The organism is Clostridium sp. UBA5712 (assembly GCF_002419845.1).
Classification (GTDB): Bacteria; Bacillota; Clostridia; order Clostridiales; family Clostridiaceae; genus Clostridium_J; species Clostridium_J sulfidigenes.
Genome location: NZ_DIGW01000016.1, coordinates 1 through 115,343 on the forward strand (window position 1 = coordinate 1; position 115,343 = coordinate 115,343).

At 29.3% G+C, this 115,343-nt stretch carries 102 protein-coding genes, 5 tRNA genes and 3 other annotated features (1 of these 110 running past the window's edge); of the genes, 80 read left to right on the top strand and 27 right to left on the bottom strand.

The window, feature by feature from the left end:
* Positions 1 to 41: 41 nt before the first annotated feature.
* Entirely contained in the window at positions 42 to 536 is a 495-nt protein-coding gene (locus B3B03_RS14900) for a metallophosphoesterase family protein (protein ID WP_346848513.1), read from the bottom strand.
* 358 nt (positions 537 to 894) lie between these two features.
* Between B3B03_RS14900 and B3B03_RS14905 the strand changes: the two genes are divergently transcribed.
* Together B3B03_RS14905 and B3B03_RS14910 are read left to right on the top strand one after the other, a co-directional pair.
* Entirely contained in the window at positions 895 to 2,394 is a 1,500-nt protein-coding gene (locus B3B03_RS14905) for a YjjI family glycine radical enzyme (protein WP_346877738.1), read from the top strand.
* A 148-nt stretch (positions 2,395 to 2,542) separates the two neighbouring features.
* Positions 2,543 to 3,394 carry a YjjW family glycine radical enzyme activase gene (locus tag B3B03_RS14910; protein WP_346877739.1) on the top strand — a complete coding sequence of 284 codons (852 nt, stop codon included), beginning with the start codon at positions 2,543 to 2,545 and terminating at the stop codon, positions 3,392 to 3,394.
* Positions 3,395 to 3,505: 111 nt separating this feature from the next.
* Here the strand turns inward: B3B03_RS14910 and B3B03_RS14915 are convergent, their stop codons facing one another.
* Positions 3,506 to 5,125: a Na/Pi cotransporter family protein gene (locus B3B03_RS14915; RefSeq protein WP_346848516.1), complete on the bottom strand. Its 1,620-nt coding sequence runs from the start codon at positions 5,123 to 5,125 to the stop codon at positions 3,506 to 3,508.
* A 290-nt stretch (positions 5,126 to 5,415) separates the two neighbouring features.
* Between B3B03_RS14915 and B3B03_RS14920 the strand changes: the two genes are divergently transcribed.
* The 7 genes from B3B03_RS14920 to B3B03_RS14950 all read left to right on the top strand — a co-directional run bounded on the left by B3B03_RS14920 (position 5,416) and on the right by B3B03_RS14950 (position 12,208).
* The gene (locus tag B3B03_RS14920; RefSeq protein WP_346848517.1) at positions 5,416 to 5,862 is read left to right on the top strand and encodes a hypothetical protein; all 447 of its coding nucleotides are present in this window, start codon (positions 5,416 to 5,418) and stop codon (positions 5,860 to 5,862) included.
* A gap of 404 nt (positions 5,863 to 6,266) precedes the next feature.
* On the top strand, positions 6,267 to 6,983 hold the full coding sequence (locus B3B03_RS14925) for a hypothetical protein (protein WP_346877740.1): 717 nt from the start codon (positions 6,267 to 6,269) through the stop codon (positions 6,981 to 6,983).
* Positions 6,984 to 7,615: 632 nt separating this feature from the next.
* Positions 7,616 to 8,143, top strand: a complete 528-nt coding sequence (locus B3B03_RS14930) for a QueT transporter family protein (RefSeq protein ID WP_346877741.1) — start codon at positions 7,616 to 7,618, stop codon at positions 8,141 to 8,143.
* Positions 8,144 to 8,345: 202 nt separating this feature from the next.
* A complete protein-coding gene (locus tag B3B03_RS14935) occupies positions 8,346 to 9,134 on the top strand; it encodes a GDSL-type esterase/lipase family protein (RefSeq protein WP_346877742.1) in 789 nt (262 codons plus the stop codon).
* Between the two features lie 9 nt (positions 9,135 to 9,143).
* Positions 9,144 to 9,617 (top strand): DUF4358 domain-containing protein, encoded by a 474-nt coding sequence (locus B3B03_RS14940; RefSeq protein WP_346877743.1) that lies wholly within the window; start codon positions 9,144 to 9,146, stop codon positions 9,615 to 9,617.
* Positions 9,618 to 9,645: 28 nt separating this feature from the next.
* A complete protein-coding gene (locus B3B03_RS14945; RefSeq protein WP_346877744.1) occupies positions 9,646 to 11,052 on the top strand; it encodes an MBOAT family O-acyltransferase in 1,407 nt (468 codons plus the stop codon).
* Between the two features lie 19 nt (positions 11,053 to 11,071).
* On the top strand, positions 11,072 to 12,208 hold the full coding sequence (locus B3B03_RS14950; RefSeq protein ID WP_346877745.1) for a DHHW family protein: 1,137 nt from the start codon (positions 11,072 to 11,074) through the stop codon (positions 12,206 to 12,208).
* A gap of 91 nt (positions 12,209 to 12,299) precedes the next feature.
* On the opposite strand, the gene B3B03_RS14955 is transcribed toward B3B03_RS14950, so the two are convergent.
* Positions 12,300 to 12,782, bottom strand: coding sequence for a DUF1648 domain-containing protein (locus B3B03_RS14955; protein WP_346848524.1), 483 nt, complete (start codon positions 12,780 to 12,782; stop codon positions 12,300 to 12,302).
* Between the two features lie 193 nt (positions 12,783 to 12,975).
* Positions 12,976 to 13,220 (top strand) — a binding site (T-box leader).
* Positions 13,221 to 13,311: 91 nt separating this feature from the next.
* Between B3B03_RS14955 and asnS the strand changes: the two genes are divergently transcribed.
* The 4 genes from asnS to nhaC all read left to right on the top strand — a co-directional run bounded on the left by asnS (position 13,312) and on the right by nhaC (position 19,392).
* Positions 13,312 to 14,703, top strand: coding sequence for an asparagine--tRNA ligase (gene asnS / locus B3B03_RS14960; protein ID WP_346848525.1), 1,392 nt, complete (start codon positions 13,312 to 13,314; stop codon positions 14,701 to 14,703).
* A 793-nt stretch (positions 14,704 to 15,496) separates the two neighbouring features.
* The gene (locus B3B03_RS14965; protein WP_346848526.1) at positions 15,497 to 16,036 is read left to right on the top strand and encodes an RNA polymerase sigma factor; all 540 of its coding nucleotides are present in this window, start codon (positions 15,497 to 15,499) and stop codon (positions 16,034 to 16,036) included.
* Entirely contained in the window at positions 16,029 to 17,444 is a 1,416-nt protein-coding gene (locus B3B03_RS14970; RefSeq protein ID WP_346877746.1) for a hypothetical protein, read from the top strand. The genes B3B03_RS14965 and B3B03_RS14970 overlap by 8 nt, the downstream gene beginning before the upstream one ends.
* 487 nt (positions 17,445 to 17,931) lie before the next feature.
* Positions 17,932 to 19,392 (top strand): Na+/H+ antiporter NhaC, encoded by a 1,461-nt coding sequence (gene nhaC, locus B3B03_RS14975; RefSeq protein WP_346848528.1) that lies wholly within the window; start codon positions 17,932 to 17,934, stop codon positions 19,390 to 19,392.
* Positions 19,393 to 19,462: 70 nt separating this feature from the next.
* Here nhaC and B3B03_RS14980 read toward each other — a convergent pair whose 3' ends face one another.
* The gene (locus B3B03_RS14980; protein WP_346877747.1) at positions 19,463 to 21,610 is read right to left on the bottom strand and encodes a PAS domain-containing sensor histidine kinase; all 2,148 of its coding nucleotides are present in this window, start codon (positions 21,608 to 21,610) and stop codon (positions 19,463 to 19,465) included.
* 202 nt (positions 21,611 to 21,812) lie between these two features.
* The gene (locus tag B3B03_RS14985; protein WP_346848530.1) at positions 21,813 to 22,160 is read right to left on the bottom strand and encodes a helix-turn-helix domain-containing protein; all 348 of its coding nucleotides are present in this window, start codon (positions 22,158 to 22,160) and stop codon (positions 21,813 to 21,815) included.
* Between the two features lie 165 nt (positions 22,161 to 22,325).
* On the opposite strand from B3B03_RS14985, the gene B3B03_RS14990 reads away from it, so the two are divergent.
* The 9 genes from B3B03_RS14990 (at position 22,326) to B3B03_RS15030 (ending at position 28,194) form a co-directional block, all read left to right on the top strand.
* Positions 22,326 to 22,517: a helix-turn-helix transcriptional regulator gene (locus B3B03_RS14990; RefSeq protein ID WP_346848531.1), complete on the top strand. Its 192-nt coding sequence runs from the start codon at positions 22,326 to 22,328 to the stop codon at positions 22,515 to 22,517.
* Between the two features lie 418 nt (positions 22,518 to 22,935).
* On the top strand, positions 22,936 to 23,598 hold the full coding sequence (locus B3B03_RS14995; protein ID WP_346848532.1) for a GGDEF domain-containing protein: 663 nt from the start codon (positions 22,936 to 22,938) through the stop codon (positions 23,596 to 23,598).
* A 201-nt stretch (positions 23,599 to 23,799) separates the two neighbouring features.
* Positions 23,800 to 24,075, top strand: a complete 276-nt coding sequence (locus B3B03_RS15000) for an ArsR/SmtB family transcription factor (RefSeq protein WP_035133162.1) — start codon at positions 23,800 to 23,802, stop codon at positions 24,073 to 24,075.
* A 49-nt stretch (positions 24,076 to 24,124) separates the two neighbouring features.
* Complete coding sequence (locus tag B3B03_RS15005) at positions 24,125 to 25,060, top strand: CobW family GTP-binding protein (protein ID WP_346848533.1); 936 nt, start codon at positions 24,125 to 24,127, stop codon at positions 25,058 to 25,060.
* Between the two features lie 26 nt (positions 25,061 to 25,086).
* Positions 25,087 to 25,326, top strand: coding sequence for a thioredoxin family protein (locus B3B03_RS15010; protein WP_346848534.1), 240 nt, complete (start codon positions 25,087 to 25,089; stop codon positions 25,324 to 25,326).
* A gap of 188 nt (positions 25,327 to 25,514) precedes the next feature.
* Entirely contained in the window at positions 25,515 to 25,832 is a 318-nt protein-coding gene (locus B3B03_RS15015) for an ArsR/SmtB family transcription factor (RefSeq protein ID WP_346848535.1), read from the top strand.
* A gap of 79 nt (positions 25,833 to 25,911) precedes the next feature.
* Entirely contained in the window at positions 25,912 to 26,322 is a 411-nt protein-coding gene (locus B3B03_RS15020; RefSeq protein WP_346848536.1) for an arsenate reductase ArsC, read from the top strand.
* A 12-nt stretch (positions 26,323 to 26,334) separates the two neighbouring features.
* Complete coding sequence (gene arsB / locus B3B03_RS15025) at positions 26,335 to 27,399, top strand: ACR3 family arsenite efflux transporter (RefSeq protein WP_346867429.1); 1,065 nt, start codon at positions 26,335 to 26,337, stop codon at positions 27,397 to 27,399.
* Between the two features lie 108 nt (positions 27,400 to 27,507).
* Entirely contained in the window at positions 27,508 to 28,194 is a 687-nt protein-coding gene (locus B3B03_RS15030; RefSeq protein ID WP_346877748.1) for a M15 family metallopeptidase, read from the top strand.
* Between the two features lie 104 nt (positions 28,195 to 28,298).
* Here the strand turns inward: B3B03_RS15030 and splB are convergent, their stop codons facing one another.
* Positions 28,299 to 29,321, bottom strand: a complete 1,023-nt coding sequence (splB, locus tag B3B03_RS15035) for a spore photoproduct lyase (RefSeq protein ID WP_346848539.1) — start codon at positions 29,319 to 29,321, stop codon at positions 28,299 to 28,301.
* Positions 29,322 to 29,542: 221 nt separating this feature from the next.
* Here splB and B3B03_RS15040 point away from each other — a divergent pair, with 221 nt between their 5' ends.
* The 4 genes from B3B03_RS15040 (at position 29,543) to B3B03_RS15055 (ending at position 34,333) form a co-directional block, all read left to right on the top strand.
* Positions 29,543 to 31,279 (top strand): DUF4153 domain-containing protein, encoded by a 1,737-nt coding sequence (locus B3B03_RS15040; protein ID WP_346877749.1) that lies wholly within the window; start codon positions 29,543 to 29,545, stop codon positions 31,277 to 31,279.
* Positions 31,280 to 31,360: 81 nt separating this feature from the next.
* Positions 31,361 to 31,672 (top strand): DUF1540 domain-containing protein, encoded by a 312-nt coding sequence (locus B3B03_RS15045; RefSeq protein WP_150846074.1) that lies wholly within the window; start codon positions 31,361 to 31,363, stop codon positions 31,670 to 31,672.
* Between the two features lie 246 nt (positions 31,673 to 31,918).
* Positions 31,919 to 32,776, top strand: coding sequence for a YitT family protein (locus B3B03_RS15050; RefSeq protein ID WP_346877750.1), 858 nt, complete (start codon positions 31,919 to 31,921; stop codon positions 32,774 to 32,776).
* A gap of 213 nt (positions 32,777 to 32,989) precedes the next feature.
* Entirely contained in the window at positions 32,990 to 34,333 is a 1,344-nt protein-coding gene (locus B3B03_RS15055) for an erythromycin esterase family protein (protein ID WP_346848542.1), read from the top strand.
* Between the two features lie 59 nt (positions 34,334 to 34,392).
* On the opposite strand, the gene B3B03_RS15060 is transcribed toward B3B03_RS15055, so the two are convergent.
* Positions 34,393 to 34,563: a DUF362 domain-containing protein gene (locus B3B03_RS15060; protein WP_035133140.1), complete on the bottom strand. Its 171-nt coding sequence runs from the start codon at positions 34,561 to 34,563 to the stop codon at positions 34,393 to 34,395.
* Between the two features lie 264 nt (positions 34,564 to 34,827).
* Between B3B03_RS15060 and ymfI the strand changes: the two genes are divergently transcribed.
* From ymfI to B3B03_RS15085, 5 genes are all read left to right on the top strand, one after another.
* Positions 34,828 to 35,565 (top strand): elongation factor P 5-aminopentanone reductase, encoded by a 738-nt coding sequence (gene ymfI / locus B3B03_RS15065; RefSeq protein WP_346877810.1) that lies wholly within the window; start codon positions 34,828 to 34,830, stop codon positions 35,563 to 35,565.
* Positions 35,566 to 35,650: 85 nt separating this feature from the next.
* On the top strand, positions 35,651 to 35,989 hold the full coding sequence (locus B3B03_RS15070) for a hypothetical protein (RefSeq protein ID WP_346848544.1): 339 nt from the start codon (positions 35,651 to 35,653) through the stop codon (positions 35,987 to 35,989).
* An 87-nt stretch (positions 35,990 to 36,076) separates the two neighbouring features.
* Positions 36,077 to 36,763: a response regulator transcription factor gene (locus B3B03_RS15075; protein WP_035133134.1), complete on the top strand. Its 687-nt coding sequence runs from the start codon at positions 36,077 to 36,079 to the stop codon at positions 36,761 to 36,763.
* The gene (locus B3B03_RS15080; protein WP_346848545.1) at positions 36,764 to 38,161 is read left to right on the top strand and encodes a HAMP domain-containing sensor histidine kinase; all 1,398 of its coding nucleotides are present in this window, start codon (positions 36,764 to 36,766) and stop codon (positions 38,159 to 38,161) included.
* Positions 38,158 to 39,549, top strand: coding sequence for a hypothetical protein (locus B3B03_RS15085; protein WP_346877751.1), 1,392 nt, complete (start codon positions 38,158 to 38,160; stop codon positions 39,547 to 39,549). The genes B3B03_RS15080 and B3B03_RS15085 overlap by 4 nt, the downstream gene beginning before the upstream one ends.
* Positions 39,550 to 39,616: 67 nt before the next feature.
* Here the strand turns inward: B3B03_RS15085 and B3B03_RS15090 are convergent, their stop codons facing one another.
* Positions 39,617 to 42,616 carry a vitamin B12-dependent ribonucleotide reductase gene (locus B3B03_RS15090; protein WP_346848547.1) on the bottom strand — a complete coding sequence of 1,000 codons (3,000 nt, stop codon included), beginning with the start codon at positions 42,614 to 42,616 and terminating at the stop codon, positions 39,617 to 39,619.
* 483 nt (positions 42,617 to 43,099) lie between these two features.
* On the opposite strand from B3B03_RS15090, the gene B3B03_RS15095 reads away from it, so the two are divergent.
* The 6 genes from B3B03_RS15095 (at position 43,100) to B3B03_RS15120 (ending at position 46,387) form a co-directional block, all read left to right on the top strand.
* A complete protein-coding gene (locus B3B03_RS15095; RefSeq protein ID WP_346848698.1) occupies positions 43,100 to 43,612 on the top strand; it encodes a gamma carbonic anhydrase family protein in 513 nt (170 codons plus the stop codon).
* Positions 43,613 to 43,706: 94 nt separating this feature from the next.
* Positions 43,707 to 44,204, top strand: a complete 498-nt coding sequence (locus B3B03_RS15100; protein ID WP_346848548.1) for a GAF domain-containing protein — start codon at positions 43,707 to 43,709, stop codon at positions 44,202 to 44,204.
* A 38-nt stretch (positions 44,205 to 44,242) separates the two neighbouring features.
* Positions 44,243 to 45,079, top strand: coding sequence for a CvfB family protein (locus B3B03_RS15105; RefSeq protein ID WP_346877752.1), 837 nt, complete (start codon positions 44,243 to 44,245; stop codon positions 45,077 to 45,079).
* A gap of 146 nt (positions 45,080 to 45,225) precedes the next feature.
* Complete coding sequence (locus tag B3B03_RS15110) at positions 45,226 to 45,672, top strand: DUF2975 domain-containing protein (RefSeq protein ID WP_346848699.1); 447 nt, start codon at positions 45,226 to 45,228, stop codon at positions 45,670 to 45,672.
* Between the two features lie 38 nt (positions 45,673 to 45,710).
* A complete protein-coding gene (locus B3B03_RS15115) occupies positions 45,711 to 45,890 on the top strand; it encodes a helix-turn-helix domain-containing protein (RefSeq protein ID WP_035133168.1) in 180 nt (59 codons plus the stop codon).
* Positions 45,890 to 46,387, top strand: coding sequence for a hypothetical protein (locus B3B03_RS15120; protein ID WP_346848550.1), 498 nt, complete (start codon positions 45,890 to 45,892; stop codon positions 46,385 to 46,387). Before B3B03_RS15115 ends, B3B03_RS15120 begins: the two co-directional genes overlap by 1 nt.
* Positions 46,388 to 46,440: 53 nt before the next feature.
* Here the strand turns inward: B3B03_RS15120 and B3B03_RS15125 are convergent, their stop codons facing one another.
* From B3B03_RS15125 to B3B03_RS15150, 6 genes are all read right to left on the bottom strand, one after another.
* Positions 46,441 to 47,490 carry a hypothetical protein gene (locus B3B03_RS15125; RefSeq protein ID WP_346848551.1) on the bottom strand — a complete coding sequence of 350 codons (1,050 nt, stop codon included), beginning with the start codon at positions 47,488 to 47,490 and terminating at the stop codon, positions 46,441 to 46,443.
* A gap of 361 nt (positions 47,491 to 47,851) precedes the next feature.
* A complete protein-coding gene (locus B3B03_RS15130) occupies positions 47,852 to 49,138 on the bottom strand; it encodes a helix-turn-helix domain-containing protein (protein WP_346877753.1) in 1,287 nt (428 codons plus the stop codon).
* Between the two features lie 208 nt (positions 49,139 to 49,346).
* Entirely contained in the window at positions 49,347 to 49,481 is a 135-nt protein-coding gene (locus B3B03_RS15135) for a hypothetical protein (protein ID WP_346848553.1), read from the bottom strand.
* 399 nt (positions 49,482 to 49,880) lie between these two features.
* Complete coding sequence (locus B3B03_RS15140) at positions 49,881 to 52,532, bottom strand: cation-translocating P-type ATPase (protein ID WP_346877754.1); 2,652 nt, start codon at positions 52,530 to 52,532, stop codon at positions 49,881 to 49,883.
* Between the two features lie 324 nt (positions 52,533 to 52,856).
* The gene (locus tag B3B03_RS15145) at positions 52,857 to 53,405 is read right to left on the bottom strand and encodes a chromate transporter (RefSeq protein ID WP_346848555.1); all 549 of its coding nucleotides are present in this window, start codon (positions 53,403 to 53,405) and stop codon (positions 52,857 to 52,859) included.
* On the bottom strand, positions 53,406 to 53,972 hold the full coding sequence (locus tag B3B03_RS15150) for a chromate transporter (RefSeq protein WP_346848556.1): 567 nt from the start codon (positions 53,970 to 53,972) through the stop codon (positions 53,406 to 53,408).
* A 100-nt stretch (positions 53,973 to 54,072) separates the two neighbouring features.
* Between B3B03_RS15150 and B3B03_RS15155 the strand changes: the two genes are divergently transcribed.
* Positions 54,073 to 54,495 (top strand): DUF327 family protein, encoded by a 423-nt coding sequence (locus tag B3B03_RS15155; RefSeq protein WP_150846056.1) that lies wholly within the window; start codon positions 54,073 to 54,075, stop codon positions 54,493 to 54,495.
* Positions 54,496 to 54,623: 128 nt separating this feature from the next.
* On the opposite strand, the gene B3B03_RS15160 is transcribed toward B3B03_RS15155, so the two are convergent.
* The gene (locus B3B03_RS15160; RefSeq protein WP_346877755.1) at positions 54,624 to 56,528 is read right to left on the bottom strand and encodes an NAD(+) synthase; all 1,905 of its coding nucleotides are present in this window, start codon (positions 56,526 to 56,528) and stop codon (positions 54,624 to 54,626) included.
* Between the two features lie 33 nt (positions 56,529 to 56,561).
* Positions 56,562 to 57,275: a flavin reductase family protein gene (locus B3B03_RS15165; RefSeq protein WP_346877756.1), complete on the bottom strand. Its 714-nt coding sequence runs from the start codon at positions 57,273 to 57,275 to the stop codon at positions 56,562 to 56,564.
* A gap of 391 nt (positions 57,276 to 57,666) precedes the next feature.
* Between B3B03_RS15165 and B3B03_RS15170 the strand changes: the two genes are divergently transcribed.
* The 5 genes from B3B03_RS15170 (at position 57,667) to B3B03_RS15190 (ending at position 61,734) form a co-directional block, all read left to right on the top strand.
* Positions 57,667 to 58,236: a TetR/AcrR family transcriptional regulator gene (locus B3B03_RS15170; RefSeq protein WP_346877757.1), complete on the top strand. Its 570-nt coding sequence runs from the start codon at positions 57,667 to 57,669 to the stop codon at positions 58,234 to 58,236.
* Positions 58,237 to 58,324: 88 nt separating this feature from the next.
* Positions 58,325 to 59,008 carry a hypothetical protein gene (locus B3B03_RS15175; RefSeq protein WP_346877758.1) on the top strand — a complete coding sequence of 228 codons (684 nt, stop codon included), beginning with the start codon at positions 58,325 to 58,327 and terminating at the stop codon, positions 59,006 to 59,008.
* 289 nt (positions 59,009 to 59,297) lie between these two features.
* Positions 59,298 to 60,686: an aldehyde dehydrogenase gene (locus B3B03_RS15180; RefSeq protein ID WP_346877759.1), complete on the top strand. Its 1,389-nt coding sequence runs from the start codon at positions 59,298 to 59,300 to the stop codon at positions 60,684 to 60,686.
* A gap of 25 nt (positions 60,687 to 60,711) precedes the next feature.
* On the top strand, positions 60,712 to 61,530 hold the full coding sequence (locus tag B3B03_RS15185) for a M55 family metallopeptidase (RefSeq protein WP_346877760.1): 819 nt from the start codon (positions 60,712 to 60,714) through the stop codon (positions 61,528 to 61,530).
* A gap of 66 nt (positions 61,531 to 61,596) precedes the next feature.
* Entirely contained in the window at positions 61,597 to 61,734 is a 138-nt protein-coding gene (locus B3B03_RS15190) for a clostri-philic family protein (protein WP_167403140.1), read from the top strand.
* Positions 61,735 to 61,785: 51 nt separating this feature from the next.
* Here B3B03_RS15190 and B3B03_RS15195 read toward each other — a convergent pair whose 3' ends face one another.
* Entirely contained in the window at positions 61,786 to 62,643 is an 858-nt protein-coding gene (locus tag B3B03_RS15195; protein ID WP_346848563.1) for an AraC family transcriptional regulator, read from the bottom strand.
* Between the two features lie 177 nt (positions 62,644 to 62,820).
* Between B3B03_RS15195 and B3B03_RS15200 the strand changes: the two genes are divergently transcribed.
* From B3B03_RS15200 to dhaS, 6 genes are all read left to right on the top strand, one after another.
* The gene (locus B3B03_RS15200; RefSeq protein ID WP_346848564.1) at positions 62,821 to 64,047 is read left to right on the top strand and encodes a dicarboxylate/amino acid:cation symporter; all 1,227 of its coding nucleotides are present in this window, start codon (positions 62,821 to 62,823) and stop codon (positions 64,045 to 64,047) included.
* Between the two features lie 285 nt (positions 64,048 to 64,332).
* Positions 64,333 to 69,330, top strand: coding sequence for a CehA/McbA family metallohydrolase (locus tag B3B03_RS15205; protein WP_346877761.1), 4,998 nt, complete (start codon positions 64,333 to 64,335; stop codon positions 69,328 to 69,330).
* A gap of 83 nt (positions 69,331 to 69,413) precedes the next feature.
* Positions 69,414 to 70,568 (top strand): YibE/F family protein, encoded by a 1,155-nt coding sequence (locus tag B3B03_RS15210; protein ID WP_346877762.1) that lies wholly within the window; start codon positions 69,414 to 69,416, stop codon positions 70,566 to 70,568.
* A 379-nt stretch (positions 70,569 to 70,947) separates the two neighbouring features.
* Complete coding sequence (locus tag B3B03_RS15215) at positions 70,948 to 72,138, top strand: pentapeptide repeat-containing protein (protein WP_346848567.1); 1,191 nt, start codon at positions 70,948 to 70,950, stop codon at positions 72,136 to 72,138.
* A 186-nt stretch (positions 72,139 to 72,324) separates the two neighbouring features.
* Positions 72,325 to 73,086 (top strand): 4Fe-4S dicluster domain-containing protein, encoded by a 762-nt coding sequence (locus B3B03_RS15220; protein ID WP_346848568.1) that lies wholly within the window; start codon positions 72,325 to 72,327, stop codon positions 73,084 to 73,086.
* Positions 73,087 to 73,278: 192 nt separating this feature from the next.
* Entirely contained in the window at positions 73,279 to 73,845 is a 567-nt protein-coding gene (gene dhaS, locus B3B03_RS15225) for a dihydroxyacetone kinase transcriptional activator DhaS (RefSeq protein WP_035133092.1), read from the top strand.
* A 92-nt stretch (positions 73,846 to 73,937) separates the two neighbouring features.
* Here the strand turns inward: dhaS and B3B03_RS15230 are convergent, their stop codons facing one another.
* The gene (locus B3B03_RS15230; protein WP_346877763.1) at positions 73,938 to 75,380 is read right to left on the bottom strand and encodes a WG repeat-containing protein; all 1,443 of its coding nucleotides are present in this window, start codon (positions 75,378 to 75,380) and stop codon (positions 73,938 to 73,940) included.
* Positions 75,381 to 75,513: 133 nt separating this feature from the next.
* On the bottom strand, positions 75,514 to 77,082 hold the full coding sequence (locus B3B03_RS15235; protein WP_035133090.1) for a DEAD/DEAH box helicase: 1,569 nt from the start codon (positions 77,080 to 77,082) through the stop codon (positions 75,514 to 75,516).
* A gap of 248 nt (positions 77,083 to 77,330) precedes the next feature.
* Here B3B03_RS15235 and B3B03_RS15240 point away from each other — a divergent pair, with 248 nt between their 5' ends.
* From B3B03_RS15240 to B3B03_RS15250, 3 genes are read left to right on the top strand one after another with little or no spacing between them, the layout of a single operon-like run.
* On the top strand, positions 77,331 to 78,578 hold the full coding sequence (locus tag B3B03_RS15240; protein ID WP_346848570.1) for a pitrilysin family protein: 1,248 nt from the start codon (positions 77,331 to 77,333) through the stop codon (positions 78,576 to 78,578).
* Positions 78,579 to 78,615: 37 nt separating this feature from the next.
* Positions 78,616 to 79,479 carry a recombination regulator RecX gene (recX, locus tag B3B03_RS15245; protein ID WP_346848571.1) on the top strand — a complete coding sequence of 288 codons (864 nt, stop codon included), beginning with the start codon at positions 78,616 to 78,618 and terminating at the stop codon, positions 79,477 to 79,479.
* Positions 79,480 to 79,520: 41 nt separating this feature from the next.
* Positions 79,521 to 80,708 carry a transglutaminase-like domain-containing protein gene (locus B3B03_RS15250; protein WP_346848572.1) on the top strand — a complete coding sequence of 396 codons (1,188 nt, stop codon included), beginning with the start codon at positions 79,521 to 79,523 and terminating at the stop codon, positions 80,706 to 80,708.
* A gap of 115 nt (positions 80,709 to 80,823) precedes the next feature.
* Here B3B03_RS15250 and B3B03_RS15255 read toward each other — a convergent pair whose 3' ends face one another.
* The gene (locus B3B03_RS15255; RefSeq protein WP_035133086.1) at positions 80,824 to 81,183 is read right to left on the bottom strand and encodes a tetratricopeptide repeat protein; all 360 of its coding nucleotides are present in this window, start codon (positions 81,181 to 81,183) and stop codon (positions 80,824 to 80,826) included.
* Positions 81,184 to 81,347: 164 nt separating this feature from the next.
* Positions 81,348 to 81,565 (top strand) — a binding site (T-box leader).
* 199 nt (positions 81,566 to 81,764) lie between these two features.
* Here B3B03_RS15255 and B3B03_RS15260 point away from each other — a divergent pair.
* The 3 genes from B3B03_RS15260 to B3B03_RS15270 all read left to right on the top strand — a co-directional run bounded on the left by B3B03_RS15260 (position 81,765) and on the right by B3B03_RS15270 (position 86,892).
* Entirely contained in the window at positions 81,765 to 84,407 is a 2,643-nt protein-coding gene (locus B3B03_RS15260; RefSeq protein ID WP_346848573.1) for a valine--tRNA ligase, read from the top strand.
* Positions 84,408 to 84,615: 208 nt separating this feature from the next.
* Positions 84,616 to 85,920 (top strand): folylpolyglutamate synthase/dihydrofolate synthase family protein, encoded by a 1,305-nt coding sequence (locus tag B3B03_RS15265; protein WP_346848574.1) that lies wholly within the window; start codon positions 84,616 to 84,618, stop codon positions 85,918 to 85,920.
* An 87-nt stretch (positions 85,921 to 86,007) separates the two neighbouring features.
* On the top strand, positions 86,008 to 86,892 hold the full coding sequence (locus tag B3B03_RS15270; protein WP_346848575.1) for a YncE family protein: 885 nt from the start codon (positions 86,008 to 86,010) through the stop codon (positions 86,890 to 86,892).
* Between the two features lie 49 nt (positions 86,893 to 86,941).
* On the opposite strand, the gene B3B03_RS15275 is transcribed toward B3B03_RS15270, so the two are convergent.
* A complete protein-coding gene (locus B3B03_RS15275) occupies positions 86,942 to 87,466 on the bottom strand; it encodes a DUF4364 family protein (RefSeq protein ID WP_035133078.1) in 525 nt (174 codons plus the stop codon).
* Positions 87,467 to 87,630: 164 nt separating this feature from the next.
* On the opposite strand from B3B03_RS15275, the gene pdaB reads away from it, so the two are divergent.
* Positions 87,631 to 88,395, top strand: a complete 765-nt coding sequence (gene pdaB / locus B3B03_RS15280; RefSeq protein ID WP_346848576.1) for a polysaccharide deacetylase family sporulation protein PdaB — start codon at positions 87,631 to 87,633, stop codon at positions 88,393 to 88,395.
* Between the two features lie 223 nt (positions 88,396 to 88,618).
* Complete coding sequence (locus B3B03_RS15285; protein ID WP_150846033.1) at positions 88,619 to 89,353, top strand: single-stranded DNA-binding protein; 735 nt, start codon at positions 88,619 to 88,621, stop codon at positions 89,351 to 89,353.
* Positions 89,354 to 89,427: 74 nt separating this feature from the next.
* On the opposite strand, the gene dapD is transcribed toward B3B03_RS15285, so the two are convergent.
* Positions 89,428 to 90,138, bottom strand: coding sequence for a 2,3,4,5-tetrahydropyridine-2,6-dicarboxylate N-acetyltransferase (gene dapD / locus B3B03_RS15290; protein WP_150846032.1), 711 nt, complete (start codon positions 90,136 to 90,138; stop codon positions 89,428 to 89,430).
* Between the two features lie 223 nt (positions 90,139 to 90,361).
* Here dapD and B3B03_RS15295 point away from each other — a divergent pair, with 223 nt between their 5' ends.
* Complete coding sequence (locus tag B3B03_RS15295) at positions 90,362 to 90,901, top strand: cob(I)yrinic acid a,c-diamide adenosyltransferase (RefSeq protein WP_035133066.1); 540 nt, start codon at positions 90,362 to 90,364, stop codon at positions 90,899 to 90,901.
* Positions 90,902 to 90,920: 19 nt separating this feature from the next.
* Entirely contained in the window at positions 90,921 to 92,069 is a 1,149-nt protein-coding gene (locus B3B03_RS15300) for a pyridoxal phosphate-dependent aminotransferase (protein ID WP_346848577.1), read from the top strand.
* 92 nt (positions 92,070 to 92,161) lie between these two features.
* On the opposite strand, the gene dapB is transcribed toward B3B03_RS15300, so the two are convergent.
* Genes dapB through B3B03_RS15315 form a run of 3 tightly spaced genes read right to left on the bottom strand, consistent with a single transcriptional unit; the run spans position 92,162 to position 94,829 of the window.
* The gene (gene dapB / locus B3B03_RS15305; protein WP_346848578.1) at positions 92,162 to 92,911 is read right to left on the bottom strand and encodes a 4-hydroxy-tetrahydrodipicolinate reductase; all 750 of its coding nucleotides are present in this window, start codon (positions 92,909 to 92,911) and stop codon (positions 92,162 to 92,164) included.
* 12 nt (positions 92,912 to 92,923) lie between these two features.
* A complete protein-coding gene (dapA, locus tag B3B03_RS15310) occupies positions 92,924 to 93,802 on the bottom strand; it encodes a 4-hydroxy-tetrahydrodipicolinate synthase (protein ID WP_346848579.1) in 879 nt (292 codons plus the stop codon).
* A 25-nt stretch (positions 93,803 to 93,827) separates the two neighbouring features.
* A complete protein-coding gene (locus tag B3B03_RS15315; RefSeq protein WP_346848580.1) occupies positions 93,828 to 94,829 on the bottom strand; it encodes an aspartate-semialdehyde dehydrogenase in 1,002 nt (333 codons plus the stop codon).
* A gap of 1,060 nt (positions 94,830 to 95,889) precedes the next feature.
* Here B3B03_RS15315 and B3B03_RS15320 point away from each other — a divergent pair.
* The 6 genes from B3B03_RS15320 to B3B03_RS15345 all read left to right on the top strand — a co-directional run bounded on the left by B3B03_RS15320 (position 95,890) and on the right by B3B03_RS15345 (position 104,348).
* Complete coding sequence (locus B3B03_RS15320) at positions 95,890 to 96,822, top strand: ABC transporter permease (protein WP_346848581.1); 933 nt, start codon at positions 95,890 to 95,892, stop codon at positions 96,820 to 96,822.
* Positions 96,823 to 96,833: 11 nt separating this feature from the next.
* Complete coding sequence (locus tag B3B03_RS15325) at positions 96,834 to 97,754, top strand: ABC transporter permease (protein ID WP_346848582.1); 921 nt, start codon at positions 96,834 to 96,836, stop codon at positions 97,752 to 97,754.
* A gap of 14 nt (positions 97,755 to 97,768) precedes the next feature.
* Positions 97,769 to 98,791, top strand: a complete 1,023-nt coding sequence (locus tag B3B03_RS15330) for an ABC transporter ATP-binding protein (RefSeq protein ID WP_346848583.1) — start codon at positions 97,769 to 97,771, stop codon at positions 98,789 to 98,791.
* A 1-nt stretch (position 98,792) separates the two neighbouring features.
* Positions 98,793 to 99,761 (top strand): oligopeptide/dipeptide ABC transporter ATP-binding protein, encoded by a 969-nt coding sequence (locus B3B03_RS15335; RefSeq protein ID WP_150846023.1) that lies wholly within the window; start codon positions 98,793 to 98,795, stop codon positions 99,759 to 99,761.
* A 671-nt stretch (positions 99,762 to 100,432) separates the two neighbouring features.
* Positions 100,433 to 102,118 carry a peptide ABC transporter substrate-binding protein gene (locus B3B03_RS15340; protein ID WP_346848584.1) on the top strand — a complete coding sequence of 562 codons (1,686 nt, stop codon included), beginning with the start codon at positions 100,433 to 100,435 and terminating at the stop codon, positions 102,116 to 102,118.
* 532 nt (positions 102,119 to 102,650) lie between these two features.
* Positions 102,651 to 104,348: a peptide ABC transporter substrate-binding protein gene (locus B3B03_RS15345; RefSeq protein ID WP_346848585.1), complete on the top strand. Its 1,698-nt coding sequence runs from the start codon at positions 102,651 to 102,653 to the stop codon at positions 104,346 to 104,348.
* A gap of 144 nt (positions 104,349 to 104,492) precedes the next feature.
* Here the strand turns inward: B3B03_RS15345 and B3B03_RS15350 are convergent, their stop codons facing one another.
* Entirely contained in the window at positions 104,493 to 106,178 is a 1,686-nt protein-coding gene (locus B3B03_RS15350) for a peptide ABC transporter substrate-binding protein (RefSeq protein WP_346877764.1), read from the bottom strand.
* 564 nt (positions 106,179 to 106,742) lie between these two features.
* On the opposite strand from B3B03_RS15350, the gene B3B03_RS15355 reads away from it, so the two are divergent.
* From B3B03_RS15355 to B3B03_RS15390, 8 genes are all read left to right on the top strand, one after another.
* Complete coding sequence (locus B3B03_RS15355) at positions 106,743 to 106,985, top strand: small, acid-soluble spore protein, alpha/beta type (RefSeq protein ID WP_346848587.1); 243 nt, start codon at positions 106,743 to 106,745, stop codon at positions 106,983 to 106,985.
* A 219-nt stretch (positions 106,986 to 107,204) separates the two neighbouring features.
* Positions 107,205 to 107,951, top strand: coding sequence for a class I SAM-dependent methyltransferase (locus tag B3B03_RS15360; RefSeq protein ID WP_346848588.1), 747 nt, complete (start codon positions 107,205 to 107,207; stop codon positions 107,949 to 107,951).
* Between the two features lie 4 nt (positions 107,952 to 107,955).
* On the top strand, positions 107,956 to 108,837 hold the full coding sequence (gene hslO, locus B3B03_RS15365; protein WP_346848589.1) for an Hsp33 family molecular chaperone HslO: 882 nt from the start codon (positions 107,956 to 107,958) through the stop codon (positions 108,835 to 108,837).
* A gap of 141 nt (positions 108,838 to 108,978) precedes the next feature.
* A tRNA-Val gene (locus tag B3B03_RS15370) sits at positions 108,979 to 109,054 on the top strand.
* A 3-nt stretch (positions 109,055 to 109,057) separates the two neighbouring features.
* A tRNA-Asp gene (locus tag B3B03_RS15375) sits at positions 109,058 to 109,134 on the top strand.
* A gap of 22 nt (positions 109,135 to 109,156) precedes the next feature.
* A tRNA-Phe gene (locus B3B03_RS15380) sits at positions 109,157 to 109,232 on the top strand.
* A 7-nt stretch (positions 109,233 to 109,239) separates the two neighbouring features.
* Positions 109,240 to 109,314 (top strand) — tRNA-Gly (locus tag B3B03_RS15385).
* Positions 109,315 to 109,318: 4 nt separating this feature from the next.
* A tRNA-Cys gene (locus B3B03_RS15390) sits at positions 109,319 to 109,392 on the top strand.
* Positions 109,393 to 109,517: 125 nt separating this feature from the next.
* On the opposite strand, the gene B3B03_RS15395 is transcribed toward B3B03_RS15390, so the two are convergent.
* Positions 109,518 to 110,225 (bottom strand): DUF6873 family GME fold protein, encoded by a 708-nt coding sequence (locus B3B03_RS15395; RefSeq protein ID WP_346848590.1) that lies wholly within the window; start codon positions 110,223 to 110,225, stop codon positions 109,518 to 109,520.
* 188 nt (positions 110,226 to 110,413) lie between these two features.
* On the opposite strand from B3B03_RS15395, the gene ytxC reads away from it, so the two are divergent.
* The 7 genes from ytxC to B3B03_RS15430 form a co-directional block, all read left to right on the top strand.
* A complete protein-coding gene (gene ytxC / locus B3B03_RS15400) occupies positions 110,414 to 111,340 on the top strand; it encodes a putative sporulation protein YtxC (protein WP_346848591.1) in 927 nt (308 codons plus the stop codon).
* Positions 111,341 to 111,376: 36 nt separating this feature from the next.
* Positions 111,377 to 111,488: a sequence feature (ribosomal protein L20 leader region), on the top strand.
* Positions 111,489 to 111,521: 33 nt separating this feature from the next.
* A complete protein-coding gene (gene infC / locus B3B03_RS15405; RefSeq protein ID WP_035135821.1) occupies positions 111,522 to 112,049 on the top strand; it encodes a translation initiation factor IF-3 in 528 nt (175 codons plus the stop codon).
* Positions 112,050 to 112,068: 19 nt separating this feature from the next.
* Positions 112,069 to 112,266, top strand: a complete 198-nt coding sequence (gene rpmI, locus B3B03_RS15410; protein ID WP_035135823.1) for a 50S ribosomal protein L35 — start codon at positions 112,069 to 112,071, stop codon at positions 112,264 to 112,266.
* Between the two features lie 27 nt (positions 112,267 to 112,293).
* Positions 112,294 to 112,647: a 50S ribosomal protein L20 gene (rplT, locus tag B3B03_RS15415; protein ID WP_035135825.1), complete on the top strand. Its 354-nt coding sequence runs from the start codon at positions 112,294 to 112,296 to the stop codon at positions 112,645 to 112,647.
* A gap of 258 nt (positions 112,648 to 112,905) precedes the next feature.
* Entirely contained in the window at positions 112,906 to 114,273 is a 1,368-nt protein-coding gene (locus tag B3B03_RS15420) for a TrkH family potassium uptake protein (RefSeq protein ID WP_346848592.1), read from the top strand.
* A 14-nt stretch (positions 114,274 to 114,287) separates the two neighbouring features.
* Positions 114,288 to 114,947 carry a TrkA family potassium uptake protein gene (locus B3B03_RS15425; protein ID WP_346848593.1) on the top strand — a complete coding sequence of 220 codons (660 nt, stop codon included), beginning with the start codon at positions 114,288 to 114,290 and terminating at the stop codon, positions 114,945 to 114,947.
* Positions 114,948 to 114,959: 12 nt separating this feature from the next.
* On the top strand, positions 114,960 to 115,343 hold the start of the coding sequence (locus tag B3B03_RS15430; protein ID WP_346877765.1) for an RNA methyltransferase. 408 nt of this gene lie beyond the right edge of the window; 384 of the gene's 792 nt are visible here — the first part of the coding sequence; its start codon is at positions 114,960 to 114,962; its stop codon lies beyond the right edge, outside the window.

Sequence of the window (115,343 nt, forward strand, 5' to 3'; positions counted from 1 at the left end):
ATTATTTTCCTCCTACTCGATTGGAATAATGAATTTTTTAGCTATTTAAAAAAGTTTACTGAAGCTGATATGGGACAATTTTTATTAAGCTCTAAAATTATATAAGAAAACCAAGGTTCTTTTCTTTTGCTAGTAGAAGATCCAGGATTTAAATACATTGTTTTTCCTTTAGTAAAAATACAAGGTTTATGGCTATGACCATATATTATTATATCAAGCTTATCCTTCTTAAAAGTATCAACCACATTATCTATAGTTTGCTTTTTAGTACCATCCCCGTGACAAATACCAATTTTATAACCTTCTAAAGTTAATATGTGTTTTTCAGGAACTAAACTTCTTAAATTAGATTTGTCATTATTTCCATAAACACCTATAAATTTTGATTTTTCCTTAATCATAGATATTACTTCAGGGGAGGTATAATCTCCTGCATGAATTATTAAATCTACATCTTTTAACTTATCATCTAGTATATGTTTTAGTCTTGAATAATGTTTATTCATGTGAGTATCAGAAATAATTCCGATTTTCAATTTAAGCTTCACCTCCACTTAAAAAATATATATACATTATTAGTATAAGCATAAAATTTTATTTGTGTAGTTTATATTTAAACAGTTAATTGAAACTTTTCTTAAAAAAGTAACACAAGTTAAAAATACTGATAAAATTAAAATGTTACTTAAAAAGTTAATGTAATCAATAATTATTATTCATTAAATAGTAGAAAAAACTCTTATATTCGGGTATACTATAATTAAGATAAATTTATTATAAACATTGCATTATTGTAATAAAGTATGGCTTAATTATATTTAATTTATGTATATAGTTAAGCAGGAACAACATAATAATATTTACTTAATTTCAAAATGTCATAGGAGTGATAAAATGAAAGATAGTATAATGAATATTATTAAAGACAAGACTTTAACTTATGAAATGAAAGTTTTAAATTTAGCTAGGGAGTCAGAAAATAGTTTAGATGTATTAAATAAATCTGACAAAACAAAAATGTACGAAAATGCAGGTGTTATATGTGACCTTAATGAAGGTAACGCACCCTATAGACCTAGATACATTGTACCTGACTATGAAAAGTTTATGAAAAATGGAAGTAAGTTTTTAAGCCTAACTCCTGCAGAGGATATATGGGATGCAGTAAATAATTTACTTATTCTATATAAACATGTACCATCAGTTACATCTTTCCCAGTATATGTAGGTAATATTGATACCCTTTTAGATCCATATATAGAAGATGAGGAAGAAGCATATAAAGCAATTAAATTTTTCTTAAAGCATATAGACAGAACAATAACTGATTCATTCTGTCATGCTAATATTGGACCTAAGGATACTAAAGCAGGAAGAATAATTTTAGAAGTAGAGAGAGAACTTCAAAATGCTACTCCTAATATAACCTTAAAATACTCAAAGGAAACTAGTGAAGAATTTGCAGTTGAAGCAATAAAAACAGCTCTTACCTGTGCTAAGCCAAGCTTTGCTAACCATGAAATGTTTAGCTCAGAATTAGGAGAAAAGTATGGAATAGTAAGTTGCTATAATGGACTTAATCTTGGCGGTGGAAGTTATACATTAGTTAGAATGTTACTTTCAAAACTAGCTAAGATGTCGTATAATGAAGAACACTTTTTAAACACTGTATTACCAGATGCTGTAGAATCAATGCTTGATTATATAGATAATAGAGTTAAATTCATAGTAGAAGAAAGTAATTTCTTTGAGTCAAGTTTCCTTGTAAGAGAAGGTTTATTATCAAGAGATAGATTTACTGCTATGTTTGGATTAGTTGGTCTTGCAGAATGTGTAAATACGCTTCTAGGAGCAACAGATGAAAAGGATAGATTTGGATATGGTGAAAGAGCTAACAAGCTAGGTGAAACTATTATAAATAAAATGTATACTATGGTTAATGCCCATGAAAATAAATATTGTGAAGTTACAGATAATCATTATCTACTTCATTCTCAAGTTGGAATTGATTCTGATACTGAAACAAGTCCAGGATGTAGAATTCCAATAGGAGAAGAGCCATCATTACCAGAACACTTGATTCAAAGTGCAGTATTCCACAAATACTTCCCATCTGGAATTGGTGATATATTTAAATTTGATGAAATGGCTAAGAAGAATCCAAAGTCAATTTTAGATATAATCAAAGGTGCCTTTGCACTAAATATGAGATATTTCTCCCTATACTGTGATGATTGTGACGTTATAAGAATTACAGGATATCTTGTTAAGCGTTCTGATATTGAAGCTTTAGATAGGGGAGAGCAAGTACTTCAAGATACAGTAGCCCTTGGATATGGAGCAGTTAAAAACTCCAAGATACTTGAAAGAAAATTAAGAAGTTCTGATAAATAGAATTCTTATCATTAGAGTTGGTAGTCATAGGATAAAAAGGATTTTTATAATAAAGGCCGCTTCGATACAATTGTAGCAAAAGCTTATAGTATTGGAGCGGTTCTATATTATCAGGAAAAGAAAATATATGAGAACTGGGGGAAGAAGTATGAATGATAAGCAAGAAACTATAGGCTATGTTAATAAAATAATACCTTTTAGTAATGTAGATGGAGAAGGCAATAGAATGGCCATATTTCTTCAAGGATGTAATTATAACTGTCTTTATTGTCATAATCCAGAAACTATAAATAGATGTATCAATTGTGGCGAATGTGTGCCTGCCTGTGAATATGGAGCCCTATCAATGGTAGATGGTAAGGTAGAGTATGATATTGATAAATGCGTTAATTGTGATGCTTGTGTTGATACTTGTAGGAAAAACAGTAGCCCTAAGATAACAAAAATAACTGCCTCAGAACTAATGAAAAAAATTGAAAAGGTAAAGCTATTTATTTCAGGAATAACGGTTTCAGGAGGCGAATGTACTCTTCAAAGAGATTTTCTAAAGGAGCTATTTACAAAAGTAAAGAGTCTTGGTTTAACAACTTTTATAGACACTAATGGTTCCACTCCTATATATAAGGATAAAGAACTTTTAGAAGTAACAGATAAAACTATGATAGATTTAAAAGCTTTTTCTCCAGAAGAAAATAGGATGCTTACAGGCCTCACTAATGAAACGGTAATAAAAAACATAAGAGAGCTAGGAAAACTTGATAAAATATATGAAATTAGAACAGTAGTAGTACCAGAAGTTCTTAATAATAATTATACTGTAGACATGGGAAGTAAGCTGTTAGCTGAAATTAATCCTAATATTCAATATAAGCTAATTAAATATAGACCTATGGGAGTAAGAAAGGAATTACTTGAGACTACAGTACCTACTAATGATTATATGAAGGAATTAGAATCATTAGCTAGAGCTAATGGATGCATAAACACCATAATAGTTTAAAGAATGGAAATTTAAAAAGTAATCTATATAAAAGGGGAAAGCTACAATTCAACAATTTTGAATTGTAGCTTTTAAAGTATTTAATAATTTACTTTAGGGACATATTTATATTTAAGAAAGTATTTCAGCAATGTTAACAGCGTGGTCACCCACTCTTTCAAGGTTACTAATAAGATCTAAGAATATAGTACCTACAATTGCATCACATGAACCATTATTTAATCTTTTGATATGTGATATCTTTAAATCTTTTTCTAAAGTATCTATTTTTTCTTCTAAGGTCCTTACATCCAAAGCCTTTTTATCACTATAGTCAGAGAAACATTCTATGCTATGCTCCAAAGCTTCTATGCAAATATTCACCATTACTTTAAGTTCTTCAATGGCATCTTTAGAAAACTTAACATTCTTAGAAAGTTTATCTTTAGCCAGGTCAGCAATGTTTTCAGCATGATCTCCGATACGTTCTATATCATTAACTACATGGAAATATGAAGCTATAGTAGTTCTTTGCTCATCTCCAATATCAGAATTGGATAGTTTAACTAGATATCTAGTTATATCTGTTTCTAATAGATTTATTAAAGCTTCATTCTTATATACTTTGTTAATTGAATCTTCATTATTATCAGTAAAGCCCATTAAGGCTGTTTCTATATTTTCCTTAGCTAAAGTACCCATTCTAATAATCTCATTAGTAACTTGACCAAAGGCTATAGTTGGAGTTTCTAAGAGTCTGTCATCTATATACTTAACTCCATCAACTTCTTTTTCATCTTCTCCTGGAAGTATGAAATTAACTAAAGTTACTAAGTATTTTGTAAATGGTAATATTAATATAGTGTTAACTACATTAAACATTGTATGGGCATTAGCAATTTGTTTTGCCACAACTCCTCCAGTTACACCAGGGGTAAGAGTTGTTACTGTAGTTAATAGTAATTTAGAAACTGGAGGAATTAGGAATATTATACTACCTATTACATTAAAGAATAAGTGAATTAATGCCGCCTTTTTAGCAGTCTTGCTAGTTCCTAAACAGGATATTAGAGCAGTAACACAAGTACCAATATTAGTTCCATATAACATTGGTATAGCTACATCAATTGGAAGACTTCCAACAGAAGCTAAAGCAACTAAAATTCCAGTAACTGCAGAGGAACTTTGAATTATAGCAGTCATTCCTATTCCTAATAAAAGGCTTAAGAATACATGTCCTTTTAGACTTAAAATAAGTTTTGTGAATACTGGTGACTCTCTAAGAGGAGACATAGCGTCAGACATTAAAATAAGACCTAAAAATAAAATACCAAATCCTAGAATTATATGACCTAATTCTTTAGGATTTTTCTTTTTGGTAAATAGCACCAAAAAGGCCCCTATTGCAATAAATACAGGAATTATAGCATCAAAATCAAAGGTAATTAATTGAGCTGTTATAGTTGTTCCAATATTAGCACCCATGATTACATAGGCCGCTTGAGATAAATTCATAATACCTGCATTAACAAATCCAACTACCATAACAGTTACAGCACTACTGCTTTGAATTATAGCAGTAACTATAGCACCTGTTGCTACACCCTTAAGTGGATTAGAGGTAATTTTATCAAAGATCCCCTTTAACTTTTCGCCAGCAAGGTTTTCAAGACCATCTCCCATGATTTTCATACCAAATAGGAATACTCCAAGACCTCCTAAAAGGTTAATAATTAAAAACAATGATTCCATAGTGTTAAACCTCCAATAAATAATATGTATTCAAATAATATTCATTCTAAAGACACAATTAAAGATACAATAATTTTAACTTAATAGTAACACAAAAACCTTTTATTTAACAAAGAGTAGAAAGTTTTAACAATAGATAAAGAAAAATTAACATGAATTTAACAAAGGACAAAGGTCTAAAAGACTTCATTAACTTATTTTGTGTATTTTAGTGAAAAATAATGTATATAATATAGAAGGAATGTTTAAAGAAGCATAGAATTATATAATATAAGAAAGGAAGTGGGCTTATGGAATTTAAAGAAATAATAAAAAGAGTTAAGAAGACTGAATATTTAGGATATTTTGATGTCATCGAACATAGAGAGTGCATTAAAAATCTAGTTATTTTTGAAAGTGAAGCTGATAACCTTGAAAAAGATATTCCTGAACCATGGTTTGTTAGGAAAAAGGAGTTTGATCGTGCAAAGGATGATTCACCAACCTTAATTAAAATAAATATATATAATAGAGTGGCAGACGCCATAAATGACATGGTTATGTATGATAATATAAATGAAAGTGATATAGAGCTGCTAAAGGAGTATCCAGACATTACAAAGCGAATTATGGAAAGAAAGTATGAAGATTTAGATAAAAGTATTAGTAAAATTAAAGAAGATAAAAAGGGTAAGTTAATTCCAATAATGAATAAAGCAAAAGCTTGCCTCGAAGAAATTGGAAGAAGACTTAATTAATCATATAAAAATTCTAAAGGATATTTTAGAAGAAAGAAAGCTGAGAATTTAATTCTTGGCTTTTTTTATGTTCGCAATTATAATTTATAAAAAAAATTTAGGGATAAAATTCCAGTATGCTCAATATACTGGAATTTTATTTCTATAATATGTGAATATAAGTTATAAATGTACAAGCTATAATAAGTATAAAAAATGAGCAAAGGAGGATTAATGTAAAAATGAACAATATTCTTATTGAGTGTGAATAACATATTTTATCGTGGGAGGTTCTAATATAAAACCTTGGATACAAAATTGGAATTGGAATAAAGTGATATGTATGATTAGTTTCCAGGAATTTTAGACAGGGGACCTAGTGTGGAAGATTGTAGAGCTATAAATAGATTATTTTAATAAAGTGAATGGAGAAAACTAAAATAAAAAAAATAATAAAATATTTTAGTATAACAATAGTATTAGTAATTACGGTGTTTTGTTTTAATGCTTATAGTAAGATTAAGGATTCAGAATGGAATTTAGGTGCAAATAGTCTAGTAGTTTCAAATAATACAACAGGGGTAATTAATGACGATATTAAATATGACATTATAGACTCACATATAAGTTTAACTAAGAAATACAATAGTATAAATGAATTAAAAAAAGATTCAACTATAATCGTAGAAGGGATTGTTAAAAATACAACTTCACCCATGATAGAAGATATACCTTATACAGTTTCAAAGGTAGAAATAGTAGAAATTTTTAAAAATGATGGCACATTAGAAAAAGGGAAAAATATATGCGTTATAGAAACAGGAGGAATTTTCTCACCAGAAGTCTTATTAAATGAACATAAGAAGAAGTTTTCAAATGAAGCCATTTCATTAAAAGATATGAAACCAACCAAGATCATAACAGATGGGATTGCACCTATGGATATAAAAGAGCATGTAATAATATTTGCTTTACAAACACCACCATTAGATGGTAAGCCATGTTATGCACCAGTAGGTGAATATCAGGGAAAATACAAGCTAGAAGACTCTAAATGGAAGCAACAAATACCAAAAGAATTTGAAGGTGAATATAAAGATAAGATAAAATCTAAAGATGAGATTGTTGATATGTTAAGATAAATTAGAGGTGTATGTATAAGTTTGGTTTAAATGTACATTTAGCACACAAACCATGCCACTGAAGGATGTAAAAATCAATAGTAATATAATATTTTAATAAATTTCATTGGAAAAACTATTCTAACAAAGTTTCCAACGAAAAATATAGAAAATATCAATATTACATGAGAATAAATAATAAAATAAATCTTCTGAAAATCTCTGAAACACTTGAAATTCAACACTTTACATTATATAATAAGATTGAACAAAATAAGAGTGACAGTTCGTAAGCCTCCTGTCTTTAAATAAAACTACGGCATTGAAATCTTTTAATTAGCTCATCATAAAAAGGTAGAGCTTTATTTATGTACAAGGATTACAAGGCTGTCATTTGGATGACGGCCTTTATTTTTTCTATAAGATATATAAATATATATTATAGGAGTATATATTTTAATCACCAATAAATATGGGGTGGTATTTTTTAGATAAAGAAAATGCTGAGTTAAAGATAGGTGCAGAGCTAGTGAGGTGACATAGCTAGACTCATTATTTTATTAGTAGGTTTGTATGGAGTTAAATAGGGCAATATATGAATCTAGTAAGGCTAAGAGCTTACACTATTAAAAAATGAGGAGGGTATTATATTTATGAATACTAGCAACAATACTAAAAAATTATTAAAGATGGCTCTAATTATAGCTACTTATGTAGCGGTTACTGCTGTTATTGCACCCTTTGCCTTTGGAAATATTCAATTTAGATTATCAGAGGTAATGGTACTTTTGGCATTTATAGACCCACTATATATTCCAGCCTTAACTATAGGATGTGCCATTTCAAATTTTCTACTAAGTCCTATGGCAATAGTAGATATGATATTTGGAAGCTTAGCTAGTTTAATAGCTGTAGTTTTAATTTGGCAAACTAAGAAGGCTTTAACTAAAAAAGAAGGCTATAATAAAACACTTGTACTATTTATAGCATCTTTATGGGCAACTATATCAAATGCTTTAATTATAGGAGCTGAGCTTTACTACATGATAAATTTACCATTTTGGCTTTCTGTATTACAAGTTGCCATAGGAGAATTTGTAGTAGTTTCAATTATAGGAGTTTTAGTATTTAAATTTATTATTAAAAATGAGAATTTAAGTGATATATTAAAGATTAACTAGGATAACCTATAATCGGATAATTATTAAAATTTTGAGAACCATATATTATTATAATGATGAAAAAACCTAAGTATGTCTATGCTTAGGTTTCTTTATGTGAAGTAAAGTTTTTTTGAAACGTAAGGATTTTGTAACCAAATATTAAATTTGTTGTATTAGAATGATTAAGGAAGATAAATATTAGACAGAAGAGGAAGATAACATGAAGAAAAGAAGTTTTCAAATTATTACAATTATAGGAATAATATTAGTAGTAATGATAGCAGCAATAGGTATGCATACCTTTATAGAGAATAAAAAGGTCCAGATGAATGAAAAACAAAGAGTACTATTAGGGAGAAAGCACTTGAAAGATTTAGAACAGGCTGATTTAAGTGTAATCCAGGATAAGATAGAGAAACATCATACCCCTGAAGTTGTGGTAGAGGATAAAGATGTTGATTTTTATAAGTTCTATGAGAATACAGTGTTTATGGGAGATTCTATCACAGAAGGTCTTATGGAGATGGAACTAGTAAATCAATATAATGTAATAAGTAATAAGGGAGATACTGTAGTTAAAGGTAAAGAAAACATAGATAAAGTTGTATCTTTACAGCCCAAGAATGTAGTACTTTTATATGGAATGAATGATGTAATAGAATTTGATGGAGGTGGACCTGGGGGTCCAGATAAGTTTAAGGCTCATTACATAGAATTTATAAATGATATTAAGACAAAATTACCTAATACTAATATATATATACAAGCACCTCTACCAGTTATGGATAGGGCTATAGAAACTAATGGAAGGCTTACTAATACTAATTTAGATGAGTTTAGAAAATTAGCTTATGAAGTAAGTGAAGAAACAGCAGTTAATTATTTAAATATTGATGTATTGGTAAGGGATAAAGGTGAGCTCTATGAGCAAGATGGAATACACTTAAAATATGATTTTTATTTAAAATGGTTATCTTATTTACACCAAGGAATTACATCAAATAATTAGGAGATAAATATGAAAAAGTATAAAAATTATTATTATATATTGATAGCAACAGTATTAATTACATTTATAGCCCTGTACCAAGTTCTTAAAGTTAAAGATGCAGATATGGATAGCTTAAGAAAGAATCTTTCACAGGTTATAGATGATGAACAGATGGATATAGGTGATAGTTCAAAGCTAAGAAAGTTATATTACATAAGTAAAAATGAAGTAGAAGATTTTATTTTATACGCACCTAAGAGTAATATGGATGCTAATGAGGTTCTCGTATTAAAAGGGAAAAGTGAAGAAGTTATACAGCAGTTAAAGGTCAAAGTTGAGGGAAGAATAAAAAAACAGTCCGATAGTTTTAATAGCTATAGGCCTGAGGAATATGACATAATAAGTAATCGTGTATTAGATATAAAAGGAAAGTACTTAATATTGATCATTTCAAAAGATTCGGCAACCATAGAAGCAACAATAAATAAAGAATTTAAGTAGTAAGTATATTTTAATTGGAGTGATTAATTTGGTTTTTAGTAGTTTGATATTTTTATTTATGTTTTTACCAATTACCTTAATAATTTATTATATATGTCCTAGGAAATTTAAAAATTTAGTAATTCTTATTATGAGTTTGATTTTTTACGCTTGGGGAGAACCTATATATATCTTCTTAATGATAGGATCCATATTAATTGATTATATAGGTGGCCTTATGATAGAGGCAAATAAGGAAGATAGTGAAAAAAGAACAGCAATATTTATTACTGTAATTGTGCTAAATTTAAGTTTTTTATTCTTCTTTAAGTATTATGGGTTTTTAATTGATAATATCAATGGAATTTTTGGTATTAATCTTCAAATAAGGAATTTACCCTTACCACTGGGAATATCTTTTTACACATTCCAGCTCATATCCTATGTAGCAGATGTATATATGGGAAAGGTGGTTGCACAAAGAAACATTATAAATTTTGGGGCATACATTACTATGTTTCCGCAACTAGTAGCTGGACCAATTGTCCAATATAATGATATAGAAGATCAACTTAATAACAGAAGTGAGTCTATAGATAAATTTGGAGAAGGGGTAGAAAGATTTATTGGAGGTATGGGAAAAAAGGTTCTTATTGCTAACAATATAGGCATGATTTGGACTTCTATTAAGGGGCTTCCTATTGAAGAATTATCTATATTAACAGCTTGGATAGGTATAATTGCCTTTACACTACAAATATATTTTGATTTTAGTGGTTACTCTGATATGGCAATAGGTCTTGGAAAGATGTTTGGATTTGAATTTTTAGAGAACTTTAATCATCCCTATATGTCTAAGAGTATCAGTGAGTTTTGGAGAAGATGGCACATATCCTTAGGTTCATGGTTTAGGGATTATATATATATTCCTTTAGGAGGAAATAGAAGAGGGAAGGCTGTGCAATTTAGAAATTTACTTATAGTATGGTTTGCCACAGGACTATGGCATGGAGCTAGTTGGAATTTTGTAATTTGGGGCCTGTATTTTGGAGTATTCATATTCCTTGAAAAATTATTTTTAGGAAAAATTCTTAATAAAGTCCCTGATGCTATTACTCATATATATACTGTAGTTTTAGTAATTATAAGCTGGGTATTCTTTGATACATCAAAGGTTAAAGATGCACTAAATTACATAAAGCTTATGTTTGGAATGGGAAAAAATATTTTTATGGATAATATGGCTAAATATACTTTGAAAACAAATCTAATACTTATAGTAATAGCAATTATTTGCTCTACGCCGTTGATTAAAAATTTAATTGCATATATAAAAAAGAAGTATAAGTTAAAGGGCGTATATATAGTTATAGCTATGAATATGTTAGTTTTAATTTTATCTATAGTTTATTTAGTTAGTGAAAGTTATAATCCTTTCCTATATTTTAGATTTTAAAGAAAGCAGAGTGAGAGAAATGTATAAAAGTAACAAGGTAAATAGAAGGCTAATGGTAGTAGTATTTCTCTTATTTATAGCTATAATGTCTGTAAGTAATATATTAAGAAGAGAAAAAGCATTTTCAGAAGAAGAAAATAGAAATCTAGCTAGTAGACCAGAGTTTTCTTTAGGAGCACTTCTTAGTGGTGACTATATTAAACATTATGAGAGTTATATATCAGACCAATTTCCAGGCAGAGGTTTATTTATAAATGCTAAGGCTAAGGTAGATAAACTAATGGGTAAAAGTGAAAGTAATGATGTATTTATAGGAAAGAATAATCAACTTATAGAAGACTTTGAAGAGAGAGCGAAAGAAGAAACTGACCATAAGGTTTTAGCTGTTAATGAATTTGTAAAGAAACATGAAAATATAAATACAAGCTTTATGCTGATACCAACAGCTACAGAGATTCTAAAGGATAGGCTACCTAAATACGCACCAGTGGATAATCAGTTGGAATATATGAAGTACATAGAAGGAAAGTTAAGTTCTAATGTAAAATATATTAATCCCTATAATGCACTTATAAATAATAAGGATAAGTATCTATACTATAGGACAGACCATCACTGGACTAGCAAAGGGGCTTATCTTGCCTATGTGGAATTTTGTAAGAGTTTGGGGCTAGAGCCTAAAAAAGAGGGAGATTTTCAGGTTGAGTTAGTTGCTAATGATTTTTATGGAAGCTTAACTTCAAAAATAGGAGATAAGAGAGGAAAGCCAGATTGTATAAATGTATACATACCTAAAGAAAATGGAGAAATGGTGGTTAATTATATAACTGAGCAAAAGAGAACTAGTACCCTGTATAGCAGTGAGAATTTAGATAAAAAGGATAAGTATGAAGTTTTTACAGGAGGAAATCATCCACATATTAATATTAAATCTTTAGGAGATCCAAAGAAGAAGCTATTAGTAGTTAAAGATTCCTATGCCAATAGTTTTCTACCTTTTTTAACTTCCCACTATGGAGAGATAGACGTGGTAGATCTTAGGTATTACATGGATAATATGGAAGAGTTAATTGAGTCGAAGGATATAACAGATATATTATTCTTATATAATGTAAATACCTTTAATTCTGACGATTCTATATTAAATCTTAATTAGTAATAACTTAATTAACAATAAATAGGAGCTTAGATATATTAATATCTAGGCTCCTTTATTTAATTAAGATTTTGTATATATTCTAAGTATATTATTGAAGTTTTTTGCTTCCTTTAATTATTCTAGTGATAAAAAAGGCAAGTGTACCAAATACAGCAATTAAAACTATAGGTGTAAATAAAACACTTAAAGAACTTTGAGTTGCTGAACATATTGTCATATAAGAAAAATCAGAAACTAAGATTAATTTTAAAACTATCAGCATAGTTTTTAGATTAGTATATACAAAATTTTGATTTTTTTCTGTGATTTCTACAGGTACATTCCATATATTAGGAAACAGTGTTATGGTTGTAAGTCCTGTATATAAAATTATTGAAATTATAGGCATTATAAGTAGCATACCCTTCCCACTCCAGTTGGTAACAACTCCTTTAGCATTATAATGAGATGGGATAGTATCAGGAAGGGTGCTCCAAATGAATATTAGATAGATTATTGAGCCTAGTAAGATTAATAGAGCTAGAGTTTCAAGGAATTTTTGAAATTTAGTAAAAGGGACTTTCTCTTTCATAGAATATCCTCCAAACATATAAATAATTAATAGATATTAAGCTATAATATAATAATATAACAAATGTTATATTATAACAAATACAAAATTTTTCACCAATAGTTGACATTCTAAAATCATGCACATATAATAATAGATAACAAGTGTTTTGAATAAATAATATAAATTTGAAAATACTAGTTAATAGATGAAAATAAAGACTGTGATGAGAAGAGTAGATATGAGAAGTAGTTAAAGCGAGTTGACGATGGTGGAAGGTCAATATGAAGCTCTTATTGAAGAACATCTCGGAGTTTCTAACCGAAATCTTAGGAAAGTAGACTTAGACGGAAGCTCACCGTTAAAAGAGAAGAGTATCAAGAGAGATCTTTGTACTTGTTGAGTTGATCAATATGATAATTTGGGTGGTACCGCGGAATGTATCCTTTCGTCCCTGTTTTTTAGGGAAGGAAAGGGTTTTTTATTGTCTTAAAATAGAATCATATTACCTCAACAGGCAATAATCAAATTATAAAAGGAGGATTTTATTATGGAAACAGTCTTAGTAAAAAGTCTTTACAGAGAAAGTGAAAAATACGCAGACCAAGATGTTTGTATTTCAGGATGGATTAGAACTTTAAGAAGTTCTAAAGCTTTTGGTTTTATAGAAGTTAATGATGGTAGCTTCTTTAAAAACCTTCAAGTTGTATTCGAGGATAGCCTTGAAAACTTTAAAGAAATAGAAAAGTTAAGTATTAGCTCATCTATAATAGTTGAAGGAAAGCTTGTATTAACTCCAGGAAGTAAGCAACCTTTTGAAATTAAAGCTACAAAAATAGTAATAGAAGGTGAATCAAGTAATGAGTATCCACTTCAAAAGAAGAGACACACCTTTGAATATTTAAGAACTATAGCTCACTTAAGACCTAGAAGTAATGCTTTTTCAGCAGTATTTAGAGTACGTTCTTTAGTTGCATATGCAATTCATAGATTCTTCAATGAAAGAGGATTTGTTTATACTCACACTCCAATAATTACAGGAAGTGACTGTGAAGGTGCAGGGGAAATGTTCAGAGTTACAACTATGGATCTTGAGAACATCCCAATGACTGAGGATAAGAAAATAGATTATAAGAATGACTTCTTTGGTAAGGAAACAAACCTTACAGTTAGTGGTCAGCTTGCAGCAGAAGCTTATGCTCTTGCATTTAGAAATGTTTATACTTTCGGACCAACTTTCAGAGCTGAAAATTCTAACACTGCAAGACATGCGGCAGAGTTCTGGATGGTAGAGCCAGAGATAGCTTTTGCAGACCTTAAGGATGACATGACATTGGCAGAAGATATGATAAAGTATATTATAAACTATGTCCTTGAAAATGCTCCAGAAGAAATGGAATTCTTCAACAGCTTTGTAGATAAGGGATTACTTGAAAGATTAAACCACGTTGCAACTTCTGACTTTGGTCATGTAACTTATACAGAAGCTGTAGAATTATTAAAGAAATCAGATAAAGAGTTCCAGTACCCAGTAGAATGGGGTTGTGACCTTCAAACAGAGCATGAGAGATATCTTACTGAGGAAGTATACAAAAGACCAGTATTCGTTACTGACTATCCAAAGGAAATCAAAGCTTTCTACATGAGAATGAACGATGACAACAAAACTGTAGCAGCTATGGACTTATTAGTTCCTGGTATAGGAGAAATCATCGGAGGAAGCCAAAGAGAAGAAAGATATGATCTTCTTGTAGACAGAATCAACGAATTAGGATTAAACCCAGAGGACTACTGGTGGTACCTAGAATTAAGAAAATTTGGTGGCACAAAACACGCTGGATTTGGTCTAGGCTTCGAAAGAATGATAATGTACGTAACTGGAATGAGCAACATCAGAGACGTAATACCATTCCCAAGAACTACAGGAACTGCAGAATTCTAGGAGAAAATTTAATAGAATAAATATGAGGGTAAAACGAAAGTTTTACCCTCTTTTGTGTTTAAGCATACATCAACTTATTTAATAGCACAGTCTAATTTATAAAAAAATTTTAAATTATAATCTTAACTATGTAAAACTATAACTATATTAATATTTTTATAGGAAACTAGCTTTATATTTAACAATAAAACTATTTAACTATTTGTAGGCGCCATAGGGGTTTCAAGGATTTTATACATATTAAAAGATACTGAAAGCATGTTAAGTTAGAGTTAATTAAAGATTCAAAGGCTTCACCTAAGTTTTATGGAGAATAGATAAAAGTATTTAAATGAATATGTTTATGATAAAATGATAATGATTAATTTAGGACATGATATTATAAAATTTTTTAAAAATGGTAAGATAAATCATATAACATTATAGGTTTTATATAATATAAGGGGTGATTTTTTGAATTTAGATGGAGAAATAGTAGCAAATGAAGTTGCGGATAGAATAATAAAGGATTATGTTAATGCAATAGGTGAATTAGTGGAGAATTTGGAGAAGTTACTATAATAGATTAATATTAAAAAAGAGTATTTCTGGTATAAATGCTCTTTTTTTATGTGTAAAATTCTATCTTAAATTTCTACTTTAAAACTTAATTACAATGGTGGAATTTATTAAAAGTAACCTATACTATTATATAAGTGGTAATTATTTTGAATTTAAGATAAAAATGTCAGAATTGTAAGTTTTCATTCGTTATGTTTAGTAAGAGGACTCTTAAACAGCAAGGAGTGATTAGGTGGAGATTTCATCGGATGAAAATTTTAAAAATAATATGCTAGCACAGCTTTATGATGCCTATGAAAATAAGATGTATGGTATTGCATACTCGATTTTAAATAATGTAGAACAAGCTGAGGATGCAGTTCAAGATGCATTTATAAAGCTAATTCCATATATCTCGACTATTCATGGGGTAGAAAGTTTAAAAACTAAGAGATTGGTTGTATATACAATAAAAAACATATCCATTGATTTATATCGTAGAAATAGGAAAGAAACTCAGTTATTCACTAAAGAGGTAGAGGAAAAAGTGACAAGTGAAAACCAAAAGGGAGTTCCTTCTGTAAAAACAGTAGAAGATAGACATATGATTACACAATTACTTTCTAAATTACCATCAAAATATCGTGAGATAATTCAGTATCGTTGCTTTTATGAACTTAGCTATAGAGAAATATCATCATTACTACACATTAGTGAAGATGTTGCAGCAAAAAGATATGAACGTGCCAAAAAGATGGTAAAAGAAATGATAGGAGATGAATTGTATGGATAATAAACCAGATCTTGATAAATTGATGTATCTTTTAGGGCAAGAAAATGCTGTAGAAGAGTTAAAACGTACTATTGAGCCTCATGAATTTTCTCAAAAATATAAAAATCAAAAAGTTAACATCATTGAAAATCAAGATTTTATTCAAAGGGATAATAATACAGACTCTATTCAGAGTATTAATAAAAAGGGGAAAAAAATTATGAAGAAAAAGATAATAGTACTTATTGCAGCTATTACAGCTACATTAGCAATATCTGCAACAGCCTATGGTGCAGTTAAACATTATTTAGTTACAACAAGTAAGAATGAAGAAACAGGAACACTTACTTGTGATATTGAAACAGAATCTGCTCCTACTAAAGTACCTGCAATGAAGGTGGTTCCTGGCTATATTCCAGAAGGATATATAGAGACTGAAAATGCTCTTGGAAAATATCATCCTAATGGTGACCTTAGTGTAGGGGGAATTACTATTTGTCCACCTGTCTATACTACGCATTTTGAAGAAATTTACGTAAGTGATGTAGAAGAAACTACCCTTGGTGGCATAAAGGCACAAATTCTTACAAGGGAAGGACTGGAGTACAATCATATTATCAATATGCTTTATGAAAAAGGTGGATATGTTGTTACAATTTATGGTGCTGACAATACTTCTTTAGAAGAACTTAAGAAAGTAGCAGAAAATATTAAATGTGAAGAGATTCCTGGAGAATTTATTGTGATTCCTGCATTTTCAGATGAACTAAAAGATGTAGTAGATAATGATAAAGAAGAGATAGAATATGTAGAACCTGGAATTTCAACTGATCATGTATTTAATATTTATGAAGAAATAAGTGATGAAGCGTTCCCAGATGAAAACCCAACTTTTACTGTAAATAATATTGAAGTATTAGATAAGTTACCTGAATTAGATAAAAATAAGTTCTCTGACTATAATGAGTATCTTACATTTATAAATGAAGATGGAACACTAAAGGATTATGAAAGAGTTAACGAGGAAAAATGGGAAAATAATAAAATGAATACTATTACTGAAACAGTAGGAATGAAGTATGTTTATGTAACTTTAACCATGAAGAATCCTTTTGATAAAGAACTAAAAGATATAAATATTTATCCGAGAATTGGGTTTATGAAGAAAGCATCAAATGGTAATCTCCAATTTCTAAGTGATTATTGGGGTAATGGTAATAACCTTCAAATGGATAATGCACCAATATACTTTGATCAATCAGATTATGAAGGAAAAAGCTTTTTCTTCAGTGATTTTTCACCGAATGAAACAAAAGAAACTCATTTAGTTTACGCAGTAGATGAAGATAAAATTGACAATGCTTATATTAGGTTTGAGCAAAGTGGAACTACGTCTTTTGTTGGAAATTATATTAAAGTAACTAAATAAAAATTTAAAGGTATATCTCAAAATATTTTTTGAGATATACCTTTTTTACATTAATAATATAATAGAGTCATTGATAGAATAAATAGATTTATCAACAGTTTCTGAGGCTTTTTATTGTTAAAAATAACTTAAATAAGAGTTATAAAGTTAACAATTATCTCTTATTAAAAAAACTTACAACTAATTAATGTAAATAGAAATATAAAAATACATAAAAATACATAAAAATACAAAATGAATGAATAAATAAACAAATTAAACGGTAAACTTTATTGAAATTTCACAAAATTCATGATATATTCAATATATTAAGTGGATATTTATTCATAATTATATTTAAATTAAATATAATTATATATTTTACTATTTATTACATATAAAGGAGTATAAAATAACTATAGATAAATTATTTAATTCACGCTTATAAGTATTTTTTTATAAGAAAATACTTAAAGATAAATATTTAATTAACAAGGGGGACTAATTTATGAATAAGGGGAAAGAAATTAAAAAACCATCGCTGCTAATAGCAGTGATACCATTTGTGTGCTTAATTTGCTTTATGCTATTAGGTGTACTAGTATTTGATTCAGCACCACAGATACCATTAGTTATATGTTGTGCTATTACCGCCATTATAGGGAAATTTTTAGGTCATAGTTGGGAAGATATGGAGGAGTCAATGATAAAGACAAACTCCATGGCTATGCAAGCTAACTTTATTATTATGATAGTTGGTTGTTTAGTAGGAGCTTGGATTGCGGGTGGAGTAGTTCCGGGAATGATATTTTATGGACTTAAATTATTTACACCAACTATGTTTTTATTCTTGCTTCCAATAATATGTGCTATCGTTTCTGTTTCAACAGGAAGTGCATGGACTACAGCAGGAACTATGGGAACAGCAGCAATGGGTATAGGTGCTGGTCTTGGAATACCTTCTGCAATTGTTGCAGGGGCAGTTGTTACAGGGGCTTCTTTTGGAGATAAGCTGTCACCACTTTCAGATAGTACAAATTTATCAGCAGGTGTAGCGGGAGTAAATGTGTTTGATCATATAAGACATATGTTGTATACAACAGTACCAAGCTTTATAATTGCTGTAATTCTATTTGCGATAATAGGCTTAGGATTTAGAAATACAGCAGTTGCTGATACTAGTCAAATAAATGCTATTTTAGAAACATTACAAGGAAGCTTCAATATTAGTCCAATAATATTTATAGCACCACTTTCAGTAGTTTTAATGATTATATTTAAAGTTCCAGCAATACCAGGAATGTTAGGTGGAACTATTATAGGAGTTTTATTTGCACTAGGACAAGGACAGACTATTTCAAGTATTGTACAGTCATTATTCTATGGATTTGAGATAAGCTCAGGAAATGCAATGGTTGACTCACTCCTTAATAGAGGCGGTATGCTTGGAATGATGGAAACTATTTCTTTAGTTATGTGTGCATTATGTTTTGGTGGACTTGTAAAGCAAATAGGTTGTTTAGATACTATAATAGCTAAAATTCTTACTTTCTGTCACAGCAGAGGAAGTATTGTTCTATCAAATATTATAAGTTGTATCGCTATGAACTTTATGGCTGCTGATCAATATATGGCAATAGTTATACCAGGTCAAATGTATAAACCAGTATATGAAAAGTTGAATTTACATCCTAAAAATCTTTCAAGAGTACTTGAAGATGCAGGAACTTTAACTTCAGGGCTGGTGCCTTGGTCAACTTGTGGGGCAGTATACTTTACTACTTTAGGAGTAAGTGCTTTTGCTTATGCACCATTCCACTTCTTGGGACTAATTAATCCTATTATATCTGCAATATATGGATATACGGGATTTGCAATGAAGCCATTAGATGAAAGTAAACCAATATCTAAAGGATTAACAGCTGAGGATTTTATAAAAGAAGAAAATGATAAAGAAATTGTAGCTTAAGAATACAAATAAAAAATGGAATTCCTTATTATAAGGGATCCCATTTTGTTTTTATTCTTTGTAAATTATTTTAATTAGGATAAGAATATATGTCTGAAAATTCAATCTTAAGTCTCTCACCTCTAGAGTCTATAACTTTATTATAGAAATAATTAATTTTACTATCTTTTTCAGAGGTTATAGGTAAGTAAAAGATAAACTCTGAACCTTTGTCTATAGTCTTATTTACCCATATTTCGCCACTATGAAGTTCGATAAAGGATTTTGCTAAGGGTAATCCTATTCCACTTCCTTCAGCTCTTCTTATGAATAAATTATCCACCTGTTTAAATCTTTCAAATATAATATCATAACTATCCTTTGGTATACCTACACCATCATCCTTTACAGAAATATATAGTCTATGCTCATCCCAGTTAGTTGTTAGTGTAATCCATATGTTGCCATTAACTTCTGTGTATTTTATGGAATTAGAAATTAAATTTAAAATTACTTTTTGAATTTTTTCAGGATCACAATCCAGAAATACTTCTTCTTCATTAGTATCAAATATTATATTTTTACCCATTTTCTTTATATATTGAGAAACTGAGTTCACCACATCTTCAAAATAGGTAATAGCATTAACATTTTCTTTGTATAGCTTTATATTGGTGCTATCAACTTGGGTCACATCAATTAGGTTATCAACTAATCGAAGAAGTCTATATGAGTTTTGTTTTATCATATTAAGACGATTATAGTAAATACTATTATTATCATTTATACTATTATAACCATTAAGCTCTAACTGAATGCTTGCTAATATTATATTTAAAGGAGTTTTAAATTCGTGTGAGATATTTGCTAGAAAATCTGTTTTAAATTTCTCACATTCTACTTTTTCTTCTAAAGAGGCAACTTTTTCTTCAAGTTTTGAAAAGCTAGTTACATCTTTACCCGTAATAAATATTTCCTGTGTTTCTTGTTGGTGATAATAATACCATTCAATTAATTTGAAAGAATTGTTTTTGCATTTTACTTCACATATTCCACCATAAAATTTTTTGTTATAGGTATGCAAAATATCTTTGAAATTTATACTATTATTTGTTGATTTTATTAGTGTCTGAATAGGAATTTTTTTCAAATCATTAAAGTCCCAGCCCAATATGAAAGGTATATTAGAACTTATTTTTTTAATATATCCCTTAGTATCTATAATGGCATATAAATCAACTGCTATATTAAGAAATCTACTCAATTCATTTTCAAGTTTAATCTTTTTTTGTAACTGATCTGTCAATTGGGTAGATAAATATATATTTTTTAGTAATAAGGCTAATCGCTTAGAAGTCCTTACAATATATTTAGCATTAGATTCTGTGTCAAATGACTCATTATAATATAAATTTAAAACACCTAGAAGTCTGGAGTTATTATAGACTATAGGTATAACAATTATATAATTATCTTTAAGAAAATACTTATAGTTTTGACAAAAACCATTATTACAATAAAAATTTTCACAGTTTTTTAAAGGTGTGGGTGAGTTTATTTTAGTAGAAATATTTATTAATTCGTCTTTATAGAAATCACTTATAGAAAAGGTATCATTGCCAGATATGCTTTCAGTAACTCCTAGTGACATTTGCTTTATTAACATTTTTTTAGAATCATCATAGATCCAAAGGCTTGTACCATTTATGTCTAGGGTTTCATATATATCCATAAGATATTCATGAACTTCTTCATAAGAAACTTGTTCACGTTTTTCTTCACTTTCAGTAATTAGATTGCATAGTGTTTTATATTTATTGTCTATAATAAAATTGTTATAGTATAGTTCATCTGTATTAATAACTTGTCCAATAGCTAAAAAGGAGTAACAACTATTGTCCGAATTTATAATGGGAATTTTGTGAGTTTGTAAAATAACTTCTCTACCTTTTATATATAAATATTCATTCATAATACTTTTTTTCTTTTTATTAATAACATTTAAATCATCTTTAATGACAAATTTAAAACTAGAGTAGTCGAAGATATCAAGACCGTTACTATACAATAAAGTATTTTTATCCTCTCCTAGAAGATTACATAATGCGTTATTGACTGTTAGATATTCTCCATTTATATTTTTTATCCATATACAATCATCAAATTCATTTAAAATAGGGATTAATACATCTATAGTTTCTTGATTTAGGTGTGTTTTATTGAAAAGATTATTATACACAGCAATCACTCCTATTTAAGAATATATATTATGTTTCAATTATATAATGGAATGAAGAAAAATGAAACAAATATTACAAAAAAAGCCATAATACGGGATGGATGTTATAAATAATATAAAATAAATTAAGTAATAACATAAATTAGATTTAAAGTTTAATTTGATTAAATAGTATTAAAATTATTTATATAAATTTATATATTCATATCTTTTTTTGTGCTTCTCGAACATGTTTTTTAGCTTTTAGATAGCAGATTAGTTCTATTTTGTCATCATAACTCCAAGATGAGAAGTCATTTAGTAGCATTGATAATACTGCATCTAAATCAGTACATATTAAATTAGATGGAGTTTTATCATCTTCTAATAAATAGGATATAGGTACATCTAAAGCATTACAAAGTATTTTTAAAGTAGATATAGAAGGATTACTTCTATTGTGCTCAATATCACTTATAAACGATATTGATAAATTTGTTTTAGTAGATAATTCTTTTAAAGTTAATCCTTTAGATTTTCTAAGGTCTCTAAGTTTTTTTCTTGAATTCATATATATACCTCCAATAAAGTACGTTATTTACGTACTTTTATAATAAAATTATAGTTTAAGTATTAGTATAAGTAAACGAACAAAAAATATGTATAGACAGTAAAAAAATCATAAAACTATTGATTTTTTACTTTATTAGCGTAAAATAGTGTTTGGGGTGATAGAGTGGAAATAGGAAAAAAAATCAAATTTATTAGAAAATCAATGGGCATAAATCAAAATAAATTGGCTCAATTATCAGGTATATCTAACACATACTTATCTGATATTGAAAATTTAAGAACAGTGCCATCTCTAAAAACTCTAAATAGTTTGGCTATTGCACTTGAGGTTAGTTTGAAGGATCTCTTAGATTAAAAGTTATATAAACAAATGATAAAAATATACTATAGACTAAATGGAAAAACGGTAGAATAAATAATTTATTCAAATGTTAGAATAAATACTAACTATAAAATTTTAACTTAATAAATATTAAGGATAATATTTATACAAAATAAAATTACTTAGATAACATAATTAACTAATGAAAATATTGCTACAATATATTTAGAAGGCAATCCAATATGAAATTATGGTTGTCTATTTTTATAGATGCATAGTAATAGGATATACTAAAGCTTAAATTTTTAGGCTAATGATTTAGTATTATTGTACGAATGTTTAATCTGTAGGTTAAAGTTATGACGGAGCAAAATCATTATTTACAGAAATAGTTGAGAGGAAAATTATCATACTTTACCCAGAATGGGGAGGAGCGATAAGAGTAGTTTTTATGAAGTTAGGAAAATATAAAAAAAAACTAATAGTACTATTTCCATTGCTACTATTAGTTAGTATAATATTCATCAAAGAAGAAAGTCTGTGTAAGTTTATAAATATATTTTTAATTATTACAGTATTTGTATTAGGTATAAGAAACAATGCAATATCTATAATAAATAAGGAGCTAAAACTAATAAGTGAGAGAGATTTTTTAACGGATACATATAATAGAAGATTTATGCATTTGGAATTATTAAAAGCCTGTCAGAATAAAGAAGTTATTACGTTTCTAATGGTAGATATAGATGATTTTAAACTATACAATGATAACTATGGGCATGTTCAAGGAGATAAGATTTTAAAAGTAGTATCAAAAGCTTTGAAAGATATATTTAATGAGGATGTAGTCTGCAGGTATGGGGGAGAAGAATTCTCAATAATATCTAGGCTGGATGAGAAAGAGACTATTGAAAATATAAAAAGGTTTATGAAGCATCTTAGGGAACTTAATATTATTCATGAATGTTCACAAGTTAGCGATAGAATAACTGTTAGTATAGGTATAGAAATTACTAGAATAATTAATGAAGAGGATATATATAATTTAGTAAAAGAAGCTGATGAAAAGTTATATTTATCTAAATCATTAGGGAAAAATACATATACAATGTAAATTTAGGATTTAAGAAATTTAGATATCTCAAAATTACTAAAAACTTATATAGAGATAGCTATTTGCATTTAATGGAATCACATATTGTTTTTTAGGATTTGTAATAATTGAGATTAAAAAGTCATATAGACAAATATCTATATGAAGGATATAATAGGGATATAAAATACTTATAAATAGAAGATTAGGAGATAGAATTTTATGAAATATGATTATGCAGAATATGTTCAAATGTTTAAAGCATTGGCAGATGAGACTAGACTAAAAATTATTAATATGCTTACAGAATCAGAGGAATTGTGTGCATGTAAAATTCTTGAGAATTTTAATATTACTCAACCTACCTTATCTTATCATATGAAGATTTTAACAGATAGTGGATTGGTTCTTGGTAACAAGGATGGCTCTTGGATGAAATATACATTAAATTCAGAGAGAATTACTGAATTAAGAAGTTTTTTAAACTCTAAGAACTAAAAAATCTAAGGATATTTCTTTATATTATTAATCTACAGGAGGGCAAACCATGGAGAAAAAAATTAATTTATATGTATTAACTGGATTTTTAGGTTCAGGTAAAACTACGGTACTTTTAAGGCTATTAGATGTGTTAAAAGGAAATAAGGTTGGAGTTATACAAAATGAATTTGGGAAGCTAGGCATAGATGGAACTATACTTAAAAGAGATAATATTGAGATGGTAGAGATTAATAGGGGATCTATCTTTTGCTCATGTTTAAAAATATCCTTTGCTCAAGCTTTAGCTGAAATGAGTAAACAGGATTTAGAGTATGTCTTTGTAGAGAGTTCAGGCCTAGCAGATCCATCTAATATAGAAGAGATACTTAAAGGTGTAAAGGTTTTATCACCTGAAACAACCTATGATTTAAAGGGAGTATTATGCTTAATCGATGGAATGAACTTTAGAGAGCAATTAGAAGATTTAGAAACAGTAAATCGTCAATTAAAGCATTGTCATATGGCTATCATAAATAAGGTAGATTTAATTGAAGAGGAAGAGCTAAAGAACGTAATTAAAGAAGTTAGACTGGTAAATCCAAAGTGTGATATAGAAACTTGTTCCTTTGGAGAGTTTAGTATGGACTTTTTAGATAAGGATCTATTAGTAAATCAGTGGGCTGAAGGAGAAGAGTCTACAAATACTGTGGAAAATAAGCCAAAAAGCTTAACTATGAATTTTAGTAGTGTTGTAAGCAAAAATAAAATGGAAGAATTCTTAAATTCTATAAAGAAGTATAGCTATAGAATAAAAGGCTTCTTTAACTTAAATGATGGATGGCAACAAATAGATGTGGTAGGAAAAAATATAGATTATAAGCCATGTGAACCAAAGGAAGTTTCACAACTAGTGTTTATATCTAAAATAGGGCCTAATATAATAAAGCCTATAATTAATAATTGGAATGAAATTGTAGGAGAAAAAATGGAACTTAAAAATTAAAGTTTTGAATTTTAGGAGGAGTTCATATGGAATTTAAGGTTTTAGGAGAAGGGTGCTCTAAATGCACTAAACTTTATGATAATACTTTGGAAGCTTTAAAGGAGTTAGGGATAGAAGCTGATGTCACTAAGGTTGAATCTTTAGTAGATATTATTTCATTAGGAGTTATGACTACTCCTACTCTCATGATAAATGGTAAACCAAAGGCTATGGGACAAGTTTTATCTACTAAACAAATAGTAGAGTTAATAAAAAAATCTATATAGTAAAAGTTTTAGAATAAGTAACTAGATATTAAATTTAGTTACTTATTTTTAATTATACAAATAAATCATTCTACATAGTTAAGAATAAATCTAGCACAGGGAGAAAAATTAAATAAGCATATTGACACTATATAGGTGATGGTCTATATTATAAACATAGACAGTTATCTATATAAGGAGGCGTTAAAATGAATTATGAAGAAAATGCAAAAATTATAAAAGCATTATCTGATCCAAATAGGTTAAAAATAGTAGACATATTATCCTGTGGGGAAAGATGTGCATGTGATATTCTAGAACATTTTGATTTTACACAACCAACTCTTTCACATCATATGAAGGTGTTGATGGATTGTGGTCTTGTTGAGAGTAGAAAGGATGGACTGTGGAGTCATTATTCTTTAAATAATACTAATTGTAATAAATTAATATTGTTTTTAACAAGTGTTACAACAGATAAAGAGGAGTGTATTTGCAAAGAAAAAGAAAAGTGTAGATGTAAATAAATCCATGTTATATATAGATATTTTTAAAATAAAAAGTGTGAAAACCATACACTAACCAATTAAGAATGGAGGAGTTAATATGAAACTAAAGGTGGCATTTATATGTGTTCACAATTCTTGTAGATCTCAAATGGCGGAGGCCTTAGGAAAGTTATATGAAGGAGAGGTTTTTGAAAGTTATTCTGCAGGGACCCAACTAAGACCTACAATAAATCAAGATGCGGTTAGAATAATAAATGAGCTATATAACATTGATATGAATGAGACTCAGAAATCTAAACTGCTAGGAGATATACCTGAGGTAGATATAGTTATTAAAATGGGTTGTAATGTTGTATGTCCTATTTTACCCGGAAAGCATATAGAGGATTGGGGATTAGAGGATCCAACTGGAAAGTCAGATGAAGAATTTATTAAAACTGCTAAAATTGTTGAAGAAAAAATTAAAAATTTAGCTAAGAGAATAAAAAATAAAGAAATTGAATTATAGGAGGTTTATCTTATGGGTAATAATAAAGAAAATAGTGGAAAAGGGTTAGGTGTTTTTGAAAGATACTTAACTCTATGGGTTGCCCTTTGTATTGTAGTGGGAATATTGGTTGGTCAGTTTTTGCCTATGATACCTAATACTCTAAATAAGTTTGAGTATTATAATGTGTCAATACCTGTGGCTATACTTATATGGTTAATGATATACCCTATGATGTTAAAGATTGATTTTGGAAGTATAATTAATGCCACTAGAAAACCAAAGGGACTTATAGTTACTTGTACAACTAATTGGCTTATTAAACCTTTTACAATGTATGCTATATCAGCATTTTTCTTCTTTATAGTATTTAAGGGCATAATAGCACCAGAACTTGCTAAGGAGTATTTAGCTGGAGCAGTGCTTTTAGGAGCTGCACCATGTACAGCTATGGTATTTGTTTGGAGTCACTTAACTAAAGGGGATCCTTCCTATACTTTAGTTCAGGTAGCAGTTAATGACTTGATTATTTTAATTGCATTTGCTCCTATTGTAGCTTTTTTACTAGGTGTTGGAGATGTAGTTATACCTATAGAAACTCTTGTATTATCAACAGTTTTATTTGTAGTTATACCATTAGCACTGGGATTTATAACTAGAACATTAATAATTAAAAACAAAGGAATAGATTATTTTAATAATGTATTTTTAAAGAAGTTTGATAATGTTACTATAATAGGATTATTACTGACTTTGATTATATTATTCTCCTTCCAAGGTGATACTATTTTAAATAATCCTGTTCATATAGTATTAATTGCAGTACCACTTATAATTCAAACCTTCCTTATATTTGGAATAGCTTATATTTGGGCAAAACTTTGGAAGTTGCCACATTCTATAGCAGCACCAGCAGGAATGATTGGAGCAAGTAACTTTTTTGAATTAGCAGTAGCAGTAGCAATTTCATTATTTGGATTACAATCAGGTGCTGCATTAGCTACAGTTGTAGGTGTATTAGTAGAAGTACCTGTGATGCTTACCCTTGTTAGAATAGCTAATAATAGTAGAGGTTGGTTTACTAAAGAAGGAGAATAGTTTAAATTTCATGTCTTAATAAATAAGTAATAAATTTGTAAGCTTTAAGTAATAAATAATAATCTCATAAGGTTTAAAATAAGTATATGAACTTAAGGAGATGGTCTTATGGGAAAAAAGAAAAAGGTTAGAAAAGCAAGAAGAGTTATATTGAAGTTACTAGTAATAGTTATATTAGGCATGTGTGCTACAAATTATTTAATCAATAAATTTCATTTGAAATCAGAGGGATATTTTATTATTAATGATTATGATAAAGTAGTGGTAAATAAAAATTATGCTTTAACATCAGATTATAAGCCAAAGGATTTAGTTTCAGTAAATATAGAATTCTTACCAGAATCCACAGAAGAAGAAAGATATATGACAAAGGAGTCTGCTAAGGCTTTAGAGGAACTAGTAGATGCTGCTTCAAAGGATGGGGTTTACTTATGTGGTTTATCAGGCTATAGATCTTACAAAACACAAAAAAGTTTATATGAATATAATGTGGAAACCCAAGGAAAATCTTATTCAGATAAATATGTAGCAAAGCCTGGAGCAAGTGAGCATCAACTAGGAGAGGCTATGGATTTAGCAACTAGTTCTGGATGGATATCTGAAGGATGTCCAGAAGCTAATTGGATAGCTAATAATGCATATAAATATGGATTTATAGTAAGATATGAGTCGGGAAAAGAAGATATAACAGGATATAATTATGAACCTTGGCATGTGAGATATGTGGGTAGTGAAATGTCAGAAAAGATTTATAATGATGGAATAACCTTAGAAGAATTTGCTGAAATTAATTAAATAATATATAAACATAGAATAAATCAAAAGATATAAAAACAATTTTATAACATTAAAGAAGCCAAGTTATATAAGGTAATATAGCTTGGCTTTTGCATTTAACATTATATTATATACTTTATAACTTTATTATTAAATATAGAGTCAATTTCTAAACTAAAAAATTCTTTCATCTCTTCTAACTGCTCTTTTGTATATACATATTTACCATATCCAAATTGTCCATATTTATATTTTCTTTCCTCATCAACCATAGGAAGTGTTGTTTCAGGAAATACTTCTAGAATTATATTTTTTGCTCTAGGAGTATACCTATGAGATATTATTTCAAAGGTAACAGGAGTAGTTAAGTTATCAGGAAGCTTATCCTTAAGGTTTAATAAAAGTTGTTTATAATCGTTTTTCCAACCTTCATAAAGAAATACTGGCGCAATAATAAAACCTATAGGATACCCAGCATTAGCCACCTTTACACTAGCTTCTATTCTTTTATCTATAGAAGCGGCTCTATTTTCAAAGTCACTGATTACTTTATCTGTATTTAGAGTAAATCGAATTTCTGTATGTCCCTTGTGATCTATATCTAATAGACTATCAACATCATTAAACTTTGTAACAAAACGAAATAGTCCATGATCGCTATTAGCAAAGAATTCTATAGCTTTTTTTAAACTATTAGTATAAGGTTCTATAGGTATAGGATCAGAGGTGGCAGAACCTTCAAATAAAGTTTTAGAAGGTAATCTTTCTTTAATATATTCATTTGCTTGATTTAGAATATCATCTATATTTACATTAATCTTTATATAAGGTTTATCACCTAGATTTGTATTTAAGTAGCAATACTGACAATGGGCAATACAACCGGACACTAGGGGTAACTGCCAATTAGCAGAAGGTTTACAGGATTGAAATTTACTTCTTTTTTTTATACCCACAACTAGGGTATTCTTACCTTCACTATAAAAGCTATGCAAATTTTCACCAGGAATTCGCTCTTTAATCTTATTAGAAGTTAATTTTATTATTTCAATATTTTTATTATCCTTAAAAGTGTTATAAATATTTTTGCCTATTTCATAATCCAAGGATCCTTTTTCAAATAATATTCTTTTAGGAATAAACATTAAGTTCTTTAGTAGAAGCAATGGGCTTCAAACTAAAGGTCACCTCCTTTATATTTAATAGGAATATTCTTTACATATATGATAATATTATGTGTAATAGATAAATGTTTTAATTTAGATGATATGGTATAATGGGTGTAATTTACAGTGGTACATAAATAGTTATCTAAAGGTAACTATAAAACATAGAAAAATAATTTTATAATAAAGGGGGCATATTATTGTATATTAAAATTTTGGTAAATGGATGGAAAAATTCTATAAAAGATTCAGTAAAAAGATTTCCTATACCCATATTTTTATCTATAGCTGCAGTTATAACTTTAATCTATATGGGAGAAAGTATTGGAAGTGACGAGGAATTAAGACGTGTTGTGATGACTTTAGTACTTGGTATTCCAGTATATATTTGCATTGAATTATATTTTGAAAGAAGAAATAAATCTAATGAGAAGTTTAAATATCTAATTTATATTATTGCAGCTATTTGTTTAGCAGTCTACGGATATTTTTGTCTTGGAGATTTAAATATGGTTCAGATTACTAGATATGTTGGTCTTATTATAATATTTATTACAGGGTTCTTTTTTACTCCATATATTTATAAGGATGGAAGTTTTGAGATGTATGTAATAAAGGTTTTAGGAAGATTTTTTACAACAGTTTTATATTCTATAGTTTTATATTTAGGATTAATAGCAATATTGTTCACCGTAGATTATCTTTTTGGAATAGAAGTTAAATATGAGATATATTATTATACATGGCTTATAGTTGTAGGAGTTTTTGCACAATGCTTCTTTCTTGGAGGAATCCCAGAAAAGGAAGAAGTTATAAAGGTTGAAAAGTATCCAAAGGTGTTTAAAATATTAATGATTTATATAATTATGCCATTAATTTCTATATACACAATAATCTTATATATATATTTTGCTAAGATAATTATTACTAGACAGTGGCCTGAAGGATTAGTTTCTCATTTAGTATTATGGTATGGAGTAATATCAGCAGGAACCTTGTTTTTAACTTCACCAGTAAAGGAAAATAGTCCTTGGGTAAGCAAGTTTGTAAAGATGTTTCCAAAGGCAATACTTCCTCTTATAGTACTTATGTTTATTTCTATGGGAATAAGAGTTAATGCCTATGGAATAACTGAAAATAGATATTTTGTTTTAGCACTAGGGATTTGGGTCTTTGGAATAATGATATATTACTCAATAATTAAGAAAGTAAAAAATATTATACTTCCAATATCTCTTACTATAATTACTTTTATATCAATTTGTGGACCTTTGAGTAGTTATAATTTATCTAAGTATAGTCAAAATAAAAGATTTGAAAAGTTCCTTATAAAAAATAATATGATTGAAAATGGTAAAATAGTTAAAGCTATAGATCCAGTTTCTAAAGGTGATCAAATAGAACTCAATAGTATTTTGGATTATTTTAATAGAAAACATGAATTAAAGGATATTAAATATTTGCCAGATAATTTTACTATAAGTGATACAGAGAGGGTACTAGGAATAACTTATTCTAATTTAAATTATGAAAGTAGATATGAACATTTTTATTTTATAAGTGAAGAAATATCAGAGCCTATAGAAATAAAGGACTATGATTACCTTTTTAACATTATAAGTTATCAAAGTGCTGCTAATAAGAATTCTTATGGAATTACAGTTGACTATAATAAAGCATCTAATGAACTTAAGATATTAGAGAAAGGTAAACAGATATATAATAAAAATTTAAATGAGTATTTTAATAGGATAATAGATAAATATGGTGTTAATAAAACAAACTCCATACCTGTAGAAGATATGCAATTTGAAGATGAAACAGATAAAGTTAAAATTAAAATAAAAATTGATAACTTTTCTGGTCGTAAGGATTTAAATTATGACCATATAGAGTCTACAGAAATTCAATTTTCCGTATTTGTAAAGATAAAGTAAAAGAACAATAAAATTATGTAAGAATAATTTGCCTACTAAATTGAAACAATATTATTGAAATAAACTTTAGGAGGCATTCTTATGACTAAATTAAAATGTGATGCATGTAGTTGTGCATATAATAATGATTATTATTGCTGCATTGATTCTATTCAAGTAGGTGGAAGAGAAGCTACTCATAAATCATCTACTTGTTGTGATAGTTTTGCAGAAAAAAGCGGAGCTATGTCAAATAGTAATCAAAGACCTAATCCAGAAATGGTAGTAGGATGTGAAGCTACCAATTGTGTTTATAACGAAAACCATAAATGTGATGCTTCAGAAATTTGTATTTCTGGAGACCATGCATGTAAGCCAAGAGAAACAGAGTGTGCTACATTTCATTGCAAGTAAAGAAAAATACTATAAGTAAATATAAAGAACAAGCTACTATTATGAAATTTTCTGATTAAGTTCGGTTAAATTTTATAGTAGTAGTTTTTTACGTATATAAGTGTTTAAACAGTGAAACATATATAAGAAAAAGAGAGATATTGTAATAACTTATCTATTGATATATGATTAAATAAAGAGAGTTAACATAAAATTGAAAAACATAAGATAGTTTTTACAAAAATCAATAGGGTGAATTGAGGAGGAATGGGTTTGAAAAAGGAAATAAAAGATTATATTATAATAACTTTTGGATTAACTTTAATAGCTATAGGTATTCATTTTTTTCTAGTTCCACACAATTTAGCAGCTGGAGGACTTACTGGGCTCGCTATGATAATAAACCATTATATTCCTAACCTTAGTATTGGTATTATAATGCTTATAGGGAACATATTTTTCTTTGTCATAGGTTTTATTTTTATTGGAAAGGCATTTGGAACAAAAACTATATATTCTAGCCTTATGCTTTCAGTAATAATATCCCTTTTAGAAAAAATAGCACCTATTAGTAAACCTATTTCACAGGATATACTTATAAATTTAATTTTTGGTATATTAATTGGGGCTATAGGTATGGCTATAGTGTTTAATAGGAATGCATCTACAGGGGGAACGGATATACCTGCTAAAATATTAAACAAATATGCTCATTTAGAAATTGGAAAAGGACTTTTAATTATAGATTTTAGTATAACCTTACTTGCAGTTATAGCATTTGGAGCTACTACAGGGATGTATGCTTTACTTGGTGTTATAATAAATGGCTCCATGGTAGACTTTGTTATAGATGGACTTAATATAACTAAGAGAATCGAAATAATGAGTTCTAAAACTGAAGAGATAAGAAAGTTTATTATTGAAGAGCTAGGTAGGAGTGCTACTATTTATCGTGCTATAGGAGCATACAATTTAGAAAAAAGTGATGTTTTAATAACTGTAATGGGTAAAAAGGAGTTTATTAAGCTTAGAAATTTTATAAAAGAAGTGGATCCATGTGCTTTTATCATAACCCATAATGTCCATGAGGTTTTAGGGGAAGGCTTTGGTAATATACTAGACTAATTATATAATCAGTAAATTTCAATTGGGGGATTTACTGATTTTTCATTGTATTTATGCTATATAGTTAAAAATAAGAAGAATTTTGTCCATTACTCTAAGATGACCTAGATAAAAATTGAAATATTCCTAAAATTTGCTATAATATATATATATAACCATAAGTTGAAAATGTTGAGTTAAGGGTTAAAATAGGTATTTAGGGGGTATATGAAGATGAAAAGAGGAAATAAGGTATTATTAATAATTTCAGTTATAATAATTCTCGGACTAGTATGCGTAGGATTATTTTGGGGAAAACTTAGTCCTAATGAGGAGGCTGAAATTATAAAAGAAAAATTAGTTCCTTTAAACACTGTGGAGGTTGGCAATGGCTTTGAAGATTTAAAGGAATTTAAGGATATATTTAAGGATAAACAAATTATAGCCTTAGGTGGGGCAACCTATGGAACAAAAGAGTTTTTTCAAATTAAGCATCGTATGCTGGAATTTTTAGTAGAGGAAATGGGGTATAGAACCTTTGCTATGGATGTGGATTTTGGAAGAACTGAATTAATTAATAATTATATATTGAATGGGGAAGGAAATGCTGAAAATATAGTAAGACAAACAAAGATAAATGGAGGTTATTCTTGGTCAACGGTGGAGTCTTTGGAGTTAATAGAATGGATGAGAAAGTATAATGAAGATTCTAATCATAAGGAAAAAATTAAGTTTTACGGTATTCAAGTTACTAATGCTGAAGATAGTTCAAATTTTGTAATAAATTATTTAAGAGATATTGATGAAGATCTATACAAGAAGTTTGATGGTGAATTGGATGAAGTAAGAGGAAGACCCGTTAGAAATATACCTACAAGTGAGTTAAGAAGAGAACAAGAAAAGGTTGAAATTCTAATTAATATATTTAATGAAAATAAAGAGAAACTTGTAAAAAGTACCTCAGAAGAGAAATATGAAGAGGCTTCGAAATATCTTCAGACTATCTTGAAAAGCATAGAATTAGCCATATACAGTGGACCAGAGCATAACATTAAAGAAGCTTTGAATATGGAAGGAAAATTATTAGCTGATAATATTAAATGGATTCTAGATCGTGAGAGTAAAAATGGAAATGATAAAATAGTTCTTTGGAGTGGAAATCAACATATAAGCAATATTTCTAAAGATTATAAAAGCATGGGGTATAATTTAAAGGAGATGTATAAAGATAAATATTATTCATTAGCATTAGAATTTCATCAAGGTAGTTTTGGAGCGTATCCTATAGACAGTAGTGGTGTAGGTAGTGAGTATGAAATCTATAATATAGAAGAAGGAAATCCTCAAATGTTTTCTAATATATTTAACCTTACAGAAATATCAAATAGTTTTATAGATTTTAAATCTTCATCACAGGATAAGGATGTTAAAAAAATATTATCATCTTCAATACTAATGCATAACATTATTTTTTATAATGGGTATGAAGAAGATTATTATATGAAATTAAAGCCTATAGATACCTTTGATGGGTTAATATTTATTAGAGACACTAATGCTATAAGTAAATTAAAATAAAAAATTAAGATAAAAAATTGAAATAAAAAATAGATGTNNACATCTATTTTTTATTTCAATTAGTCTTGAACTGGAGCACCAACTGGGCAAACGCTAGCACAAGCACCACATTCGATACAAGAATCAGCATCGATAACGTATAATCCATCTCCTGCACTTATGCAGCTAACTGGACATTCAGATTCGCAAGCACCACAAGAGATGCAAGTATCTACTATTTTATAAGCCATGAAAAAGACCCCCCTTTACTATTAAATCATGATTATCATACCATATTATGATATAATAATAAAGAGGATTTATATTTAAATATAATAAAAAATACAAGAAATAAATTAATTTTATAGTTAATAAATGAACTAATTAAAGTAAATGTAAAATATATTAACATTTATTTAAATTAATTTATTTTCAGTACATATAACTAGTGCTATAAAAAAACAAATGTTAAAATAACTACAATGGGAATTAAAGAAGTTTTAAGAGGTATGAAAATGAAATTAAAGGGAAAAGTGGTAGTAATTACAGGAGGAACAAGAGGTATAGGTAAGGGAATAGCCTTAGAATTTGCTAAAGAAGGAGCAATATTAGTACTAAACTATTTTAACGATGATGAAAGTGCAAGGGAGACTTTAAATCAAATTAGTTCCATGGGAAATTATTGTACTTTATTTAAAGGAGATGTAAGTAATTATAACTTTTCTAAGGAATTAATAGAATATACTCTAGAGAAATTGGGCAGAGTGGATGTATTAGTAAACAATGCAGCTATTTCTAAAATAGGACTATTTATGGATGACACTGAAGAAGATTTTGATAAAATTATGTCTGTAAATTTTAAGTCAGTATTTAATACTACAAACTCTGTAGTTAATCATATGATTTCAAGAAAAGAAGGTAGCATTATTAATATATCATCAGTTTGGGGAGGTGAAGGAGCTGCCTGCGAAGTTTTATATTCTGCATCAAAGGGAGCTATAAATTCCTTTACAAAGGCCTTAGCTAAGGAACTAGCATTAAGTAATATAAAAGTAAATGCCATAGCACCGGGTGTTATCGAAACTAAGATGAACATGTGGATGAAAGAGGAAGAAAGCGTGGAATTAACAGAGGAAATACCCATGGGGAGATTTGGAAGTGTATCAGAAGTGGGAAGAGCTGCTGTATTTTTAGCTAGTAAGGATAGTAGCTATATCACAGGGGAAATACTAAATGTAAACGGGGGCTTTTAAATTTACCTTTAAAGCAGATAATAATTTTAAAATCAGATAGTATATTAATTATTTAATTGATACATATAGAAAGGAATTAGAATTTATGAATAGTGTTGAGATGAAAACATTAATAAAAGTTATATTTGTATGTATACTGTTATTTATATTTTCTCCATTGATTTTTGGAGTTTTAGGAATTGTATTCAAAGGAATTTTATGGCTTATTTTAGGGATTGTAATTATAATAACCCTTAGTATAATGTACTTAAAATATAAGGTGAAAAAGGAAACTAACGAATTTTATTCTTCTAATGAGAATGGAAGGCCACAAGGTAGCAATAGTGCCAATGTAACTCCAGACTCAGAATCTTATATAGACTATAGCGATTCTACTATTGTAGATGTAGAAGAGTATGAAGAAAGTAATGATAAGGAAGAATAGTTAAAGAGAAAATAAGAATTACGAACAAGAAGCACCGATGTTAATTTATTTTACTATTGGTGCTTTTGTACATTAGAGGTGAATATAATGAAGAAAATATTATTAATTGAAGATGAAGAACATATAAGAAAGTTTGTAAAAATAAGCCTTAAGAGAGAGGGCTTTCAGGTAGTAGAAGCAGAAACAGGAGAACTTGGTATTGAAGAAGTTGCAAAAGAGAGCCCTGATATTGTAATACTTGATATAATGCTTCCTGGAATTGATGGATATAAAGTGTGTGAAATTTTAAAGAAAAGTTATCCACAGATGGGAATAATAATGCTTACTGCTAGAGCGCAAGATGGGGATAAAATTATGGGATTAGAGTTTGGTGCAGATCACTATATTATAAAGCCCTTCAACCCATTAGAGCTTATAGCTATTATTAAATCTTTACTTAGAAGAATGGAACTAGGAAATGGTCTTAAGAGTAGAGAAATTATATCTGGAGCTTTTAAAATAGATTTGGATAGTAAGGTACTATATAAAAGTGGAGTAGAGATAGAATTAACCCCTAAAGAATATATGCTTATAAAAATGTTTATGGAAAATCCAAACAAGGCCTTTAGCAGAGATGAACTTCTAGATATGGTGTGGGGCTATAATTACATAGGGGAAAATAAAATTATTGATGTAAATATAAGACGTATTAGAAGTAAGATAGAAGATAACTCATCTAAACCTAAATATATTGAAACTGTTTGGGGAACAGGATATAAGTGGAGGGAAGATTAAGTGAAATCCTTAAAAACTAAGATTTCTAGCAGTAATATAATTGTAATAGCTATAACCATATTCATAGTTCAAATTATGGTTTACATAGCTATCAAAGGATATTACTATAGAAATCTAGAGGATACTATATATGGCCAAATCAAGATATCATCAGATTTTTATAATACATACTTGTCCTCCAATACTGTAAAAGAGAATATATTTAATGATAATGATACATTTTGGAGTAATACGGATTGTAGAGTTCAAATAATAGACTTAGAAGGTAATGTTATGATGGATTCTTCAGGATATATTTCAAAGGACAGAATATTAACTAGAGAAGTTAAAGCAGCAGCTAGTGGTAATACTGAAGGGGAAGCTAATATATATCAAAATGAAAATAAGAATGAAAAGATTATTTGTGTAGCATATCCACTTTCTTTTGATACAGATGTAGATGGAATATTGAGATTTAGCGCCTCTACTGAAGGTATAGATAAAAGCATAAGGGAAATATTGTTTATAATAATTTTATTAGGTATACTAGTAATTTCTATTTCGTCTACTATAAGTTTATTTATTTCTAATAGTATAATGAAGCCTTTAAAACTAGTTTCTGTGGGAGCAGAAAAGATGGCTAAGGGTAACTTTAAAGAGAGTATACCAAATTACTCTAAGGATGAGATAGGAAGTTTAGCTGATACTCTAAACTATATGTCTGAGGAGATACTAAAAAATGAAAGACTAAAGAATGAATTTATATCATCTGTATCCCATGAACTTAGAACACCTCTAACTTCTATTAAGGGATGGGCCATTGTGTTAGAGTCCTCAGATTTAGAAGATAAAGAAGAAGTAAGAGAAGGTCTTAAAATTATAGAGTCAGAGGTTGAAAGATTAACTTATCTAGTAGAAGAATTATTGGACTTTTCAAAGTTAATTTCAGGTAAAATCACTTTAAGAAAAGAAGTGATAAGTATAGGTGAATTTACTCAAGATATATTAAGACAATTAGAACCTAAACTACTGTCTAGAGGAATAGAGGTCATATTTGAAGAACTACAGGTTAAACCTATAGAAGTTGATAAAAATAGAATGAAACAGGTTTTAATAAATATTTTAGATAATGCTATAAAGTTTTCACCTAATGATTCTAAAATAGTAGTTAAGCTAGTAGAAGATGAAAAATATTTAACTATATCAATTAAAGATTATGGCTATGGAATTTCTAAAGATGAACTACCTCATGTTAAAGAAAAATTTTATAAGGGAAGAAATATAAATGCAAGCAATGGTATAGGACTCTCTATATGTGAAGAAATTATAACTCAGCATAGCGGAATTTTAAAGATAGATAGTGAATTACAAAAGGGTACAGAGGTTATTATAATGTTACCTAGAGGAGATATGAGATGAAAAGATTAATAAGAATACTGATAACTTTTATGTTAGCACTTATTCTTACTGGTTGTAATAAATTTAACATAGAAGTAAAGAAACCAAATAATGATTCTATTTTAAAGGGACAATGGCAAGTTAAAAATTATGTGGGAATTACAGAAGAGGAAGTATTTAATTGTAATTTGTTAGACAGCAAAGTGAGTTTTAGTAATGAAGAAGTATTTATGTTTGATAAGGCATACAAGAACATAACTTATAAAGCTAAATTAGTAAATGGTGAACAATACATTTATAATACTATAGGCTTTATACCTGATTATTTAAAAGATACTAAGGAAGTAGAAGTTGTAACCATATCATCTAAAAATACATATTTAAAGGAAGTTATTGTTATAGATAAAGGTATATTAGTAATACAGGACGATGTTTTACTTTATCTTGAAAAAGTAGATGATAAACCCATGGAGAATATCAATGAAAAAACCGGTGTAGATGAAATAGCAGATAGTGAGGAAATTAGTAATGGAGTATTAATAGGCATTAAAGATAAAACTGATGAGGGATTTACATATAAAACTCTTTGGATATCCTATGATGGTAAAAAAATATATAGTAAAGAGGTTCCATTCCTACTTTTACCACGTAAAAATGGATTTTTCAAGGTTTCAATTCATAGAGAATATATTGAAAACAATTATAAGGATAATATAGAATTTGTATTTTTAAGTGGCAATCCATCTGAAAAGCAAGCTGATCTAAAAGTAAGTAAAGAACCAAATATAAATGTATCTAAAGAGATAAATTTTATAGGAAATGATTATATAAGTATTAAAATTCATGAACAAGGAGAAGATCATAGGGCGGAAAAGGTAGGGACATATTTAATTGATACTATGAATATGGAAGGTAAAGGAGCAGTTTCCTTAGGAAATATTAGTGAACAGAAAAATATAACTAAGTTTAATAATGAAGCACAAGGACTTCATATAGAAGATATAAATAAGTTTACAGATGTTTCTATCAAAAGAAATCAAGGAAGATGGCAGATTTATACTGTTCATAGTAAAAAGGATGAAAGTATTGAAAATAATATAAATATTCCTTTAAAAGTATCTAAGAATGTAGCTAGGTATGATAGGCTATTTACATCATGGCAAGGAATTAAAAATCAGGTTCCATCAGCGGAGGATGCATTATCGTCCCCTAATAAAAATATGACTATAATAAAGACAAAATCAAGTTTATATGGATATAAAATAGAAGATGGAAAAATCAGTGAATCACCAGAGTTAACTATTTCTTTAAATGGTGATGAGGAGATAGTTATGGCAGAATGGGCCATGGCAGAATTTGTAGGATATTGGACAGAACAAGTAAATTCATTACTTAAGTCAAGTAAATAGTGTAGTATATAAACCAAGGAAAAGCCAGGCAATAATTTGCCTGGCTTTTTAGTTATCATGTATAATTTTAGCTACATCCAGTGGTTGTTCCACAATCTTGACAAACCTTACATGTACCATTTCTCACTAAGTTTGTACTTGAACAGTTTGAACAAACCTCGGAGTAAATACGCTCACCTTTTATTTCTGATTTCCCATGGTCAATAGAAGTAGTAGATACTTCATTATGATGAATTATTGGTTTTACCATATCCTTAGGGTTAGGTTTAATTTGGCAACGAGAATAGTCACCAAGCTCAATATCTATAACTTTACTGATTAAGTCAGAGATGGAGCTAACATGCTTAATGTAAGGATGTTTTTGCACAAAGCCATAAGGTTCATATTTTTGGCCTCTAAGCATTTTAGCAATATCTGCTGCAGGAACGTGATATTGTAGCATTACAGAAATAGATTTAGAAAGAGAATTTAAGAGTCCAGTTATTATAGTTCCTTCTCTATCTGTAGTTATATAAATTTCAGAAATTTCCCCATTTGTTCTTCTATTAACTGTAGTGTATATTTTAACATCATCTATTTGAGCAGGATGAGTAGTTCCAAATCTAATACCAATTGGTTTTTCACGAGTAAATACAGTAGATGAAGTAGTTTGATTTTGTAGTTCTTTAGCTTTAGATAAAAGCTCTTCATAAGTTAGCTTTTCTAAATCTGCATCATTTTCTTCTTCTAAAACTGTATTTAAAGGTTGACTAGCTTTGCATCCATCTCTATAAAGAGATATTCCTTTTACCCCAAGGTTCCAAGAATCAAGGACAACCTTTTTAAAGTCATCTACAGTAGCTGTTTTAGGTAGGTTTACCGTCTTAGAAACTGAACCAGATATAAGAGGTGTGATGGCAGCCATCATTAGAACGTGTCCCATAGGCTTAATATATCTCTCACCACTTCCACATTTGTTTGCTGTATCAAAAATGTGAATATGTTCTTCTTTAAGATGAGGAGCTCCTTCAATTTTACCATCTATAATTTTTTCATACTCATATCCATTTTCATTAACCATTTCTTTTCTAAGAATATAATCTACTATGTCTTTAATTTCATCTTGTGAGTATCCAAGGTTATCAAGGGCATCTTCTATAATTGGATTTACTATAGTCATAAATCCACCACCGGATAATTTTTTATAAACAAAGTGGGAGAAGTATGGTTCAATAGAAGTAGCACCACAATCCATAGCAAATGAAATTGTTCCAGTTGGAGCTATTACAGATACTTGAGCATTTCTATATCCAAATTTCTCACCATACTCTACAGCTTCTTGCCAAAGAGTTTTTAAAAGTTCAGATAGCTCAGTATTACCTTCTGCCTTAAGAATTTCATGATTAACTTCCACAGGGCTATAGTGAAGGTCTTCGTATTCACTATCTAGCGCTCCTGCAACCCTTCCATGATTTCTTATTACTCTAAGCATTGCATCTTTATTAATGTCATATTTTTCGAATGGTCCTACTTTTTCAGCCATAAGGGCAGAAGTAACGTAAGAAGCTCCAGTAAGCACTCCAATTAGAGAAGCAGTTAATTGTCTAGCTTCTTCTGAATCGTAAGCATAACCCATTACCATAAGAAGAGAAGCTAGGTTTGCAATTCCAAGACCTGTTGTTCTAAACATATATGTTTTTCTTGCAATATCTTCTGTTGGGAATTGACCCCAGTGAACAGAAGATTCAAGCATAAGTTGTAGCAAAGATACCATATGAACATATCCATCTAAATCAAATACTTTACTATCCTTGTTATAGAACTTATATATATTAATTGAAGCTAAGTTACAAGATGTATCATCTAAGAAAGCATATTCACCACATGGGTTAGTAGAGTTTAATCTATTATGCTTTGCACCAAGGTCTCCATCTTCACCACCGGGACATGTATGCCAAGCGTTGAAGGTATCATCAAATTGAGGTGCTGGGTCAGCACATTGCCATGAAGCTAAGTTGAATTCGTCCCATAGCTCACTAACTTTAACATCCTTATTAATTTTTTCATCTATTCTTCCCTTTAAAGTTATTACTTCATCTGGATTTTCAGATAGATTTTCAACTTTTTTCATGAATTCATCGCTGAATCTTATAGAGTTATTACCGTTTTGACCGGATACAGTTTCATAAGCTTCGCCTTCAAAGGAAGCATCATAGCCCATTTTACCTAAAGCACGAACCTTATCTTCTTCTCTAGCCTTCCAATTTATAAATTCTCTAATTTCTGGGTGATCTATATCAAGGCAAACCATTTTAGCTGCACGTCTTGTAGTACCACCAGATTTTATAGTTCCAGCATTTCTATCAAAGCCCTTTAAAAAGCTCATAACACCTGAAGAAATTCCACCAGCAGAAAGCTTTTCGTCTTTAGCTCTAAGAGTTGAATAGTTAGTTCCACATCCAGAACCACCCTTAAATAGTTTAGTTTCTGTTACATATTGCTCAGAAATTGAATGAGGTCCTAAAAGTTTATCTTGTATAGATAAAATAAAGCAAGCAGAAGCTTGAGTTCTAGTATAGTTATCTACGCTTTTAACAACTTTTTTTAAGTTCTCATCATAATAAAAATGACCTTGATGCTCACCAGCTATATCATAAGAAAGCTTTAATCCAGTATTAAACCATTGGGGTGAATTTGGTGCATACATTTGATTTAAGAAGCAATAAACTAATTCATCATAAAGTATTGTAAACTCCTCATCATTAGTTATTAAACCTTCATCCTTTAGAGATGCACACCAAAAATTAACTAATCTATGTGCCACCATTTTAAGACTATTTTCATAGCCTACTTCATTAGGTACTAAAGCTCTTTTGAAATATTTAGAAGCAATTATATCACAAGCATTTTGTGAATAGTGAATTGGAAATTCTAAGTCCTTCATATCTACGAGAATGGTACCTTTTTTATAGTCTTTTAAAATTACGTCAACTTTTTTCCACTGGAATAAATCGTATACTGTCAAATCTTTATTAGTTTCTAACTCTTTTGTGTAGTATCTTTTTATTATATTGTTAATACTCTTCATTATAAAAGCTAATCACACTGTTATGATTAGCAAGTCACCCCCTAAATACTTCATATACTATATATTGTGTCCGAAATGTGCTTTTGCACTATATGTTGTATTATATTATATATTTTTTTTTCTTACAACTATTGAAATTTCCATTAAACTGTGCTTGTTCACACCTGAAAATAGCCTTAAATTAAGTAGATTTCAGTACCCTAACCACTTCAACTGATTAACTAATAAAATTTTATGACAAAGTTATAAAAATTATTACAAACTAATATAATTTCATAATACATATGGAAAAATAAATACATAATTCAGTAATTAGGTGATGAATAATAGGAAAAAATAAATTATTACACAATAGACTTTTAAATTATGGTATCATTACCTTATATAAAAGATAATAATTATTGTTGTGTTCATATATTTTTAAGAAATTAAAATGGTTGAATGAAAATTATGGAAATTTCAAGTATAAAGGATGGATGGAAAATGATAAAAGCAATTAAAGGGAATACACCAATTATAGATGATACATGTTTTATAGCAGAAAATGCAACGGTAATAGGGGATGTAACTATAGGAGAAAATACTAATGTATGGTATAGCGTGGTAATTAGAAGTGATATGGATACCACCAGTATAGGAAAAAATACTAACATTCAAGAAAATTCTACAGTACATAATGATTTTGGAATATCAACTAGGATAGGAGATAATGTTACCATAGGTCATAACTGCATAATTCATGGGTGTAATGTAGGAAATAATGTGTTAGTAGGAATGGGATCAATAATACTAAATGGTGCTGAAATAGGAGATAATACAATTATAGGAGCAGGAAGCCTTGTAACTCAAAACAAAATAATCCCAAGTGGAGTATTATGTATAGGAAGCCCTGCTAAGGTGGTAAGGGAGTTAACAGAAGAAGAAATTAAATCTATAAAGTCTTCAGCTGAGAATTATGTTAATATGGGAAGAGAGCATAAAGAAATTCAAGAGTGAAATAATGCTATTGAAGCAATACAAGTAGCCTTATAATAAGCAATTTGAATTTTATGTAGTTTTAGATAATAAAATTATGCTAGGAGAGATAGTTTTGATAAAGTTAGATGTAATAAAAAAAATGACTACAGAAGAAAAATATAAATACATGTTAATCCTCTTAGAAGGCCAGTTAAGTTCGGAAAAAGATATATATGCAAATATTTCTAATGCATCTGCCATTATATATGCTATTTTTGATAAACTAAATTGGAGTGGATTTTACTTTGTAAAAAATGAAGAGCTAGTTTTAGGGCCATTTCAAGGTTTACCAGCTTGTAATAGAATAGCTATAGGAAAAGGCGTATGTGGAACAGCAGTAGCAACTAAGAAAATTCAAAGAATAGATAATGTTCATGATTTTCCAGGACACATTGCCTGTGATTCGGCATCAAATTCTGAAATAGTAATTCCAATAATAAAAGATGATGTGGTTTATGGAGTACTAGATATAGATAGTTATGAATTTAACACATTTACAGAATTAGAAGAGAAATATTTAATAAAATTTGTAGATAAGCTTAATAAATATATTGATTGGAGTCAATTATAAATATAAGCAAAGTTTTAAAAGTGGATAGGAGAAAATAAATGATAGAATTAGGAAAAATTAATACTCTTAAAGTATCAAGAAGTTGTGAATTTGGATATTATTTAGATGCAGAGGGAAAGACAACTTCTGAAGACATACTAATACCAAAGGGAAATATAGTGGGTGAAATAGGCGTAGAGGATGAAGTAGATGTATTTGTATACCGAGACTCTAAGGACAGACCTATAGCTACTATGAAGCCAGTAGAAGCTCAAGTAGGAGAGTTAGCTTACTTAAAAGTAGTAGATAAGACTGGAATAGGATACTTTATTAGCATAGGTATAGAAAGGGATGTATTAGTTCCATTTAGGGAAGCACCCGTTGAATTAGAAGTAGACAAAAAATATTTATTTTATCTATATGTAGATAAAACTAACAGAATAGCTGCAACAACTAGAGTAGATAGATACTTACATGATACTACTCATTATAATGTTGGAGAAGAGGTAGAAGGCGTAGTTTATGGAAAACATTCTAATGGAAATTTAGTTGTAGCTATAGACAATACATTCAGAGGAATTATATTAAAAAGTGAATGTTATGACGACATTTCCATTGGTGATAAAATAAAGGCTAGAGTAAAGAAATACTTTGATGATGGTAAAATTCAAATCACCACAAGAAAACCTCGTCTTGAGGAAATGGGAGAATTAGAGGAGGTTATTCTTAGCTACTTAAAGAAGAATCAAGGTTCAATGAGATTTAATGATAAGTCTAATCCAGATGATATAAAAAAATATTTTAAGGCTAGCAAGAATGCCTTTAAGAGATCTTTAGGGGCACTGATGAAAAAAGGACTTATAGAGCAAGATGAAAATGGTACTAGGTTAAAATAAAATATGAATAAAGTTAAAAGCTATCTCAGAATTATTTTGAGGTAGCTTTTTAAGTAATATTATATTTATTGAATAACAATAAATATTTATTGACGTAAAAAGCCTCTTGTGATAAGCTTTGGTTAGAGGTGATAAATTTGAAAAATATGTTATTTAGAAAGATACTATATATTGTATCAGTTTTATCAGTAGTTATAACTATAATAGCTGGAGCAACATTACCTAATATAGTAAATTGGTATCTTGGTAATATATCTACTGCTGGGTTAGATATAGGTGGAGGAATAAAAATATTCTTATATATAACTTATATACCATTTTTATTAATACTTATTTCAGTAATGAAATTAAGTGGAAAGCTATTAAAAGGAAGTCCTTTTTGTAAAGAGAGTATAAAGTCGCTAAAGGTGATAAGTATATGCTCATTCATAGCTTTTGTTACTTATTTAGCAGGAACAATATTCTTATATAAAAATTTAATTTGTATAGTTATAACTTTTGCTACCATGATGGTATTTATCATTTCTTCAGTAGTAAGAGAGCTTATAAATAATGGAATTGAACTACAAGAAGAAAATGATCTTACTATATAAGGAAGGTGGATTAATTGATAATTGTTAACGTAGATGTAATGATGGCTAAGAGAAAGATGAGCGCTACTGAACTTTCAGAAAAAGTTGGCATAACAATGGCTAACTTATCTATTTTAAAAAATAATAAGGCAAAGGCAATAAGATTTACTACTTTAGAAGCTATATGTAAGGCCTTGGATTGTCAACCTGGTGATATATTGGAATATAAGGAGGAGTAATGAAGAAGAAAGTTTTAGCTACAATATTAGGGATTGTAGTTACGATAATTTTACTATTAACTTATATTAAAGTAAGACCTATAATACTTCCAACCTACACAGAATGCCTAGAAGCCAATTGGAACATAAAATTACCTAAACCAGATAAACTAACTCTCATAGGAAGTACTAGAGGGGGTTTTGGCGGTGATGGAGATGAAATTAATGAAGTAATTTACCATGATGAAGAAGACTTAGAGAAATTAAATAATTCTTTTCAGTGGTTTAACTATGAGGAGATACCTTTTAAAATATCCTATGATGGTGTTATGCTATTAGAAGATAGAGATAAAATAAATCATAAGGAAATTAGTATATCTGATGGTAATCCTGAAAAAGTAATAGAAAAACTAAGCAAAGAAGCTAAATATTTTTATATGGATAAAAATAATAAAAGTGATTTTATTGTATTTATTTTAGATGGTAATACTTTAGAAATATACGAATCTTATAGATGATTTAAGACTAAATAAAAGGATTGGAACTTCCAATCCTCTTATTTCGCCTTAATTTATAAATTATTTACTCTGAAGATAGTGTCTAACTTATTATATCCAATACCATCAGGTAAAAGGTTAGAAAGTTTTGAGTATATCTCCATAGTTATATTAGGATCAACATCTTTAAAGTTTTCTATCATTTCAGAATAGAGAGTTCTAAGTTCTTCAATATCATTTAGTTCCCTATATATTTGTTCTAAAAGACTATAACCTAGTAGTGAATTTTCACTATCAGAATATTTTTTAGCCAACTTTAATCCAGCTTCTATTTTAGAAATAGCGTTCTTATAGGAACCTTCTTTAATATAGAATTTAGCTATGTCCATTAATGTACTAGCAAGATTAGGTTTATCATGTGATGTTCTAAAGTGAACAGCTTTATTAAAATACTTTAGGGCAACATCATTATTATTTTCATATAGATAAGCTAAAGCTATATTATTATATAAATGTCCTTGGTAGATTCCTAATTTATCACTAAAATTATAAAGAAGTTTTTTATATAGAGTTATAGCTTGCAAAGTAGAATTTTTTCTAAGATAACAGTTAGCTTTTAAAATTGTTCCTTGAATATACATGGTTAGCTCAGTATTAATATCAATAGTATCTAATAATTTATCTATATAAAAAATAGAATTATCAAAATCATCTAACTTTTTATAGGTTAAAGCTATATTATAGGTACAATTATAATAATTATTTTTATCCTTATTTTCTAAGGTAAAAGAATGGCATGTACATAGATATGCTAAGGCTTCTTCATAACAAAGGGTTTTGATTTTACACTTAGCTAATTTATTATATATAAATATCATATCATCATCTTTTGTAGGAATAGCATTATATAATTCCAAGGTTTTAGCATAGAATACAAAAGCTTCATTAAATAGACTTTTATCATATAGAAGATTTCCTTTTTTAACATATAGAGAAGGAAGTATATCTATTAACTTATTAAGTTCTCCAATATGAATTATCTCATCAAGTTCATCATCAGTTAAGTTTAACATAAGTTTATCAGTGCAATAAGTTCTAGCTTTAGTTTCTTCACTTAATATCAAATCATTCATCCCCTTATTCAAGTAAAAGAAAAATCCTTTTACTTATATTTAAGCAAATTAAATTATATTCATATATATTAGTCTATAGTAACTTAACAATTAGTGCAACATTTGGATAATATAAATGAAATGAAATTATTTAGACTGAAATTCTATGTATATCATAAAAACATGCGAAAATTTTATATATAAATAAAAAAATACAATATAATTAACTATATAGAAAGTTGTTGTAACTACAAATCCTATGTTGTCATCATTATGTCATTTTTTGAACATGAAAGTTCTAGAAATTTATAATAATTTATATATTTGTAAAAGGATACATATTTAAAATAAAAAAGTGATTCAATATTTTGAATCACTTTTTAAAAGATTTTTTTAAATTTTTAGCTTCGTATAGAATTTCTTTAGACTTATCATATTTTTCCATTTCAATATAGAGTAAAGATAGTTTAATATATATATTTAAAATTTTAGCTAAATCTGCATCTTTAAAAATTTTTATTAATATAAGATATATTTCTTCAAGTTTATTATTATCATTTAATTTTATATAAATATCTTCCAATATAGAGTAGCCTCTTATTAAAAACTCTGCATCAGAATATTTCTCAGATAAAGCTATACCTTCATATAATAGTTCTATGGCTTTATCATATGAATTTTCTTTTACATATACCAAAGACATATCTATAATACTACGATTCAAATTTTTAATATCATGTACTTTTCTAAAGCTAATTGATCTATTAAAATAGTCAATAGATTTATCTATTTCATTTAATTCATAATAAATACATCCTATGTTATTGTGAATCATTCCTAAATGAATTCCAATATTTTCACTAAAGTTATTTAGAATATCAAAATATATAGTTAAAGCATGGTGGTAATCTTTTTTCTTAATATAACAATTACACTTTAGGATAATGGTAGATATATACAATTTTAAATTGGTATCATAGTTACATATATTTAGCAACTCATCTATATATATAAGAGCATTATCATATTCACCTAATTTTTTATATACAAGAGCTATATTATATAAACAATTTCTAAGATTAGTATCGTCATTAAACTCTTTACAATAGGAATAGGCTTTAAATAAATATGTGAGAGCTTCTTCATAGGATAGAGTCATAATCTTGCATTTAGAAAGCTTAATATATGCAAAAGGTTTATTACTATTATCTTGATTATCATTATAAATTTCTAATATTTTATAGTAATATACAAAGGCAGTATTATATGAATTTTCTTCATATAGTAAATTTCCCTTTAATAAGTAAGATTTTAAAAGTATATCTTCTAATTTATATTTTTCACCTATTTTTATAACTTCATCTAAATTTTTGTGACTTAAGACAGAATCTAATTTCATATTACAATAGTTTCGTGCGTCTTCTTTTTCAGGAAGAAGTAGATAATTTACATCTAAATTTACATTAGTTTCAAGCTCATCAGCTTTTTTTTGCATAAATTTAAGATAGTTTGCTAAGGTTACTCCGGTAAGATTTCTTTTATCACTTTCAACCATACTAATATAATTTCTAGAAACACCGATTTCTTCTAGTTCTACTTGCTTGATATTTAGTTGTTGTCTAAGAGCTTTTAATCTTTTTCCAGGACTTAAGAAATCCAAATCTTTCACCTCCTTAGTTAAATAAATGTAGTTAAATATATTTTGTAGTTAATTATATTTTATAGGTAATTATATGTAAAGACAATGCATAATTAGTTCCAGTATATGTATTAAATTTACTATTTCACTTATTGTACCATTAGTATTTTTAGCTATATCTATAATAAAATTTTATTATAGATATAGCTAAAATTTAATCAGTTAGTAATTATAAATTTTTGATAATTATAGAATTTTTGCCAATTGGACCAGGATCAGATTCATTTAAAATTGAAATTCCGATAAAAGCAGTTAAAGTTAGTGCACATAAAAATACTATACCTTTAGTAAGTTTAGTTTTCATAAAATTCACTCCTTTAATATTAATATTTATATTAAGCTTTACAATTATGAACAAGATAAAATTGAGAATTATTTTAATGCACAATGTATCTTAAAAAAGTATTCAATTAACAGTTCTTTTGATGAAATATTGTTTACATGTCGATATAAGATGATTATTAGTATATATTTAAAATACATTCACAGTAATTAATTATATTTTATAACATAATATGTATGAATACAATAATAAAATATAAAAAGTAACAACAAATTTACGTCATAAATCTCTCCTCATTGTATAAATATGTATAAAAATGAAAAAGTAATTAAAATGTATTATAATTTAAAAGTAACTCATAAAAGATATTAATACTATCCTTTATGAGTTACTTGTAATTTTATTGAAATTTGTCTTTTTTTATTTATCTTTGATAAATAGTTTAATTATTTCATTTATAACTAAAGGTATTAAGCTTAGAACAATAACAAGTCCCCAATCTGCTAAAGTTAATGGTATAACATTGAACATTCTAGCAATTGGCGGTATATAAATAACTGCCATTTGTAATGCGATACCAACAACCATTGCATAGATTAAATACATATTTGAGAACAAACCAATTTTAAATATGGATTTATCTGAACTTCTCATATTTAAAGAATGAATCAGTTGAGTTCCACTAAGAACTACAAAGGCTATAGTTTGAGCATGCATCAAAGCTTCAGGATTGTTAGCTATGTTAACAAGAGTAACTCCGGCATCTCCGTATTTGTTAACTCCATAAATGAAACCTATAAGGGTTAATATACCAATTAACACACCATTAAATAAAAGAGTAAATAAAGAACCCTTAAATAAACTATCCTTAGGACTTCTTGGTTTATGTTTCATAACATCCTTATCACCAGGGTCTACACCTAGGGCAAGAGCTGGGAAGGAGTCTGTTATAAGATTAACCCATAATATATGAGTTGCATTAAGTGGTGCAGCCCATCCGAAGAGAATACCAAAGAATAGAGCAACAATCTCACCGGCATTACAAGAAATTAAGAATATTACAGATTTTTTTATGTTATTAAATATATTCCTACCTTCTTCAATAGCTGCTACTATGGTAGAAAAGTTATCATCTGTTAATACCATATCAGAGGCACCTTTAGCAACGTCAGTACCTGTGATACCCATAGCTACACCAATATCAGCAGCCTTTAAGGATGGAGCATCATTAACTCCGTCGCCAGTCATAGATACAATATTTCCTTTAGATTTAAAGGCTTTAACTATTCTAACCTTATGCTCAGGAGATACTCTAGCAAAAACTCTTAGATTTTCACATCTACTTGAAAGTTCCTCATCAGTTAAGTTATCTATGTCAGCACCACTAGCTACTTGGTTTATATCCTCTGCAATAGATAGTTCCTTAGCGATAGCAAAGGCTGTATTTTTATGGTCACCAGTAATCATTATAGTTTTTATGCCAGAAGTTTTACAAATTTCTATAGAGTCTTTAACTTCTAGTCTAGGAGGGTCTATCATACCAATAAGACCAATGAATGTTAAGTCTTTTTCCAATTCATCAACTTCTACATGGGTAGAGTTAACAGTTTTAAAAGCAGCACCTAGAACTCTTAAAGCATCGTCTGACATAGCTGTAGCAACTTTTAAGAAACCATTTTTAATTTCTTCAGTCATAGGTACAACTTCACCATTAATATAAGCAGAAGTACATATATTAATAAGATTATCAGTAGCACCCTTAGTCATTACATTAAATTTATCTTCATAAGAGTTTACCGTAGTCATTAATTTTCTGTCAGAATCAAAAGGTATTTCATCAACTCTTTTATGAGTTTTATCTAACTCTTCTTTAAAAACGTTAAACATATTTCCCATATCTAAAAGTGCTATTTCTGTTGGATCTCCAGTTTTTGATGTAGCCGTAGAAGTAGCATCATTACAAAGGACTATATTTTCAAGTAAAAGTTTTTCGCCATCATTATTTATATTGAATTCCTTAACTTCTTTTAGTTTATTATCTGCAAAGTATTTAACTACTGTCATTTTATTTTGAGTTAATGTACCAGTTTTATCAGAGCATATAATATTCACAGAACCTAGAGTTTCTACAGAAGGTAATTTTCTAATAATAGCATTTTGCTTTATCATTCTTTGAACACCTAAAGCAAGAACTATAGTTACAATAGCAGCAAGACCTTCAGGAATAGCCGCAACAGCAAGGCTGATAGAAATCATGAACATATCAGTAACAGCTCTATCTTGTAATAAACCGACTACAAACATAATAGCACAGATACCAATAGCAGCAATACCTAAAACTTTTCCCAGTTGTTCAAGTTTCTTTTGAAGAGGTGTAAGCTCATTTTCACCTTCATCAAGCATTTTAGCTATTTTACCAATTTCAGTATTCATACCTGTAGCTACAGCTATACCTGTAGCTCTACCATAGGTAGCTAAGGTAGACATAAATACCATGTTCTTTTTATCACCAAGAGATACTTTTTCATCTTCAAGGATAAGATTTGCATTCTTGTCTACAGGAACAGACTCACCAGTAAGGGCAGATTCTTCTACCTTAAGGTTAGCACTTTCTATAAGACGAATATCACAAGGAATAAATCTACCTGCATCGATGATAATTACATCACCAGGGACTACTTCCTCTGAAGGAATTTCTATTAATTCTCCATTACGCTTTACTATAGCCTTTGGTGTTGATAATTCCTTTAATGCATCAAGGGCCTTCTCGGCTTTAGACTCTTGAATCATTCCAACTGTTGCATTAACTAAAATAACAATACCGATAATAATTGCATCACTTATTTCTTTTCCTACAACTACAGATAGTATAGCTGCAACTATAAGGATATAAATTAGAATATCATTTAGTTGTGCAAAGAATAGTTGGACTTTAGTTTTTTTCTTTTTTGATGCCAGTTTATTAGACCCATACTTGGACCTAATTTCCTCAACTTGAGATGAAGTAAGACCAGTATCTGGGTTGGTGTTAAACTTACCTATAACATCGTCAATAGAGTCATTAAAATACATAAAATCACCTCATAATTAATAGTGTTAAGCCATACTCTAAATCTAAGATTTAGTTAGTAAAACTTACATAGATTTAATAAAAGATATTCTTTTATTAATATTTGCAAAAACATAATCACATATGTAGGTAATGTATGTAAAAAGAAAAGACTCATATATAGCGTAAGCACTATACATGAGTCTCATTATTTAATGCAAAGCCAGACTTAAAGCCAAGATGTTGACATTGCCATAGGATAATCCTACTAATTACTCCCTCATATGTAATTATATTTTATACATTAATTATAAGGGATGTACTAATAAATTACAAGATATTTTTTATTAAAACTTAGCAAGCAAATTAGGGATCATTCCATAGAATAATATACCTAAAAATGCTGCAATAACAATAATTAATATAGGATGAATTTTAGTTTTATAAAGTAGAAAACCAATAATTGCTGCTATTATTAAACTGTTTAAATCTCTATAGGACTCGTAGCTAAGAGTTATAAATACAGAAATTATAAGTCCAATAAGAGCAGGTCTCATTCCTTTTAAGGCATGAGCTAGTATCTTTGAATTTTTAAATTTATTAAAGAAGTAATTAGCAAAGGATATGAGTATGAAGGATGTAGTGACAACCCCTAGTGTAGATAGAACACTTCCTATAATTCCGCCAGTTTTATAGCCTACAAAGGTTGCAGCATTTATAGCTATAGGACCAGGAGTCATTTGAGATATACCTATGATATCCATGAAATCTGTTTGAGATAGCCAAGCATTGTTGTCCACAATTTCCTTTTGAATTAAAGGAAGCATAGCGTATCCACCACCAAAGCCGAAGGTTCCAATTTTAAGAAAGGCTAAATATAGCTTTAGTAATAGCATCTAATTTTCCTCCTTTGTATTTTTATAATTATCAATGTGGTGATTTCTATTAATATATATTCCATATACAGCAGCAATAAGAATTAAATATACAGGATTAACATTCATAAATACACTAAGAATTACAGTGACTATTACAATAATTATATTAACAGCTGTTTTATCTAAAACCTTTGCCAAGCTATTTACACCTACTAAAATTAGAAGGGGAACGGCAGCATTGATGCCTTTAAAGATAAGTTCAATGACATAAAGGTTTCTGAATTTACTGAAGGCCATAGCTATAATTACTATAATGATAAAAGAGGGAAGGGCTACACCTAAAAGTCCTAGGATAGCTCCTAGAACTCCATTAATTTTGTATCCAATGAAGGTACAGCTATTTATTGCTAAGGCTCCAGGAAAGCTTTGAGATATAGCTATTATATCTATAAATTCATCTTTGTCTATCCAATGGTTTTTATCTACAACTTCTCTTTCAATAAGTGGAATCATGGCATAACCACCACCAAAGGTAAAGGCACCTATCTTAAAGAAGGTTATAAACATATTAATTAAAGTTTTCATAATTGCCTCCTAAATTAATTTAATCTGTAAATAGTAAGAAAATATAGCTAAAATCCTTAACCTTATTTATAATATAATTAAAGGACAAGGGGGTGTTCACATGGAGATATCAAAAGTAGGAAGAAATACTCCAATACAAAGAGAAAGTAAAGTTGTAAATAACAAACAGGACTTCTCTAAAAATTTTAGCTTTGCTAGAGAGCAAAAGTCAGAAGAAGATCTTAAGAAAATGCTTAAAAATATAAAATCTAAAGGTAGCAGACTTGTAATTTCAAAGTGCTATGCTGATGTTAGAGCTTATAAAAAAGAAATAAAAGAATATCTAGAATCAGTACTTTCATTTATGTATTCCATAAAAAAGGATATAAGCTTTTGGCAAACTCAATACTTTGTTACAGTAGAGACTATTGACAATAAATTAGAAGAACTAACACAGATGCTACTTAATGAAGAACGAGAAAACTTAGATATAGCTAGCACTATAGATGAAATATCAGGTCTCATTGTAGATATTTATAGATAATTATAAATTAATATCTCTAATTATCTTCATTATTAAGTTATACTATAATTTAATATTTTATATATTAAGTTAAGGACCACTGGTAATAAATAGACAATTACCAGTGGTATTTAATTATATTTTTAAAGTTAAAGAAATCCGTTATAGCTAGCATCTGATGGCATTCTTAAATCTCCTCTTGGAGAAAGGCTTATAGATCCAACCTTAGGACCATCAGGTAGAGCAGAACGCTTAAATTGTTGAGTGAAGAATCGAGTCATAAATTTATTAAGCCATTTACTAATTACTTCGTCATCATATATCCCCTTAAAGGCAGCCTTAGCTAAGAATTCTATACGTTCCTTAGAAGCACCATGTTTCATGAAATGGTATAGGAAGAAATCGTGAAGTTCATAAGGTCCTACAATATCTTCAGTCTTTTGAGTAATGTTTCCATCTTTGTCCTTAGGAAGTAGCTCTGGACTTACAGGGGTATCCAAAATATCAATAAGGATTTTACTTATATCAGGAGTGCTTTCATGGTCAGCCACATAATCCACTAGGTATCTTACAAGGGTTTTTGGAATAGAACAGTTTACAGAATACATGGACATATGATCTCCATTATAAGTACACCAACCAAGAGCTAACTCAGATAAATCCCCTGTCCCAATTAACAGTCCACCTTCTTTATTAGCAAGGTCCATAAGAATTTGTGTTCTTTCTCTTGCTTGAACATTTTCGTAGGTTACATCATGTTGCTCTACAGGATGACCAATATCTTTAAAATGTTGGAGGCAAGCAGGTACAATATTTATTTCTCTTAAGTCTGTATCTAGGTACTTGCAAAGATCTAAGGCATTATTATAGGTTCTATCTGTAGTACCAAAACCAGGCATAGTAATGGTTACAATATTTTCTCTAGGCATTTTCAACATATCAAAGGTTTTTACTACAACTAGAAGAGCTAGAGTAGAATCAAGACCGCCAGAAATTCCTATAACTGCCTTCTTTAAGCCAGTATGCTCAAATCTTTTAGCAAGAGCTGAAGTTTGAATATTAAATATCTCTTTAGATCGTTTATCTCTTTCAAGAGGATTACTAGGTACAAAAGGATGTTTATCTATATATTTATCAAAATTATTAATAGCTATATTGTTAAAATCAAAGTATATAGTTTCCATATCAAAAGGAATTAAAACTTTATTATCTCTAAAGCTTATATTTTTTAATCTTTCAGCCTTTAATTTATCTACATCAATAATTGCTGTAATAATTTCATTTTCGCGATTAAATCTTTCATTTTCAGATAAGATTCCACCATTTTCACTGATTAAAAGATGGCCACTAAATAATACATCAGTAGTAGATTCAAAGACTCCACTAGAAGAATAGATATAGGAACTCATACATCTAGCACTTTGATTTTTAATTAAGGCTCTTCTATAGTCAGCCTTGCTAACTAACTCATTAGATGAAGATAAATTACATATTACATTACAACCAGCTAAAGATAAGAAGCTACTTGGTGGAATAGTAACCCAAAGGTCTTCACAAATTTCCACTCCAATACTAATATCACCACTTCTAAATATTAGGTTAGTTCCAAAATATATATTATCTTGGAAAGGAAGTTTAACTATTCTAGAAGTTATATTAAGACCACTGCTAAACCAACGTTTTTCATAGAATTCAGAAGCATTAGGTAAGTAACTTTTTGGAACAATACCTAAAACTTTACCATTAAAGATAAGATAAGCTGCATTATAAAGCACATCATCATATTCAAAAGGAGCACCTACAGCAAATAACATATCTCTTCCTTCAGAAAATACACAAAGATTTTCAATAGCTACTTCTGCTTTTTTTAGTAGTTTTTGTTGAAAGAATAAATCAGCACAACTATAAGAGGTTATAGATAATTCAGGAAAAACTAAAATTTTAACTTGTTCTTCTATAGCTTTTTCAACACATTTTTTTATTTCATTTAAGTTAAAGTCAACATCTGCTACCTTAGTAATAGGACAAGCAGAACCAACCTTTATAAAGTTCATTAAACATCGCACCTTTCATATTAAAGATATTTCTTATATACGAGTTCTTTTTTTAGTTTTAGTTTTTTTAGGTTTATTACTCTTAATATTTTTTTTATTATGTAATTGTTCTTTCTCCACTATTGCAGTTTTTGTGGTTTCATTATGTTTTTTTATGCCTTTATTTTTAAGTTTAATAGTAGTTTTTTTAGCCACAGAATATCCGAATTTTCCAATAGGCTTAGGAGCTAAGCTAAAGTATTCACCATGAGAGTATGAAAGTAGGTCTCCTTTATCAAAGTGAATTTTCCCTTTTTCATCGATAAGTGTATTTTCCACATGACAGTTAACTATTTCAGCTAAAAATAAATCATGGGTACCTAGGGGAGTTATAGATTTTACTACACACTCAAAGGCAACGGGACATTGATTAATAATACCGCAGGAAATATCCTTAGCTTCACTGAGAGACAAGTTCATATCCCTAAACTTGTCATTGGTTCTTCCACTTTTAACTCCACAGTAATCCACAGCTTTAACTAGATTACTAGAAGCTAGATTTACTACGAAGGAACCAGTTTGTTTTATATATTCATAGGATAATCTTTCAGGACGAATAGCAACTGTAATCATAGGTGGCTTAGTACAAGCTGTACCTATCCAGCCTACAGTAAATACATTATCCTTTCCTTCAGAATTTCTACTAGTTATCATCACTGCTGGAACAGGATTTAGCATAATACTACCCTTAAAAGTAGTTTTAGCCATAATATCACATCACTTTCTAATTTTAACATAAACCTAATATAAATAAACTTAATTATTTTTGTCTCATATGTATTATATAGCAAGTTGGGTATATTTATCAAAAATAATAACCATCTAAGCTATAGATATTTATTATAGTACAATAATTTAAATTAATCTTTAATTTTGATTACCCGTTTTAGTAGGTATAAGAAATTTCGGGGAGTTTTAAGTGTAAACAGTGTGTTTTTATTCATAACCTTATATTATAATATAAATATAGGGAAATTCTTAACTTATATAAGGAGAATTTAGCTTCAATCAGTTAGGCTAAAATAACAAGACATATTGACCTATAAAAAAATTTGATATATAATTAACTTGAACGTAGTTCAAACAAGGAGTAGATATAATGAATAGGTTCTCAGAAAACCCAAGAGAGATTATACTTAAAGGAGCAAAAGAAATTGCCTTAGAGAATGGAATTGCAGCAATAAATATAAGAGCTGTAGCCAGTAGATGTAAAATTTCAGTAGGTACAGTTTATAATTCATTCTCCACAAAAAGTGAATTAGTGTTATCGGTTGTTGAAGATTTTTGGAGAGAAGCCTTTACTGATTTTCATACATGTTTAATGGGTGAAAAAAATATTTTTGAAAAGATAGAGCTATTATATAATAATATTTTTGTTTACTTAGATAAATTTCAAGAAAATTGGATAGATCAGTTATCTTTATTAAGTAGTAGTGAAAAATCTCTAGGAAGAAAAAAAGAACACGAATTTTTTAAAAAAGTTAGTGAAAGTATAGTTAATCTCTTAGATTCAGAAGGTAATATTAGTGATGAAACTTGGACAGACAATTTAACTAAGGAAAAAGTGGCTAAATTTATTTTTAGCAACATGTTAGTTATGCTTAAAGCTAAGGAAGAGGATATAACTTTTTTTATAGAAGCATTAAAGAGAATTATTTATTTTAAATAAAGTTAAATAAAAATGCTGTATTAACTTACAGCATTTTATACACATAAAAAATGAACTATGTTCAAATAAAAATGCGAGGTGATATATTATGCAAGGGATTATGGAAACACTTTTTGATATTCTTTATCTTTCAACAGTTATAATAATGGGAATTATTATGATTAAGAAAAGTGGACAAAATAAACAATACAGATTATTTGGAATTATGGCAGTGATTTTAGGATGTGGAGATGCATTTCATCTAGTTCCAAGGGCTTATGGATTAGTTACCACTGGTTTAGAAGCTAATGCTGCGGCTTTAGGAGTAGGAAAACTAATTACATCTATTACAATGACTATATTTTATGTAGTGCTATATCATATATGGAGAATTCGTTATGATGTCAAAGACAAAAAAGGCTTAACTAATATTATTTATGGATTAGCTATTGTTAGGATTATATTATGTGCATTCCCAGAAAACCAATGGTTATCATATAATGCTCCAGTTTCCTGGGGAATATATCGTAACATTCCTTTTGCATTAATAGGACTTATAATCATATGGATTTTCCATAATAAAATTAAAGAAAACAATGATAAAGGATTTAAATTTATGCCTATTGCAATAATTTTATCTTTTGGATTCTATATTCCTGTTGTACTATGGTCAAATACTTTACCGATCATAGGAATTCTTATGATACCTAAGACTTTAGCCTATGTATGGATTGTATTTATGGGATATAACGAGATGAAAAAACTCTCAAACCCGCATGGTGTAAACAACTAGTTAACTATTTAAATATTTATATAGTTCTATAGGTAAATATTAAAATCGTATCCTAGGTAAAATTTTAAATAGTTATATAAGATAAATTTTAAAAATTTTAATATTTATTATATTAAATATTTTTAAATTATAAATTCTTAAGCTGTTTGAAATAAATTATCCCTTTGAAAGACCTACTTAAAAATAAAATTTTTAAGTAGGTCTTTGCTATGGAGCTATGTAGTATAATATGTAAAAATAGTATAAAATATAGTTATTGAAATAGGTATAATAAGGAGTGATTTGGTTTATGGAATTAAGTTCAATTGATGTAGATAAAATTATAGAAGATCACTATAAGTTTTTTGAGTCAAAAAAAAGTCGTAATATAGATTTTCGTATTAATCAATTAAGAAGTTTAAAGTCTGCTATAAAAAAGTATGAATATAAAATATATGAAGCATTATATAAAGATTTAGGAAAGTGTGAGTTTGAATCTTATACTACAGAGGTAGGCTTTGTATTAAGTAGTATTAGTCACACTATAAAGAATTTAAAGAAGTGGGCAAAGAAAGAAAAGGTAAAAACGCCTTTGTACTTATTTCCTGCAAAAAGTTTTGTAATTTCTGAGCCCTATGGAACGGTTCTAATTATAGGGCCTTATAATTATCCATTTCAACTTTTGATAGAACCTTTGGTGGGAGCACTTGCTGCTGGAAATTGTGTAGTATTAAAACCATCTGAAAATGTGCCCAATTTATCAAGCGTAATTACAGAAATGATTACTGAAACCTTCCCTAAGGAATATATACGCTCAGTGGAAGGTGGAATAGAAACTAACACTTCATTGATTAATGGTACCTTTGATTACATCTTCTTTACAGGGAGTGCTCAAGTTGGGAAAATAATAATGGAAGCTGCTGCAAGAAACCTAGTTCCTGTTACTTTAGAATTAGGTGGGAAAAGTCCTGTAATTGTAGATGAAAGTGCAGATATTAGAGTGGCAGCTAAGCGTATAATTTGGGGAAAGACTATAAATGTAGGTCAAACCTGTGTAGCACCGGATTATGTAGTAGTAAATAACAAGGTGAAAGATGAATTAATTAAGGAATTAAAATTGCAAATTCAAAGCTTCTATGGTAAGGATGCTATGGAGAGTAAAGACTACGGAAGAATTGTTAATGATAGACACTTCATAAGGCTTAAAAATATATTAGGTAAAGAGGCAGATAAAATAATATATGGTGGAAAAGTAAATAGAGAAAAAAGATATATTGAACCTACACTTATAGATGCTTCATGGGAAGGTGCAGCTATGTCAGAAGAGATTTTTGGACCTATTCTTCCAATTATAAGCTTTAGTAATTTAGATGAGATAATAGGGGAAATTAAAAAACTATCAAAGCCATTAGCTCTGTATTTATTTACTGAAAACTACGAAGTAGAGGAAAAGGTTTTGGAAGAGATATCTTCAGGTGGAGCTTGTATAAATGACACAATAACTCATTTAGCTAATCCGGAGTTACCTTTTGGAGGAGTTGGAAATTCAGGTATAGGAGCTTATCATGGTAAAGAAAGCTTTAAGACATTTTCTCATAGAAGAAGCGTTGTAAGAAAAACTACTAAAATAAATATTCCAATAGTTTTTCCACCTTTTAATAATAAAAATCTAAGTAATGTAAAAAAACTTATGAAATAAATTGAATGAGATAAGGGGGATTTTTATGAAAATTTATATTTCAGTGGATATTGAAGGAATCAGTGGAGTAACTAACTGGGGATTTACTAATGAAGGTGGCTATAACTATGAAAGAGCAAGAAAGCTTATGACAGAAGAAGTAAATGCAGTCATAAGAGGAATTAAAAAAGCAGGTGCAAAAGAAATACTAGTAAATGATTCTCACGGTCCTATGACAAGTATTCTCATTGAAGAGTTAGATGAAGATGTAGTATTAATTAGTGGAAATAAAAAAATTCTTGGCATGATGGAGGGTATAAATAATACTTTTGATGCAGTTATGCTGATAGGATATCATGGAAGACATAATACTTCAGGGGTTTTAGCCCACAGTTATAATAACTCTGTGGTATCAGAGATAAGACTAAATGGAAAAGTAGTAGGAGAGTTTGAATTTAACTCCTTATTGGCAGGATATTTTAAAGTTCCAGTGGTAATGACATCAGGAGATAACATTTTAACAAGTCAAGCTAAAGAATTTAACAAGAATATAGAAGCTGTAGAAGTTAAAAAAGCTCACAGTAGATATGTAGGTGAATGCATACAGCCAAAGAGAGTTCATAAAATGTTAGAATCATCAGCAGAAAAAGCTATTTATAATAAATTAGTAGAACCTAACATATTAGATGATGAGGTAGAGTTAGAAATAGCCTTTATGGATAGTGGTATGGCAGAAGGAACCTTATGTATTCCAGGAGTTCAGCTTATAGAACCTAACAGAATTAAGTACAAGGCAAAGGATATTATGGAAGCTTATAAAATAAGAAGTGGTCTAATTACCTTGGCTGGGGCTTGGATGCGATAACACTTAATTTAAACACATAAAACCTTAAAAAAAGTAGAAACTATTTAAGGAAAGGATGTGTTTATTATGAAGAGAAAATCAGGTTCTAACAATCCAGCTCAGAAGGGAAAAAGAAGACAAAAGCTTCATGAGAATCAAAACAATGTTGGAGATCCTCAAAATAAGCCTGAATTTAAAGATTTCAACGGAAATGAAATAAAATAGTTAAATTGTGTTTTAAGAAGCTGTCTCAGAAGTAGTTTATTTTGAGACAGCTTATTTTATTGCATTTATATATTCTCGGGGTGATTTGTGAAAGAGCTTTTTAAAGCTACGTAGAAAACTAGAGTAATCCTTAAATCCACAGAGGGAACTAACCTTAGTTACTGGCTCACCAGATTTTATAAGTTCTTGAGCCATAAATAATCTCTTCTGAATTATATAGTTATGAAGAGTATACCCAGTTTCATTTTTGAATTTATGCATTAAATAATATTTACTTATAAAGAATTCCTTACATATAAGTTCAATGGATAGATCTTGTGATAGGTTATTGTTTATATATTTTAAAATCTCTTCAATTTGTTTATCGTATTTTAAAGAATCCTTAGTAGTAATATAAGTTTTATCAAGATAAAGTCTGTTAAGATTTATAATTAGTTGAATAAAGAGGGAGTTACCTAAAAGTTTACTTCCAAAATCTTGAGAGTTAAATGATACTTCTAAGGAAGATATGATATTTTTAAGGTTATTTTGAAATTTATCTTCAAGTCTTATTAAATTAAGACTCTTCTCTTTTGCTAGTTTAAAGCAAGTTGATAAATCGCAACCTTCATAATTATGATTTTCGATAAAACCCGAATTAGCCCAAATAATTATACGTTCATAGGTCTCATTAGAATCGATAATAGGCTTGTGCACATCATGATTGTTTACAAGTAGAATATCCCAAGGCTTTAAATAATAAGCCTTCCCTTCAATTAAATAAGTAACTTTTCCAGATAAAAAGATTATTATTTTATTAAAGTCATGATAATGAAACTCGAATTCTTGATTTTTTTTGTCCTTTATATGAAAAAGCTGAAAGTCTTTATTAAGATATCCAGATTTGTTACTTGAATATGTGTTATCCATAAAGATACCTCCAAAACTAAATATACTTCATTTATCATATTATTAAAAAAGCAGTTTTTGCAATGTTTTCAACAGTATATTCAATATTTATTGTACATAGTGTTGAATATAATAAGATTATAACATATATGAAAATTAAATTACTAATTATATTATTTTATTTAAGGAGGAGGAAAAATGGAGATTTTAAAAAATTATAAGTCCTCGATATTTTTAATAATTTCAGTTATTATAGGTGGAGTTATAGGGTTGATCATGGGAGAAAGGGCAAGTATTTTTGCACCACTGGGAACAATATTTCTAAATTTAATATTTACAATACTGATACCATTAGTATTCTTTAGTATTTCATCGGCTATTGCTAATATGGATAGCTCAAAAAAATTAGGAAAGATACTTGGAATTACAATAGTAGTATTTGTATGTACGGCTATTATATCAGGAATAATAGGGGTAACTAGTTTCAAAGTTTTTAATCCTGCACAGGGACTAAATTCGTCTATGTTTACAGAGTTAATGAATAGTGCTCAAGTTGTACCTAGGGAGCAAGTAGGATTTTTAGAAAAAATAGTTTCTAGTATTACTGTAGGGGATTTTTCACAGTTGTTATCTAGAAGTAATTTATTGGCACTTATAATATTTTCTATGCTTATAGGTTTTGGAACTATGTTAGCAAAAGAAGAAGGAAAGGAGTTTTCTAATTTTTTAAGTAGTGGCGCTATAGTAGTAAATAAGGTGATAAATATAATAATGTATTATGCTCCAATAGGATTAGCAGCATATTTTGCCAACGTAGTTGGTCAATTAGGAAGTCAAATATTAAGTGGATATGCAAAGGTATTTGTACTGTATTTGATAGTATCTATAGTATATTTTATTATATTCTTTACTCTCTATGCCTATATAGCAGGGGGTAAAGAAGGTATAAAAGCTTTCTGGAGAAATTCCACAGGACCATCAGTGACAGCATTAGCTACATGTTCTAGTGCAGCCTGTATTCCAGTAAATATTCAGGCAGCTAAAAATATGGGAGTATCTAGTTCCTTAGCTAATATAGTTATGCCTTTAGGTGTAAATATCCATAAGGATGGTTCAGTGATAGGTGGAATATATAAGATAATGTTTTTATTTGCGATATTCGGAAGAGACATTAATAGCTTGGGAACTTTAACTATTATTTTCATGGTGGGATTACTAGTAGGAGCTGTTGTTGGTGCTATACCAGTAGGTGGTTCCATTGGCGAGATGCTAATATTAAGTATATTTGGATTTCCTCCAGAAGCTTTAGCAATAATGTTAGTTATTGCAACTATAATTGATGCGCCCGCAACCTTATTAAATTCTGCAGGTAACACGGTTTGTACCATGGTAATATCTAAATTTACAGAAAAGAAAAGGATTTAAAATAAAATTTATAATAAAAGTACAGATATAAATTTTGCATATAGAAATAAGGCTATCTCAACTGACTGAAATAGCCTTATTTTTATTCAATCTTATTGATAATATTTTATTAATTAGATTATTTAATTACAAATTTTACTGATTAGTTGATAAAAAATATTTATAAATTCAAAAAAATAGTTAATTTATAGAATAATATAAGATTAAATGTTTTATTACAATAATTTAAATAATATCCATATAATGTTATAATTATTTATAAAATATTGTAAGGGGGGCAGTTAATTGGGAAAGAAAAAAAATAAACTTTTAAGCCTAATTAGTGCATTATTATTCTTAGTAACTTATATTGTTATGCCAAGTATAAGTGTTTATGCAGTAGAAAGAGCTATTAATAATAATGAAGATACAACAATACTCCTTTCAGAAGGTTTTACAGGAGCTAGAAAGAATGTAAAACCAGAAGGAGAAGGATGGACAATTACAAGAAATGGGGAAAAAGCTACTGTACTAGATGGATATGACACAAATGGGAATTATGGTAAAATAAAACCTTCACTAGGATTTGGACGATTGAGTGGAAGTAGTACTGAAACTTTAGAAACACCAGTATTCAATTTACCTTCAACAGGAACTTTGAGTTTTTGGTATAAGGGGCAAGTTGGAAATGGTCCGATAACTTCAACTTTAAAATTAGAAGTTAAAGTTAATGATGTGTGGCAAGAGATAAAAGGACCAGATATTACAGTTACGAGTGAAAGTACCTTTTCAGTTTCTTTAGAAAAGGGAGTTACAGCTATAAGATTTACTTTCAATAAAGCATCAGGTAACTTAGCTATAGATGATATAGAAATTTCTTGTATTGGAGGAGGAACTACAGATCCAGGAGAACCACCAATAGATCCGCCAACTTCAGAGGTCATAACTATATCATCTGCTAGAGATTTAACTAATGGGGTTGAAGCTGTAGTTAGGGGAATAGTTTCCTTTAATGATAGAAATAAAACCCTTCATATTCAAGATGCTACAGGTGCAATTGCAATATCAAATAACTCCACTAAGATAGATTTAAGTGCTGCAGTTAATGGAGCCTTAGTTGAAGTTAAAGGTACCAGAGATACCTTTAAAGGATTAGCTCAACTTCAGGCTAGCGATATTAAGGTTATATCTAATAGTGGTATGCCAACTGCAGAAATTTATACTATAAAAGAGTTATTAACAGGAAAGCATGACTCAAAATATGTGGAAATAACTAATGCAGTTATAGATGTTGCAGCTAAGACCTTAACTCAAGGAGAAGATAAGTTAGACATATACTATGTACCTTCTGATATAAATGTAGTTACTGGTGACTTAGTTAATGTTAAAGGAACTATGGGGAAATACAACACAACTGTACAAATATATGGTTCATCTTGTACATTTACAAAGGTAGAAGCTCCTGACACTGAAGGGCCTATAATAAAACATGAACCAATTCTTAAAGCATCAATAGAGGAAGATCTCAAAATAACAGCTTCTATTGAAGATAATAAAGAAGTTAAAAGTGCAATGTTAAACTATAGAGTTAAGGGAGAAGAAGTCTTTAAGGCTATAAATATGACTAAAGATGAACAAGGAAATTACATGGCATTAATATCTAAAGAAGAACTGAAATTGATGGGTATAGAATATTATCTTGTGGCTGAGGATGGAACTAATATTACAAGAATTCCACAAGAAGGAGTATTTAATGTAGAAGTAACTAATGAAGATATAGTTGGACCAGAAATATATGATTTAGTGCCAGACAGTGGTGTAGGTATTGGAGATGTAGCAAGACCTGAAATAAAGGCTTCAATAAAAGATAGGACAGGAGTAGATAAAAATTCTATTAAAATATTCTTTGATGGTGAAGATGTAACTTCAAAAGCTACAATAACTTCAACATCTATTCTATACAAACCAACTACTGATTTAGACGATGGAAGTCACAGAGTAAAGATTGAAGCTAAAGATACTTTGGGGAATTATTCAAGTAAAGAATGGACTTTCAAAAAAGGTAAGTTAAGTCACTACTTCGGGCAACTTCATTCACATACTAATATTTCAGATGGAACAGGTTCTTTAGATGAAGCTTATTCTTGGGCTAAGAATCATGGAGCTGACTATTATGCAGTAACAGATCACTCAAATTGGTTTGATAATGATACAGCAGCTTCCTTAGCAGACGGTTCAGCTAGCAAAGCTTGGACAAATGCTCAGTTTACAGCGGATAAATATGATAAAGAAGATGATTTTACAGCTATATATGGATATGAAATGACTTGGTCAGGTTCTACTGGAGGGTGGGGTCATATAAATACATTTAATACACCAGGATTTGAAACCAGATCAAATAAGGCCATGGATTTACAAAACTATTACAATACATTGCAAACACAACCACAGTCAATTTCTCAATTAAATCATCCAGGTAAGACTTTTGGGGATTTTGCAGACTTTGGTTATTATAGTGAGGCTACAGACAAGGTTGTAAACTTAGTGGAAGTTGGTAATGGTGAGGGGCCAATAAGAGGTTCAGGTTATTTTCCAAGTTATGAATATTATACAAGAGCTCTTGATAAAGGATGGCATGTTGCACCAACTAATAACCAAGATAATCATAAGGGCAAGTGGTTTACAGCTAATAATGCAAGAACAGTAATTATAGCCACAGATAACTCTAGAGGAGATATATATGATTCTATAAGAAATTTAAATGTATATGCTTCAGAAGATGAGAATATGATTGTTGATTACACAGTAAATGGTAGTCTAATGGGAAGTTCCTTAGGTGAAGTAGATAAACTAAATTTTAAAGTTAATATAACTGATGATGAGACTATAAAGAAAGTATCAGTTATTTCTAATGGTGGAGTTGAGGTTGTATCTAAAGAATTTAATTCTAAAAATGTAGACTGGCAGTTTGAATTGTCTCCAGAATATACCTACTACTATTTAAAGATAGTGCAGGGTGATCAGGATATAGCTGTTACAGCACCAGTATGGGTTGGTGATAGTAGTAACTTTGGTTTAACTACAGTTACTGTAGACAATGAAATAACTTTACCTAATGAAAAGGTTCAAGTTTCTGTAGGAGTTTACAATAATGAAGCTAAGGCTTTAAAAGATGCTAAGGTGGAGTTCTTTGCAAATGAAATTAAAACAGAAAATAAAGTAGGTGAAAAAGTTATTCCTTTAGTGGAAGGAACTAAAACCGAAAATGTTCAAATAGATTGGATACCTACTAAACAAGGTGAATATACAATTTATGCTAAAGCAACAATAAATCATGAAGGCAGTGAAAAAGTATTTACTAATAGTGTAAAGGTCAAAGTTAGAAATCCAGAAAACACTTATAGAGTTGTAATAGATGGTGCTCACGTAAATCAATATGTAAGTGGAAATTATGCAGGAAAATATACAGCACTTAAGAATTTGTTACAACAGAGAAATACAATACTTTCTTTAAATAAAGAGACAATAACTGCAGATACTCTCAAGGGAGTAGATTTATTTATTCTTACAAACCCACAGAGTATTGATAAGTCAGAATATAACTTAACTAAGAGTAAGTTAGAGACAAGTGAGATAAAGGCTATTGCTGATTATGTAAAGGCTGGAGGAAATATAATAATAACTACTATTGCTGACTATAAGGATGGTGAAGGTGAATATAGCAATGATAGGCAGCTTAATCCATTACTTGAAGCTATAGGAACAGAACTTAGAATAAATGATGACCAAGTTATTGATAATACTACTAATGGTGGTCAACCTTATAGATTATACTTTAATAAATACAGTTCACCATTATACAATTTAGTATCTGGTATCGAAGATGGAAAAGAGCAATATAGCTTCTATAGTGGAGCTTCAGTTGTCCTTGCAGATGGAGCAAAGGGAGAGAAGGTAGATTTCTTAGTAAAGGGTTATGAAACTACAACTACTAGCGATGCGGATAATGCTAAAGATAACGTACCAGTAGCACAAGGAAAGGTATCAGTTATTGGAGCAGAAGAGCTAAGTAATGGTGGTAAGGTAGTAGTAGCTGGTAATACATTTTTCTCAGATTTTGAAACAGATGGGCAAAATGCAATATCTTACTCAAATATTAAAATAGTAAAAAATATTATGGGTTGGATGATGCCAGAGAAGATAGCTGAAAAAGTAAATATCAAAGATGTTAGAATAGATGCAAATAAGGACAATGTACCTGATTTACTAGGAGAAGAGTTTACTATAGAAGGTATAGTAACTTCTCAGTCAGAGGCAGTAACTCCTAAAAATTCCTTCTTTGAAGTAGTGTATATAGAAGATGAAACAGGCGGTATCTGTATATTTGGTGTATCTAAAACTCCATTAAGGGTTGGACAAAAAATTAGAGTTACAGGTACAGTAGATGCATATCAGGGTGAATTTGAAATTCAAGTTAAGGATGAAGATACTCAAATTCAAATTATTGATGAAAACCCAGTTGATATATCTCCAGTAAAGCTTTCTACAGGAAATAGTATGATAGCTGAGAATGGTGGTAAGCTTATTCAGGTGCAAGGTAAGGTAGTTAGAATGGATAAATCTAATTTATATATTAACGATGGCACTGGAGAATCAAGGATATATGTAGAAGGATATATATGGGATGGAAAAGATGAGAGTACAAAGGGAATATGGGATAAAAATATTAAAGTTGGAGATACAGTATCAGCTATTGGACTTGGTTCAATGGATCCTGAAGGAGCAAGACTTAGAGTTAGAAATACTGGAGAAATAATATTAATTCCAAGTGAAGAAACCAATGAAAAACCAGTGATTAATGGAGCTGAAAATATAACAATAAAGGTTGGAGATAGCTTTGATCCTAAATCAGGGGTAATTGCTACTGATAAAGAGGATAGAGATATAACTTCAAAAATAGTAATTACAGGTTCAGTAGATACAAGTAAGGCTGGAGAGTATGTTTTAACCTATAGCATAACTGATAGCTTTGGAAATAATACTACTATGACAAGAAAGGTAACTGTAATAGATAAAGAAACACCAGGTAAAGATGATAACGAAAAACCAGAAAATCCAAGTAAGCCTAATAAACCAAACAAACCAAATAATTCAGGAAACAATAATTCAAACTTACCTCAAACAGGAGGAGATAGTTCTTCAATAGTACTAATAGTTATAGCTGTTTTAGTAATTGGAGGAGGAGTAACTCTATTATTTAAGAGAAAAAACAAAGGAGAGAATACAGAGCAGAGTAAAAAATAAAATTAGACATTGAATTTAGGGGCTGACTCAAAGTAAGTTTTAAGCAGCCCCTTACAATAAAATAGGTGAGAGGAGGGTTATTAATGAATATAAATAAATACAAGAAGGATATTATAACAATAACAGTAACCGTTATATTAGGAATATTAATTGTTTTTTCATCTAAACTAATATTTACTAATGGATTTTTGTTGGACAAGCTAAGTGCTGGCGTAGAATATTATGAAGCAGAAATAGTAAATGTACTTAAAGAAAATTTGCAAGATGATAAGTATATAGAGGAAATAGAACTAGGATATCAACAGGTATCAGTAAAAATATTAAATGGCCCTTATGTGGAAAATCAATATGAAATAACTAATAATGTAAGTAGACTATATAATACTGTAGTAAAAAAAGGTGACAAGGTAATAGTTGCCATGTACTTCATGGACAATAAGCTTAATGATGTGGCTATATCTAGCTTTAAGAGAAGCACTTCTTTATCTATTATGGTTATTTTATTTTTACTAGTAATATTATTGGTTGGAGGATTTAAAGGTTTAAAATCTATAGTAGCATTACTATTTACAATGATTTGCGTAATATTTTTGATGGTACCATTAATGCTAAGAGGTGTAAGTCCTATAATATCAGCTATAATAATAGCTATAATAAGTACATCAATTACCTTAGTGCTAGTATCAGGAACAAATAAGAAAACATTGTCAGCCATCTTAGGAACTTTAATAGGAGTTTTAATAGCAGGAATACTTGCCTACATATTTGGTGAAACCACAAATCTCTCAGGAATAAACATGTCAGAGGTAGAAAGTATAATGTATATAGCAGAAACGACTAATCTAAAAATAAAGGGTATATTTTTTGCAGGGATTCTTGTGTCTGCATTGGGAGCGGTTATGGATGTAGCTATGTCAATATCCTCATCTATATTTGAAATAAATTCCATAGATAAGACTATGAGTATAAAAGCGTTATTTAAAAGTGGTATGAATATTGGTAAAGATATAATAGGAACTATGGCTAATACTTTAATTTTAGCATTTGCAGGAGGAGCTATAAACATACTTATTTTATTATACTCTTCTAGTATGACAACTAATAGGTTACTGAATTTAGATATCCTTGGCACCGAACTGATTCAAGGGTTATCAGGAACTATAGGAATAATTCTAACTGTACCAGCAACAGCAATTATGGCAGCATATCTATGTAAGGCATCTTCAAAAAATAAGTAAGTCAGAATACTCGTCTATTTTGTGTTATACTGCGTCAACAGAACCCTTAGATAGTGCTACTATCTAAGGAACCTGTTTCCTTATCTAACTCAAAATATACTTCCCATCTTTGACTTATTATTTATTTTCAGGTGCCTAAGAAAAAAATAAAATTATAAAGAAATAGGATTTGAAACAAACTGTTTCAGCCTTGTAATTAAAGAGTAATAAAATTAACTCAGATAATTAAGGATGATACAGTTCTTTATTTTCCCTTTAAAAAGGTATAATGATGAAAAATAAAATAGCTATATAGCTACATGAGTAATTTTTATATAAAGGTATCATACTAAGTAGTATTAGTATAAAAAATAGTAGATATTAAAAGGAGAGGACTTTTATGCCTTATATAAACTTTAAAGAAGAAGTGTTTAAAGGAAAAGAAGAGCTATATAAAAGAATAGAAAATAATAAGAAACTATTTAGTGAAATAAAAAATAATAAGAACAAAATTAGCATCCAACAAGATGAAAAGTATAGTTTTAGAATCATTAAAGATAGAACTATAAATAATTCTAAAACTGAAAATGAGGGGGATTTTTTAGAGATTACTGATAAAAGTATCGTATGTACTGAGTTTATAAAGTGTAAATTTTATAATATAAAATTTAAAAATTGCACATTTGTGGCCTGTAGGTTCATAGAATGTGACTTTGGGGGTGGAGGAGTAATTTTTGAGAACTGTACTATGATTTTAGAAGAAATTAATAATGTACCATCACTAAATAAAAAGGATAATCTATCTTGTAGTTTTGAAAAATGTAAATTATACTGTAAATTTTTAAGCTCTAATATCACTTATTTAATAATTGATGAATGTGAACTTAAAGATACATCTTTTGAACTTACAGATATGACTAGTGCTATAATTATAAATTCTTATATGAAAAGAATTAATTTAATGGATGTGGATTTATCAGGAGGGAAAATAATATCAACTTACATTGAGGATTTAGAATTTAATGATAAATTAAAAAGCAAACTAGATCCAAAAACTTTTTTTGATAAAATTCAACCAAAGAAAAAAACAAAGACAGAGTATGAAGGAATATATACTGTATATGAAACTATTGCTGATAAATATAATGAAAATAATTTGAAGAATAACTTTGGAGAATACTATTATCTTTGTAAGAATATGCAAAGAAAAAGTTTGAAAAAGCTATTACCCAAAACAATATCTTATATTTATTGGTTTACATGTGGATATGGAGAACGAATATTATATCCATTAATAAGCTCTTTAGTTTTAATATTAATTTTTGCAACTATGTATTTGATCTTGGGATATAACTCACAAAATCAAATAATTAGCTACTGGTGGAGTATAGGATTACCAAAAAACTTTAATGAATTTCTAAGTCAAGTAAATCAATGTATAAATATAAGTGTTGAGGTATTTACAGGACTAGGATCTGATAATGAAACGCCAATACCGGCTTCTTTTATAGTAGCTAATACTGAGATGATAGTTGGAGTAATTATGATGGGGGTTGGAATAGGTACCTTAACAAGAAAATTAGTAAGATAAATAAAAATTTAGTTGCGTAACAAAAGTTACAGACCTATTATAGAAATCTAGTTATAATTAAGCTATATTAAATATAGTTTAATTTAAATTTGGTGTTAAAATTAAACAAAAGATAAGTGTGATAAAAAATATAATTTTGAAAAATATGATAAATTAGATTAAATAATAGGTTTAGGAGGATTTGTTATGAAGAGAAAAATAATTAAGATCCATGAGGAAAAGTGTAATGGCTGCGGATTATGTGTTACGGCTTGTCATGAAAAAGCTATAGAATTAGTCGATGGAAAGGCAAAACTTGTTAGCGATATATATTGTGATGGATTAGGAGATTGCTTACCCAATTGTCCTACAGCAGCTATAGAGATTATAGAAAGAGAAGCGGATGAATATGATGATGATGCAGTAAAGGCAAGAATTTTAGAATTAGATAATAAGTCTAAAGAGATTAAAGATATAAATATTGGTGGGGAAGAAAAGTTGCCATGTGGATGTCCTGGAACAATGGCTAAAACTATTGAAAGAAAACCAATAATCACTATGGAAACTATGCCTAAAAAAAGAGAGAATACTACTGAAAACAACTCTGAGCTTATGCAATGGCCAGTGCAATTGAACTTAATAAATACTAGTGCGCCATATCTAAAGGATGCTAACTTATTAGTAGCAGCAGATTGTACAGCTTATGCTTACGGAAATTTCCATAGAGACTTTATGAAGGATAAAGTTACAGTAATAGGATGTCCAAAACTTGATGACAATGAACATTATAAGAATAAATTAACTGAAATACTTAAGAAGAACAATATAAAGAGTATAACTGTAGTTAGAATGGAAGTGCCATGCTGCTCAGGAATAGTAGCTTCAGTTAAAAGTGCCATGCTTCAAGCACAAATAATAGTTCCTTACAAAGAAGTAACCATTGGAACTAATGGTGATATAATAGAGTGATAATTGAATATATTTTAAGTGTGGAGCTATCTATAAATCTGTTAACTTAATAGATTTATAGATAGCTTTTATTATTGCATAAATATTTATAAATTTTAAAGAGGGGTAATAGAAAATTAATGGATTAAAAAGATAATATAATGTATAGTAAATGTAAAGATGAAAAAATCCATAGGGAGGAAATAAGTACCTATGTCAAATTCAATAATAACAAAAAAAGCATTAGCTAAATCTTTGAAGGAATTAATGAATTCTATACCGTTAAATAAGATATCTGTTAAAGAGATAGTTAATAACTGTGGATTAAATAGACAAACATTTTACTATCATTTTCAAGATATATACAATCTACTGGAATGGATTTATGAAACAGAAGCCGTAGAAAGCATATCACAATACAGAAGTTATAACACCTGGACTGACGGATTTCAAAAGATTTTCAACTATATAGAAAGCAATAGAAGATTTTGCATGAATACTTTAAATTCTTTAGGAAAGAATCACCTAGATTCATATCTTTACACAGTTACTTATGATTTAATTATTGGAGTAGTTAATGAAGTTTCTCAGAATATGAGAGCTACAGAAGACAATAAAAAGTTTATTGCAAATTTTTATACTTTAGCATTTACAGGTTTGGTAATTCAGTGGATGAATGGTGGAATGAAGGAAGATTCTCATAAGATTATTGAAAAGTTAAGTGAATTAGTAGAGGGTAACTTTATGAGAGCTTTAGAGAGATATGAAAAGGATGCATAATAAATATATCCATCATGCATCCTTTAAAACTTATATATTCTTTAAAGTATTAGTGTAATTATAAAATATTTCATATAACTATGATTTAAAAGTTACTTTAGTTTATTACCATCTTCATCAATGTAAAACCACTGATTATCTAATTTTACAGATATGGGGGCTATATCCCCGAAGGAAGGAGTGATTTCATCATATATGATATCTGTAAACTTATTAGAGGATTTATTATAAAGCCCCCATTTATTATCTTTACTTACTAAAAAGATATTTTCAGTGTAGGGGTCAATAATATTATATTCGCATTTTAAAATTTCTTTTTGGGTTTTATCTATAAGCCCCCATTTACCATTTAGGCATACTTGAAATATATTTCTAGATGAATCAATATTATAAACCTCATCATAAATAGGAGGAACTACCTCAATTCCATTAGAAGCTAAGATACCACATTTGCTTGACTTATAAATGGTAGCAAAGCCATCATAGAATGGATAAATTTCAGTATAGTCTGTGTTAAGTATAATTTCACCTTGTTTATTTATAAATACATTCTTACGGTTACCATCTTCATCTACATAGCTAGCAGCAAACATATTATCTCCTGAACCTAATTCTATGTATTCAAACTTAGGTTCAAAGAGCAATTCTCCTTTAGTATTCATAAGAGCAACCTTGTTATCTAAGGAAGCTACCAAAATATCACTTTCCCAAAAGGAGTTTATATAATCATATTTAAATGGAATTACAACATCACCATTCTTGTCTATACATCCAGTCTTACCATCAAGATATACTGTAGCTAGTCCATTAATAAATGAATCAGCCCCATCGTAAATAGGTTTAATTATCATTTTATCTTTAGTATTTATATAACCAAACTTTCCATCTATATCTACAGGAGCTAAATCATCATTGAAGCTTAAGTAATAAGAATATTTAGGTTCTACTATAGTTTTACTTTCTAGATTTACAAAACCAAATTTTCCGTTACTTTCAAGATGAACTATAGAATTGTTAGGCATTATGGCAGTATACTTGGGCTCTACCTTTAAATTAGTATTTAAAACTATAAAGCCTTGGTAATTGTTTTCTGTTATAATGGCTATATTTTCCTCTCCACAATTATATATTGAAATTGGGGTTTCAGATACGAAATCAACTACTATATTGTTTTTAAAGTCTATACAACCATACTTACTGTTCTTTTTAACAGAAATGAGAGTATCAGATACAATAGTAGCTTCTTCATAATCAAAAGGAATTATCACATTATTTTTTTTATCAATAGCACCCCAAAATCCATATTTTTTTACAGGGGCTATATTGTTATAAAATGAATGTGTTTCGTCATAGGTTGGAGTTATAACTAGATTTTCTTCTGTATCAATAAATCCCCAAAGACCTCTAAGTTTAACTGCTGCTAGGCCATCAGTGAAAGAGGAGGCTTCTTCATATTTATTATTGTTATTACAACCACTTAGAACAACACAGAAAATTAATAATACTATTAATAGAATTTTGTTTAAAATCTTCATATGTCCTCCTTTTAAAATATTATTTACTATATTTTAACATTATATTTTCTATAGATATACAAGATTTGGCAAAAAAATAAAAAATGCAGTATTATGTAAAATACCGCATTTTGGCTATATATTAGATGTAAATCTATTTTCTTTTATTAGATATTTCAATGTTTACTTTTCTTTTACCAAACATTTTTCCTTTAGAATTCTCTAATATTATATTTACAAGATTGCTAGGTACATCAACAAAGGAGAACTTATCAAGGATATCAATTCTTCCAATTTCTTTACCTTTAACACCGGCAGTGTTATCTAAAAATTCAATAACATCTTTAGCTCTGGCCTTGTCGAGCTTACCTATAGATAAGAATAATCTTGTTGTATCATCTACATCTACAGACTCTTCAGCATAGTTACAATTTAATTCTTTATCAAACATTAGTTTTAGTAAAGAAGCAGTAACATCTTCAGCACCATACTCATTTATTAGCTCTTTAGCCATAGGTAAGAATGTATTGTATGAGTCTTCTTGTAATACATTCCCAATGTTTTCTATTAAACTTCCAGATTTAGCAGAGAATATATCAGCTAAAGTAGGAATGTCTTTTTTTACTATTTTACTTTTAGTATGATTTTCTATTTGTCTTATAAAAGAAACTTCTTTTCTTGAAGCAAAGCTATAAGCAATACCTTCTTTATTAGCTCTTCCAGTTCTTCCTATTCTATGCACATAAGATTCTATATCTTGTGGCAAGTCATAGTTAATAACATGAGTAACATCTTCAACATCAATTCCACGAGCTGCAACATCAGTAGCTACAAGAAAATGTAGTTGTCCGCTCTTGAATTTAGCTAATGTGTTCATTCTTTGGCTTTGTTTCATATCTCCGTGCATACCTTCAACACTATAGCCTTTACCATGTAAAGCATCAACTAATTCATCTACACCTTTTTTAGTTTTACAGAACATTATTGTTGTAGTTGGATTATCTACGTCTAAAATTCTACAAAGTGAATCAAATTTATTAGATGAGTTAACTAAAAAGTATGATTGTTGTATTTTGGATACAGTCATGGATTTTTTAGCTATTACAATATGTTGAGCATCAGGTTTCATGTAATTTTTAGATAGGTTTTTTATTGGTCTTGGCATTGTAGCAGAGAATAAAAGCGTTTGTCTTTCCTCATTTAAGTTAGATAGGATACTTTCAATATCCTCAATAAATCCCATGTTTAACATTTCGTCAGCTTCGTCTAAAACTAAGAATTTAACATTTTGAAGTTTTAATGTTCTTCTATTAATGTGATCTAATATTCTTCCAGGAGTTCCAACTACAATATCTACTCCTCTTTTTAGAGCAGCAAGTTGTCTGTCAAAGGATTGACCACCATAGATTGGTAGGATTTTATACTTTTCATACTTACACAATTTCAAAAGTTCTTCGCTAACCTGAATAGCTAATTCTCTTGTTGGAGCTAATATTAAGGTTTGGATAGCTCCACCCTTAGGACCCATGTTGCTAAGAATAGGTGCTCCGAAGGCAAGGGTTTTACCAGTTCCTGTTTGCGCTTGACCTATTATATCGTAACCTTGTAAACTTACAGGAATGCTTTTCTCTTGTATATCACTAGGATTTTCAAAGTTTAAGTCATTTATAGACTTTAATATGGAATCCTTAAGTCCAAGTTCTTCAAATTTAGTTTTTATCATTCATATTCCTCTTCTCTTTTTTCTTTAAATACATCTAATAGTAACACAGTAAATCCATAATAGCAATTGTAAACTGAAATTTTATCTCTAAGTATTTATCCCTAAGTATAATGAAATAAATAAAAATTATGCAGGTGGAAATATAAAACTCTATTACATTTATAGAAAATCATATATTATATTATGTGTAGATATAATTAGAATTATAGGTATAATTATATATAGATATTTTAAATTAAGGAGAATATATGAAAAAATTTTTATTTGATACAATGGAAACATATTTGGAAAATGGACTTAGGTTAATAACTATAAAAAAAGAAACCCAAATAGCTTCTTTAAATATCGGAGTTATGGTTGGAGCTGTTTGTGAAGAAAATCAAGAACGTGGTATATCTCATTTTATAGAGCATATGCTTTTTAAGGGAACTGTAAATAGAGATAATGAAAAATTAAATAGTGATTTAGAAAATTTAGGTGGAGAGTATAATGCTTATACAGATTATATGTCCACTGTTTTTAATACTACTACTTTAAACGAAGAATTAGATGTAAGTTTAGAATTGATTAGTGACTTACTTCAACATCCTACTTTTTTAGAGGAACACATTGAGAAGGAAAGAGGAGTAATATTAGCAGAATTAAGAAGTGGTAAGGATGATGTAGAAGATTTATCTTTTCAAAAAATAAATGATATGGCATTTACTCATAGTCCATTAAAAGTTGATGTAATAGGAAAAGAAGAGATTGTAAAGTCAATTAGTAGAGAAGATTTGATAAGATATTATAATAATCACTATGTTTCTAATAATACAGTGATAACAGTGGTATCATCTTATGAACATGAATATGTAATAGAGTTAGTTAAAAAATATTTTAGTCAGTGGAAAAGAAAAAAAGTAAGTAAGCCTATTTTAAATTTTGAAAAAAATAAAGACAAAATTAAGATTACGCATAGAGATAATATGGAGCAGAGTACAATAATATATTTATATACATTTAATGATCTAACTAAGAAGGAAGAGTTAGCTTTAAGAATATTAAATCACAAGTTTGGAGAGAGTTCTAATTCTATATTATTTAGAGAACTTAGAGAAGATAGGGGACTTGCTTATGATATTTATACAAGTCTTGACTTAACAAACAACTTGAAAACTTTATATATCTATGCAGCAGTAGCACCAGAGGATGTTGATGCAACTATAGAAACCATAAATAATTGTATAGAAAAAATTAAAGAGGAAATAATTGTATTTGATGGTAATACTATAAATTTAATGAAAAAGGTGTTTAAGACTGCTATAGCTTCTACTTTAGAGGATTCAACAGATTTAGGAAATTATGTAGTACATCAGGCTATGGAAGAGGATAATTTATATCAATTTAATGAAGATATGGAGAATTTGAATTATATAGTAGCTCAAGATTTATATGAAGTAGCTAAGAAGGTACTAAATAAGCCTACAATTCATGTGCTTCTATGTGATAGGGAGTAAGGTATAAAATTTCTATAGATGATGGGAAGGAAGAACAGTGAGTAAAATAATTACTAAGATTGAAGCCCAAAAGAAAAAGGATAACAGAGTAAATATATTTATAAATGGTGAATTTGCCTTTGGATGTAGCAGTGAGTTAGTATATTATCATAATTTATCTAAGGGAAAAGAAATTAATATTGAAGACCTAAAGAAAGTTATAGTTGAAGATAATTTTCTTACAGCAAAGACAAAGGCTTTAAAGTATATTGAGAGAGCTCTAAAGAGTGAGTTTCAAGTGAGAGAATTTCTACAAAGGAAAGAATATGAAGATAGTGTCATAGACAGAGTTTTGGAATTTCTAAAGGCATATAAATTTATTGATGACGAATATTATGCAAAAGCTTTTGTAACACAAAATATTAGAATAGAAGGCAAAGGAAACATTAGATATAAACTTATAAAAAAGGGTATATCTGAGGAAATGATAAATAACATACTAAATGAAATTTCTTCTAAGGATGAAGAAATAGTGGCTTTAAAGCTAGCAGAAAAAAAACTTAAAGTGCTATGTAAAAATGAAGGCAATATAGTAAAAATAAAAAGTAAACTTAATACTTTTTTAATATCTAAGGGATATAATTTTGATACTATTAAATCAGTAGTAAATAAATTAGAAATCAAGGAAAAAGAAAATATAGAGGTCTTTAGGTCAGATGGTTATAATCAGGTTAAGGAAAATCAATGGGATGAACTTCTCAGTATTGCAGAGAAAAGATATGAACGCCTTAGCAAGTCAGAAGAGGATGCAATTAAAATAAAGAAAAAATTACAGGATTTCCTTTTAAGAAAGGGTTATAATTACAGCGATATCAAAACTGTATTAAACAAGATTATTAAAGGTGAAGATCCCTATTATTAAATCTAGAAGAAAATCTAACAGGAGAGAAAAGGAGGGATAGAATGGAATTTTTAGAGGAGTATAATATAAATATTGTTTCATTAGTATTGGTTATAGCATTTGTATATCCTGTAATAATGGGCATTGTATTTAAATTGAAAAGTAAAAGCATGGTGGTTACAATTAAGGGTGTATTAACTTCTATGGCAATGGTTTGTTCAATAATACTAACTACTGTGGTGGTAAAAAATGTGTTTGCATTAGATAAGTATGGATTAGTTGAATATATATCCTCAAAGATTTCTCCATCCTTTGCTTATCTTATTACTAAATCTAAGCTATTTAATGGGATTATACTATTGTTTACATTCTTAATTATTTATCAGATATTTAAAGCCCTTATAGAATTTATTAGCAGGACTACTTTATATCCAGCTTCAGATGCCATTGATACCAGTATTAGAAATACAGGCAGAGGTACTAGAGCTTTATTAGGAGGAATGTTTCAAATTCCTAAGGCTATATGTTATATGATAATATTATCAGCACTACTTAGCTATGCATCAATTTTTTTAAATAATCCAAAGCTAGATAATAAATTAAATTCATCTACCATATATAGTTATATTAATAAAAAGATTATAGAGCCTGTTACGGATTCTGAGATAGCTAAAAGTTTCCCCAATATATTAGAGAATTCATTTAAAGTAGTAGATGAGAAAAATAATATAGTAGATGATGTAAATGGATATCTTCAAGGGGTAGTTTTTTATAATGGAGTAACATTAGATGAGGGAATAAGATCTAATGAGATCATAGATAATACTGCGTTAAGTATAACTAGTAAGTATGATAACGATTATGATAAAGCAAGATCTTTATATGAATGGATAGGGAATGCTATAATTTATGATGATGATAAGGCTACAGAAGTTATGAATAATCCCATACCTACAGAGATTAATTCTGGAGCCATAAATACTTTTAATACAGGAAAAGGTGTTTGCTTTGACTATGCATGTTTATATGTTGCAATGTGTAAAGCAAATGATATACCAGTAAGACTAATTGTAGGAGAAGGTTATAATGGAATGTCTTGGGTTAGTCACTCATGGAATGAAGTGTATATAAAGGAAATGGATAAATGGGTAAATGTGGATTCAACTTTTTATAATGCAGGGAATTATTTTGATAATGATACCTTTAATTCAGAGCATAGAAATAGAAAAATCGCAGGAGAATGGAAGTAAAAATTTAATTAAAACTTAAGTTTTAATTAGTCTTTTATATTAGATTTATATAACTTTTATATTATAAAGTTTGTATTATGAAATTAAAATAATAGTTAAATATAAAAAAACAAGCTTATATGCTTGTTTTTTTATATTTAGAAAGTATGAAACTTATGGCCTTTTCACATTCAGTATCCGTATTATCTATGGACCATGCAGTATTAAAATAATTTAGGGCCTTTTTATTTTCATCCATCATTACATGACAATAAGCAAGGTTGAAATAATATTTACTTTCTTTTCGTAGATTCAAAGCTCTATGAATAAGAGGTATTGCAGCCTTATAGTTTTTTAGTTTAATAAAACATACAGCAGAATTATAAAATGAAGGTGCTTCATATTCCTTTAACTCTGCAGATTTTTTATACATATCAATAGCATTTTTATAGTCCTTAAGTTTATATAAATCATTACCTTGTGCAAAATAATTCAAGGAAAAGACCTCCTAATTAGTACTTTATCTTAATATTTTCCATTTTGTTCTAAAATATACTATAACATTTATAAATTTATGTAAATTATATTTTGAAATTTGTATTGACAAAAGAGTTGTATTGTATATAATATTATAAAAGAGAAATATATATAATACATAATAAATTGACTGTGATGAAGAGGAGTAAGAATATGAAATATTAAGAGAGGAAAATCCATGGGCTGAAAGGTTTTCTATAGGAAGTATTTTGAAGGTAGCTTCGGAGTTGCTTTAGCGAAATTAAGTAGCTAGAGACGGTGGTTCCTCATCGTTAAAATTAAGAGAGTCTTAAAAGTAATTTTGAGAAATAAAGGTGGTAACGCGCGCTGTCGTCCTTTGGGGTGATAGCGCTTTTTTTTATTAATTTTATACTAATCTATTAAATTACCCTAGTATTAAGTATATTAATAAATGTAATGCTAATTTCTGTGTAATAGTTTAGTTAAGGTTTTGTACATTATAGCTACTAAGAACTGTAATTGTTAGAACAAGTAATCAAAAGTAAAAAATAAAAACATATAGAAGGGCAGGTAATAACAATGGATGAAAATAACAATATAGCAAAGAATTATGATCCTAAAGAGTTTGAAGAAAGACTATATAAGTGGTGGGAAGAAAGTGGATTTTTTACTCCACAAGTAGATAAAAATAAAAAGCCATATACAGTAATAATGCCACCACCGAATATCACAGGACAACTGCACCTTGGTCATGCTTTAGATAACACTCTTCAAGATATACTTATAAGAACTAAGAGAATGCAAGGGTATAGCACATTATGGCTTCCGGGAGAAGACCATGCAAGTATAGCTACTGAAGTAAGAGTTGAAAAAGCTTTACTTGCAAAAGGAATTAAAAAGAAGGAAATTGGTAGAGAGGCATTTTTAGAAAAGGTTTGGGAATGGACAGAGGAATATAGAGATAGAATTAAAACTCAACTTAAAAAAATGGGTTGTTCTGCTGATTTTACAAGAGAAGCTTTTACTATGGATGAAAATTTAAGTAAGGCTGTTAGAGAAGTTTTTGTTAAATTATACAAAGATGGTCTTATATATCAAGGAAATAGAATTACAAACTGGTGTCCTAAATGTATGACTGCTATCTCAGATGCGGAGATTGAATATGAAGAGCAAGGAGGACATTTCTGGCACATAAATTACCCTGTAATAGGTATTGATGAAGTAGTTGAAATTGCTACAACAAGGCCAGAAACTTTACTTGGAGATACTGCAGTAGCAGTTAATCCTAAGGATGAAAGATATGCTCACCTAGTTGGTAAGAAACTTAGGTTACCATTAGTGAATAGAGAAATTCAAGTTGTTGCCGATGACTATGTAGATATGGAATTTGGAACAGGTTGTGTTAAGATAACTCCAGCTCATGACCCTAATGATTATCAAGTAGGTAAGAGGCATAACTTAGATGAAGTTGTAGTTTTGGAGGAAAATGGAACTATATCTGAAGGTTATGGAAAGTATTCAGGACTTGAGAGATATGAAGCTCGAAAGCTTATTATAAAAGATTTGGAAGAACACGGATATTTAGTTAAGATTAAAGAGCATAGTCACAATGTAGGAACTCATGATAGATGTGGATGTACTATTGAGCCAATGCTTTCTAAGCAATGGTATGTAAAAATGGATACTCTTGCAGCACCAGCAATTAAGGCCGTAAAAGAAAAAGATATAAAATTCATTCCAGAAAGATTTGAAAAAATCTACTATAACTGGATGGAAAATATTCAAGATTGGTGTATTTCAAGACAATTATGGTGGGGACATAGAATTCCAGTTTGGTACTGTAAAGATTGTGGAGAGATAATAGTTGATACAGAAGCTCCAACTCATTGCAGTAAGTGTAGATCTATAAATCTAGAGCAAGATAAAGACGTTTTAGATACTTGGTTTAGTTCAGCCCTATGGCCATTCTCAACATTAGGTTGGCCTGGTGATACAGAGGATTTAAAATATTTTTATCCAACAAGTACATTGGTTACTGGTGGAGATATTATATTCTTCTGGGTTGCAAGAATGATATTCTCAGGTTTGTACAACATGGATGAAGTACCATTTAAAACAGTATTTTTCCATGGTATGGTTAGAGATGATCAAGGCAGAAAGATGTCTAAGTCTTTAGATAACGGTGTTGATCCACTAGAAGTTATAGAAAATTATGGAGCAGATGCTCTAAGATTTTCCCTTGTTACTGGTAATGCTCCAGGAAGTGATATAAGATTCTATGAATCAAGAGTTGAGGCAGCAAGAAACTTTGCTAATAAGATTTGGAATGCATCAAGATTTGTTATGATGTACAATGATGAAGTTCTTATAGAGAAATATAAAGATTGTAAAAACTATTCTGTAGCCGACAGATGGATATTATCAAGACTTAACAATATAGTTAAAGAAGTTACAGAGAATATAGAAAAATATGAAATCGGTATTGCACTTCAGAAGGTTCATGACTTTATGTGGACTGAATTCTGTGATTGGTATATAGAAATTGCTAAACCATCTCTATATAGTGATAATGAAGAAGTTAAAGGAATAGCTTTAAATGTTCTTAATAAAGTTTTAGTTTCAGGATTAAAATTACTTCATCCAGTAATGCCATATATCACAGAAGAGATTTATACTCACTTAACTAAAGAAAGTGAATCTATTACAATTGCTAAATGGCCAGAGTTTGAAGCTGATTTAGAAGATTTCAAAGCAGAAGAATATATGAATTATATTATAGATGCCATAAGAAATACAAGAAATGCAAGAACAGAAATGAATGTACCACCTTCAAGAAAGGCTAAAACATATATATATGCAACTGAAGCAGCAGAAGCTTTTAAAGAAGGAAAAGTTTACTTTGAAAAATTAGCATCTGCTAGTGAAGTTATAATCTTAAACGCTAAAGAAGAAGCACCAGAAAATATAGTATCTGTAGTTTCAAAGGGCGCAGAGATTTACATGCCACTTTTAGAGTTAGTAGATGTAGAGAAAGAACTTGAAAGATTAAACAAAGAAAAAGCTAAATTACAAGGAGAAATTGAAAGAGTAGAGAAAAAACTTGCTAATGAAAGATTTGTTTCTAAAGCTCCAGCTGAGGTTGTTGAAGAGGAAAAAACTAAGGGTGAAAAGTACAGAGAAATGTATAATTCCGTATTAGAGAGTATAGAAAAGTTACAATAAAAAACATTTAAGAATGTTTATATAAAAATAAATTTTAATATTAATAAATAGAAGGATATCTAAAAGTGTATAGACTATATATTTTATTTATAGTCTTATACTTTTCAGATATCCTTTTTAATATTGATAATTACTAGTGTGATATAGTTGAGTATGGATATGTAATGAGGTAAAATAGGTTATGAAATTAGAATTCAGGAGGGGTATTATGAATTATACTGAAGCTATTAACTATATAAAGGATACTGCTAAGTTTGGAAGTAAACTAGGCTTGGAAAGAACAGAAAAGATACTAGAACTCCTTGGAGATCCACATAAGAAGATTAAAGCTATTCATGTGGCAGGAACTAATGGTAAAGGTTCAACCACAGCTATGATTACAAAGATATTAATACATAGTGGGTACAAAGTAGGATGCTATATATCTCCTTATATTGAAGAGTTTGAAGAGCGTATTCAGATAAATAATAAGAATATTCCCAAGGAAGATTTAGCTAGGATAGTTACAGAAGTTTCAATGGCCGTTAAAGAAGTAACTACTTTAGGTTATGGTAACCCTACTGAGTTTGAGATAATAACTTGTGCAGGATTTTTATATTTTCATAAAATGAAGGCTGATTTTGTTGTTGTAGAGGTAGGACTTGGAGGAAGACTAGACTCTACTAATGTTATAGAACCAATTTTATCTATAGTTGGATCTGTAAGCTATGATCATATGAATATTTTAGGAAATACCTTAGAGGAAATTGCTTATGAAAAGGGTGGAATTATTAAAAATAATACTCCAGTAGTTTTATATCCACAGGAAGATAAAGTCACTAAAGTCATAGAGAACATTTGTAAAGAAAAAAATTCACCACTTATAAAAGTGAAAAGAGAAAATGCATCTTTAGTTAAAGTAGGAGAGTATAAGGGAAATACAGTGGTTCAAAATTTAAACATTATAACAGAAAGAGACAGTTATAATGTTAAATTATCTCTTTTAGGAACTTATCAGGTTCAAAATTGTAATGTTGTTATAAATGTTTGTGAAGCTTTAATAGATCTTGGAGTTAATATTACAAAGGAAAGTATAACAAATGGTTTATCTCAAGTTAAATGGCCAGGTAGATTAGAAATTATGAGAATAAATCCTTTAGTGGTAATTGATGGTGCTCATAATATTGATGGTATAAGGAAGTTAACTGAAAGTATAGATATTTATTTTAAGTATAGAAAACTAGTGTTAATAATAGGAATTTTAGCAGATAAGCAAGTAGATGAAATGATAAGTATAATATGTCCTAAAGCAGAAAAAATTATAGCTGTAACTCCTCATAGTGAGAGAGCTGAGCTATGTGAAGATTTAAAGGAGAAGATTAATATTTGCAATAAAGAGTGTGAAGCTATTATGGATTATGAAGAAGCATACGTTAAAGCACTTTCCTATTGTGATGAGGATACTTTACTAGTCATATCTGGTTCTCTTTATATGGTGGGAGATATGAGGAAGATAATAAGAAATCATAATTAATTTTAAATATAATATATTTATGGTGTAACAAATTTTTCGTAGCATAATGGAAGGTTCCTTCATAGTATAATGTGAGGAGGGATTCCAATGAGGTACTTATATATTTGTAATACAACTCAAGATAGCATTAACAAAATTGGTATAGAGAAGTTTGCATTAGAAGATGTTATAAAGTTAGAAGGAGTTAATGAAAATAAAGTAGGTCCTCATGGATTATGTATACAAGGGGATCAATTATTCACTTCAAATTGTTACGATGGTTCAGTGTCTATAGTTAATTTGAAGGATTTAAAATCCTATAGCTATTATTTAGGAAGAAACTGTAGAGATATTTGTGCCTTGGGAAATCATTTATATATTATTTGCGGAGACTCAAATAATGTTGTAACTTTTGATTTGAATAAAAAAGAAATAATAGAGATTATTCCTTGTGGAGACTCTCCACATAGTATTGACTGTTGTAATCACAGCAATGAAATAGTTGTAGCCAATAATGGTGACGATACAATTACAGTATTTGATTCGTTATATGGTAGTGACATTAAAAACATAAAGGTAGGGCAAGCACCAACAAAAGCGTTATTTACTTTAAATGGGGATTATATTCTTGTTTGTGAAAGTAGTGCAGGTAGTTTGGATAAGGGGTGTGTAAGTGTTATATCAAGCAGAAATCATAAAGTAATACATAGATTATCAGTGGGAAATTGTCCTTTTGATATGTATTGCGATGAAAAGTATTGCTATGTATCTAACTATGGTGATGGAACTATATCCATTATTGATATTGTAAATTTTATAAATGTAAAGAGTATAAGAATTGGTGGTATGCCTAGAGGAATAATTTGCGATGAAAGGTATATTTACGTAGGAGATAGCTACAATGATTTGATAATGAGGATTAATAAAAATGATAATCATGAAAAATTAATCATCCCATTAAAGGGCCAGCCTACAGGGATGATTATAGATTAAAATATTTATGAAAATACTAAGGGTAGATTTATAATGAGCTTAATAAAAATTACTCAGTTAAAACTTTAATAATCTTAGTGTATAAGTCAGAGGGGTTAGCTTTCCATTTGGAACATAACTCTCTGGCTTGTTTATTTGATGCCACTGTTACCTTAATTTCCATGAGAGGGATATTATTTTCAGAAGCACCTAGGCTAACTACATAACTATTGGAATTTTCAATGGTGTAATCAGCTGAAATTGTAGCCTCTTTTTTTATTAGATTCATTTTCCCATCTATATAAGAATTTAATTTACTTAAACTATCCTTAGATAATCTATTTTTAAATAAAGATAGGACTTCTTTACCTTTACTTGATATTACTAATCTATCTTTATCTTTATAATTAATTTTATTTATTAGTTGAGACGAGATTAAATCATCTATATATTCTTGCAGTGTAAAATAATTTATAAAATTATTTTCAAGGACAATTTCTGTAAGTTGTATGTTTGATATAGGTAAATCAACTTTATCTATTATATGCAACAGTAGAAGCTTGTTTTCTGCTAAGTTCAAAGAATTATCAAACATAAAGTAACCTCCTTTAAACCATGTACTTTTATACATATTTATTATATTAAATTATAACACATATTTATTAAATATGAATTAAGTTTACATGATATAGTATAGCATATAATAACTGATTATGAATATAATTTTATAGAAAGTATGTTTATAAGTAAAGGAGGAATATGGATAGATCTAATAGAATTAAGATAAAAATAACAACTTATTTAGCATTGTTAATATTAATAGTGTGTATAAGTATTATGGGACGTGTATTTTATAAGGAGACCTTTATTCCAACAGATAGAAAGGTACCTATTTATTCAGTAGACACAAAAGAAAAGAAAATGGCTATAACCTTTGATGTTAATTGGGGTGATGATAAAACTAATGAAATTCTAGATGTTCTCGATAAATATAATGTAAAGGCCACATTTTATATTATCGGATTATGGTGTGATGATTATCCAGACAAAGTAATAGAAATTTCAAAGAGAGGACATGAAATAGGAAATCATTCTAATAAACATCCTGATTATACCAATCTGACAAAGGAGAGTATAATTAAGGATTTAGAAATAGCTAATGCTAAAATATTAAATTTGACTGGAGAAATGCCTAAAACGTTTAGATTTCCATCAGGCTCATATAATGATGATTCAGTAGAAGCTATACAAAGTACAGGGTTAAAGGCAATACAGTGGGATGTTGATAGTGTTGACTGGAAGGCTAATGGAGCAGATATAGAATATGAAAGAATAGTATCAAAGGCAAGGGAAGGCTCTATACTACTATTTCATAATGATGGAAAGTACACCACAGAAAATTTGCCGAAAATAATTGAAAAATACCAAGCTATGGGTTATGAATTTATTACAGTGTCTAACTTAATATATAGTGATAATTATTATCTAGATCATTCAGGGAAACAAATACTAAATGAAAACTGACAAAATTATTGCATATTTTAATTATAAGACTAAAAAATGTGAATTTTTGAAAATTAAATGTTGTAAAATTTAGACAATTATTCTATAATTAATTCACGGGGGTAATGTAAATAGAACTATAAGAAAAATATTTGATTTTTACTATAAATAGTTATATTTTTATTTTTTATGAATATAAATTATAGTAAATTTTACTAAAAAACCAAGGGAAAGAGGGGTTACCATGGATAATAATATTTTTAATAACAAAATTTACTTAGAGGGAAAAGTTATCTCAGATTTAGAGTTTAGCCACGAAATGTATGGAGAGGGATTTTACAATTTTGAATTTGAGGTTTCAAGACTTAGTGATACTTCTGACATATTAGTAATTACAGTATCAGAAAGATTAATTGCAGGAATTGATGTAAGTATTGGAAGTGAGCTTGTAATAGATGGACAGCTTAGATCCTATAACAAGTTTGTAGATGGTGCCAATAGACTTATATTAACTGTATTTGCAAGAGATATTCGCCAACTTGAGGAAAGAGGAAAAAATCCAAATCAAATTTTCTTAGATGGATATATTTGCAAGGCACCCGTTTACAGAACAACACCATTTGGCAGAGAAATAGCAGATATGTTATTAGCTGTTAATAGATTGTACAATAAATCAGATTACATTCCTACTATCGCTTGGGGAAGGAACTCTAGATTTTGTAAGAGTTTAGAAGTAGGGGATAACATTAGAATTTGGGGAAGATTACAAAGTAGGGAATATCAAAAGAAAGTTTCAGATACAGAAGTAGTTAAAAAAATTGCCTATGAAGTTTCAATCTCTAAAATGGAAAGAGTTACTGACGAAAATAGAGATAATGTAACTATTATAGGAAAAGTGGACAATGATCCATCTACAGATGAGAGTAACAATATACAAGAAACAAATTTAAATGATAATGAAGAGAAAGAAGTTATTTAATGAGATAAATCAACCCAAAAGCTATCATGAAGAAGTCCTTCATGATAGCTTTTGGGTTGTTATTTTATAATTTATTATTTTCTTAAATCAGCTAAGATTTCAGTTTTACTCTTAGTTTTATCATCTACATGTTTAATTATTTTAGCTGGAGAGCCAGCTACAACTACATTTTCAGGTACATCTGTTGTAACGATAGCACCAGCAGCTACTACTGAATGATTTCCTATTTTTACACCTTCTAAGATTACTGCATTAGCTCCTATAAGTACATGGTCACCAATTTCACATGGAGACTTGCTAGGTGGTTCTAAAACTCCAGCAACTACTGCTCCAGCTCCAAGGTGGACCCCTTTACCAAGCTTTCCTCTAGCACCTACAACAGCATTCATATCTACCATGGTTTCATCACCGATTTCAGCACCTATGTTGATAACAGCACCCATCATAATAACAGCATTATTTCCAATAGAAACTCTATCACGGATTATTGCACCTGGCTCAATTCTAGCATTTATACTTCTTGTATCAAGCATAGGTATAGCTGAGTTTCTTCTATCAGATTCAAGCCTGTAGTTATGTATTTTTTCTTTATTTGCATCTAAAAAATTATTTATATCAGCGCTATCGCCAAATAAAACATAAAAGCTGCCTTCGCCAAAACAGTCTACATTTTCAAAGTTACAATCCTTTAGATCACCTTTAACATAAGCTTTCACAGGGGTTGATTTCTTTGACTCCTTTATAAATCTAGCAATTTCATATGGATCAGTAAAGTTATATTCCATACCTCTAACTCCTTTCGACAAGTAATATATATTCATTTATATATTATCCTAAAAACTCAACAATAATTATAAATAAATAAGATATTTTTGAATATAATACTTAGTATATTTAATTTATCAATATAGTATATCTATAGTTATATCATAAAAATCATATATAATGGAATATTTTATTTGTAAATGATATAATAAAATTAAAAAAGTAGACCTAGGAGGTAAATATATGGGAAACTTAAACAAAGGATATATTCAAATATATACTGGAAACGGAAAAGGAAAAACTACAGCAGCGGTGGGGCTTGCAACTAGAGCTGCTGGAAATAAATATAGAGTATGTATGGTTCAGTTTTTAAAAAGTGATGCAACAGGAGAATTAGAGTCAGCTAAACTTATGGCTCCATATTTTACTATTCATAGATTTGAAAGACCTAGAGGATTTTTTTGGACATTAAATGATCAAGAAAAGTTAGAGCTAAAAGAGGATATTCAAGAAGCGTATAAGTTTTGTATAAAACAGTTGGAAGAAGGAAATTGTGATATATTGATAATGGATGAAATAATGGGAACTTTATCTAATGGGTTAATTACAGAAGAACAATTAATAGAATTGATAGATAAAAAACCAGATGATGTAGAACTTATAATGACAGGTAGAAATGTGCCAGAATCAATAATGCAAAGAGCTAATTTAGTTACTGAAATGAAAGATCTTAAACACTACTTTAATGAAGGGGTTCCAGCAAGAAGAGGAATAGAATTCTAAGGAGTATAAGGTATAAATTATGAGGTTGTCAAGTAATATAGATAATATAGAAATATCAGGAATAAGGAAATTTTATAATAAGGTCGCTAAGATAGAAGGTGCTATATCACTAACTCTAGGTGAGCCAGATTTTAAAATACCTGGGGAAATAAAAGAGGCTATGAAAAAGTCTCTTGATGAAGATAGGACTACTTATACACCTAATGCTGGGATAGAAGAGTTAAGAGAAGAAATTTCTAAGTATCTAAATTCTTTAAATATAAGTTTCTCCAGTAAAGAAATATGTGTAACTGTAGGAGGAAGTGAAGGATTATTATCTACTTTTACTGGAATATTAAATCCAGGAGATAAAGTTCTAATACCTTCCATTGCATATCCTGCCTATGAAAATTGTGTTAAGATTCTTGGTGGAGAGGTAATAAATTATAATATTAAGGAAGATTTATCTTTAGATATGGAGCAATTGGAGAGAGTTATAGAGAAAGAGTGTCCTAAGGTGATGGTAGTATCTTATCCATCAAATCCTACAGGACAACTTTTGACCAAGGATCAATGTGATAGATTATTTAATATATTAAAAGATAAAGATATATTAATTGTAAGTGATGAAATTTATAGCTCTATTGTATTTGGAGAATTTAACTCTATATCACAGTATGGAAAGTTAAAAGATAAACTTATACTTATAGGTGGATTTTCAAAAATGTTTTCCATGACAGGAATTAGAATAGGATATGTATGTGCAGCGGAATGGATATTAAATAGCATAATAAAGGTTCATCAATACAATGTGTCATGTGCACCGTCTATTGGTCAATATGGAGCTTTAGAAGGACTTAAGAAGTCTATGTACCATATGGAACATATAAAATCAGAATTAAAGATAAGAAGGGATTATGTCTATGATAGACTAGTTTCTATGGGGCTTGAAGTTATAAGACCACAGGGAGCATTTTATATATTTCCGTGTATAAAATCCTTTGGATTTAGTAGTGAAGATTTTTGTGATAAGCTACTTGAGGATACTAAGGTAGCCGTAGTACCAGGAACTGCATTTGGAAAAGGTGGAGAAGGGTATGTTAGAATTTCTTATTGCTACAGCATGGAAAATTTAAAATTATCTTTAGATTTAATGGAACAGTGGTTAAATCAGATAAAGCTTAACTAAGGGTTAAATATAAAAGATAAGTAAATATTAAATAAAAGTGTTATGAAAATATAGATTTCATAACACTTTTTATTTGAACTAAATTTGATTTACTATTTAACTACATCGTCCATAGAATATATGCCTTTTGGTTTGTTATGAACATACTCACAAGCCTTTAAAGCGCCTACAGCGAATACTTCTCTTGAAATAGCAGAGTGTTTAATTTCAATTACTTCACCCATACCAGCAAATATAACTTCATGGTCACCTATAATATTTCCACCACGGATTGCATGAATTCCTATTTCCTTGTGTTCTCTTTTAGAGATTCCTTCTCTACCATAGTTGAAGGTTGTTTCTTCTTCTATAGAGTCCTTTATAGTATTTGCAAGAAGTAGTGCAGTACCACTTGGAGCATCTACCTTTTGATTGTGATGTTTTTCTATTATCTCAATATCAAAATCTGTATATAGTTTATTGCTAATAGATTTTAATAAATTATTTATTATATTAATTCCTATAGACATATTAGCGGAATAGAACACAGGAATTGAATTTTGTAGATTTTTAATATGAACTATTTGTTCTTCCGTATAGCCAGTAGTGCAAAATACTACTGGTAATGAGTGAGCTAAAGCATATTTTGATATAGAGTCTAAACTTGAAGGTCTTGAGAAGTCCAGAATTACATCTACTTCTTCTGTTACTTTATCTATGGAATCATAAATAGAGTAATTAAAATTAGATTCTGTATTCATATCTACTCCAGCTTGAATATTTAGTGTTTCAGAAGTAGAAGCTACCTTTGAAATCATATGACCCATTTTTCCGTTACATCCAACTAATAAAATCTTTACCATGTATAGTCTCCTTTATAATAAGTAGTAGTTTTTTAGAGCTTCTTTCAAAGTCTCTAAATTATTATCATCCATATCAACTAATGGAAGTCTTAAGTTTCCAACACTTCGACCCATAAGATTTAAGGCAGTTTTTATAGGAATAGGGTTTGTTTCACAGAAACATGCATTAGTTAAAGGGATTGTTTTTAAAAATAACTCTTGAGCTGCTTTTATTTCTCCATTAAAGAATAATTCACATATATTATGAACATCTTTAGGTACAATATTTGCAATAACTGATATTATACCAAGTCCGCCTATAGCAAGAGTTGGTATAATTTCATTATCATTCCCAGAATATATATCTAATTTATCTCCACAGAGATATTTTATTTCTGCAATTTGGCTTATATTTCCACTAGCTTCCTTTACAGCAACAATATTATCTAGCTGACAAAGTTCATGGAGAGCCTTTGGTGAAATATTCATGCCAGTTCTAGATGGTACATTATATACTACTATAGGAGTATTAACAGCTTCAGCAATAGTTTTAAAATGAGCAATTAAGCCTTTTACTGAAGTCTTATTGTAGTAAGGGTTAATTACTAAAAGTCCATCTACACCAACAGACTCAGCGTAGATGCTCATTTTAACAGAAGCCATGGTGTTATTACTACCAGTACCAGCTATAACAGGGATTCTCTTATTAACTGTATCTACAGTGAATTTTATAGTTTCTTTTCTCTCAGCCTCTGTCATAGTAGATGCTTCTCCAGTTGTACCACATACTATGATAGCGTCAGTTCCATTTTCAATATGCCATTCTAATAATTCTTTTAATTTAGGAAAGTCTACACCGTCTTTGCTAAATGGAGTTACAATTGCAACACCAGAACCTTTAAAAATACTCATATATACACCTCTTAAATCATTATATTTATTTTATTAAATTTTCTTTTATAAAAACTTCTGCAATTTGTACTGCATTAAGGGCAGCACCTTTTCTAATATTATCAGCAACAACCCATAGGTTAACACCATTATCAACACTAAAATCACGTCTGATTCTTCCAATATAAACGTCATCCTGACCTTCTATATCTACAGGCATAGGATAAATATTATTTTTTATATCATCCATTACAGTAATTCCAGGTAAAGTTTTAAATAAGTCGAAAATATCATCCAATTCAAAAGTATTTTCAAATTCTACGTTAATACTTTCGCTATGACCATGGAATACAGGTACCCTTACTGTGGTAGCAGTAACTTTAATTTGATCATTATGAAGAATTTTATGGGTTTCATTTATCATCTTCATTTCTTCCTTTGTATAACCATTATCTAAGAATACATCAATTTGAGGTATTACATTATAGGCTATAGGATATTGAAATTTCTTAGGAGGAACATTAGATACTCCATCCTTTAGATCATTAAACCCTTGAACTCCAGCACCGGATACAGCTTGATAAGTTGAGTATACAACTCTTTTTATTCCATATTTAATATCAAGAGGTTTAAGAGCAACCATTGCTTGAATAGTAGAACAGTTAGGATTAGCAATAATACCATTATGCCATTTAATATCTTCACCATTAACCTCAGGAACTACCAGAGGAACTCTAGGATCCATTCTCCATGCACTACTATTATCTATAACCACGGTATTGTGTTCTGCGAATATAGGAGCAAATTCTAAGCTGACATCTCCACCAGCTGAAAAAAGAGCTAAATCAATTTTTTTGTTAATTATATTTTCTTTCTTAAGTTCTTCTACCAATATATCTTTTCCATTAAAGTGTATAGTAGTTCCAGCAGACCTGGCAGATGAAAAAAGATATAAATCCTCTATGGGAAAATTTCTTTCAGCTAAAATATTTATGAATTGTCTTCCCACCATTCCAGTAGCCCCGACTATAGCAACATTGTATTTCAAAAATACCACCTCACTTAACTTATATTTATAATACATTATATAACTTAAGTAGATAAAGTTATATAACTTTATTAAATTTATATATAAAATTTTTATTATAGCAGAGATATATACCAAAGATGTCAACGGAAGTAAAAGCATAATACAATGTATGTAGATATTATTAAGCCCAGATTGTTAAGGGGAAGATGAAAGTAAGGAAGTGTTAGGTCAATTTAAAGAGTAGATAATAAGATTTTAGATATAAATGAATCATATTAAAAATCCGCAAGATAATATTTTAAATAAAAAGATGCATTTGTTTAAATATGTAAAAATATGAAGGTGTATAGAAGATTTAATAATATGAATTTAAAATATTATCTAATATTTTGTTGCAATTTGTAATCTTAAGAACAAATTATGTATTAAAATAGTTTGACAACTTACAGAACCCTGTGTTAATATTATAAAAAATGAATTTATTATTATTTTTATTTTCATACTTTTAACAATTATAACTACTAAAATACATAACCACATATTAACTATGAAATATGTATGAATGATTAAAATACTGAGAGTTAATTTCTTAGTGTTGCTTTTGAAAAGGAAGTGGCTTTGATATTGTGGCAATTGTCAAAATATTTGAAAGGAACTAACTATTTAAATAAATCATTTTTGCTAATTTCACAATAGCATCTTAAGTGTGTTTTAGTAATGTTAAAGGAATGAAGCCTTACTAGATTTTATTATTAGTGTGGGAGGTGTTAGTAAGGGGAAATAATGCATTACATTTTAAAAGTTGATATGAGGCAAAAAAAGAATAAAAAAGTGCTAAAGTTTTATAATATCATAATACATAATGTTGCAAATTATAAAACAACGACTTTGTATACGATATCATTAATAAGCTTAGCGGTGTCTTAAATATTTACATTTCATTTATAGGAGTCTATAGGAGAGATGTAATTTCTAATAATGTCTCATTGTGCTTAAGGTAGAAAAAGGTTAATGTTGGGGGAAATGCAGTAGATGGGGATTTTATTGCATATTTTTACTTAAAAATGGAGGGATGACGATGTTTAAATTTACTCTAAAAAGATTTGGATATATGTTATTGACATTATTCATTGCATCATCAATAACATTTATGCTTATCCATGCTATGCCTGGAGATCCACTTGCGGTTGCAGCAAGAAAGCTTCCAGAGCAAATAAAAGCTAACTACTATGCTAAATATGGATTAAATAAGCCACTTTTAACTCAATATGGATTATTCGTTAAGAATGCTGTCAAAGGAGATTTAGGACAATCTCTAGCATCTCCGGGAAGAGATATTACAGAGACTATTATGAAACATGCACCTATTTCAGCACGAATTGGAGGACAAGGTCTTATACTGGGAGTTACAATAGGTATCTTATTAGGTATTGTAGCTGCATTTAAAAGAGGAAAATGGCCAGATTATTTAGTAATGTTCATAGCCATAGTTGGTATATCTGTACCAAGTTTTGTTGTAGCATCACTACTACAATTCTTCTTCACAGTTAAATTAACATGGTTGCCAACAACAGGGTGGGGCGAGTTTAAGCATACTATATTACCTACCATAGCATTAAGTTTAGCTCCTATAGCTACATATGCAAGATATATGAGAGCTAACTGTTTGGATGTTATTGGACAAGATTATATAATAACAGCTAAGGCTAAAGGGGTTTCTAATGTTAGTTTAGTATTTAAACATGTTATAAGGAATGCTATTTTACCAGCTATTACCCTTCTAGGACCACAAGTTGCTGGTATATTTACAGGTTCCTTCGTAGTTGAAAGTATATTTTCAATACCGGGACTTGGACAATATTTCGTATCAGCAATTACTGATAGAGATTATACTATGATAATGGGACAATCAATATTTGTATCAGCATTATTTATAGTTGCATTATTCTTAGTTGATATAATCTATGGATTAGTTGACCCAAGAATAAGAGTATCAAGCGGAAAGCGTTAGGAGGGATAAGTATGGCAGAATTTTCAAAAGAAAAATTTCAAATTATAGGTTGTGATAACCTAGATTCAGAGGGAATACTTAGACCTAGTATGACCTACTGGCAAGATGCATGGAGAAGACTTAAAAAGAATAAAGTTGCGATGCTTTCGTTGGTGTTATTAGGAATAATTACATTGATGACAATAATAGGACCTATGATAAGTAATTTTGAATATCAAGCTACAAATAATGATATGTTAAACTTAAAACCAAACGCAACATATTGGTTTGGAACAGATAGTTTAGGTAGAGATTTGTTTACAAGAGTTTGGATAGGTGGTAGAATATCTATCGCTATAGGGTTAATTGGAGCTGTTATCGACACTGTTGTAGGAACAATTTACGGTGGTATAGCTGGATATCTTGGTGGAATTGCTGATGATATCATGATGAGAATACTAGAAATTTTAGTAAGTATTCCATACCTAGTTTTAGTTATACTTATCAGGGTTATTATGGATGGTGGTAGTATGATACCACTTATTATAGCTATGACCATTACAGGATGGTGTTATATGGCTAGACTTGTAAGGGGACAACTTTTACAAATTAAAGAACAAGAATACGTACTTGCTGCAAAAGCACTGGGAGCAAATGCTTCAAGAGTAATAGCAAAACACTTAGTACCAAATACTTTAGGTGTTATGATTGTTGCTATAACATTCGATATACCATCATTTATATTTGCAGAAGCTTTCTTAAGTTTCTTAGGAATAGGTGTTCAATCACCAATGACAAGTTGGGGAGCTCTTGCAGCAGCAGGACAACAGACTATAATGTTCTACGCTTATCAATTAATTTTCCCTGCCTTAGCGATTTCGTTAACAATGTTATCTTTTAATTTATTAGGTGATGGTTTAAGAGACGCACTAGATCCTAAATTACGTCAATAAGGGGGGAATGGCAAATGGAAAGAATTTTAGATATAGAAAATTTACAAGTTTCATTTCATACCTATGCGGGTGAAGTAAAAGCAGTAAGAGGTGTAGATTTCCATCTTGATAAGGGTGAAACTTTAGCTATAGTTGGAGAATCAGGTTGTGGAAAAACAGTTACATCAAAGGCTATAATGAGGCTGTTACCAGAACCAATGCCAGCAGAAATTAAAAAAGATTCTAAAATCATTTTTGAGGGTAAAAATATTTTAGATATGAACGAGAAGGAATTAAGAAAATTAAGGGGATCAGATATATCTATGATATTCCAAGATCCTATGACTTCATTAAATCCTACAATGACAGTTGGTAAGCAAATTGCTGAGAGTTTAATAATTCATAGAGGTATGAATAAAGCTGAAGCTATGAAAGAAGCAATAAAAATGCTTGATCTTGTTAATATACCAAATGCTGATAAGAGAGCTCATCAATATCCGCATGAATTCTCAGGTGGTATGAGACAAAGAGCTATGATAGCTATAGCTCTTGCATGTAATCCTAAGATACTTATTGCGGACGAGCCAACTACTGCTCTAGATGTTACAATACAAGCTCAAATAATGGATCTTATAGGAGATCTTCAAAAGAAACTAGGAACTGCAGTTATACTTATTACTCACGATCTTGGAGTAGTAGCGGATACTGCGGATAGAATTCAAGTAATGTATGCGGGACAAGTTATCGAAAGAGGTACTGTAGAAGAAATATTTGCAAATCCTCAACACCCTTATACATGGGCATTGCTTCAATCAGTTCCAAGACTTGAGACAAAAAATAAGGATACGCTTTACGCTTTAAACGGTACTCCGCCAGACTTAGTTAAACCACCAGTTGGATGTCCTTTTGCTGCAAGATGTGAATATTGTATGCAAATATGTTTAGAGGAAATGCCAGAAGTAACTAATGTAGAGAACGATCACCAAGTGTTGTGTTGGTTAAAACACCCAATGGCACCTAAGGTTGAAGTTCCAGAAGCGTTAAGAAGAGGTGAATAAGATGGCTGAATCAAATAAAAAAGAAGTTTTAATTGAAGTAAAGAATCTTAAGAAATATTTCGAGGTTGGTAGGAATGCTACACTTAAGGCGGTAGACGATGTTAGTTTTAATATATTTAAAGGTGAAACATTAGGTCTTGTTGGAGAATCAGGTTGTGGAAAAACAACGTGTGGAAGAACTGTAATGGGACTTTATGGAGCGACTGGTGGTGAAATATTATTTGATGGAGACGATATTAGTAAATATGATAAAAAACAGAAAAAAGAGTTTACTAGAAGAGCTCAAATAATATTCCAAGACCCTTATGCATCGCTAAATCCAAGAATGACTGTTGGAGATATTATTGGGGAAGGAATAGATATTCATAACCTTCACAAAGGTAATGAAAGACAGGCTAGAATTTATGAATTACTACAATTAGTAGGACTAAATAAAGAGCACGCATCTAGATTCCCTCATGAGTTTTCGGGTGGACAAAGACAGAGAATAGGGATAGCAAGAGCTCTTGCTATAGAACCAGACTTCATAGTTTGTGATGAGCCTATATCTGCTCTAGATGTATCTATTCAAGCGCAAGTTGTTAACTTGCTGATAAAATTGCAAAATGAATTAGGATTAACATATTTATTCATAGCCCATGACCTATCAATGGTTAAACACATATCTGATAGAGTTGGAGTTATGTATTTAGGAACTATGGTAGAACTTGCTAGTAGTAAAGATTTATATGATAAGCCTTTACATCCATATACTCAAGCGTTATTATCAGCGATTCCAATTCCTGATCCTGATGCAACTAAGAAAAAAGCAAGAATACCTTTAGAAGGAGAAGTGCCAAGTCCAATAAATCCTAAACCAGGTTGTAGATTTGCACCTAGATGTAGATATGCAAAGCCTATATGTAGTGAAAAAACTCCTGAGTTTAGAGAAATTGAGCCAAATCACTTTGCTGCATGTCATATACTATAATTTAAATAAAAAAATAAGAGTGCTTAAGCACTCTTATTTTTTTATTTAAAAGCTTAGTCAAATTTTGTTTTTAATCATTGTAATTTCAAACAAAGACTTTATCCAATGACTATCAATTTTATTCATTTATTGAGTTTTATTACCAGGTATATAAATTCGTATATCTTTTAATAATATTATAAAAGGAGGTCATATATGGGTGTTTAGTAGTAAATATCATATTGAATTTAATTGAGTTTTATTTAAAGAAAATACAGAAAAAAGAATTTTATTAAAAAACGAAATTCATATATCTTCTTTTAATGATTAATTTATGAAAAAAACTACAAATTACGACAAAGAAAAATATGAAACCTTGAAGATAGGGTGTACCAATGGTAATAGAATCAATTGCCATTCGTGAATTTATAATACTTTGTTGAAATATAGGGAATTTTACGTAAAAAATATAGGTAATAATTCGTATAATTGAATAAAATTAAAATTATAATGTCTTAAGTGGAAGTGGTCAACATTGACATTGTCGTAAAAAGAGTGTACTATAAATATAAATAAAAGTTATGAGGAAATGTGTAGAAATATGCACAATGAATAACGCAAAGATGAGCCGAGGTTAGAAAGAAAATTTTTAATTTTTGAACTAAACCAAATTATTTTAAGGGGGATTACTTATGAAGAGTAAAAAAATACTAGCATCATTATTAGCATTATCTATGGTAACATCAGCGGCATTAGTTGGGTGTGGTAAAGGCGAAGAAAAGGGTGCAGGAACTGCTACTAATGGAGAAGCAGATGCTGAACAATATTTAAATATGCTTTTACAATCTGAACCAAAAACAATTGACCAATCTAAATCAAGTGATTCATATTCTTCACAAATTCTTGCAAACTGTCAAGAATCATTAACAAGAATTGTACAAGATGAAAATGGTAAAGATAAAATTGAAAAGGGTATAGCTGAAAGCTGGGAAACTTCAGATGATAAATTAACTTGGACATTTAAATTAAGAGATGCTAAATGGAGTGATGGTAAACCAGTTACTGCAGAACAGTTTGTATATGGTATTACTAGAACTCTAGATCAAAATACTGCATCACCATATGCTTTCCTATTATATCCTATTGCTAACGCTGTAGAATTCAACTCTGGTAAAGCTAAGGCAGAAGATTTAGGAGTTAAAGCTCTAGACGAAAAAACTGTTGAGTTTACATTAGCATCACCATGTGCATACTTTCTTGATTTAACATACTTTAAAGTAATGCAACCACAAAGAGAAGATATAGTAAAAGAACACGGTGATAAATATGGTTCAGAAGCTAACAGTATGGTATATTGTGGACCATTTATGATATCTGAATGGGTACATAATAATAAAGTAGAATTTGTTAAGAATCCTGAATATTGGGATGCTGAAAATGTAAAACTTGATAAAGTTACAATGAAAATAATAAAAGAAGAGTCTGCTAGAATGAATGAATTACTTAATGGTTCATTAGATATGGCTACAGTAGTTAAACCAGAATGGATAGAAAAGTTTGATTCTGCTGGTGAATATGAAGCTAAAAAAGGATATGATGGTTCGACTACATATACTTTCTTTAACCTTAAAGATAAATTATTCAGTAATGCTAAGGTAAGAAAAGCATTTATAGTAGCAGAAGATAGAGAAAATAAAATTAAGACTTTAAGAAAAGGTCTTGGCGAACCTGCTCTAGGTTTTGTACCAAAGTCTGTACAAATAGGTGGAGAAGAATATAGAACAAAAGTAAATGAATTACCAGTTCAAAAATTAATGGATGAAAATACAGATCCAAAAGCATTATTAATAGAAGGTATGAAGGAACTAGGGCTTGGAGAAGATCCATCTAAAATAACCATTAGTTACTTACAATCAGGTACTGATGCGGTAGCTAAAGAATATGCTGAATTCCAACAACAAGTTTATACAAAAAAACTTGGAATTAATGTTAAAGTTGATTTTGTTGAATGGGCACAATTCCAAGAAAGAACTGATAATTTTGATTATCAAGTTGCAGGTATGGCATGGACTGGAGACTATAATGACCCTAACACATATTTAGATTTATGGACATCAACAGCTGGAGTTGTACCAACAGGTTGGTCAAATCCTAAGTACGATGAACTTATAGCTAAAGCAGGAAAAAGTGATGATCCGAATGAAAGAGCTGAACTTTTCAAAGAAGCTGAAAGAATACTATTATATGAAGATGGTGTTGTAAGTCCAGAAGCTTGGAGATTTAAAAATACTTATGTAAGAAAGTATGTTAAAAACTACACTGCTCCATTATTTGGAACAATAGACTTAAAATATACTTATACTACTGGAAGAAAATAATATTATAATGAAATGAGAAAAAGTGAAGCAAATAACGAATGCTTCACTTTTTTTAGATGCTTTGATGTTTTTGCCTATAAAAGTGGGCTTTATAAGAAAATTCTAATTTAATGCATTATAAAGTTAGGGAAAAGAAGTCAATATTATCTAAAATACTATAATATATATAATATATGTAGTGATTAAATGATAAAATTCGTATTACAAATTTCGAATTTAAATGCAAATAAAACCCGATTAATAGAGAAAAAAGAAGAAAAAAGAAAAATAAACAAACGAAAAAAAGTAAAATAAATTAATAAATAAATTTTAATTAAAAAAATATTAATATAATTAATCAAAATGAGAGGTTGCATTAATATTTCATAAGATATTTGCACTTATATAAGATAATAAGTCGAATTGAGGTAATCTTATAAATATTCAGATAATGGGTATTGCAATAGTGAAAGTGTTAATATATAATAAATTTAAATCAGATGGATATGACATTATATCTATTATATTGATGATTAATGAAGGGGGATTATTCATGAAAAGCAAAAAAATATTAGCTGCTTTACTAGCTGTATCTATGGTAACTTCTGTTGCTTTAGTAGGTTGTGGTAAAGATGACAAAAAAGATGAGGGCAAAGGTGGAGAGACTGCTGCTTCTGGAGATATGGATAAAGAACAGTATCTTAACTTATTATTGAGGGCTGAACCAAAGACAATTGATCAATCAAAATCAAGTGATTTGTATTCATCACAAGTTCTTGCAAACAGCCAAGAGGCATTAACAAGAATTATTCAAGATGAAGCTGGAAAAGATAAAATCATAGAAGGTATAGCTGAAAGCTGGAAACCTAACGATGACAAATCTGTTTGGACATTTAAGTTAAGAGATGCTAAATGGAGTGATGGAAAAGCAATTACTGCAAAAGACTTCGTTTATGGTATCACTAGAACTTTAGATCAAAATACTGCATCACCATATGCATTCTTATTATACCCAATCAAAAATGCTTCAGAATTTAACGCAGGTAAAGCTAAAGCAGAAGATTTAGGTGTTAAGGCTGTAGATGATAAAACAATTGAATTTACATTAAATTCACCATGTTCATACTTCTTAGATTTAACATACTTTAAAGTAATGCAACCACAAAGAGAGGATATAATAAAAGAACATGGCGATAAATATGGATCTGAAGCAAATACAATGGTATATAGTGGACCATTCATAATCTCTGAATGGGTACACAACAATAAGATTGAATTTACTAAAAATCCAGAATATTGGGATGCTGAAAATGTAAAACTTGATAAAGCTACAATGAAGATAATTAAAGAAGAGTCTGCTCAAATGAATGAATTACTTAATGGTTCATTAGATATGGCAGCAGTTTCTAAACCAGAATGGATAGAAAAATTTGATAAAACTGGTGAGTATGAGGCTAAAAAAGGATATGATGGTTCTACTACTTATACTTTCTTCAACCATAAAGATAAGTTATTTAGTAATGCTAAAGTAAGAAAAGCATTTATGGTAGCTGAAGATAGAGAAAATAAAATTAAGACTTTAAGAAAAGGTCTAGGAGAGCCAGCTATGTCTTTTGTACCTCCTAAAGTACAAATAGGTGGAGAAGATTACAGAGATAAAGTAAGTGATACTCCAGTTAAGGATCTTATAGATGAAAATCCAGATCCAAAGGCTCTATTAATTGAAGGAATGAAAGAGTTAGGACTTGGAGATGATCCATCTAAAATAACTATTAACTACTTAGAATCAGGTACTTCAGCTGAAAATAAGGTATGGGCTGAATTCCAACAACGTGTTTATGAAGATAAACTTGGTGTAAAAGTAAAAGTTGATTATGTTGAGTGGGCACAATTCCAAGAAAGAACTGATAACTTTGATTATCAAGTAGCAGCTATGGCGTGGGGTGGTGACTACAATGACCCTAACACATTCCTTGATTTCTGGGTAACTGGAGCTAACGTTGTAATGACAGGATGGTCAAATCCTAAATACGATAAGCTTATAGCTGATGCAGCAAAAACTGTAGACCCAGCAGAAAGAACCGAATTATTTAAACAAGCAGAAAGAATTTTATTATATGAAGATGCTGTTATAAGTCCAGAGTCTTGGAGATTTAAAAACACATATGTAAGAAAGTATATTAAGAGTTACAGTGCTCCATTATTTGGAACAGTTGATTTAAAATACACTTACACTTCAGGTAGAAAATAATATAAAATAGTATTATAATTTTAAAAAGGCTATCTCATTTCTTTGAGATAGCCTTTTCTGTAGTTTTTAACAAATACAATAAAAAACTGTGTTTAATTAGGTTCTTTAAGTAATATAAACACAGTTTTATTTTATAATTCTATATTATGGTCTACCTTCTGTATACACTTCTTTTAAATCTAAAGATCCAAAGGTTGGAGAAGTATAATTTTTAACATAATTATAAATATAAGTATTTTTAAATCTCCACGTAGTTGGACTACACACTGCATCTTCATAAATAAAAATTTTTTCTGCTTCTTGGAATAACTTCTTTCTTGTTTCTTGATCTGAAGTGGTTCTAGCTTTTTGTATTAACTCTTCATATTTATCGTTCTTCCATCCAGTTTTAACGGAAGCAGTATCATGAAGGAACATATCAAAATAAGTTAGTGGATCATTATAATCGGCAGTAACTGACATTCCTGCTAATTCATAATCCATGTTATCTGTCCTATCGCAGAAAATTGCCCATTCCACATAATCTACATCAATGTTAACTCCTAATGTTTTATTATAATTCTCCTGAGAAAATTCTGCCATTTCTTTACTGTAAGAACTAGTGCCAGATTGAAGAAGTTTAATAGTATGCTTTGAAGGATCTGGATCTAAACCTTCTTCCTTTAAACCCTCTATAAGTAATTTTTTAGGGTCTGGATTTTCTTTTATTAGCTCGGTTACCGGATTAAAATCAGTAGCACTTCTAAACTCTTCCTCACCTACTTTAACTGATGGTGGAACCCAAGCTGTACAAGGTTCTGCTAAGTTTCTATACAATGCTGAAACTGCACCTTCACGGTCTTCAGCTATGAGAAAAGCTTTTCTTATTTTTGCATTTTTGAAGTATCTGTTTTCTTGGTTAAAAAAATTATAGCATATTGAAGTATCGTAACCTTTTTTGACTGTAAAATTTCTGGTTTCATTTAATTTGTTAATCCAATCCTTGGAACTTACATTAGCTAAATCTAAAGAACCATTAAATATTTCATTCATTCTAGCAGATTCTTCTTTAATTATTTTCATTGTAGCTTTATCAAGTTTTACATTTTCAGCATCCCAATATTCGGGGTTTTTTACTAATTCAATTTTGTTGTTGTGTACCCATTCAGAGATTTTAAATGGACCAGTGAAGATTAAAGTGTCTGCATCTGAGCCATATTTATCTGCATGTTTTTCTATTAAGTCTTTTCTTTGAGGTTCCATTATTTTCAAGTAAGTCATGTTTAAGAAATATGCACAAGGTGATTCTAATGTGATTTCTAAAGTGTGATCATCAATGGCTTTTACACCAACTTCTTCAGCTTTTGCTTTACCAGCATTGAATTTAGCGGCATTTTTTATTGGATAAAGCAAATATCCCATTGGAGAAGCAACATTTGGATCTAATGTTCTAGTGATACCATACACAAACTGATCTGCAGTAACAGGTTGCCCATCACTCCATTTAGCATCTCTCAATTTAAATGTCCAAGTTAAGCCATTTTCGGATTGAGTCCATTTATTAGATATTCCTTCTTTAACTAAGTCATTACCATCTTCATCTACGCCTAATCTAGTTAAAGCCTCCATAGTATTAGTATGGATGTATGATGAATAGACATCATAAGTTTTTGAAGGGTCTAGACTTTGTGGTTCTGCACCTAACAGTACATTAATATATTGATTTTCATCAATAGTGCCTTCTTTAGTTTTCTCGGAGTTCTCTGAACTGCTTGATCTACCACATCCAAGTATTATAGTTGATGCTATGGATAAAGTAAGAATACAAGCTAAGATATTTTTGCTTTTCATAAATATTTCCCCCTATTTATAATATGAAAATATTAGCAATGCTAATATAATTCTCTAATTAAAGAATTATGTCATATCAACGAAGATGAGATATTATTAAAAATTTTGCAAAAGTAATGTAAGTTAAACTAAAAATGGTTATATTTAATTTGAATAAGGTTTGGTAAAGTTATAAATATATATTTCACAAATATAAAAGTTTGTGAAGCTAATAAGTGAAAAATGAAATAGAGTTCACAATAATGATGATAGATAATTAATGATATTGAAAAAATATTAATTCATATGAAATTATATGAAATAATATAGTGAATATTTCATATTAAAATAATAATTAGATTTAATTGTTATAATATATAATTATACATAAAAAACTACTATATGTAAATATATTTATTTAAGTGAAAATATGTAATGAGATTAATTATTTATTTTGATAATACATAGGGGATGGATGAATAACTAATGTAGAATTTATAAAGGAAATGAATAAAAAAAAGTCTATGGTAGAAAATATAGTTATTACATTAAAACTATATTTTAATAACGCGGAGGTGGAAGCTTGTGGGTAAGACTCCTATAAAAAAAGTAATAAAATCTAAATTAAAAGCTAATAAAGAATTAACTCCACAGGAGGCTTTAAGAGAGCAAATAAAATATGATATAGTAGAAGAATTAGGTTTGGCTGAAAAAGTAAATGAATTTGGATGGAGTAGTTTAACTGCAGAAGAAACGGGGAGAATTGGAGGTATGATGACCAAAAAGAAGAAGGGTCTAAATATTCCCAAGAATGATGAGTTTTTTTAGTTTTATATAATATACTAATAATAATCAAGTTTAACTAAGACTTTGTTAGAATAATTAAGATAAATTATATTAATTTAGTGAAGAGATATAATTATAGCTTAGTTCATGAATAAACATATAGATATGAGATTTGTTACATGGTCATGGAAGAATTCTTAGACAAAATAAAAAAAGTAATGTAAAATAAATAGGTGATTATATAGAAAAGATGGTGAACCTATGGACTGTTATAATGATTTTGCTGATATATACGATGAACTTATTAATGAAGATATCAATTATAGAGGTTGGGCAGATAAAATTATTGAGATTTGCAAGGAATATAATGTTGGAAGAAGAGAGTATTTAGATTTAGCTTGTGGTACAGGGAATTTTACCAAGTTAATTGGGAAAAACTTCATATTTACAACGGCTATAGATTTATCAGAGTATATGTTATCTATTGCTGATGAAAAATTAAAGGCAGAAGGAATTAAAGCTAAGGTTATGTGCCAAGATATATGTACTTTTAATCTTAAAAAGCAGTTTGATCTGATAACCTGTGGATTGGATTCTACTAATTATATAATTGAGGATGAAAAACTTCAATTATATTTTGTGTCAGTTAATAAACACTTAAAGGATGATGGCGTTTTTATTTTTGACATTAATACAGAGTACAAAATAAAAAATATATTAGGAAATAATAGCTTTAACTATGACAGAGAAGATGTGGTATATATTTGGGAAAATCAATTACAAGAGGATATTGTTGATATGTACTTAACCTTTTTTGTTAAAGAAGGACAAGTGTATCATAGATTTGATGAACATCACAGAGAGAGAGCCTATAGTGAGAGTAAAATAGAAAAATTTATAAAAGAAGCAAACCTTGTCATAGAAAAAAAACTTAATTGCTATGAAGAAGTTGCCATAGGCGAGAATACACAAAGAATAACCTATGTTTTGAGTAAGAAAGGATGTTAGAGTAATGAAAGATAAATTAATTAGAGCCACTGCAAAGGATGGTCAAGTAAGAATAATTGCAGCTATTACTACTGAATTAGTGAATGAAGCAACTAAAACTCATGAATGTATGCCAACAGCTTCAGCAGCAGTAGGGAGAATGTTAACTGGTGGGGTTTTAATGGGTGCTATGCTAAAAAATGATACTGATAGTTTAACTATTCAAATAGATGGTGGTGGAGAAGCAAAAGGTGTTACTGTTACTGCCCATCATGATGGAAGTGTTAAAGGATATATAGGAAACCCAAAAGTGGATTTACCTTTAAATGAAAAAGGTAAATTAGAAGTTGGTGGTGCTATAGGTAAAAATGGATATCTAAAAGTAATTAAGGATATGGGGCTTAAAGAACCTTATGTAGGTCAAGTGCCTATATATACAGGAGAAGTAGGCGATGATATAGCGTATTACTTTACGGTATCTGAGCAAACACCATCTGCTGTTGCTTTAGGAGTATTGGTAGATACGGATTTATCTATAAAAGCTGCTGGGGGATTTATTATACAAATGATGCCAGGTGCATCAGAATTCTTAGCAGATATTATAACTTATAGATTGGAAGAAGTTCCATCAGTAACAGCTATGATAGAGAAGGGAATGACTATAGAAGAAATATTAGAATTTATATTTGAAGATATGGATTTGAAAATATATGATGCTTTAGTACCAGCGTATAAATGCGACTGTTCAAGAGAAAGAGTTGAAAGAGTACTGATTAGTATTGGTAAAGATGATTTACAAGAGATATATGATGAGGGCAAGACAGAAGAAATATTGTGCCATTTCTGTAATAAAACCTATAATTTTAAACCAGAAGATATTAAAAAAATATTAGAAGCTATTGACTAATTTCTATAATAAATTCTAAAAACCATATTGACAATAAACTAAAAATTTAATATAATAGTCTTTGTTAAGACTTGGAAGATTTATTGATTTTTAAGCTTAGCAAAGATTATTTTTAATAATGGTGTCACAAATTTAAATTTTGGTCGCATAGCTCAGCTGGGAGAGCACCTGCCTTACAAGCAGGGGGTCACAGGTTCGATCCCTGTTGCGACCACCATATGGCCCAGTGGCTCAGTTGGTTAGAGTGCCGGCCTGTCACGCCGGAGGTCGAGGGTTCGAGTCCCTTCTGGGTCGCCAATAAATTCTAAAATTTGTGTCTGGCTCGATAGCTCAGTCGGTAGAGCAGAGGACTGAAAATCCTCGTGTCGCTGGTTCGATTCCTGCTCGAGCCACCATTATTACGCGGGAGTGGCTCAGTGGTAGAGCGTCACCTTGCCAAGGTGAACGTCGCGAGTTCGAATCTCGTCTTCCGCTCCAATATGGCGCTATAGCCAAGTGGTAAGGCAGAGGCCTGCAAAGCCTTTATCCCCAGTTCAAATCTGGGTGGCGCCTCCAAAAAAGCAAGTAATTTATTTACTTGCTTTTTTATTTTTTTTGTGCATTATATAAATGTGCTTCTTAGAGAGAGGCATTAAAATTAAGTATTAAAAATTCATATTGTAGTATTTTGTATAGATGAGTTACTGAATATCTAAAAAGTATATACTACCTCTATCAATTAATTGAGAGTTGGCTAAAGAAATAGGTGTTATGCCATGCTTATCTAAAAATCTTTTTATTAAATTCCCGTGAGGATATAAATCTAGGTCTCCATAAAAAACTATAGTTTTAGAATCTACCATACCACAAGTTCCTCCAATAAAGCCATAATTCAAATGAGGTAAAAGAATGTCACCTGGTGGAATTAAGAGTACATCATATCCACAGTTATTTAATTCTTTGTAAATGCATATATCAGAAGTTATAAAGGCCTTATTAGATAATACTACAGTAGAGCATTTAGTATAACCTTGATTTATATTTATTAATGTCTTATGATTAATATTTTCTAATAAAGTTTTATCAGTATACCTTATATTATGCATAAAAAAATCAGGAGTATTTACAGCATTAAGGATAATATCATTAGGATATTTATCAGTTAAAGTGCTAGTGCTTCTCAATACTGTTAGATTTAGAGATTTTAGAGTTTCTTCAAAGGTAGAAGATGCATCCTTATGAATGATGGCATTATTATTGTCAATGAAATGCATAAGAATATCAGGATGACCACATATAGCTGGATATAATGAATTGCATGGTTCGCAAAGGATAACTTTACAATTTAAATTTTCTAAAGCAAATAATTCCTCAAAAGAAATTCTAAAGTCTACAAAAGCATATTTCAAAAATATCACCACCTTAAGGTTAGTTGTTACTAACTTAAAAATAATATATCATATATGTTATATTATTTGTAGAATAAATTGGATTTAATAAATTGTATATAGTAAAAAATAAAAACACATAATATACATAATATATTAAAGTAAAGTTCTGTATCTATAAAATTCTTAACATGAAGTGGGGTGATTGAATGCTACTGTTGACCATTGTAAATAATAGTTATAAGGATTATGTATTAAATCAAGTTAAGAGTATGAGTGAGTATTTAAGAGAAAAAAAGAAAAGTATAAATTTGAAAATTGAAAATGATGAATTAGATGAATGTATACATATATATTGGGAAGATGGTGATTACACTGAGGATGAAGTTAAGAAATTATTTAACTATTATACAGCTAATATTTTATATGGTGTAATTATTAATGAATTTTTAGAAAAAAGGGTTAATAAACATCTGAATGAAACATATAATTTTCTTAACTATAACGATATAAGTATTGTAAAAAAGGATATATATAAAATTTTAAAAGAAGAAGTACCTATAGATGATACTGTGATATATTATATGAATAAGAAAAATAGTATTTTAGATAGAATTATTAATTGTATAGAAGAAGGTAACGTATTAAATATTAAAGGGTTTATGGACTTTAGATCCAAGGAATTAATGCCACAGATATATGCGATAATAGAAAAAGTGGTAGAAAGTTATATGATAGAAAAGGAGTATAATGAATTTATTAGTCTTTTAAAGTATTTTGTTGAGATACAAGAAAGTAAGGCTGAAAAGGTAGATTTGTATATTGGAAAAAGAGGAGATTCATATATACTCAGAGATGAATTTGGAAATAATATTATGGAAACCCTTTTGAATGAAATTTGCGAAAATAAAAATATAGTAGACGTTAGTCAAGATGATTTAGTTATAAGTGGACTAATAACTATGTGCCCGAAAAAAATAGTAATACATTCTGCTAATAGATGTAAAAATAAGGAGCTAATTAATACTCTAGAGAAAGTTTTTGAGAATAGAATTTATCATTGTAGTGGTTGTAATGAATGTTTAATGTTTAAAGAAATTATAGAAATGCCTATTGACAATAATATAAAGGTGTAGTAAGATTAACTATGTTAGTGAAAAAGTAAATAACTAATTAACAAGTAGAAACTGCCGTTTCTCACCTTACAGTACTGCTAGTAAGGTAAAATTTTGGTTTACAATGATTGTAATAACAGGACGGCGTTTGCTGTCCTTTTTATTTTATATAAGATAAAAATATGTGGTTTAAAAGCCGGAGGTGAATGTTATCAGTAAAAATAAAGATTTCATGATGAATGAAGAGATAAGAGACAAAGAAGTTAGAGTTATTAACTCAGACGGGGAAGCACTAGGAGTAATTTCTACAAAAGAAGCATTAGAAATTGCATTACAAAAGGAATTAGATTTAGTTGTAGTATCTCCAAATGCAAAACCTATGGTATGCAAAATCATGGATTTTGGTAAGTTTGTTTATGAGCAACAAAAGAAGGAAAAAGAAGCTAAAAAGAAACAAAAAATCACTACTCTTAAAGAGATTAGACTAAGTGCTAGCATAGAAGATCACGATATTGAGATAAAAGCTAATAATGCTAGAAAGTTCTTATTAGATGAAGACAAAGTTAAAGTTACTGTGAGATTTAGAGGAAGAGAAATTGAAAACTCGCAAGTAGGACACAAGATATTAAACCTTTTTGTAGAAAAATTAGGCGATGTTTATGTTATTGAAAAGCCAGCTAGACAAGAAGGAAGAAATATGATAATGATATTAGCTCCAAAAAGAGCATAACCGAGAGGAGGACTTTACAATGCCAAAAATGAAAACACATAGAGGTGCAGCAAAGAGATTTAAAAAGACAGGAACAGGTAAGTTAAAAAGATCTAAAGCTTTTAGACGCCATATATTAACTAAGAAGAGCAGAAAGACTAAGAGAAATCTTAGAAAAACAGGATACGTTTCAACTACTCAAGAAAAAATAATGAAGAAATTACTACCATACTTATAGTAGGAAGTTATCTAGGAGGTAAATATAATGGCAAGAGTAAAAAGAGCGATGAATAGTCGTAAAAAACATAAAAAAGTATTAAAACTTGCAAAAGGATACTACGGTGGAAAAAGCAAGTTATTTAAAACAGCTAATGAATCAGTAATAAGAGCATTAAGAAATGCTTATGTTGGAAGAAAATTAAAGAAAAGAGATTTCAGAAAACTATGGATAGCTAGAATAAATGCAGCTGCTAGAATGAATGATCTTTCTTATTCAAAATTCATGAATGGAATGAAGCTTGCTGGAGTTGAAATAAACAGAAAAATGCTTTCTGAAATAGCAATCAACGATCCAAAAGCATTTGCTGAATTAGTAGAAGTTGCTAAGAAGCATCTATAAGATTAATTAAATATAAAAAATAAAAGCCAGAGGATGACTATGTCATGTCTCTGGATTTTGTTAGACTAAATTTTAATGTACATAATTATTTATTATTTTTATATAAGAAATAAAGATAATAAATAAATGGATATATATAGTATAGAAATGTAGCCATGGCTACATTTTTATACTATATATATTTTAATAAGGAAATGGGGAAACTATATATAAATATATAATCGTGATAAATTTTTTTAAAAGTTTGAGGTGTTATTTATGCAGTTAAGATTAAGGGATGTTCTAAGGCGTAAAAACTTTACTCCAGTTCAAATAATAGCTATGGGATTTGCAACTATAATATTTACAGGTGCCCTATTATTAAGCTTACCTATTGCTACTATAAAAGGTGTAGGAACTCCATTTATAGATTGTATTTTCACATCAACTTCTGCAGTTTGTGTGACAGGATTAGTTACTGTAGATACTGGTACTTATTGGAGTTATTTTGGAAAAACAGTAATACTTATTTTAATACAAATTGGTGGTCTTGGATTTATGTCTTTTGCTACACTTTTATCATTAATTATTGGTAAAAAAATAACTTTAAAAGAAAGATTAATTATAAGGGAATCATTAAATTCAACATCTCTTCAGGGAATAGTAAAATTAGCTAGATATATATTAGTTTTTACTTTTTCAATAGAATTTATAGGAGCTTTACTGCTTTCCTTTGAATTTATACCTGAGTTTGGAATTATTAAAGGTATATATTATAGTATATTTCATGCAGTTTCTGCATTTTGTAATGCTGGATTTGATCTTATGGGAAATTACGGTAGCTTAACTGCCTATAGTGATAATGCTTTGATAATACTTACTATATCTTCTTTAATAGTAATTGGTGGACTAGGTTTCTATGCATGGAATGATATATTTAATTATAAACGTACTAAAAGATTAACACTTCAGACTAAACTAGTAATAGCTGTAAGTGCAGGATTGATTTTGTTTGGATTTATAATGTTTCTTGTATTTGAACTTTCTAATCCAGATACTTTAAAACCTATGGGGATTAAAGAAAAAGTGCTGTCAGCATTCTTTGCATCGGTTTCACCAAGAACAGCAGGATTTAATTCTATAGATTTGACAAAGATGACTATGGCATCTACATTTTTATCCATAATGTTGATGTTTATTGGTGGTTCACCAGGATCAACGGCTGGGGGAATAAAAACTTCTACCGCGGGCGTGCTTTTTATGACAATACTATCAGTTATAAATGGAAGAGAAGATACAGAGTTATTTAAAAGAAAAATAAATAAAGAAACTGTATATAAGGCTTTAGCAGTAGTAGTAATAGCACTGGCGTTAGTGTTTACTACAACCATATTATTATCTATTACAGAAAGAGCATCAGGTGCTCCGTTTGAACATTATTTATTTGAAGCTACTTCAGCCTTTGGAACTGTTGGGTTAACATTAGGATTAACTCAAGAGCTTACTGCTATAGGCAAGGCTATAGTAGCACTAACTATGTATGCGGGTAGAGTTGGGCCACTTACATTAGTTGTAGCAATTTCTATAAGAAAAAGTAAAAGAGGAAATTCTATTAAGTATCCAGAAGATAAAATCTTAGTTGGATAAAGGGGGATATATTAATGAGTAAAAAACAATTTATAGTTATTGGTTTAGGTAGATTTGGAACTTCAGTAGCAGAGACTTTATATGCACTTGGTAATGATGTATTAGCTGTAGATATAGATGAAGAAGCTGTTCAAAACATTGCAGAAAGAGTTACTCATGCTGTTCAAGTAGATGCAAATGATGAGGTTAGCCTAAGAGCCCTTGGAATTGGTAATTTTGATGTGGCTATAATTAGTATTGGTTCTGATATTCAAGCTAATATTCTATCTACTCTTTTAGTTAAAGAAATGAATGTTAAGCATATTATAACTAAGGCTAATAATGCATTGCATGCAAAAGTTTTATATAAAATAGGTGCCAATAGAGTTATATTCCCAGAGAGAGATATGGGAATTAGAGTTGCTCATAACCTTTGTTCTTCTAACATACTTGATTATATAGAGTTATCACCAGACTTTAGCATTGCAGAAATTGTTACCCCAAAGGAATGGGAAGGTCACTCTCTAAAAGAGCTAGATTTAAGAGTGAGGTACAGTGTAAATGTGGTAGCTATTAAAAGAGATGATAACATAGAGGTATCTCCATCTGCAGATGAGGTTATACAGGAAGGCGATATAATAGTAGCCATAGGAGGAACTGCTGAGCTAAACGGAATTGAAAGTTTAGTTAGATAAGGAGATTTATAAGTGCAGGTTATAAAAAGTAAGGATAATAATACATTAAAAGAAATTAAAAAATTAAAAGAAAAAAAATATAGAGTTGAAAATAAGAAGTTTATTGTAGAAGGATTTAGATTTCTAGAAGAAGGTTTTAAATCAGATTTTATTATAGATAAACTTTTTATAAAGGAAAGCTCAGTTGATAAATTTAAAGAAAAATTTTCTTTTTATATTAATAAATATGAAGAAAAATTATTTATTATAAATGACAGTCTATTTAAAAATATTTCAGGTACAGAAAATTCTCAAGGAGTTTTAGCTGTACTTCAAATGAAAGAGGAAAATTTTAATAAAGAAGAAGGACTGTATATTTTAGCTGACAAGATACAAGATCCAGGCAATTTAGGAACT

Bases quoted from the DNA above. Each gene is read 5' to 3' on its own strand.
- dapD (WP_150846032.1), bottom strand. From the start codon at position 90,138: ATGGAATATAACTTTACTGATCCATATGAAATTGCTAGATTTATAAAG.
- B3B03_RS15070 (WP_346848544.1), top strand. From the start codon at position 35,651: ATGAATAGTGTTGAGATGAAAACATTAATAAAAGTTATATTTGTATGT.
- B3B03_RS15145 (WP_346848555.1), bottom strand. From the start codon at position 53,405: ATGCTATTACTAAAGCTATATTTAGCCTTTCTTAAAATTGGAACCTTC.
- B3B03_RS15235 (WP_035133090.1), bottom strand. From the start codon at position 77,082: ATGATAAAAACTAAATTTGAAGAACTTGGACTTAAGGATTCCATATTA.
- B3B03_RS15075 (WP_035133134.1), top strand. From the start codon at position 36,077: ATGAAGAAAATATTATTAATTGAAGATGAAGAACATATAAGAAAGTTT.
- B3B03_RS15240 (WP_346848570.1), top strand. From the start codon at position 77,331: ATGAAAAAATTTTTATTTGATACAATGGAAACATATTTGGAAAATGGA.
- B3B03_RS15185 (WP_346877760.1), top strand. From the start codon at position 60,712: ATGAAAATTTATATTTCAGTGGATATTGAAGGAATCAGTGGAGTAACT.
- B3B03_RS14910 (WP_346877739.1), top strand. From the start codon at position 2,543: ATGAATGATAAGCAAGAAACTATAGGCTATGTTAATAAAATAATACCT.
- B3B03_RS15190 (WP_167403140.1), top strand. From the start codon at position 61,597: ATGAAGAGAAAATCAGGTTCTAACAATCCAGCTCAGAAGGGAAAAAGA.
- B3B03_RS15320 (WP_346848581.1), top strand. From the start codon at position 95,890: ATGTTTAAATTTACTCTAAAAAGATTTGGATATATGTTATTGACATTA.
- B3B03_RS15285 (WP_150846033.1), top strand. From the start codon at position 88,619: ATGGATAATAATATTTTTAATAACAAAATTTACTTAGAGGGAAAAGTT.
- B3B03_RS15215 (WP_346848567.1), top strand. From the start codon at position 70,948: ATGCCTTATATAAACTTTAAAGAAGAAGTGTTTAAAGGAAAAGAAGAG.
- B3B03_RS14995 (WP_346848532.1), top strand. From the start codon at position 22,936: ATGAAGTTAGGAAAATATAAAAAAAAACTAATAGTACTATTTCCATTG.
- B3B03_RS15150 (WP_346848556.1), bottom strand. From the start codon at position 53,972: ATGAAAACTTTAATTAATATGTTTATAACCTTCTTTAAGATAGGTGCC.
- B3B03_RS15260 (WP_346848573.1), top strand. From the start codon at position 81,765: ATGGATGAAAATAACAATATAGCAAAGAATTATGATCCTAAAGAGTTT.
- B3B03_RS15060 (WP_035133140.1), bottom strand. From the start codon at position 34,563: ATGGCTTATAAAATAGTAGATACTTGCATCTCTTGTGGTGCTTGCGAA.
- B3B03_RS14940 (WP_346877743.1), top strand. From the start codon at position 9,144: ATGAAAAAGTATAAAAATTATTATTATATATTGATAGCAACAGTATTA.
- B3B03_RS15165 (WP_346877756.1), bottom strand. From the start codon at position 57,275: ATGGCTAAAACTACTTTTAAGGGTAGTATTATGCTAAATCCTGTTCCA.
- B3B03_RS14925 (WP_346877740.1), top strand. From the start codon at position 6,267: ATGGAGAAAACTAAAATAAAAAAAATAATAAAATATTTTAGTATAACA.
- B3B03_RS15140 (WP_346877754.1), bottom strand. From the start codon at position 52,532: ATGTATTTTAATGACTCTATTGACGATGTTATAGGTAAGTTTAACACC.
- B3B03_RS15220 (WP_346848568.1), top strand. From the start codon at position 72,325: ATGAAGAGAAAAATAATTAAGATCCATGAGGAAAAGTGTAATGGCTGC.
- B3B03_RS15160 (WP_346877755.1), bottom strand. From the start codon at position 56,528: ATGAACTTTATAAAGGTTGGTTCTGCTTGTCCTATTACTAAGGTAGCA.
- B3B03_RS15085 (WP_346877751.1), top strand. From the start codon at position 38,158: ATGAAAAGATTAATAAGAATACTGATAACTTTTATGTTAGCACTTATT.
- B3B03_RS14930 (WP_346877741.1), top strand. From the start codon at position 7,616: ATGAATACTAGCAACAATACTAAAAAATTATTAAAGATGGCTCTAATT.
- B3B03_RS14970 (WP_346877746.1), top strand. From the start codon at position 16,029: ATGGATAATAAACCAGATCTTGATAAATTGATGTATCTTTTAGGGCAA.
- B3B03_RS15195 (WP_346848563.1), bottom strand. From the start codon at position 62,643: ATGGATAACACATATTCAAGTAACAAATCTGGATATCTTAATAAAGAC.
- B3B03_RS15425 (WP_346848593.1), top strand. From the start codon at position 114,288: ATGAGTAAAAAACAATTTATAGTTATTGGTTTAGGTAGATTTGGAACT.
- B3B03_RS15105 (WP_346877752.1), top strand. From the start codon at position 44,243: ATGATAGAATTAGGAAAAATTAATACTCTTAAAGTATCAAGAAGTTGT.
- B3B03_RS15295 (WP_035133066.1), top strand. From the start codon at position 90,362: ATGGGAAACTTAAACAAAGGATATATTCAAATATATACTGGAAACGGA.
- splB (WP_346848539.1), bottom strand. From the start codon at position 29,321: ATGTTTATTCCTAAAAGAATATTATTTGAAAAAGGATCCTTGGATTAT.
- B3B03_RS15000 (WP_035133162.1), top strand. From the start codon at position 23,800: ATGAAATATGATTATGCAGAATATGTTCAAATGTTTAAAGCATTGGCA.
- B3B03_RS15300 (WP_346848577.1), top strand. From the start codon at position 90,921: ATGAGGTTGTCAAGTAATATAGATAATATAGAAATATCAGGAATAAGG.
- nhaC (WP_346848528.1), top strand. From the start codon at position 17,932: ATGAATAAGGGGAAAGAAATTAAAAAACCATCGCTGCTAATAGCAGTG.
- pdaB (WP_346848576.1), top strand. From the start codon at position 87,631: ATGGATAGATCTAATAGAATTAAGATAAAAATAACAACTTATTTAGCA.
- B3B03_RS15350 (WP_346877764.1), bottom strand. From the start codon at position 106,178: ATGAAAAGCAAAAATATCTTAGCTTGTATTCTTACTTTATCCATAGCA.
- B3B03_RS14935 (WP_346877742.1), top strand. From the start codon at position 8,346: ATGAAGAAAAGAAGTTTTCAAATTATTACAATTATAGGAATAATATTA.
- ymfI (WP_346877810.1), top strand. From the start codon at position 34,828: ATGAAATTAAAGGGAAAAGTGGTAGTAATTACAGGAGGAACAAGAGGT.
- rpmI (WP_035135823.1), top strand. From the start codon at position 112,069: ATGCCAAAAATGAAAACACATAGAGGTGCAGCAAAGAGATTTAAAAAG.
- B3B03_RS15275 (WP_035133078.1), bottom strand. From the start codon at position 87,466: ATGTTTGATAATTCTTTGAACTTAGCAGAAAACAAGCTTCTACTGTTG.
- B3B03_RS15015 (WP_346848535.1), top strand. From the start codon at position 25,515: ATGAATTATGAAGAAAATGCAAAAATTATAAAAGCATTATCTGATCCA.
- B3B03_RS15265 (WP_346848574.1), top strand. From the start codon at position 84,616: ATGAATTATACTGAAGCTATTAACTATATAAAGGATACTGCTAAGTTT.
- B3B03_RS15335 (WP_150846023.1), top strand. From the start codon at position 98,793: ATGGCTGAATCAAATAAAAAAGAAGTTTTAATTGAAGTAAAGAATCTT.
- B3B03_RS15330 (WP_346848583.1), top strand. From the start codon at position 97,769: ATGGAAAGAATTTTAGATATAGAAAATTTACAAGTTTCATTTCATACC.
- hslO (WP_346848589.1), top strand. From the start codon at position 107,956: ATGAAAGATAAATTAATTAGAGCCACTGCAAAGGATGGTCAAGTAAGA.
- B3B03_RS15055 (WP_346848542.1), top strand. From the start codon at position 32,990: ATGAAAAGAGGAAATAAGGTATTATTAATAATTTCAGTTATAATAATT.
- B3B03_RS15250 (WP_346848572.1), top strand. From the start codon at position 79,521: ATGGAATTTTTAGAGGAGTATAATATAAATATTGTTTCATTAGTATTG.
- B3B03_RS15005 (WP_346848533.1), top strand. From the start codon at position 24,125: ATGGAGAAAAAAATTAATTTATATGTATTAACTGGATTTTTAGGTTCA.
- B3B03_RS15210 (WP_346877762.1), top strand. From the start codon at position 69,414: ATGAATATAAATAAATACAAGAAGGATATTATAACAATAACAGTAACC.
- B3B03_RS14915 (WP_346848516.1), bottom strand. From the start codon at position 5,125: ATGGAATCATTGTTTTTAATTATTAACCTTTTAGGAGGTCTTGGAGTA.
- B3B03_RS15340 (WP_346848584.1), top strand. From the start codon at position 100,433: ATGAAGAGTAAAAAAATACTAGCATCATTATTAGCATTATCTATGGTA.
- B3B03_RS15200 (WP_346848564.1), top strand. From the start codon at position 62,821: ATGGAGATTTTAAAAAATTATAAGTCCTCGATATTTTTAATAATTTCA.
- B3B03_RS15170 (WP_346877757.1), top strand. From the start codon at position 57,667: ATGAATAGGTTCTCAGAAAACCCAAGAGAGATTATACTTAAAGGAGCA.
- B3B03_RS15030 (WP_346877748.1), top strand. From the start codon at position 27,508: ATGGGAAAAAAGAAAAAGGTTAGAAAAGCAAGAAGAGTTATATTGAAG.
- dhaS (WP_035133092.1), top strand. From the start codon at position 73,279: ATGTCAAATTCAATAATAACAAAAAAAGCATTAGCTAAATCTTTGAAG.
- B3B03_RS15020 (WP_346848536.1), top strand. From the start codon at position 25,912: ATGAAACTAAAGGTGGCATTTATATGTGTTCACAATTCTTGTAGATCT.
- B3B03_RS15175 (WP_346877758.1), top strand. From the start codon at position 58,325: ATGCAAGGGATTATGGAAACACTTTTTGATATTCTTTATCTTTCAACA.
- rplT (WP_035135825.1), top strand. From the start codon at position 112,294: ATGGCAAGAGTAAAAAGAGCGATGAATAGTCGTAAAAAACATAAAAAA.
- B3B03_RS15345 (WP_346848585.1), top strand. From the start codon at position 102,651: ATGAAAAGCAAAAAAATATTAGCTGCTTTACTAGCTGTATCTATGGTA.
- B3B03_RS15155 (WP_150846056.1), top strand. From the start codon at position 54,073: ATGGAGATATCAAAAGTAGGAAGAAATACTCCAATACAAAGAGAAAGT.
- ytxC (WP_346848591.1), top strand. From the start codon at position 110,414: ATGCTACTGTTGACCATTGTAAATAATAGTTATAAGGATTATGTATTA.
- B3B03_RS14955 (WP_346848524.1), bottom strand. From the start codon at position 12,782: ATGAAAGAGAAAGTCCCTTTTACTAAATTTCAAAAATTCCTTGAAACT.
- B3B03_RS14985 (WP_346848530.1), bottom strand. From the start codon at position 22,160: ATGAATTCAAGAAAAAAACTTAGAGACCTTAGAAAATCTAAAGGATTA.
- B3B03_RS15120 (WP_346848550.1), top strand. From the start codon at position 45,890: ATGAAGAAGAAAGTTTTAGCTACAATATTAGGGATTGTAGTTACGATA.
- arsB (WP_346867429.1), top strand. From the start codon at position 26,335: ATGGGTAATAATAAAGAAAATAGTGGAAAAGGGTTAGGTGTTTTTGAA.
- B3B03_RS15095 (WP_346848698.1), top strand. From the start codon at position 43,100: ATGATAAAAGCAATTAAAGGGAATACACCAATTATAGATGATACATGT.
- B3B03_RS15180 (WP_346877759.1), top strand. From the start codon at position 59,298: ATGGAATTAAGTTCAATTGATGTAGATAAAATTATAGAAGATCACTAT.
- B3B03_RS15010 (WP_346848534.1), top strand. From the start codon at position 25,087: ATGGAATTTAAGGTTTTAGGAGAAGGGTGCTCTAAATGCACTAAACTT.
- B3B03_RS15270 (WP_346848575.1), top strand. From the start codon at position 86,008: ATGAGGTACTTATATATTTGTAATACAACTCAAGATAGCATTAACAAA.
- B3B03_RS15420 (WP_346848592.1), top strand. From the start codon at position 112,906: ATGCAGTTAAGATTAAGGGATGTTCTAAGGCGTAAAAACTTTACTCCA.
- B3B03_RS15110 (WP_346848699.1), top strand. From the start codon at position 45,226: ATGTTATTTAGAAAGATACTATATATTGTATCAGTTTTATCAGTAGTT.
- B3B03_RS15050 (WP_346877750.1), top strand. From the start codon at position 31,919: ATGGGTTTGAAAAAGGAAATAAAAGATTATATTATAATAACTTTTGGA.
- B3B03_RS15325 (WP_346848582.1), top strand. From the start codon at position 96,834: ATGGCAGAATTTTCAAAAGAAAAATTTCAAATTATAGGTTGTGATAAC.
- B3B03_RS15230 (WP_346877763.1), bottom strand. From the start codon at position 75,380: ATGAAGATTTTAAACAAAATTCTATTAATAGTATTATTAATTTTCTGT.
- B3B03_RS14920 (WP_346848517.1), top strand. From the start codon at position 5,416: ATGGAATTTAAAGAAATAATAAAAAGAGTTAAGAAGACTGAATATTTA.
- B3B03_RS15135 (WP_346848553.1), bottom strand. From the start codon at position 49,481: ATGAAAACTAAACTTACTAAAGGTATAGTATTTTTATGTGCACTAACT.
- B3B03_RS14950 (WP_346877745.1), top strand. From the start codon at position 11,072: ATGTATAAAAGTAACAAGGTAAATAGAAGGCTAATGGTAGTAGTATTT.
- B3B03_RS14905 (WP_346877738.1), top strand. From the start codon at position 895: ATGAAAGATAGTATAATGAATATTATTAAAGACAAGACTTTAACTTAT.
- B3B03_RS15360 (WP_346848588.1), top strand. From the start codon at position 107,205: ATGGACTGTTATAATGATTTTGCTGATATATACGATGAACTTATTAAT.
- dapA (WP_346848579.1), bottom strand. From the start codon at position 93,802: ATGAGTATTTTTAAAGGTTCTGGTGTTGCAATTGTAACTCCATTTAGC.
- B3B03_RS15115 (WP_035133168.1), top strand. From the start codon at position 45,711: ATGATGGCTAAGAGAAAGATGAGCGCTACTGAACTTTCAGAAAAAGTT.
- B3B03_RS15045 (WP_150846074.1), top strand. From the start codon at position 31,361: ATGACTAAATTAAAATGTGATGCATGTAGTTGTGCATATAATAATGAT.
- asnS (WP_346848525.1), top strand. From the start codon at position 13,312: ATGGAAACAGTCTTAGTAAAAAGTCTTTACAGAGAAAGTGAAAAATAC.
- B3B03_RS15090 (WP_346848547.1), bottom strand. From the start codon at position 42,616: ATGAAGAGTATTAACAATATAATAAAAAGATACTACACAAAAGAGTTA.
- dapB (WP_346848578.1), bottom strand. From the start codon at position 92,911: ATGGTAAAGATTTTATTAGTTGGATGTAACGGAAAAATGGGTCATATG.